Source organism: Bacillus cereus group sp. TH152-1LC, assembly GCF_027710505.1.
Lineage (GTDB): Bacteria > Bacillota > Bacilli > Bacillales > Bacillaceae_G > Bacillus_A > Bacillus_A mobilis.
Genome location: NZ_JAQFNK010000011.1, coordinates 1 through 115,343, shown reverse-complemented (window position 1 = coordinate 115,343; position 115,343 = coordinate 1). Strand labels below are relative to the sequence as shown.

The following is a 115,343-nucleotide window of genomic DNA, read 5'->3' as shown; positions in this document are numbered from 1 at the left end:
ACTGTATCATCAGTCATTACAGATCGTGTTCTTGGACATCAAGCTATTATGATTGCTTCTCCCATTTTCAATAAACAGAAAGAGCTATCAGGCTTATTGTTAGCAAGTTTACGCTTTGACTACATTTCAGCATCTTTAAACGCCATTAAGCCACAATACCACTTTGAGGTAACTGATAAATATGATGTAGTTTTTCTAACCGATGACAATAACGAAACAAGTGATGCACATTCTAATATGCTTACTACCCCTCTCCAAAGATTAAATTGGAAGGTCTCTGTTTCTCCATTGCCTATCCATCAAAAAACATTATATCAGTGGGTTTCAATAGAGTGTATAGCTACTTTATTTTTAATGTCTATTTTATTTTTACTTGCTCAATATATGTTGTTAAAACGTCAAACAAAACTGGAAAGACAACAAAATGAACTACAAAAAATTGAATTGGTTGGCACTTTTGCAGCTAGTACAGCCCACGAAATCCGTAATCCCCTTACCGGAATTAAAGGACTCGTCGCTCTATTAAAAGAGAAATATAAAGATGAACAAGACCAGTTCTATTTTTCCGTCATCGAACAAGAAATAGAACGGATTAATGAAATTGTAAGCGAATTTCTTATTCTTGGAAAGCCAACTGCAATCATTGAACAAACATATGATGTGAGAAACATTCTAAATGAGGTAGCATTAATTATTCAATCTGAGGCGAATCTACATAACATTGTATTCCATTTACATTTACCAGACCATCCTGTTCATATCCGTTGCTCAAAAGACCATATGAAACAAGTGGTTTTAAACATTACAAAAAATGCAATTGAAGCCATGACTTCTGGTGACACACTAACTATTTCCGTAACAAACAATGAAACACACGCACAATTGCAAATTAAAGATACTGGAAAAGGAATTCCAAAACATATTCAAAAACACCTCTTTCATCCGTTCTTTACTAATAAAGATACTGGAACAGGTCTTGGACTTGTCATATGTAAACGAATTGTAGAGATGTACAATGGGTATATTTTTATCGACAGTATAGAAAACGAAGGAACGACAGTTCATATCGAAATTCCGTTACACTTAGTATAATTATCCTTCTCCCAAAAGGGTAATTATACTTATTTCATAAAACCCGCCACAAGCATTCGCCAAAAATTACTCGATTTCCCTTCATACCCAATTTGAAAAATAGGTACCTTTATAATCGATAACCATTTTGGTGTTTGTTTTTCTTTATAACACTGGTACTGTAAAATAAGCTTGTCCAATTCTTGACTCACTTGAATCGTCTCCATACTATTTAACCCACTCGTTAAACCTAATTGAATCATTTCTTCACGTTTCATATGAATATCACGTGAAAGCTTTTCTAATGTGTACTTCCTTTTTACAGTAAACATTCATATCCCCCTTATTATACTTCCATGCTCTCTACTTCACTTCTCCATCGGCCTTTTAACTACTTAATCATATTTGAATTTGAAGAATCAGAAAATTTAACATTTTCTCCCTGTAATTTACAAATCTTTACCCTCACTTTGAGAATTATTACAAATTATTCTATCTTTGTAAATACATTCGCAATAATAGACATTTTTTTCATCTTCTTTTTTTACAAATACCAATTAAATAGCGGATTTTCTATTTTCCATATACTTTTCTTCGACATTTTTTGTTTAATTTATATAAAAACGCAAAACATAATGATGATTGATAAAGTGAAATTTAATCATTGGGGATTTTGTTCATTCCTCACCGCTCGCAAATAGCGGGATAAAATAGAAAGGAAATATTCATATGCGCAAATATACGATTGCATTGCTTATATTTACTATGTTCTTACCAGCCTTCTTATTTCCTGTTCAAGCAAAGGCCCATACAAACAAAGTCGCTATTGTCATTGATGACTTCGGTAATAATATGAAGGGGACTGATAAAATGTTATCACTCCCTATTCCACTAACTGTTGCCGTTATGCCTTTTCTCCCTTCCACAAAGGAAGATGCGATAGCGGCTCATAAGAAAGGGCACGAAGTTATTATACATATGCCTATGGAACCTATTAAAGGTAAAAAAGAATGGCTTGGACCAAAAGCAATTACAACTGATTTAAGCGACGAAGAAATAAATAACCGACTCGAACAAGCGATTCAAGAAGTACCACATGCAATTGGGATGAACAATCATATGGGATCAAAAGTGACCGCGGACGAAAGAATTGTAAGGCTTATACTTGCAGCTTGTAAAAAACACGGTTTATTTTATTTAGATAGCAAAACAAATCCTAAAAGTGTTGTCCCAAAAATCGGGAAAGAATTAGGAGTGCCTATTATTGAAAACCAATTATTTTTTGATGATGTTTATACAGCGGCACATATTTCAAAACAAGCCCAATTACTCATTAAAAAACTTCAAGAAAAACCAATTATGGTAGCTATCGGACACGTCGGACCTCCAGGTGAAATTACATCACGTGTTATAGAGTCTTCTATTCCTAGCATTCGTGAACATGCAGATTTTATTTTTTTATCTGATTTAGCATTATCTCCGCCTCCTGTTTCAAAATAAGATTCATTACTCACACTAAAAAAGGTACCAATCTGCATATTGCAAGTTGGTACCTTTCCTTTCCACCTTAAATATAATCTACATGGCTCACCCTGAATCCTTTTTTCTCTATTTTTTCGATTAATTGCTTCAATCTTTTTTCATTTAACTCATCTGCTATATTTACGATAACGCGGCGGATATATTGATCACCGTTATCTAGCGTAAATAGTCCACCGATATTAAAAGCTTTCAACAATGTCCCAAGTTCTTTAATCGTCCCCTTACAATCTTGTGTTGCAATTGTTAATATATAACCACCCGTCCGCATACCGAATGAATCTTCAATAACATCAAATATATTGGAATGCGTTAAGATACCGACAAATTCATTATATTCATTTAGCACAGCTAAAAATGGAAGTCGACGAATAACATAAAATGCTCTAAAAAAAGAATCCTTTTCAAAAATAAATGCAGAGGAATCTTCCAGCATATGTTCCGTACTTAATTTCTCTAATCCGCTTTCACACTTCTTTTCTAAAAGATCTACTTTATAAATAATCCCGATGAATTTCTTTTCATCTTCTGCTAATACAGGGATTGCCCGAAATCCCGTTTCATTCATAATATGCAAAGCCTCTTCACCTGAATCGTTGATTTTGCAAAATGTTACTTGCTGTTTTGGCAGAAAATGATATTTAACTCGCAAAATATGTTCCTCCTTACATGTCAACATGTAATCTATATATAATAAGGAGACCTATATTTTATGAGTGAAATTATTTTTAAAACGCTTTCATTTATTTGTTGACTTGTAACGACATCACAAACATTTTATATAACAGAGCTCTTTGCACCTTTTATCATTAACAACTTTACATGGTAGTTCATTAAATATTCTATACCCTCTAGCCATTTTTTCGCTTCTTCTGGAGTTTTCCCCCACACAATCATGCCATAATTATGAACAAGAACTACTCCTCCACCTTCAATAAAATTCGGTACATTATTTTCTAATAAATCAGCGAATTTTTTCTCATCTTCTACAATTGGAATTGTCATTTCTGTTATACCTTCTTTTCCAAAAACACGTTCCACGCTACGTTTATCGAATGTTACTTCCCTTTCTTCTCCATATAACTCTGATATTAAATGGCTATCTACAGTCTGCACTTGTAAAATACATTCTGCACTACTTTTTTTATAAATATCCGCATGCATAAACGATTCTGCAGCTGGTTTTTCTTCATTTTCAAATACTGGCTCACACATACAATTAACAACAATAAAGTCTTCTTCCGAAAATAACCCTTTATCTCTTCCCTCAACGTTTACTAAAAAAGTTAACGGCTCTTTTGACGTACAGAGTGATAAACTAATTTTTGTACCATAAAACCAATCACGAAGTGCCAATTCAGATTTCACATCTTTTAATTCATTCCATTTCTTTAGAAAAAATAACATTTCGTCACCCCCGGCATAATATTTATATAATGTTCGAATCCTTTCTATGTAAAAGGAATATTTTTTTGATTATTCTAAAAATTTAATTGAATTATCACATGAGAATGCCTTTTTGTCAATATAGTTTCATAGCTCTTCTTTAAAATGGGCCATTCATATGTCTATACTCCTGTCTATTTCCTATTTCATTTTATACATAAAAAATACGTTATTCTTTTTAAATCAAAGAATAACGTATTTTCTCATCTTTTATTTCATTATTGCATTATATAAAAACTGTGCATATTGTTCACGTGTTACGAAATCATCACCTAAAAAGTTTCCTTTTCCATCACCTTTTGATATATTATTATCCGCTAACGCTTTCACATATCCTTCTGCCCAATGACCAGTCGGTACATCTGTAAAGTTCACTTTATTATTTCCAGCTTCTTTTAACTGAAATACTTTATACAGTACTACAGACATTTCGTATCGAGTTAATACTCCATCTGGACGAAATTCCTTAGTTCCATCTCCTTGCATAATTCCAGCTTGCGCAACTGTAGCAATTTCATGCTCAAACATATGCCCTTTCGTATCTGTAAATCTCTCTTTCTGTTCTATTTTATTTTCTAATTTCAAGTACCTTTGTACTAAAGACGCAACTTGTCCACGAGTAATACTATCCCCGAATCCGAATTGTCCATTTCCATATCCCTTGAAAATATTTTCTTTCGCTAAATACGTAATCGCTTCTTCTGACCAATGTCCTTTTGGTACATCTTTAAATGTTACTACTTCTACTTTTTCATCTTCTTTAGAAGTATTATCCCCTTTACCTTCTACCACATTTTGAATTACCGATCCTGTAAAGAAGATTCCTGTATCCGCAAATGGATCTTTCACTCCAAATTCATATACTTTCTCACCTGGTGTACTCCATTTCACTACACCATGACTATACGTACCACCATCACTCTTCAGACGGATTTTTGTAGATACCTCTCCGTCTTTTTCGTATATAGGTACTTTTACTTCTTTATTTACCTCTGTATCCTCTAGAAAGACCTTTTGGTTTTGAACATTAATATAAGCTTTCTTACTTAGTTCTATTACTGGTCTAACATCGCGGATTTCATTTGCAACAAAACTTAAATATACTAACTTATTCAACTTACTAACTGGCGATAAGTCTGAAATATAATTTGCTTCTAAATCAAGTTTTTGTAAGTTTATTAGATTTGATAATGGCGTAATATTCTTTAACTCATTATTAGGTAAATCTAATTCTGTAAGTTGAGTCATTTTAGCAAGTGGTGTCACATCTTCTATTTGATTTTTCCCGATAAATAATTTATTTAATTGATTCATTTGATCAATACCCGATAAATCTTTAACTTTATTACGCGTTAATACTAAGTCCTTTAAAGGTAATGAATATAACGGTTTAATATCTTCAATTTGATTACCTGCTAAAGTTAAGTATGTTACATTTTTCAACGCGCTTAATGGAGCAACGTTCGTAATTTTATTATTTGCTAAATTCAAGTAACCTAGTTGTTCCATTTTCGATAATGCTGTTACATCTTCTATTTGGTTTCCTGATAGATATAAACTTTTTACATTTTTCATTTCAACTAATGGTGCAACATTTGTAATTTTATTATTACTTAAATCAAGAGATTCTAAATTATCCATCTTTACAAGTGGCGTTACATCTGAAAATTCATTACCACGTAAAGCTAAATGATTTAGTTGCTTTAAGTTCGCAAAGAACGACGGATCTGTTATCTTCGCATTCGCAACTGTTAAAGATTTTAAATTTGGCATATATTTCAATGCACTATAATCAAGAATCTCATTCGTATTTAAAAACAAGTCCTTTACTTGTAATAACTCTTCTTTCGTAATTGGTGTATTTAAATCTTTTCTATTAAATACTTTTTTATTAACAAGTTCTCTTAATTTGTTATCTGTTATCATATTTTGATTATCAACTGGATTGTCCGTTTCCGTATTGCCTGAATTAGAGTTATCATCTGGTTTCTCTGCTTCTTTGTCACCTACAGTTGGATCTTTAATTTCAAATTGAACTTGATATTTGTGATCGTATCCAATGGCCGGAATAAGTATATGCATTTGCATATTGTGCTTCTTCTCAAACTCGCCAATTTCAAATTGAACTACTTTCGTTCCATTTTTCCTCTTATCTTCTGACAAAACTTTCACATCATGAAATACACCTGGTTGGTTTTTATCTTCTATTCTAAGATATTGAAAATAATCGCTATCTTGTATTGTTACAGTAACAATTTTTTTCCCGTCTGCAATCGCTACTTTAGGATCTTTTATATATTGAGAAACCATAGATGGCTCGTCTTTTTGGTCCTTATATATTTTAATCTCAGTATCGTATGTACGTTCACTAGCTGCTACGACCGATTGATTTGCTTCAACTTTTAGTGCTGCTAATGCTGGAGTAGAGTATGCAGCAAATGGAATTGCTAATGTTGTTGCTACTACTAACGCTTTCATATATTTTTTTTCAAAATAATATCCCCTATCATATATAAATTTACAATTGATAACACTTATCAATTGTCTACAAATAAATGATAATGAATATCATTATCATCGTCAATGAGAATATTACATTAAATTTATATTTCCAAAGAAAAAAATAAAAAGGCCCTTTATTCAGAGGGCCTTTTTACCTATCGTATAAAGAATTTCACTTTTTTCTTTTTCATTAATAAAACCAATTTTTTGCAAAATATTTGCATACAATACAAGTTTATTATATATCCGTTCTGACATACTTTCCCCTTCTTTCCTTCGACCAACTTTTTTTGTATTGGTAAATTATATGAAAGAGATGAGAAAATGTGTCCACTTTTTGCATAAATCCAAATCTTTTACCCCACTTTTTGCGGACAGTAAAACTCCTACCTCAAAATCAGGTGGGAGTTCCATTTATTTAGCAAATTGTCCATTGAATATTATGCCTTTTGACTTCCTCTTCAAAACTATAGGGCATTTTCTTATCACAAATTACATGTTGAATACGCGAAAACGCTGCTATTCGGTAATTTCCTTTTACCCCTACTTTTGTATGATCACATAAAATATATGTTTTCTCTGCTAATTTCAACATCGCTTCTGACAGCTTTGCCTTTTCTAATTCAAAACTAGAAACCCCAAAACCAGGTAACAATCCATCAATCGACACGAATGCTTTATGAAAATGAAATTGCTGGATTACTTGCTGCGAAATAGATCCTGACACACGTGAATGCTTTGGAGATATTTTTCCACCAATAAATAAAACCTCACCATGAAACATCTTTTTATTAATAGAAGAAATTAATTGTGTGGCTACTGGAAATGAACTTGTTACAATCGTTAAATTTTTACGATGAACAAGATATGGCACCATTTGAAGTGGTGTACTTCCGTCATCAATCGCAATCACATCTCCATCTTCCACAAACGTTGCCGCTTTATATCCAATTCTCTTCTTCTCTTCTATATGCAGCATCTCTCGTTCTAACATTGGTGCCTCTATTCCAGCTCCCGGAAGTTGGACGGCTCCCCCATACACTTTCTTCAACTTCTTTTCACGATCCAATTCTTCTAAATAACGGCGAATTGTCTCTGTCGATACAGCAAACTCTCTCGCTAACTCTGAAACTTTTACTTTCCCTTTAAACTCTACCTTCTCAAGAATGGTTCGCTTTCTTTCTTCACCTACTACAGACATAGCCTCACCCCATTGATTTCTACCGCATAAACTACCTTACTTATACAAAGTTATAACTTTCTTTTTCAGTAAAAACTTCTTCATGAATATGAATACTACGCTTTACTAGCTCATCAAAAATAATTTGTGTATTTACAAAAGCTTCCTCAGGTGTCACAACCCCAACTTTCTTTACATTCCCTTTTGCGATTAACTCTGTAGCAATCCCAAATGGAATACCTACGTTTCTCGTATAAGCTCTTAATTTTTCCCATCCTACAACAGATCCATCAGATAACGGGTGTGTATGATATAATACGTGCCTTTGTTTCTCATTATTTTTCATACCTATTACTTCTACATGAAGTGCATAACCGTAAATTTCTGTTTCTTGTCCCTCTTGCGATTGTAATAAATACTTCGAAATACAATCCATAATGCCGATTTCTTCCCCATTTATTTCAACTTGATCATTACGCAATATACCGTAATCATATAACGCACGTACGAGCTGCATATTTTGCTTTGGCCAAGTCCCTCTCGTCTCTATCAGTTTGACGCCTTTATTTTTCAATGCTTTTGCTAACGTAATCGTTTCAGAATGCGGGATTATATACTGCGTTGCCTTACCATAAGGCGCCGGTAATTCTATTTCTCTCGGACGCGCAAACGGAGGTACTTGCTTAAACTCACCATCTTCATACACTGTACGCGATGGTAAATGTGGATCATATTCATATGTCGTTGTTTCTGTAATTGATGCAGAAAAAGCAATCGGACGATACGAACCGTGACTGACACGAACTGATTCTACAGTATCTAGCTGATTTGCTGCATGCATTGCCATCATTTGCGTTACACCTGGCGTCATACCAAAACCAGGTAAACATGTTTTTCCGTTTTTAACAAATATAGAATGCGCGTCATTTTCTTCACCAAATCCATTCAAATTCACACCGTGACAACCTGCTTCTGCAATACATCGAGTTGACAAACCATTTAGCTTTATCGTCGTGCCATCCATTACAATGTCATAGCCCTTCATTTTTGCAACCGTATCCTCATGATTCGTTACATCTACTTTCACAAAATCAACGCGAGGATCGTTGAGCCATTCTACTACTTTCAGGCCCTCTTCTTCATTAAAATCAGCTACTGTAATCGTCTCAAAAGATGAAAATTGCACTAAATCTAAAATTGCTTCACGACAAATTTTACCTGCTCCACCTAAGCAAAATACTTTCACCCTATAACAACTCCTTTAGCAATACTATCAACTAAACGATCGATATCTGCCTCATGTACATCACCGATATTTCCAATACGGAATGTATCTACTTTTGAAATTTTACCTGGATAAATGACAAATCCATCACGCTTTAATTCATTGTATAATTGCCCAAAATCAAACCACTCTTCTGGATAAATGAAAGATGTAATAATAGGCGATTGATATTTTTCATCTACTAGTGACTTAAATCCGATTTCTCTCATTCTATTCACTAATAGTTTTTGATTGTTATAATATCGATTGTAACGCGCTTTTACTCCGCCCTCTTTTTCTAATTCAAGTAGTGCTTGATAAAAAGCGTGTACAACATGTGTAGGTGACGTAAAACGCCATTTTCCATCGTCTCCCACTGATCGTATAAATCTAATGATAATGAACGTGCCTGCCCTTTACATTTCAACAATTCATCGCGCTTTGCAATAACAAAGCCAAACCCAGGAACCCCTTGAATGCATTTATTCGCACTACTAATTAGAAAGTCAATTTGCAACTCAGCGATATCTATTTCAATACCACCAAAACTACTCATTGCATCAACTAGTGTTACTTTTCCATATTGCTTCCCTAATTTACATACATCTACAATTGGATTGATAATACCTGTTGTTGTTTCACAATGAACAACTGCAATATGTGTAATCTCTTTATCTTGTTGTAATATTTTTTCTACTTCTGCAATATTAGTAGGCTCCCATTCTTCCGTTTGACTAACGACCACATCTATATGTAACATCTCTGCCATTTGTACAATTCGCTTACCGTACGCACCATTTGTACAAACAAGCAACTTTCCATTTTTAGGAATAACAGAACCAATTACCGCTTCAACTGAAAACGTACCGCTTCCTTGCATGAGAACAGTCGTATATTTCTCCTCTTCTTTCGTTGCTAACGATACAAGTTTAGCTCTTACATCTTGCACCATCGTGTTATATTCAGCATCCCACGTACACCAATCGTATAACATAACTTCTTTTACCGTTTTTGTTGTCGTTAATGGTCCTGGTGTTAATAATAAGTAGTGATTTTCAGTCATGATCCTATTCCCCTTTTATGAAATAATAAGTTCTTGTTTCTCGATATGTTCCATTACGCTCTCAAGTTCCTGCATCGTTTCTATCGTAAAGTGCGCCCCATTTTCAACGAAACGATTGCGAACTACTTCTATTTTTTCACGAAGTTCTACCGAATCCATATTCTCCACTTCTTCTTCCGTTAAACCAAGCTCGCTACTGCCAAGAATTACACCAACTGTCCACATTCCAGCATTTCTTCCCTCTTTCATATCCGATACGGTGTCTCCAACTTTTATCATATGATTCATTGGATATACACCAAGTTCCATCGCATTTTTATAACACATCCACGGATATGGACGACCCGCTGGAACATCATTTGGCGTTACAAGAAAATCAGGTTTATACCCTTGTAGGGCCGCTTCTCTTGCTACAATATCCATCATTTCTCTCGTATAACCAGTCGTTGAACCAATTTTAATTCCTCTTTCACGTAAAGAAGCAATCACTTCTTTTACTCCATTAATCGGCGACGCATAGCGCGGTAAAATAGCGAAGAGAATTTCTTCAAACTCTTCATACATCTCCTGGATATCTGCTTCTGTTGGTAATTGTCCGAAAACACGATTCCACTCACTCGCAATACGAGGCATCTCAGTAAGCGCCCTTACATGATCAATTTTTAATAGCCCCATTGGCTTACGAGCTTCTTCTGCTGTAATCTCAACACCGCGTTTATGGAAAATCTCCATAAATACTTCCAGTGGTGCAAAACATCCATAATCAACTGTCGTACCCGCCCAATCAAAAATAACTGCTTCTATTTTCATTCAATCCATCACCCTTCTTATTTATCTTTTTTGCCATTGTGAAGTTTGGTTACGAAGTGCTTTCGTTCCCCATTCATATACAACTCTTACTACAATATTTGTAACAACAATAAGTACGCTCATTGCAGCTGCTGGTGCTACATTTCCTGCATCATCCATGTTTACAATTGATACAGCAGCTAGTTTAAAATCAGCTGCATATAGGAATACGACTGCCGAAACAGTTACCATTGAATTTACGAAATAGTACATTACCATTTCTAAAATCGCTGGTAAACACATCGGTACTGTTACTCGAAAGAATGTTTTATAAAACGGAATCCCCATCGACTGAGAAACAAGTTCAAACTCTCGATCTAATTTCTTTAAAGCTGTCGTTGCTGTAACAAATGTTACAGAATAAAAATGAATGATATTGACTAGTACTAGCACAGCGATTGTTCCGTATAAAGAATGAAACGGATTCGTTACGGAAAGTCCAAAGATTTGTATGGTTGGTTGACTAAAAAAGAAAACATAGCCTAACCCAAGTACTAAACCTGGTATCGCTAAAGGGACGATAGAGAAAAAGTAACCTGTTTTTCTGAAAAATTGTAGCTGATCTATTTTCTCAATCGCATAAGCGAACATAAATGTTAAAACCGCTCCAATAACCGCTGTGATTGCTGAAACAATTACGCTATTTTTAAACGCTTCAAGTCCATCTCCTGTTAAACTAGAAAAGTTAAAATGCTCAAATGTAAAGCCCATATTATATGGCCATACTTTCACACTTGCAGCAATACCAACTGCCACAAATAATAGAATGATCATAAGCGTTACTACGCTACAATATACGAATGAAATAACATCTCGTTTCTTATTATTTATTATTCTATAAGGTACCGCTTTAGAAGATAAGAGATTTGCCTGCTTTCTTTGCGTAATACGATCAACTGCAAATGCAAATATAGCTGGGATTAATAAAATCATTCCGACAGTTGCACCCATCGGCATATTTTGCTGTCCAATTACTTGCTTATATACGTCAGTAGCAAGTACATTATATTGACCACCAACAATTTTTGGTGCCCCAAAATCAGTGAAACTAAGTGTAAACACAACGAACATCGCACTAATTAATCCGTACTTTACACTAGGTAAAGTAACAGTGAAAAATTGCTTTGTTTTACTCGCTCCTAACATATTAGAAGCTTCATATAAACGATAATCAGAGCCTTGAAAAGCAATTAATAATATAAGAAATGCTTGCGGAAATGTATACATGACTTCAGCCATTACAATTCCTACTGGTCCATATAAAGGGATTTGTATCCCTTCAAACAAACCAAACATTCCTTTCGTTACTAACCCTTGATTGCCAAATAAATATGTCAGTGCGATACCGTGCATCATCGTTGGTGCGAATAGTGGTAACAACGCGACATATTGAAATACACGCTTTCCAAACACATTCGTACGAGCAATCGCATAGGCGTAAGCGAAAGCGAGTGTCACTGCAATAATTGTTGTCGCGCCCGAAATCCATATTGTATTTTGTAATGATTGAACTAGCGTTGGTGTTGTGAAATATTTACTGAAATTCGCAACACCAATAAAAGCTCCATCTTTATCGTAAAAAGCTTGTGTAAACAATTGTAATAGCGGTAATACAAGCATGATAAAAAAAGCAAGAAGCATACCAATAATTAATAGCCTTTGTATCCACTCTTCTTTACCAATACGTCTCTTAATCTTTTTTTTCGTACTTTCTACCTTGATATTTTCTAACATCTCCATCTATACAATGACCTTCTTTCCATATGACAACATATGATTTTCTGAGAAAGAGATTTGAATCGGCTTTCCTTTTCTAATAGCGGTTTTTTCCACTTCTGATGCCAATATATCCACTACAATTTTCTCGTTATAAAGATGTGTTTTTTCTTCTACGACTCGCACTTCTGTCCGATATACAGATCCACGGAATTCCATACTTTCCACAACCGTTTTAATACCATCATTTTGTACAATTGTTACATGTTCAGGACGAATTGCATGTTCTTCATTATTTTTCGAAAAGAAATTAATAGAACCAATAAAATCTGCCACAAACGGATTGGCTGGTCTTTGATAGATCTCCTCTGGTGTTCCAATCTGCATAATTTCCGCATGATTCATTACAACAATTTTATCAGCCATCGTTAATGCCTCTTCTTGATCATGCGTGACCATAATAGTTGTTACTCCTACTTTTTCTTGCAAATCACGCATTTCTCTACGTAACTTTTCACGTACTTTTGCATCTAAAGCAGATAATGGCTCATCCAGTAACAAAATATCCGGAGACAGAGCGAGCGCACGTGCAAGTGCCACTCGCTGCTGTTGTCCACCAGACATTTGAGCAGGATATTTATCTTTTACATTCAGTAAATCAACTAGTTCCAACGCCTCTAGCGCTTTCTCTTTTACTTCTGCTTTTCCATATTTTTTTGTCTTTAAGCCGTATTCAATATTTTCAAGTGCTGTTAAATTCGGAAATAATGCATACGATTGAAACACCATTCCGAAGTTCCTCTTTCCAGGAGGTAATGCTGTAATATCTTTTCCATCCACAGCTATACTACCTGTCGTTGCCTCTTCTAGCCCTGCTAAAATTCGAAGCAATGTCGTTTTCCCACAACCACTTGGGCCTAATAAACATACAAACTCATTTTTTTTCACAGTAAAAGAAATATCTTTTAACGCTGTAAATGCATCAAACTGTTTTTGAATGTGTTGAATTGATAAATATTCGCTCATTTTTTCTCTCTCCCACTCACTTACTTTTTCGGTTCTGCTTTTTGGCCAAACTCTTTTTCCCATTTTTCTAAAATTTTGTCACGATTTTCTGCTGCCCACTTAAAGTCATTCTTTTTGTATAACTTTTCTGTTACATCTTTAGGGAATCCATCTGGAAGTTTATAATCATTTTTAATTGTCGCAAATCCATTTTTCTCAAAGTATAACTTCATTACATCATCAGTAATTGCCCAATCTAAAAATGCTTGCGCTAATTTTTCATTTTTTGCATTATCTTTTTTAATAAGTGCGTTCGCTTCTACTTCCCATCCTAATCCTTCTTTCGGCAATACAACTTCAACTGGCGCACCTTTTTGTTTCTCTTTCAAAGCACTATACACCATTGATACGCCCACTGGATATTCACCTGCGCCTGCTAATTTCGCTGGTTTTGATCCTGAATGAGTATAAGTTGCCATATTATCATGAAGTTTCTTCATGTAATCCCAGCCTTTATCTTCACCCATAATTTGTAACCATGCAGAAACTGTTAAAAATCCTGTTCCAGAAGAAGCCGGATGTGGCATAACAAGCGTTCCTTTATATTCTGGTTTCGTTAAGTCTTCATATGATTCTGGCATCGGTAAATTTTTCTTCTTTAATTCTTCTTTATTTATAGCAATTCCCGTCATAAATGCCGTATTACCTACCCATTTTTCTGGTTGCTTATCATCTTTAAATTGCGGAAGAACACGATCTGCTCCTTTTGGAGAGTATCCTTTTAACATATCTTTTTTATCTAAAGCTAGTAGACTAGACGCTGCTGTTCCCCATACAACATCTGCTTGTGTATTTTTTCCTTCAGCTAGCAATTTCGCTGTAATAACTCCAGTTGAATCACGAACAATGTTCAGTTTTACATCTGGGTACTTCTGTTTAAAAGAATCAAGATAAATTGGTACAAGTTCTTCTTCGATCGCTGTGTAAACTGTTAATGATCCAGATAGTTTATCATCTTTCACTTTTGCCCCAGCACTTTCTTCTTTCTTTGCACCACACCCCATTAATAACGAAAATACCATTCCAGTTGCTACAGCTTTAAAGATTGTTTTTTTCACTGTCTCTCTCTCCTTTTACAAATCTTATGTACAATTTAAATATAAACAACTAGTGTAAAAGCAGTATTAAACCAACATTAATCTTTTGTTTGTTGTTTGTTTTTGTGTAATACGTTGCTACTTCTATATTTTTTCGCATTTTTCTGCTAATAACGAACACTAAATTTACAAATAATTAAAAAAACCTTTATAATCCCACAAAAAAATGAGGCGTTTGTAAAAAACGCCTCATTTTTGTTTACCTTTTTTTGAATTACGATTTGCATACTTCGCGCTATTTTCTCCTTCATACTCTAATGCAAATTCTGCATCTGGTAAGCTTTCTTTCGGAGTTTTATTATTGTTGATTGCCGCATTTTGTTTCACTTTTCTTTTTGCCAATACACTCACCTGCTCTCAATAATTCACTTTCTACTCTAGTTTGAAACAAGATGCAATAATTATTACTGGCAAGTGTTAACAAGTACATAAGAGCCGCTAGATGGAAATACTACCTATGAAGAAATCATTATAAAAAGGAGCGATTATTTTGAAGAAGGAAGATAAAATTCAGTCACCAATTTTAGATGAAACGCTCCCGCATCAAATGAATTTTCCATCCTTTAAAGGAACAGGAAAGAAGATGCAACAACCTTTCATAAATCAATATGACGTCGTAATCGGAGACAGTAAATATGATTCCGAGAATAGTCCACTTCACAATTGGAGTGATGAAGTAGATCCCGCCATTATGGCTGGAGACGAATGGATCCATCCTACAAATGATATTGGGTGGATTTCAGAAGAAAATCAAGAGTTGCTAAAAAAAGAAGTAAATAATAAGAAGGACGCTTTTATGCATCCCCAATTTGGCATTAACGACTAAAAAACCATTCTACCTAACGTAGGTAGAATGGTTTCATATTATCCAATAATAATTCTCTCTTTCGGGTATTTATAACGAGGTGGCTGTTCTCTTCCACCACTAGCTAGTATAAATGTTAAAATACCGACACGCCCGATAAACATAAGTACAATGAGTACAAGTTTACCAACCGTTGTTAAATCTGGCGTAATACCTGTCGATAGGCCTGTCGTCCCGAAAGCCGAACACACTTCAACAATTAAACTCATAAGTGGTACGTTTTCCGTAATAGATAAAATAAATAGCGCTGTGGCACATAATAAAATCCCCATCGTCATAACGACAGATGCTTTCAGCACGTCCTCTTCATGTAGCTGACGTTTGAAGACTCTAACTGTTCTCCCGCCTCTTGCAAAAGTGTATAACGATAATATACTTACAGCAAATGTTGTTGTACGTATTCCGCCCCCAACTGAACTGGGAGATGCTCCTATAAACATTAATATACTCATAAATAAAAGCGTCGGTTGTGACAATTCACGTATATCCATTGTAGCAAGTCCACCACTTCGCGTCGTCACAGATTGGAATAATGTATAGAAGACTGTTTCATGCCATGATTTCCCTGCTAAAAAATGATTTCGTTCTAGTAAAAAAATCATAATTGTTCCAACGATCACGAGCGCAAAAAATGTTGTTGTCGTCAATTTTGTAAATAATGAAAAACGAAATAGTTGCTGTTTCCTTTTACTAAGGAATTGTTTCACTTCCATTAATACAGGGAAACCAATCGCTCCTAAAATAATAAGCAACATATGAATCATTTGCACAATGTAATCTTTTTTATACGGAATTAGTGATTGTCCTGTTAAATCAAATCCGCCGTTCGTAGTTGCACTAACAGCCGCAAAGAAACCGTGAAAATAAGCTTCTTGCCAAGTTGGAAAGTATAGTAAGAATCTTGTACCTAATAATATTGCTCCAATAAGTTCTATCGAAATAATTACAATTAAAATAGAACGCATCAATTCTACAAGGCCTGATAAATTCCCTTGATTATGGTCTGCCATAATGAGTCTTCTTCTCTGCAAACCAATCTTTTTCCCTGTTATAATCCAAACGAACGTACCAAGTGCCATAATTCCTAAGCCGCCTAATTGTAAAATAAGGGCTAACATAATAATTCCCGCCGTAGTAAATGTATCTGAAATCGTAACAACAGACAATCACGTAACACTTACCGCACTAACAGATGTAAAGAGGGCATCGATAAATGTCCATTTCACACCAGCCTTCGTAACAAACGGGAAACTAAGCAATATCACCGATACAACTACTGCTAATAAATAAAACAAAACAATGAGTTGTACAGGACGTAATTTTTGTAAAAACTTTTTTATATCTCTCATTCCATCACTTCGCTACCTTTTTTCTATCGATTAAATAAAGAAAAATCTTCACTTTCTTTATTTGTAAATAACTGCTCAAATAATTTGGCAAATACCATTCCATACACAGTCCCATTACCTCCATACGGTAATGCGTAAAACAAATTATGTATCTTTTTGTCTTCTTTTAAAATAGGGAGACCATCATGACTACCACCAAATGCTGCTGCCCAATAGTAGTCTGCCTGTATATTCTTATACTGCGGGAACATCTCTTTTACAACGTTAATAAGGATGTCACGCTTATGCAATAATTTCGTATCACCAATTGTTTGAATTTGCATCGCTTCATCTAATCCGCCTACAATAATACGATTTTGATATGTTCGAAAATATAAGTAAGGCCGTGCTGTTTCCCAAATTAATGATTGTTCGTGCCAGCCTTCAAATGAATCTACCTTATTTGTCACAACTGCATAAGATGTTTCCACTGTTGTATTTTTTTCTTTCTTTCCGAAAAGTGCTTCATAACCCGTCGCCATAATAACATTCTTTGCTACAATTTGATTTCCTGTTTTCGTATAACAAATCAAATCATTTTGGCGTTTTTTTATATGTACAGCCTCTGTATGCTCATGGATAGTAGCACCCATTTGATTTGCTTTATGCAAAAGGCTATGCGCTAATAAATATGGATTCACCTCGGCATCACCATGCGTGTATAACGCTGCTCGTTTTGTGAATGAATACTTCTTCATCATATGTGAATCGGTAAAATATTCAACCGGGAATCCATAATGGCGTAACGTATTATATTCTTCTTGTAAAAACGATACATCCTCATTTCTACTTGCATAATACAAACTACTTCGCGGAATAAACTGGGGATCAATATCGAGAGTCGGTACAACTTGTTCCATTGTTCGTAACGCTTCGTAACAAAGCTTATATGCTCGTACCCCTTTTTTTTCACCAAATGTATGGATAAGTGAGGTTAACGATTTATCATGAAGAAATTGAAGTAAACCTGTATTAGCAACTGTGCTACCACATGCGATTGCTCTTTTTTCAATGAGCGTAACACGCATTCCAATTTTCGCTAACGAATACGCTATATGAGCACCTGCTTCTCCACTTCCAACTATAAGCACATCACATATCATATCATTTTCTAACGATGGATAACAAGGTATAGAAACGCCTGTATTCCAAAACAACTTACCAGTCATAAGTTTCATAATTATACTCCTAAAATATAAATTTCTCCTTTCTATGTTTTGTTATTTCCCATAAAAAAATCCAACTAACATACGCTAGTTGGATTTTTTATTTTTAATTAGAGCGCTCCTCCAGCCAATTTCCAACTGTCGGATATGTTTGTTTTACCGCTGTTCCACCGTAAACGATCGACATATGTCCCGTTGGTAAACATACATATTGTTTATCTGTGCTAGAAATATGATCTAGCAACGCTTCTACTTGGCATGGCAGTGCAATATGATCACGTTTCGCAGAAATATTTAAGACATTCGCCTTAATATTTGCAAGGTCTACCTTTTGTCCGCGAATAACGAGTTCACCTTTCACTAATTTATTATTTTGATAAAAATCGCGAATCCATTGTCTATACGATTCACCTGGGAATGGGATACCATCACCAACCCACTTTTGAACTAATTTCCAGCTTTCGACGAAGCGCTCATTTTCGGAACGATCGAGTAAAGCGACATATGGACCTACAAAGTTTGTGATTGGTTTTAACATCTTATTTCCGAAATCAATCATTTCTGGTGGAATATTTCCGAATGTATCAACCGCTTTATCTAAATTGAAATATTTCTCATCTAATAAAGGACCGTATAATCCTGTTTCAGAGAAATCAAAAGGACTTGTCATAAAGATTAAGTTGCGAATTGGCATGTGTGGATGAAGTGCTGCATAAATAGAAGTTAGCGTTCCACCCATGCAATAACCAAGTAAAGAAATCTCGTCCGATTTCGTAGTTCGCATTACTTTTTTCACTGCTTTTGCAATATAGTCGAACACGAAATCATCAAATTTCAAATGACTATCTTCTAAACCAAATGTGCCCCAATCAAGCATATACACATCAAAACCACGATCTACTAAATATTCCACTAAACTATTCCCTGGAGTTAAATCCATAATATACGGTTTATTAATAAGCGCGTATATTAATAGGATTGGAACTCCCTGTGTTTTTTCTTGTTTTGGAATGTAACGATACAGCTTCGTTTTATTCTTCGTCCAAATAACTTCTTTTGGTGTTAAACCAACTTGTGGTTCTGGTTCGCGTAATAAAACTTCGCTCGCTCTTTTCACACGGCGATATGCTTTACGATATTCTTCTGGGTACAACTCCAATTGCTTTTCCCATTCCGTTACGAATGTAGTCATTTTTCTATCTCCTTTTTGGTCGATTTCTTTCTAAAAAAAAGAAGTGCATTCCTGCTATGGATATGCACTTTTTTCTTACTTCATTACATGTATAATCCACCGTTAATGTTTAATTGCTGACCTGTGATATACGCACCGTCACGGCATAGGTATACTACACCTTTTGCAATTTCATCAGCTTGACCAAAACGTTTTTTCGGGATTTTCGCAACGATTTTTTGACGTACTTCTTCTGGTACTTCTGCTACCATTTCAGTATCAATAAATCCTGGGCAAATTGCGTTTACAGTTACATTTGTTTTTGCAAGTTCTAACGCTAATGATTTTGTAAATCCTAACATACCTGCTTTTGCTGCAGAGTAGTTTGTTTGTCCAAATCCACCAGCTTGACCAATAATAGAAGAAATACTAATGATTCTTCCTTCTTCAGCTTCCGTTATGTATGGAAGTACAGCACTTGTCGTATTAAATACGCTGCTTAAGTTCACGTCAATTACGCGCTCCCAATCTTCACGATTTAACTTTTTGAATGTACGATCTCTTGTAATACCAGCATTATTAACAAGAATATCAACTTTACCAAAATGATTCACAGTTTCTTCTACAAGTCGGTTTGCATCTTCTACTTTCGAAACATCCGCTTGAACTGCATAAACGTCATGTCCTTCTTTTCCTAATTCATTTACTAAGTTTTCAGCTGCTTCTTTACTGCTGTTATAGTTAATAACTACTTTTGCTCCCTCTTGTGCTAATGCTACTGTAATTGCTTTTCCAATTCCTTTTGCCCCACCTGTTACGATTGCTACTTTGCCATTTAATTGAACCATTTCTTTTCCCCCTTAAATGAATTTGTGAACGATTGTTATGAATCATTTTGGTACTCATATGAATAGAGTCCATTTATTAATTATGTTTCGTTGTTTATATATGAAAAAGAGATTCTCCCTTCCCTTTTACACGTTATAAACAAACGCTATTATCATTTTTTATTTTCTGGCTTATTCGCAGGCTTTACTTCTTCTTTTACAGGTACTTGTAGTTTCGCTAGTACTGCATTTTGCTTTTCTAGCAATTCCAAAATTTGATCAACTTTCGTTTCTAATGTGCGAATATCTTGCTTTACTTTCGTAACATCACGCTTTAATGTAGGAGCTTGTCCTAATGAATCCACTTTCTCTTCTAGAACTTCCTCAATGTTATCAACTTTATTTTCTAAGTTAATAACAAGCGTAGCTACTCTAGCGATATCCTCTTTCGTAGGCACATTCACCTGTTCTAAATAACTTTTTGTTGTATCATTTAACGCTTTTTGATAAAACAAATTCAAGTCTAGAACGCTGCCCATCCAAGCAGAATATTCTTCTGTTTTAATTGTTTCATTGAGCGCTTTTCCCCAAAATGTTTCGGTTTGTTCATAAGCATTTTTCCATGCTTGCAATGGATCGAATTTTTGATCAATCACTTCGCCTACACTCCCTTTTTTGTTTTTGAAACAATTCAACCTATTCACTATTTTCTAATATTCTGAATAAAACTTCAAGTCTATATTTTATTTTTCTTTATTTTCCAATAAATGTGTTGACATTAAAAACAGATAGGTGTAAATTGCACTTATAAGCAAAAAATTCCATCTAACTGATTCATGAGGTGATGCACAATCATGCTACATAATGAACCAGAACACCCAGAAAGTTTGGAAAAAAACCAAGCCAAACAACCAAACTCCATGCCAAAAAACTTCTTAGTTCCTTTCTTACTTCTCTGTCTAAAAGACTGGAGTCTTCATGGTTACAAACTCATTCAAATGCTAATGGACATCGGCTTTTCTTCTGTTGACCAAGGCAATGTGTATAGAACATTGCGCAAGTTAGAAAAAGAAAACCTTATTTCTTCTACTTGGGATACAAGCGAAGGCGGGCCAGCGAAACGAATTTATTCTTTAACAGAATATGGAGAGCAATATTTAACAACATGTGCGACTTCTTTTGAACATTATCAAAATATGTTGCGGACGTTTTTTACGTTATACACCAATGCATTCTTTCCATTTTCTACTTCTCCAGAAAAGGATGAAAAGGATTCTTCATCTTCACCTGGTGGTACAGCAGAGTAATCTGCGTTCACAATATGCAAAAAAACATTTGGAGGTCAAACAATGGAAACTAAGCCATACGAATTAGTCGATGCATTTTGGAAAAACTGGTCTCAATCTCTTTCCCTCTTCTCTTCAGCTGGGAAACAATTGGAGCAACTTACTTTAGAAACTTTAAAACAACAACAAGACGCTTTGCATAAATTAACATCAGGAGTAGATGAACTAGAAAAAGAACTACAACAATTCACTGCTCAGTTCAATAACCAATATACAGATTACGTGAAGCAATTAACTGGAAACTCCTTAAATGATCAAATTAACGAGTGGCAAGGGAAATGGAATGAACTTTCTACTCAAATGCACCAACTTACTGTTTCTCCTACGAAAACATCGTTGTCTATTATTACTCAAACTAGCGGTCAATTTGAAGAAACAACAAAACAATTTATTGAACAACAACAAGTACAACGTGAAGAGGTTCAAAAACAGTTAGAAGTTTTTTTGGGAGAGTTCAAGTCCAAACAACTAGAACTCGCAAAGCAGTTCGAGGAAAACTCAAAAAATTTATTTACTTCCATCAAGTAAGAAAAATGTGGGAGCTAACTGCAGCACAAACAAAACTCTTTCTTCCTCCTACTACATCAAGATGGCTAGCATTTTTCGATATGGAAAAGAAGGAGGCCCAAATGAATCCATTTCAAGAAGCACAAACTGTTCCGGAGCTTCGTTATGATGAGATTCAAGTCGGTGATCAAGCATCCCTTACAAAAACGATTACGGATGAGGACGTTATCAATTTTGCAAAATTAACTGGAGATGTGAACCCTATTCATATTTTAGATTCTTTTGCAAAAACGACAATGTTTAAAGAACGTATTGCTCATGGCATGCTCGTTTCCAGTTTCATTTCGACGATTCTTGGAACGAAACTCCCTGGCAAAAACACGATTTATTTGTCTCAAAACGTTTCATTCCGTGCTCCTGTCAAAATTGGCGATACACTGCGCGTTGTGGCAGAAGTCATCAAAAAACGTGACGATAAAAAAATCATTACGTTGCAAACAAACATATATAATCAATCAGGTGATATTGTCGTAGAAGGTACAGCGACAATACTGAAAAAAGAGTAGCAAATTTGCTACTCTTTTTTCTATCCAATAACTTCTAATCACACCGATTACTTCCGCGTATGAGTACGTCGTTTCCACATAAAATAACGTTACCAGTTCAGATAAGTACTTAGCTGAACTGGACTACTCATAAGGATGTGTATCAACATGGTAAAAACAAACAAATTACTAGTTCCAGGTGCAGAACAAGCGCTTGAACAATTTAAATATGAAATTGCACAAGAATTCGGTGTTAGCTTAGGTTCTAATACAGCATCTCGTTCTAATGGTTCAGTTGGCGGTGAAGTAACGAAACGACTTGTTGCTTTAGCTCAACAACAATTACGTGGATAATACTATAACATATGGCTTAGAGGCAGATATTCTCTGCCTCTTTCTATTTTTAACATACATAATCGTGCTTTTTCACATACTAATAAGAGCAAACTGAAAGGAACGATATGTGATATGAAACGGATTAACATTCGCATGAGTCCTCCCCGTGTTCTTACTTTGTCTTTTATTATGTTATCAATTATCGGTACATGCTTATTAAAGCTACCAATTGCTACAACAACATCTATTTCATGGCTCGATGCTTTATTTACAACCGTTTCTGCTTGTACGGTTACAGGGCTTGGTGTTGTGGACACGGGGAAAGTATTTACCTTATTTGGCCAATGTGTCATTTTAACGCTTATACAAGTGGGCGGACTTGGCATTATGAGCTTTGCCGTTTTAATTGCGATTATGCTCGGCAGAAAAATTGGTCTTCAAAACCGAATTTTACTGCAACAAGCGTTAAATCAAACGAACATTGGTGGCGTCATTCGTCTTGCCAAAGCATTATTTTTATTCTCTTTTACAGTCGAATGTATCGCTACTTTGATTCTTTCTTTTGAATGGGTACCAAAATACGGTATCGCAAAAGGGATTTATTATAGCTTTTTTCATTCAATCTCTGCTTTTAACAATGCTGGTTTTTCTGTGTGGAGCGATAATTTAATGTCCCATTCTCACAGCATCCTTGTCAATCTCGTTATTTCTTCCCTCATTATTTTAGGGGGGATTGGTTTTACAGTAATTATAGATATAAAAAGAAAGAAAAATTTTAAAAACCTTACATTACACTCAAAACTTATGCTCTCTTCTACTCTAATCGTCAATATTATTGCGACTATTTTCATTTTCATATTCGAGTTCCACAATTCTCTTTCTATGAGAGGATTTACCCCATTCGAAGAAGGAATGGCCGCTTATTTCCAGGCAGTTTCAACGCGTACTGCCGGGTTTAATACAGTTGATATTTCTGCATTATCAAAGCCTTCCCTACTATTAATGATGCTCCTTATGTTTATTGGCGCTGGTAGTGCTTCAACCGGTGGTGGAATTAAGTTAACAACCTTTTTAATCATGTTTTTCGGGGTATTCAAATTTTTACAAGAGCAAGATGATATTATCGTGTTTAAAAAATCTATTAAAGATACCCTCATTGTCAAATCATTGACCATCACTATTATTTCCATTTCATTTATCTTTTTTGCTATTTTAATTTTAAGTATTACTGAGCGAGTTCCTCTATTGATGAGTGCTTTCGAAGTATTTTCAGCATTTGGGACTGTCGGGCTTAGTATGAATTTCACACCACACTTAACGATGATCGGAAAAGCTATTATTATCTTTATGATGTTTTTCGGAAAGATGGGACCTTTAACATTGGCTTTTTCATTTGCACGTAAAAAGAACCGAAAAATAAAATATCCGAATGAAGATATTTTAACAGGTTGACAACCGTATAAATTATCCATATAATGAGAGTACAATAGCATATCTCCAAAGGGGAGTAGCGTCCAAGAATATTTCTTGGAAACAAAGTCGTCATTACGTAGAACTTAGTTCTTCCGGCTTTGTTGGCATTTTCATTACATATGTCTAGCAAGACCTTTGCCTATTAACGGCAGAGGTCTTTTTTGTATTCATTACCAAATTCTTCCAAAGTTAATAGGCAGGAGTATGGGGAAACTAAATAGTGGGGAAATTCTTCACTTATTTAGTACTTATAGAAATGAGAGGAGAATGTACATGGATGTATCATTATTATTGGAGTATGGTTGGGTATTACTCATCCTAATTGCACTAGAGGGGATTTTAGCTGCTGATAACGCTCTTGTTCTTGCAATTATGGTAAAACATTTACCAGAAGAAAAACGAAAGAAAGCACTATTTTACGGATTAGCGGGGGCATTTGTTTTCCGTTTCGGATCATTATTTATGATTTCGTTCCTAGTCGACGTATGGCAAGTGCAAGCAATCGGTGCCATTTACCTTATGTTTATCGCTGGTAATCACTTATTTAAAACGTATGTTAAAAAGAATACGGATGAAGAAACAGAAGAAAAAGAAGCAAAGAAAAAACAAGAGAACTTTTGGTGGACTGTATTTAAAGTTGAGGTTGCTGATATTGCCTTCGCAGTTGATTCAATTTTAGCTGCCGTTGCATTAGCAATGACTTTACCGAAAACAGGATTAGGTACAATTGGTAGTCTTGATACTGGGCAATTCGTTGTTATCTTTGTAGGTGGACTTATCGGATTAATCATTATGCGATTTGCAGCAACTGCTTTCGTACAAATCTTAAAACGTAAGCCAGGACTTGAAACTGCAGCATTCTTAATTGTAGGTTGGGTTGGTGTGAAACTAGCAATCTATACATTAGCACACCCTGCATTAAATGTAATTCCGCATTCATTCCCAGAATCTACGCTATGGAAGCTTACATTCTGGATTGTATTAGTTGGAATCGCAGTTTGCGGTTGGTTCTTCTCGAAAGAAGTAGAAGTAAAAGTAGAAAAGAATTTAGACGAAAAAGCGCTGTAATTACAGCGCTTTTTCTTTTTTCATTCCTCCCTCTCAATGTCCAGAAAAATTTCTATTATACTATCTTTTGTAAACGTTTTCTTAATGTATGTATGTCCTTTTTGTGAAACATTGCACAAACTTATTGAAACTACAACCAAATCCATGTACTTTATTCATATAAGGAGTATTTATAGATGATGTATTAAAGGAGCGTATTACTCATGCTAGAACAAGGATTAGATTATGTTGTCAAACTGGCTAAGAGCAAAAAACAAATGCTAGATACAAACCCGATGCAATATTTCATTCGTGCGGCACTTGCGGGTATTTATATCGGTTTTATTATTGTACTATGCTTTAAATTAGGTAACTTTTTCCACATCGCAGATTCACCAGCAACTTATTTAGCTGCTTCTATGTTTTTCGGAATTGCCCTCGTACTAATTATATATGGTGGCGCTGAATTGTTTACTGGAAACACAATGTACTTCACAGTAGCAACTTTAAGAAAAGAAACAACAATTTCTGATACACTTCGTAACTGGGTCACTTGTTATGCAGGGAATTTAGCTGGTGCTTTATTCTTTGCCTTACTATTTTATGCAACTGGAATTTTCGAAGCAATTGATCACGGTCATTTCATGAATAAGGTAGTAGAAGGAAAAATGAATACACCTACAATGCAACTATTCTTTAAAGCAATTTTATGTAACTGGCTTGTATGTCTTGCGTGTTTCTTACCTTCTCAAGTGAAAGGTGATACAGCAAAAATTATGATGATGATGCTACTCGTTTTCACATTCTTCTTATCTGGTTACGAGCATAGCATTGCAAACTTATCACTGTTTGCTTTATCTTTAGTTTCACCGCATCCGGAGACAATTTCTTTTGCAGGTGCTATTCATAACTTAATTCCAGTTACAATCGGTAACATTATTGGCGGGTCTGTATTTGTCGGTATGGTTTATCATTACTTAACAAAGAAAACACCTGACGTGAAACAAGAAGAAACTGAATTAGTAGCAGCTCAACAAGAAGAGATCATTCCGTTGCAAGCTCATATGAAACATTAAAAACTCCAAAGTTTTACTTTGGAGTTTTTAGCTCCCCACATATTTAACAACAAGATGAGGATTAATTTCCCCTTCTTCCTTTCCCTTATTAATCCTCTGTTTCATCTTGTGCATACCGATGATATCATTCGTATGAAGATAAATTTCATTTACATATAAACCTTCTTTACAAAAAGCCTCTACAAAATCTAATCCATTTCTTTCTCCCCATCCCATGTTAAAGTCAAGGGAAAGAATATTCACCTCATAATTCCGAACCATTTGTAAAGCACATTCTACTGTAGTGGCGGGTACATATCCGTACGGACAACTTCTTTGATCATCCATATATACATTCATGATCTATCCCCTCTCTATTTTGTATACGTGACCAGCATGTGACATATTGCCCCAAGGCTAATAAAAGGACCAAACGGAATTTGGCTCCTCATTGTCATACGTTTTAATACTATACCAGCTCCAAAGAAACAAAGACTAAAGCAAGATGCTAAAAATAAAACCATAAAAATCCCTTTCAGTCCCACTATAAATCCAAGCAGCGAAAGTAATTTTATATCGCCTCCACCAAGCCCTTCTGGATATATTTTTTGCATGCAATATAACAAAATAAATATAACGCCACTACCAACTATACTATCTGTCCAAGTGACTAACGGTACAAAAATACATTCTAGAATGAGTAAACAGGCAAACCAAGCTAAAATACGATTCGGGATTAACATATATATGTAGTCTGTAACTGAAATAATAAGAAGTAATGAAAATAGCGATAATATGATGATAAGCTCCCGTTCCATCCCAATCATATATACAGTAAGAAGAAATATCATTCCGGTTACAAGTTCAAATACTACGTACAAAATTGAAATCGCCCTCTTACAATTCGTACAACGTCCCCTTTGTATACAAAATGAAATGATTGGGATCAATTCTTTTGGCTTGAGCACATACTTACAATAATGACAATGTGAACGCGGGGTAATGATAGACTCACCTAGTGGAACTCTCATCGCAATTACCATAAAAAAAGAACCAAACACCATCCCCACTAACAACGCATATAAATAAGTGAACATCCCTTCCTCTCCTTTCCAGAAGAACATAGCAAAAAAAGGAGAGAAATTCTACTTCATATTATCTCTATTCTATTAAAAAAGCAGGCCATTTTCTGGCCTGCTTTCCCCTTTTTTATACGATGAAATATACTGCTTTTAATGGTCCATGTACTCCGACAACAAGATTCATTTCAATATCTGCCGAGTTACTAGGCCCTGTAATAAAGTTAATACAAGATGCCACTTTCTCGCCATTTTCTATACGTGTGTTCATATCCTGAACTGCTTGTGTAATACGAGGCACAAGTGTTTCACGTGGAATAATAGCAAAGTAGACAGTCGGTAAAAAGTGTAAAGAACGACCTTGACCTTTATGACTTTGTACAACAATCGTACCAGATTCAGCTAAAGTATAATCACTAAATGCGATTCCAATATTCGCTCTTTCTGCGATACGCATATTCTCTTCTTTTTTCTCAGGATCCCATACATTCACTTCAACATTTTGCTTTGGAAGCTCTTCTTTAAATAAAGAAGTCAATCCATAAGAATCAAAACGTTCATCTGCCGATAACATAATAGGTCCCCCGCCGTTTTCCACGATTACTTTTTGAATATCTTCACGTAAACGGTCGTTTGTTTCCACTACAGTTGTATGAATGTTTGTACATTGATTTTTAAATACTTCTAACAATTCTTCTTGTGAATAATCTTTTAGCGTTTCTACATTCACATTACTTTTCCATGCTGGACGCTTTACGCCTTCCGTTTTCCGCTCACGTCCAAGTTCTTTTGCAATATTCTCTAGAAAGGAGTCACGGTTTTGAATTAATCCTGTCATTATTTGTCCCCGCCTTTCTTATGATCTTTATACCAATCACGGAATCGTTCTTTACTTGGAGCCGGGAATTCACGAATATCTGTCCAGTTTTTAAGTGGCCCCACACCTTTTGATACACGGTTACCAGATGTAAATGGGCTCATTGCAGCTGGTGCCATTTTTGACCCCATTTTATATAAAGCAGCTGAAGAAGCACCCATACTAAACATTTTCATTGCTAATTTTTCTGCAAGTGGAGCACGTCCTTCTTGCTCAACAATTACTTGGCGATGTTTTAATAATAAATCATGCAATGGTATTTTTACTGGACAAGCTTCTGTACATGCTCCGCATAAACTAGATGCATAAGGAAGTTCTTTATAATCGTCATATCCGCCTAAAAGTGGAGTTAATACCGCACCGATTGGTCCTGAGTATATAGAACCATACGAATGTCCACCAACATGACGATATACAGGACATACGTTAACACAAGCAGCACAACGAATACATTGTAATACTGAGCGGAATTCAGATCCAAGAATTTGAGATCGGCCATTATCAACAACAACTAGGTGAAATTCTTCAGGTCCATCTACTTCCTCTTCTTGAATCGGTCCCGCTACAGTTACATAACTTGTTAATTTTTGCCCTACTGCACTACGACATAGTAAACCAACTAAAACATCTAATTCTTCCATTGTCGGAACCATACGTTCCATACCCATTACTGCAATTTGTGTTTTTGGAATCGACATAACAAGATCGGCATTACCTTCGTTCGTTACTAAACAAAGAGAGCCAGTATTTGCAACGGCGAAGTTACAACCTGTCACACCAATTTCTGCATCCATAAATTTCTCACGAAGTTGTTTACGAACAAACTTTGTCATTTCATATGGATCATCAGAATTTTCATAGCCAAGTTTTTCTTTAAATACATCACGAATTTGAGCTCTATTTTTATGAAGTGCAGGCGCAATAATATGTGAAGGTGGATCGTTATCTACTTGCAAGATATACTCTCCTAAGTCACTTTCTAACACTTCACACCCAATCTCTTCAAGGGCATGATTCATACTAATTTCTTCAGTTACCATTGATTTTGATTTTACAACTTTCTTCGCTTGTTTCTTTTTTGCAACGTCTTGAATATACTTTGCTGCTTCCTCTTTCGTTTTCGCAAAGTACACGTGTCCGCCTCTTTTTGATACATTTTCACTTAACTGCATTAAGTAATAATCAAGGTTTTCTAACGTATGTTGGCGAATTTGTTCACCTAGTTCACGCCACTCTTCCCAGTTTCCTAATTCGTCCGCTGCTTTTAAGCGATTCGTATATAAGCGCGTTTGTGCAGAAGATACTGCTCCGCGCATAAACGAATCTTGAATTCCATCGCCAACGCGATCATTAAATTTTTTCTCACTGATTTTCATAGACATAGCTTATGTTCCCCCTTCATGAGCGACTATTCAGTACCTCAGCAATATGCATTACTTTTATTTCTTTTCCTAAACGCTCAATACGTCCGCCAATATTTAACAAACACCCACAATCTGCACCGATTAAATAATCAGCACCTGTTTCCATTGCACTATCTACCTTTTCATCTACCATTTGCTCAGAAATTGGAGTCATCTTCACTGAAAACGTTCCCCCAAACCCACAACAATTTTGCGCATTTGGCAGTTCTCTCACAGTTAATCCTTTGACGTTTGATAATAAAATTCCTGGCGCCTCTTTTACTCCAAGCAGGCGTGTCATATGACACGATTTATGAATAGTAGCGATCCCTGGTAAACTTGCACCAACATCTGTCACTTTTAAAACATCTACAATAAATTGTGTAAATTCATATGTTTTATCAGCAATCTTTTGTGCACGTTTAGCCCACTTCGGATCATCTTTAAAAACATGCGGATACTCATGAAACATTGTCGCACAAGAACCAGATGGTGTAACGATATATTCTGCATCTTCGAAAGTTTCAATCATATGTTTCATCGCTTCTTTTGCTGCTTCTACATGGCCGCTATTATAAGCAGGCTGACCACAACAAACTTGTGCTTCTGGAAATTCAATTTCACAACCTAAACGCTCCAACACTTCAACTGTTGCTTTGCCGACGTTTGTTTCAAACATATCGACTAAACAAGTAACAAATAAAGTAACTTTCATAATTATTACTCCCCCTTTTTACAACTCCACCAAAAAAGTATGGTCATCAGATGACTTAGAAGAGAAGAAGTAGGCTCAACCATGGCCTATCCTCTCCCTCTTCTAAAGAAAACGCTTACTTAATCTTTCTCTATTTTATCAAAAAATTTGATTTTTAAAAGATTAAATTACGAATTTATATCGTTTTTACCTGTGACAATATGTTCTACATTTGTTAAATGATCTAGCATTGCTTGCTGCGCTAATTCTACATCTTGCTTTAACACTGCATCATATATAACTTGATGCTCTTCTATAAGTCGTTCTGATGTTGTTTGTTCACCATATAAAATAATGCGTCTTGATTCACCAATTGTTTCAGCAATCATCTCTGAAACGTGATTCATGAGTTCAAGCAAAATGTTGTTATGCGAAGACTCCGCAATTCCCATATGGAACTGAAAATCTGCTTTTTCACCAGCCTTTTCATCTCCAATGCTCTTTGCCATTTCATCTAACCAATGCTTCATATTGTGCAAATTATCTTCCGTACGTTTTGCCGCAGCTGCTCGAACCGCCCCCACTTCAAGCACCTTTCGTACTTCTAATAAGTTCAAAATATCTTCTTTCTTCATTAATAATTTATTGTTTAATGATTTTGTTAATGAAGAAGAATCGAAATTCTTCACATATGTACCTTCTCCTTGTTTCATCTCAATTAAGCCCATTGCTCTTAGCGCACTTAACGCTTCACGAACAGCAGATCTACCAACTTGAAACTGCTCAGCTAATTGATGTACAGGAAGTAGTTTGTCACCAGGTTTTAACGTACCATTTTTAATCATTGTTAAAATAGCTTCAGATACTTCTTCGTAAATTTTTTTCGGTTTAATAGATTTGTACTCCAGTTAAATCACCTCAGTATCTTCCAAACAACAATTGAAACGATTTATAAGAACTTTGCATCATAACTATTTTAGAACGAATTGGTAAGAAGTACAAATGTTTTGTTCATAAAATCGTCAAATTTTTAATATTTATTTGATATTAATTTATATGTATTCATGAAGAAAAGCATGTCCTTCACGTTAGAACATGCTTTCTTCAACTTGTATTTTCAATTTAATACTAACCGTCGTTCCATTCCCTTTTTCACTTTCAATTCGCCACTGTCCATCATGTATATGAACAATTTGTCTGACAATGGCAAGGCCTAAACCTGTTCCACCATGTTGACGACTTCTCGCTTTATCAACGCGGTAAAAACGTTCGCCAAGATTTTCTAAATGCTCTGTTTCAATACCGATTCCTGTATCTTTTATGTTCAATTCACAGTAATCATCTATCTGCCTGAGCGTTATCATAATATCCCCGTTTTGATTGGTATACCGTATCGCATTATCTAACACGTTATGAAGCACTTGTTGCATACGATCCTCATCAATCATTACAATGATTTCTGGATTTAAATTTGTTGAAATACGAATTTTCTTTTCTATAAACTTAATCTCATACGTATCTAACACATCTTCAATGAGTTGTGAGAAAACGATAGGTTGTTTCTTTAGTGGAAAATGTTCACCCTCTAATTGTGCTAAATCTAATAAATCATGAACGAGACGCTGCATACGCCCCGCTTCTTTATGAATAAGTTGTGTAACTTTTTCCTGCTGTGGTCCCTTCGCTACACCATCTAAAATAGCCTCACTATATCCTTTTATATAACTAAGTGGTGTTCTTAGTTCATGCGAAACGTTAGCTAAAAATTCCTTTCGCTTTACGTCTTCTGTCTCTAAAGAATTTGCCATTTTATTAAATGCTTTTCCTAATCGTCCAATTTCATCTTCAGAAGAAATTGTAATTCGTTCTGAGAAATCTCCCGTAGCCAAATGATTGGCGACTCGTTCCATTTGCGAAAGCGGTCTCGTAATAGCGATAATAATCTTTCTCCCAATCCATATTGTTAGTAAAGTCATAGCAAGTGCTAACGGTGCTAAAATAAGGCCCATATCATATATTAAGTCTTTTATACTTTTTAAAGGAATATAAGAATATACAATGCCAACTAACTTTTTATTTTCTAAAACAGGGATGACAACTCCCATAATATTACGGTCAAAATGTTCCTCATACCCTATCTTTGTCACCGTTTTTCCATCTAATAATGTTTGCCTATCCCCTTCACTTATAAGAGAATGATGATGCACATCAAAAGGTAAACATGCGCTTAAATCACGTGGGTTTGATACGAAAAGAACGTCTGAACTAGATATTTGATCAAATGCTCGTACTTTCTCTTCAAAAGTTGCTATTCCTTCACGCTTATCATATTGCGCAGCAAGACCCTTCCCTTCCATTACTAATGAATCTTTTAAATTATCAACGTATAGTTTTTCATACGAATATAAAGATACAAAATAAAGAAAAGAAACTGTTACAAATACTGCACATACTACTGTCAGCCAAAGCTTCTGTACCATCGTAAACATACGTTACACCTCAAATTTATAGCCTACACCCCAAACCGTTTGAATGTAGTTTCCACTTTCTCCAAGCTTTAAACGCATCGTTTTTACGTGCGTATCTACTGTTCTTGTACTTCCGGCATAATCATATCCCCATACCTTTTCCAGCAATTGTTCCCGGCTAAATACTTGTCCTGTATGCTGGCAAAGAAAATAGAGTAAATCAAACTCTTTTACTGTAAGAGAAATCGGCTCACCATCAGCCTCAATTTTCCTACTTTTTTCATTAATAAGGATCGGTCCAAACTGAACCTCCTCTTGTTGCTCTTGCTTTGTATAACGTCTTAGCACAGCTTCCATACGAGCAATTAATTCTCCAGGACTAAATGGCTTTACAATATAATCATCTGCTCCCATACGTAAGCCGTTCACCCTATTCCACTCTTCACCTTTTGCTGTTAAAAATATAATTGGTACATCTGATGTTTTTCTAATTTCTTTACAAACTGAAAGTCCATCCATCTCTGGCATCATAATATCTAATACAACGAAATCATAATGATCCGTCTCTAATTTTTTTAGCGCCTCTTTTCCATTTTCAGCTTCGCCCCAATCGTATCCGAAATTATCTAAATACATGCCAACGAGCTGCCTCATATCACTTTCATCATCTACAACTAGCACCCTATATTTACTCATTGTTCTTCCCTTCCCTCTCTATGAGTTGAAACGGCCCTTTTCCGACTTTAATTGTTTGTTTTATTTTCAAATTCTTCATATCTATGACACACACTTCATCACTATCATAGCTTGCTACGTATCCTTCTGCTCCGCTCTTCAAAAATGCAAATGGGTTCGACCCTATTTCTACAGAAGCTACCTCTTTATACGTGCTAACATCAAACTGTCTAAGCGTATTCGAACCGTGACTTAATGCATATACATACTTATTATCCTTCGTTATATTCACAGGCATAAACGGAGCATGTAAAGAACGTACCATTTCTCCGCTCTGCAATGAATATACTAATACTTTTTCATTGACTTGATTTCCATCACCATGTCCGCCAATCCATATTTCTTTCCCATCTGAGCTAATTGTCGCTCCCGTTGATGCTGGTGGAATCATAAAGGATTGTATCACTTCTTTTTTCTTTGTATCAATAGTCGTTAGCTTCGTATCATAAAAGTTTAATACAGATAACTGGTTATGGTACTCTACCATCGTTATTGGTCCTTTTCCGGTTGACACACTCCCTGTCTCTTTCCCTTTTATCGTAAAGAACCTTACCTTTTGAGCAGTTTGATCGGCAGCAAATAATTGCTTTTTATCTTCGGATACAATCACATTTACAATGCCTTTTCCAGTTTTATACTTGTCCACTTGCCTTCCTTCTGTTAGTGAATATACATACATGTACTCTAACTGCTTGCCATATACAAGTATGTCCTCGCCGTTTGGAAGTAGTGCAACTCCTGCCATTGGTTCATTCAGTTCCCATGTCGTAATTAATTTTTTAGTTTGTTTATCAACAAAACTGATACTACCTTCTTTTATATTCGTTGTTATCATAACACTTTTATCTTTAGCAATCGGTGTATATGTACTTCCTTGACACCCTACTAATAGAAATAAAAAACAGAGAAGAAAAACATACTTTCTCAAAAGATTCCCTCCATCTTCGGATGATTTCGTTATAATTGTAAAATAACAAATAAATGTGTGGAAAGTGTGAAATTTTCCTTTCTTACTTCATTTACATATATAATGTACAACAAATAGAATTTGAGGTGTGCAAATTATGCTTTTTCCTGATTTAGCGAATAAAATTGTACGAGAAGTACGCAGACTAATTAAAGAAAATATCATTATTATTAATATACAAGGCGTTATTATCGCAAGTACAGATGTAGAAAGAATCGGTCAATTTCATGAGGGTGCACTCCGCTGTGCGAAACAAAAGAAAACTGTCATTATTACAAAAGAAGATGAACGACGTTTGCAAGGTGTAAAAGCCGGGATGAACCTTCCCTTACTATTTCATGACGAAGTAATTGGTGTCATTGGAATTACAGGCGAACCTGAAAACATTTCACAATACGGAGAAATATTACGTAAAATGACCGAACTACTCATTCACGAAAACTACTTTTTAGAACAACTAGAACTTGAACACCGTTCTTATGAAGCATTTGTCTTTGATTGGCTTCAAAATACAGACTGGTCTCCAAGCTTTCTTGATCGCGCCAAAACACTTGGTATTGATTTATATAAGAAGAAACAACTCATTTTGTTCTCTATCGATCAAAATGACACGATGCTTCAGCGGAAAATTTGGCAACACGTACGCAATCTATTAACAAAGGAGCATCTATTTGTTCGTTGGGGAAACGATCGATTTATTTTATTTACAGCCACGAACTCCAAAGAGCAAACGTATCAATTTTTAACACGATTAAAACAAGACTGTGAAAATTCGTTTTCTATTCCTTTATATATCGGGATTGGACAATCCGTTACGCCTAGCAATATGAACTTATCGTATGAACAAGCATTACAAGCTCTTTCCGTATCACTTAAAACAAAACAAATTGTATTTAATGAAGATTTACGTTTAGAAATGTGCTTACAAGATATTTCTGCAGAAACGCGGGAACAGTTTCTAAGGCGCACGATCGAAAACTTACTATCATCTCCTGAACTTATGCACACTTTACGCTTATTTATCGATTATAACCAATCTTATAAACAAACAGCTGAACAATTACATATACACATTAACACATTGCATTACAGACTTAAAAAGGTTGAGGAGCATACAGGACTTGACCCGAAACAATTCAAAGACTTACATATTTTATACTTCTCGCTCCTCTTATTAGATAATCATACAAAAAAGAATGATAAAACAGAGTAATCTTCAGATGATTATACATAGAAAGAATCCCCCAACTTTTTTATCATTATAATGAAAGCACTGTGACAACGTTTTTTATAATGACTAAATACGTTAACAGTTTGAGGGGGATTTCCAATGTTAGAAAAGCAAATTATTCATTCATTCGTATCCATTGTTGGCGAAGATAATGTAGATACATCCAATATGGGGCGTTTAACGTATAGTTATGATGCCACTCCAAACTTCCAAGCAATGCCTGATGCAGTCATTGCTCCTCGTAATACAAATGAAGTAGCGGAAGTGTTAAAAATATGTAACACTCACAACATTCCTGTATATGTTCGTGGTTCTGGAACAAACCTTTGCGCAGGCACATGTCCACTTGAAGGCGGTATCGTCCTTATCTTCCGTCATATGAATAACATTTTAGAAATTGATGAAGAGAATTTAACAATCACAGTACAAGCTGGTGTGATTACGCTTGATATTATTAAAGCGGTAGAAGAAAAAGGTTTATTTTATCCACCAGATCCAAGCTCGATGAAAATTTCTACAATCGGCGGTAACATTAATGAAAACTCAGGTGGCTTACGCGGCTTAAAATATGGCGTAACACGTGATTATGTGATGGGTCTTGAACTTGTCTTACCAAATGGCGATATTATTCGTACTGGCGGTAAATTAGCAAAAGATGTAGCTGGTTACGATTTAACTCGATTATTTATCGGTTCTGAAGGAACACTTGGTGTCGTAACAGAAGCGATATTAAAACTTGTTCCGATGCCTGAAACGAAGAAGACGATGCTTGCGCTCTATGAAGATATTAATGAAGCTGCACGTGCTGTTTCTTCTATTATTGCAAATAAAATCATTCCAGCAACACTCGAGTTTTTAGACCAACCAACAATTGAAGTAGTTGAAGAGTTTGCTCAAATCGGTTTACCAACTGACGTAAAAGCAATTTTATTAATTGAGCAAGATGGTCCGCCTGAAGTTGTCAATCGAGATATTGAAAAAATGGCTAACGTTTGTCGCTCTATGAATGCAGTTGATGTTCGCATTGCAAAAGATGAAGCGGAAGCAGATGCACTTCGGACAGCTCGACGCAGTGCACTATCAGCACTTGCAAGATTAAAACCTACTACAATACTAGAAGATGCAACGGTACCACGTTCACAAATCGCTCCAATGGTTGAAGCGATTAATGCCATTGCAAAAAAATATAATATTCCTATTTGTACGTTTGGGCATGCTGGTGATGGTAACTTACATCCAACTTGTATGACAGATCCTCGTAATGAAGAAGAAATGCACAGAGCTGAACAAGCTTTTGCTGAAATATTTGCAAAAGCAATTGAACTTGGCGGCACGATTACTGGTGAACATGGTGTTGGCGCGATGAAAGCTCCTTATTTAGAAATGAAATTAGGTAAAGAAGGTATTGCTGCTATGCAAGGAATTAAACAAGCCTTCGATCCAAATAACATTATGAATCCAGGAAAGATGTTCGCGAAGGACACTCGTAAAAGAGTGGTGGTTGAGCGATGACAACATTAAATAAAGAAAACATTCAAAAGGAATTTAAAGAACGATTAAGTGAAGATGAACTACTAAACTGCATGCGATGCGGTTTCTGCTTACCAACTTGTCCTACTTATATTCAATCTGGATATAAAGAATCGCATTCACCACGTGGACGTATCGCATTAATGAAAGCGGTCGTTGACGGTTTAATTGAGCCAGATGAAGATGTTGAAAACACATTAAATGTTTGCCTCGGCTGCCGTGCTTGTGAACCTGTTTGTCCATCTGGTGTGAATTATGGGCATTTATTAGAAGAAGCTCGTGATATTATAAATCAAAACAAAAAGTTCTCGGTGCCAGTAAGAGCTGTTCGTAAAGTCGTTTTTGAAGGACTATTCCCGCATCAAAATCGAATGAGAACATTAACAGGATTAATCGGATTTTATCAACGTTCCGGTTTACAAACGCTAACACATAAAACAGGAATTATGAAGTTATTCCCTGAAACACTTGCAACGATGGATCTCGTCTTACCAAAAGTCCCAAAAATGAAAGCAATGAAAGATCGTCCTGCATTTTTACCTGCTGCAAGTACAAAGAAGAAACAAGTTGCATTCTTCACAGGTTGTTTAATGGATACGATGTTTTTAGAAACAAATAATGCAACGATGAAACTACTTCAGTTAGCTGGTTGTGATATCGTTATTCCGAAAACACAAAGTTGCTGTGGGGCATTACATGGACATGCTGGTGAGAAAAGTGGAGCAAAAGAATTAGCAAAGCGCAATATAAAGGCATTCGAAGATTTAAACATCGATTATATCATTACGAATGCTGGTGGTTGCGGAGCTTACCTCGTAGACTACGATTATCTTTTAAAAGACGATCCACAGTGGGCTGAACGTGCAAAGCAGTTTGTTTCTAAAATTAAAGATATTACCGCTATTCTAGTAGAACTAGATTTCCATAAACGTAATGACCTACGACTCAAGTCGCAAATTATTACGTATCAAGACTCTTGTCATTTACGCAATGTTATGCGAACATCTTCAGAACCTCGTATGTTACTAGAAGCAATTCAAGGCGCAACGTACCGTGAAATGAAAGATGCGGATCGCTGCTGTGGTTCTGCTGGTATTTACAATATTGTTCATTCAGAGTTATCCATGGAATTTCTAGATTATAAAATGGATCGCGTGCATGAAACAGAAGCAGCAACCATTGTTACCGCAAATCCAGGTTGCTTATTACAAATGAAATTAGGCATTGAGCGAGAAGGCCTTTCTCATAAAATGAGAGGAATTCACATTGTTGATTTATTATTAGAAGCAATTGAAACCAACTCGTAATAACTCGTAACATACGTAATAATAGGAAAACGGCTATCTCCTTCGTCTATGTAAAGAGATAGCCGCTTTTTTGTCCGCTACAACATTAAAAATATGTTACTTTATTATAAAAAAGAACAACAGAAACATTACAGTTTTGTAAAAATCAATCCAGTATATTCCTCGAAAAATCGCTCAAACCATTGATACAATAGGATTCCTTATTTTCTATTCAGGTAACTTTATCCAAAAACCCCTCTTAAAATGAAGTATAAAAATGCTAAAAATTCCTTTTATACTCTACGTTTCTCTTATTTTCTCCCTTTTCTTCACTTAGGATAAATTAGGTAATTTAAAAGTCTATGAATTTTTTTCCATCTTTTTTCTCACAAAATCTATGCTACGATGAATTTGTCAGTCAGACAGGCTGTCAAAAACAAATCGTGTGAAAACAAATTAAAACTTTATATAGGGGGACACACATCATGAAAAAGCGTGTTTTATTATCTGTAGCTGCTGCAACGGCTCTTACTTTAGGAGTATCTTCTCTAGATGCACAAGCTGCAACAGTACAACCATCTAACATAAAGGTTCAAAATATTCAGCATTCAAAAGTGATGATGAAGCAAATGAGCCAACAAGAATTACAAGCATTCTTACAATCTATGGGCGTGGAATCATTAGCACAATGGCAACAAGGAAACTTCCAACCAAATTGCATTATTCCTGGTCAACAACCTACTGAAAATGTTGTAACTGAGCAACCAACAGCTAAGCCAGAAACTCAAAAGCCTGTTGAGCAAAAGCCTGCTGAAGAAGTTCAAAAACCAGAAGCTCAAAAACCAGCTGAAAACAACAATACTCAAAAGCCTGCTGAACAAAAACCTGCTGAGCAAAAGCCTGCTGAAGAAGCAAAATCTTTAAGCGAGTTCGAACAACGTGTTGTTGAATTAACAAACGCTGAGCGTACAAAACAAGGCTTACCAGCTTTAAAAATCGATACTGAATTAAGCAAAGTAGCGCGCATTAAATCTGAAGATATGCAAAAAAACAACTACTTTGATCATAACAGCCCTACATACGGGTCTCCATTTGACATGATGAAGAAATTTGGTATTTCTTATACATCTGCCGGTGAAAACATCGCCCAAGGCCAACGTACACCTGAAGAAGTAGTACAAGCTTGGATGAACAGTGCTGGACACCGTGCAAACATCTTAAATAACGGCTTCACTCACATCGGTGTTGGCTATGTAGAAAGCGGCAACTACTGGACACAACAATTTATTACGAAGTAAATAGATTAAAAGAGTCTTCTCATAATGAGAAGACTCTTTTTTACGTTTCATAACTTTCTATTATGTATGAGTACAATATGTAAAACATAAATAAAATAGAGCCACAGCTTATTACACTAAGTAACACGTAAAACCCCCACTTCAAGTTCAAAAACAATGAAAACAATATACTACATGCCATCACTTGAAAAATCCGCCTACTCACTAAACGGATCTTTTGTAATTTAATTGGGTCTTTTTCCGTACTCTTAATGTTTTTAAATCCTTTACTAAGCATAAAAAGAAACATACTAATTCCAATTGTTAGTCCTGTCTGAAAAGATATCATACTTCTAAAATTAATAAAGAGAATGAGCATATGGATAAACAACATAAATAAAGTAATCGTCTTTAGAAATCCGTTTATAATGATATGCTCGCCTTCATTAAACTTATATATATTATGTGAAATAATATACACGAATCCATGTAAAAAAATAATAAGACAAGGAATAAATGCTATAACAACCTGTTTACTCATAAACTCGTTCGGCCCACCATTTTCATTCCAATGTACTGCCATAAAGTTTGGTAAATATGGATAAAGGCATAGAGTAACTAAAAGACAAGCGAAAAATATTCCTAGTATACATTTATATTTGACCAAGTGATTCTCACCTCTCTTTTCTCTTAACGGCTTCGCTTCTTTTAGAGAAATTCCTGCAAAAATCTACTTTTCTCAAATTTAAACTTACACTTTACGCATTCATTCTTTGAAATTTTTTCATTGTGTTATTTAATTTTGTAGGAAATGGTACATCCACTTCGATTTCTTCTTTCGTAATGGGATGCAAGAAATGAATCTTCATCGCATGTAACGCTTGACTTGTCATATGTTTCGTTTGTCCACCATATAATACATCTCCAACTAATGGATTACCATGATAGCTCATATGAACACGAATTTGATGTGTTCTACCTGTTTCTAATTGTAACGTTACGAGCGTAACATTTTCGTTTTTATAATATTTCTCTACTCTATAATATGTGATTGCTTGGTCTCCCTTTGGAGAAACGCGTCGCCTCGTCGCATGATGGCGATCTCTTCCAATCGCTGCGTCAATTGTTCCTTGCTTGCCTTTTACTTTCCCTTCCACAAGCGCCGCATATGTTCTTTTAATTTTTCGTTCCATTAATAAACGATCCATAATTGCACCAGCAATTCTATGTTTAGCAAACACGACACCACCTGTCGTATCTTTATCTAACCGATGAATATGACGAACCTTCGTCTCTAAACCTTGCATTTGAAAATGAAAGGCAACAAGGTTTGCAAGTGTTCCCGTTCCACCTTTTTCAGCAGGATGCGTATCCATCTTCTCAGGCTTATTCACGATAAGTACGTGATCATCTTCATATACTACATGTAATTCACCATATTCAGGCTCTACATCGTATTCTTCCTCCACAAACATATGAACTTGTAACTTATCGCCTTCTTTTAAAAGCTCATTCCATCTTCTTTGTTCTCCGTTAACGGTAACACCTTTCTCCATACGAAGCTGATGTAACAACTTTTTCGGTATTTCCCATTCTATTTTTAATAACGAATCAATACTTATGCCATTCCATTTCGCTGGAACAGTAATTTCGCACCATTCGCCCTTTTTCTTCGTTTCCATACTGTATCACCTTATTTCTATTGATTCTCTCATTGTAACGGAAAATACACTTTGATGCACCGTCAAAAATAGAGGACAGCCTTATAATAGACTGCCCCCTCATGCTCTACGCCTTTTCATTTCTTGCAATACCTCTTCGGCTTTTTGCTCATACGATAAATCTTTAAAGAAATCCGCCAATCTTTTATAATCATTATACGTATCTAATAAATCATCCATCTTTTCTACTTTCATTACGTGTTGTTTTTGCTTCATTTTTACTGGATAACGATAGCCCGATACTTCTTGTATTTTGTAATACTCATCCTCTACTTGAATGACCTTTACAAGTTCCTCCTCTTCTGCATCCATCGTATATCCATCAAAATCTCTCAGCAATTCATAAATGATATGAGTCCATTCATCTTTTGGATAAAATCCTTTTTCTAACCGATAACCGACAATGCGATACATATGCCCATCGTTTTCTGCAAACTGTACTGTATCATTTAGCTTAAACTTAAAATAACGAAACATTGCCTTCACCTACTTATATGTAATGTTCTTATCACATACTATTTGCAAAATGTAGGTCTTGCTATTCATAAAAAAATACTCATCTATAAGATGAGTATTTTTTACGATGATTTTTCTCTTTTCTTTCGAAATGGTAACCACCAGTTCCAGTCTCCAAACAATTTCATTAAACTTGGTACGAGCATAAGACGAATAATTGTTGCATCAAGGAATATTGCTAGTGCAACACCAAGCCCCATTTGCCGTACTGGTAAAATATCAGTAAAGGCAAATGCACCAGTTACAACAATCATAATTAACGCAGCTGAAGTAATGATTCTACTTGTTGACACAAGTCCTTCTAACGTAGCTTGATCATTATCTCCTGTTTCTTCATACAATTCATGAATACGTGAAATAAGAAAGACTTCATAATCCATGCTAAGCCCAAATACGAGACCGAAAATGAAGATTGGTAAGACAAATAGAACTGGACTCGCTTCTAAGCCAAAATGCCCACCTTCAAATAACCAAACAACAATTCCAATTGTTGCGCTTAAACTAAGTATATTCATAATAATTGCCTTAATTGGAATGAGTATAGATTTGAATGCGAATAATAATATAACAAAGATCGATCCAAATATAACAGACATACCAATCGCAACTTTATCTTTAATTTCATCTTCTAACTCTTGTTGGAAGGTCGTCATTCCGCCTAGATAATACGTCACATCTGTTTCTTTATAATTTTGTTTAAAATCACGAACCCACTGTTTAGCAGTTTCAGTACGTGGTTTTGTTTTCAGAAAGACTTCTATCGTCGTCTTATTCCCTTTCGTATATGCTTCAAATACAGGAGCTAGTTTCGCTGCTTCTGGTGACTCTAACATTCCAGCAACTTGATCTGCTTTCATACCTGTTAACCCGTCATATAAGCTTCTTACTTCATACACTTTCTTATCGTCTTGTAACTTTTGAACGACTTCTTCTATCTTTTGTAAACTTTCTTTTTCTTTCATATCTTTTTTTGTCTCTACCACTAACGTAACATCAGCATGTTTTTTTGCAGTTTTATTAAATGCTTCTTCGTACTTTTCATATGCAACTCTTGTATCACTTTGTTTAGGTAGAGCTTCCACGTCAGGGAACTGCAAATTCGCAGTACGTAATGGTAATAAGCAAATAACAATAAATGTTGTAACGACAATAATCATCGCAATTGGATGTTTCATTACAAATTGTGCAAATTTACGCCACGCCTTTGCTGGTGTATGTGCTACTTGATTCTTTTTTAATATTCGTTTACCAATTAAGGATAATAGCGCTGGAAGGAGTGTGAGTGAAAATAAAATACTCATAATCACAACAATCATTCCGCTAATTGCGACAGATTGAATATAATCGATTTTAAAGAAAAACAAGCTGGATAATCCAACAAATACACATAATCCTGAAAATACGATTGCACGCCCTGCTGTTTGATATGTAATTGCTATCGCTTCTTTTACCGTTCGCTTTGCAACTTCCTCTCGAAAGCGATTTACAAATAATAGTGCGAAATCAATAGATAAAGCAAGTCCAATCATCGGTGCAACATTTAACACAAAGATAGATAGTTCCTTATCGACACCTATAAAGTATAATATGCCCATCGTACTAATAACACTAAGTGCCCCATTTACAATTGGTAAAATAGATGCCAAAAGGCTACCAAATGAAAACAGTAACACGAGAAATGCAATCGGTAACCCAATCATCTCTGCTACTTTTAAATCATTTTGCGTTCTTTCATTAATCTCTTGATTAATTTTTGGAAACCCTGTAGGCGTTACTTTTAACGCTGCATTACTTTCCTTTTCGATTTTATCAGCAAATTGTAACGTCTTTTCCATTCGTTCCTTATTTGTTTTCCCGGAAAATAAAATTGTCGCATAGCCGATATCATCTTGTAACATTTCTTTATTTTGCACTGGGTGATGGAAAGATTCATAAGTCTCTTTCTCTTGTACATTTTTTACAATTCCCTCTACTTGCTTTTGAAATTCTTCATGTGAAACACCTTTATTTTTTTCAAAAACGAGTAAAAGTGTATCTTGAGACCTCTTAAAATCTTTATCTAAAATTTCTTTCGTCTTTTGATAGTCCCCTTCTGTTTGGAAACCGTCACCACCTAATACTCCTGGTAGCTTTGGAGCAAAAATACCAAGCGCTATCGCAAGCAATAGTAATGCTACAATTACTGTATAACGAAACTGATACAAAAAAGTGCCTAACTTCCCCCACTTATCTACTTTATGTACATTTGTCTTCACGCACTTTCACCTACTTTAAATAATTCAATTGTTATTTATACTGTATCACATCTTCGTACAAACAAAAAACGTCTGGAAACACTATAATGATAGTTTTTCCAGACGTTTTTTATCCCGCTTTAATGTGCAGTAAGACCCCCACCTTAAAATTCAGCGAAAGCAAAGAAGTTAGGTGGGGAATCAACTGCCATAAAAGTCCGATTGGTGAGGGCTAATAATCAGTGGGGGATGAAGAAAACCCCCACTTATTAAAATTTCACTTTATCTCTCTTTATTAAGCCCCAATCTCTCGGTAAGTAAACGATGACAGTAAATCGCTATAATTAACAAAATACCACCTACGCAATAACCAGCTAAAATATCAGTTGGATAATGTACATTTAAAATAACTCTACTTAATCCAATCGATACAATTACGACTCCCATCAAAATCGTTATAACATATTTCCCAGTTACACTATTCAAATTTGCCGCAATGATATAAGCTAGAAATCCGAATGTCATAATAGATAACATTGCATGCCCACTAGGGAAACTATACCCAAGCGCATCTAACGCTTCATTTAACGACGGGCGCTCCCTTTTCACAATTTCTTTTATCCCTTTATTCACAAGATGTGTTATTAAAATACCCATTGGATACACGATCATCGCAGCATAATAACGTTTTCTCCAAAAAACAAGTAAACTTATAGCGAGCGTAATTACGATCCCAATTGCAGACCCTAATTTTGTATAATATGAGAAAAATGTAAGCGTACCTTCTGTTTGTAATCCTTTTACTAACGCTCGGACATATGTATCCATCACTGTAACGCCACCCGCTTGTACGCGCCAAGCAACAATGCCAAATACAGCAAGTAATAAAACGATACATACTACCTCATATTGATGCAACTTCTTTTTCAAGCGATTTCCTCCTACTATGAAAAAATGCGATTTCTATTTTAGAAACCGCATTTTCTTACTTATTTACCTTTTGTTTTTAACTCTGTCCAGTAACGATCATAGTCTTTTAACTTATCGTCTACATCAACAAGCCATTCTGTACGATCTAATTCCTCTTTCGTTAAGAAAATCATATGGTTGTCACGATATTCTTTACTATGAAGAGGATGAGCTTTTTCATTAGGATTACTGTATCCAATTGACTCGTAGTTTTTCACACTTACTTTTTCATCTAGTAAGTAGTTCATAAACTTCTCTGCAAGCTCTTTGTTTTTTGCACCTTTTGGAATCGCTAACGTATCAGCCCAAATTGTGCCGCCTTCTTTTGGTACAACATACTCTACATCTTTATTATCTTTTGCGATAAATGCTGCATCTCCAGACCAAACTGTTCCGATCCAAGCATCTTCTGTAATGAATTTTTGTTTAATATTATCTGTATCAAATGCTAATAAGTTTGGAAGTAGCTTCTGTAAATCTGTTGCAGCTGTCTTTAACTGTGCATCATCTTTCGTGCTGTTTGAGAATCCATGCTTCTTAAGACCCATTCCTAACACTTCACGAGAATCATTTAATAAAGTTACATGCCCTTTATATTTCTCATTCCATAGGTCAGCCCAGCTTGTAGGAACTTCTTTTACATACTTTTTATTGTATGCAATCCCTGTTACACCCCAAGTATATACTAAAGAATATTTATTCTCTGGATCAAACGCAGGTGTTTTGAAATTAGAAATCATATTTTCGATATTCGGGATATTCTTTTTATCTAACGGCGCTAATAAATCCATTTTCGCCATTGTTTTAACCATGTAATCAGATGGCTGAATTAAATCATACTTCGCGCCACCAGCTTGTAATTTCGCAAGCATTTCCTCGTTGCTTGCGTACTTATCATAGTTAACTTTCACGTTATATTTCTTTTCAAAATCTCTTAGCACTTGCTCATCAAAATTGTCAGCCCAGCTATAAATATTTAACTCTTCTTTCTTTTCACCACAACCAGCAAGTACACCAGCAACAAGACTAAAGCTAATTGCTGCGCCGGCTAATCTTTTCATTAATTTCATCGGTTTATTACCTCCTCGTACTTTCTATATCGTTCGTATTATAAAGGAAGGTGTCCTCCAGAGTTTTCTTCACCATCTGCACCTTTGTTACGGAAGATTTCAGATAGAACCATTAATCCTACGATAGCTACAATTAAAATTGTAGAAAGTGCATTAATTTCTGGTGATACTCCGCGCTTAACCATACTGTAAATGTATAATGGCAATGTTGTTGATCCTGGTCCTGATACGAAGAAACTGATTACAAAATCATCGATTGATAATGTGAATGTTAATAATGCGGCTGAAATAACTCCTGGTGCAATTGCTGGGAACGTTACATAACGAAACGTTTGCCACGGCGTTGCTCCTAAATCATTCGCAGCCTCTTCTAAATCACGTCCCATACCAGAAAGACGTGCTGCTAAAATAACGACAACAAATGAAATACTAAATGTAATGTGCGCAATAATAATTGTTGTTTTGCCAAGTTCCATACCTAATTGACTAAATAAAATAAGTAAAGATAATCCCATTAAAATATCAGGAATTAAAATTGGTAAATACACAAGACCGTTAATAGCCCCTTCATAACGATATTTATAACGATGTAATGCAATCGCGAAAATCACACCAAGAACTGTCGTTACAATCGTCGTTACAATCGCAATCGTCATACTATTTACAAACGCATCAATAACATCTTGCTTTTGAAATAAATCTGTATACCAATGGAATGTAAAACCTTCCCATTCCGCATTAATGCGAGAATCATTGAAGGAATATACCATTAAAACCATCATTGGAAAATACAAGAACAATAAAATTAACCAAGAATAAGAAACTAAAAACTTCTTCATCTTTGCCTATTCCCCTCCGTTCCCATCATATTTATATACTTTCGTTGCACGATAATATAAGTAAATTAACAGAACAGAGAATAGAACAACAATCATAGATAACGCAGAACCAAACGGCCAGTCACGCGCTCCTAAGAATTGATTTTGAATTACGTTTCCGATTAACGCTACTTTCGATCCACCCATAACGTCTGATACAACAAACATTCCGATAGAAGATACAAATACTAAAATAGAACCAGTAGCAATTCCTGACATCGTCATTGGTACTGTTACATTCCAAAATGCCTTTGCTGGTGTTGCTCCTAAATCATAAGCTGCTTCTAGCTTACGCTTATCAAGCTGCTCAATCGCTGCATACACCGGTAAAATCATAAATGGTAATAAAGAATAGATCATTCCGAGTATTACAGAAGGTGTGTTATATAGTAAATTTAAAGGTTCACTTATAATGCCTAGTTTCAATAGCAATGTGTTTACAAGACCTTGTGAACGTAAAATAACAATCCATGCGTATGAACGAACAAGGAAGTTAATCCAAAACGGGATCGTTGCCAATAATAAAAGAATGGAACGGTATTTACGATCAACAATTGTAATTGTATAAGCAAATGGATAACCAATTACTAAACAGATTACTGTTGTAATAACTGCAATCTTAACAGTTTCCCATAACGTTCCCATGTATAGTGGATCAAACACACGAGCTATATTCTCTAACGTAAATTGCATTTCCACTGTCCCATATGCCCCGCGCTGCATAAAGGCAAATGCCAATACAAACAGAAGGGGAATTAGGAAGAAGATTAACAGCCACGCGACTGTCGGTAGTGCGAGTAATTTCCCTTTTTTCAATTTAAGGTCACCTCGTCCTCTTGCTCCCAGCCTACGTATACATTATCTCCAATGCTCCACTGCGCTGCTTCTTCAGCAGATTGATATGCCATTAGTAATTCTGATGTTTTCTCGTCACGTACATACAGCTTTTCCATATTTCCAACAAACTCAACGTCTTCAATATGTCCAAGATGGTATTCTTTTAAAATCGGCTCTTCAACCGAACGTACCTTTACATTTTCAGGGCGAATTGCTACATAGCCTTCCCCGTTTTTCACAATATTATTTTCACCGATAAATGTCGCAACGAACATTGTTTTCGGCTTATTGTAAATTTCTTTCGGTGTTCCAATTTGTTCAATATGTCCTTTATTCATAACGACAATACGATCACTCATGCTCATTGCTTCTTCTTGATCGTGCGTTACGTATATGAACGTAATTCCTAAATTACGTTGTAAGTTTTTCAATTCACGTTGCAAATCTTTTCTTAACTTAAAGTCTAACGCCCCAAGTGGCTCATCTAGTAATAATACTCGCGGATTATTTACAATCGCTCTCGCAATTGCTACACGCTGCTGCTGTCCACCAGAAAGCTTTGCAGGTTTACGATTACGGAACTCAAGTAACTGCGTTAAACGCATTGCCTCTTCAGCACGCTCTTTCTGCTCTGCTGCCGGTACTTTCTGCATTTTCATACCGAAACAAATATTTTTCTCCACATTCATATGCGGGAATAGCGCATAATGTTGGAACACTAAGTTCATATGACGCTTATATGGTGGCAAATCGTTAATCTTTTCATCATCTAATAAAAGATTCCCTTTAGTTGGCGTTTCAAAACCTGCGATCATGCGTAGTAACGTTGTTTTCCCACAACCACTCGGCCCTAAAATCGTTAAAAATTCCCCTTCTTTAATGTCTAAAGAAAGAGGTGGGATAATCACTTGATTTCCAAAATGTTTTTCTACTGCTTCAACTTTAATAATCTTTTTCATTTTCCCGTCCTATCTACCTTAAATTTTAATTTTTATATTCATGAATAAATATTTATGTTCTATAGACTATTTTTTGTTTCGATCCAAACAAAAATGGTTGTTTAGCTGCGTTCTCTTCTATTCTTTATGTAGTATGTTTGATTCATTTTCGCACGATACATGTGTCGAACAGAAAAACCCCTTCCATTGCGAAGGGGCTATTATCATACGGCTACGCCTACTGATAAACACCATCATCATTTTAACAACTTTCGTATGAATTTTAAAGCACTTTTTGTAGAAGAGTAACGAATTTTCATATCGAATGCCGTAGATTGGGCTAAAATGCTTTTATAATGTGAAAAAGTCCGAAAACTTTCTTCCCCATGATAACTACCTAATCCACTACTTCCAACGCCACCAAAAGGTAAATATGGTGTTGCAAGATGATAGACAACATCATTAATACATCCTCCGCCATATGAAATATTACTCGTCACTTTCTTTTGTACTTCTTTATCTTCAGAAAATACATATAACGCTAATGGCTTCGGATGTTGCTGAATTGTGCCAATTACCTCTTCTATGTTGTCGTATTCTATAATTGGTAAAATCGGACCAAAAATTTCATCTTCCATAACAGTACTTTGCCACGTAACATTCGTTAACACTGTTGGTTCTATATGTAAAGTTTCTTTTTTGTAGTTCCCACCGATTACCGTTTCACCATCTTTCAAAAATGCACATAAACGTTCAAAATGACGTTCAGTCACAATTCGTACATAATTGTCATTGTTCAGTGGATTTTTTCCATACTGCTCCGCAATCTCGTGTCGTAATGCCTCGATTAACTGTTTTTTTACGGAAGCATGCACATACATATAATCAGGCGCTACACACGTCTGCCCTGCATTTAAAAACTTACCCCACACGATTCTTCTTGCTGTTACATCTATTTTTGCATCTTTATGTACAATACATGGGCTTTTTCCGCCAAGTTCTAACGTGAGTGGTATCAGTCGTTTCGCTGCTGCTTCCATCACAACTTTTCCAACACCGACACTACCTGTAAAGAACATATAATCAAACGGTTCCTTTAACAATTCCGTACTCTCTTCTACACCGCCTTCTACTACCGCTACAAGCTCTTCTTGGAATAATTCTTCTAACATTCTCGTAAGCACTTTGGAAACGTTTGGCGTTAGCTCTGACGGCTTTAAAACGATTGTATTTCCAGCCGCCAACGCTCCTACAAGAGGTGCAATCGCTAATTGAAATGGATAGTTCCACGGTGCAATAATAAGTGTCACACCGTACGGTTCTGGCACTACTTTTCCCTTTGATCCAAAATGAGTGAGTGCTGTTCGAACTCGCTTCGGTTTACTCCACGATGAAATATGCTTCAATTGAAAGGAAATTTCTTTTAATACATATCCAACTTCCGTTGTAAACGACTCATGAACTGACTTATTTAAATCTAATTTCAATGCCTGAAATATTTCTTCTTCAAAGCGCTGAATGCCTTTATAAAGCTTCTTCAAATTATTCTTTCTCACTTCTATACTTCTCGTATGGCCATTATAAAAATATGCCTTTTGTTTATTTACAATAGAAGAAACACTCATTCATTCACCTTCTCCCACTATTTTTATCCAATTCTTTCATTATTTATATAGACCTCATATATAATAAATTTCTATTCGTAAAGTTACATTATATATAATTTCTTCTTGTATATAAAATTCATTGCTCACAAAAAAACTACCGAAAGAAAATCTTTCGGTAGTTTTACTGTATTAACGATATAAACGAACAGCACCTGCAGAATTATCATCAGCTTGTCCTACTACTTCAAACTTCAGGCCAAGATTCGGTAAAATACGTCCTGCATCTGGAATCTGTTTATTAATATACGTTTTCGAATCATCAAACTTCGGTACGCCTGCTAAGCCATTATACGTATACGTTCCGCGCGTTGGAGATACAACTTTCCAAGCTGGCGTTTTATCGAATGAGAACGCCGCATCAGCGATTTGGAATCGTGTACTACTTGCCACTGTTGGTTTACCATTTAAAGTTCCAACAATTGCTTCTGGATGAGAATCAACTACGCCAAGGAAACCGTGTCCTGGATGTAAACCAACCCAGTTATCTGTGTAAGCTGAATCCGCATACCATACAACCATACCAGTGTTGTATTCTGGACCGCGAGCATATTTCAATGCGTTATCTGAACCAGCATAGTTTCTCCACTCTACATAATAGTTATGTTTTTTCTTCTCTGTTCCATTAGATACAGCGAATCCATCTAATTTGAACTGCGGTGTACCTTCTGCATCATCAGAGAATACTACTTTACCGTCTACATTTAGTGATGCATTATCAAGTAGGAAACCGTTTAATGCTAAACCACCATCTGTAATGTATTCAAATGTTAATTTTACTTTCTTACCTTTGAATTGGCTTAAATCATATGATTTGTCAATCCATTTTCCATTTGTTGAATGTGCATTGCCACTATTTGCTTTCTCACCAAGTTTTTCGATTAATGTTTGTTGGCCATCTTCTGTTACAGCATGTACTTCAAGGAAATCATACTCTGCTTCAATTTCATACAATGACTTGAAATCAAATTTCGCAGTCGTTGCATTTGTCAAATCGAACAGTGGCGTCTCCATTTTTGTGTGAAGATTGTCACCTTTTGTGCTGTAGTAATACTGCTTACCAAATGCTGGCGCAATTGTTTTTATATCTTTATCTGGTAAGTTAACACGAATCATACCTGGTCGGTTAGATTTCGTAACACTTTGGTCTAAATATGTTGCTAGACCGATACCTTTATTTAATTTCTCGTAATCTACTTCTACGATATTTGCCCAGTTACCACCGATTGTTTTTTGGAAAAACTCTTTATTTTGCGGTGAGAAACTCGTTGGCGTTGTTCCTGCAATGTTACCCGCCCAGCTTCCGCCACTCATAACAGACCAAGCTTGAATTGGTTCACCGTCACCAGTATAGTCTGTATCATACTCATCTGGAAGACCTAAATCATGACCATATTCATGTGCGAATACACCAACTGCGCCATCTTCTGGTTCAATTGTGTAGTCGAACGCTGCGATCTTTCCGCCCCAATATGGAACTTTCGCTTGTGTGCCTTCAATTGGGAATGGTTTTGGTCCAACAGTCCAGCGATGTGACCAAATTGCATCGTCACCTAATTTACCGCCACCTGCTTCTTGTCCAACACCCGCATGGATAATCATTAAGTGATCGATTAAACCGTCCGGTTGTTTTTGATTTCCATCGCCATTTACATCATATTGATCGAATTGGTCAAACTCTGATAAATCAATACCGCTATCTACAGCTGCTTTTAATGCATCTTTTACTAAATCACGTGGTCCTTTTGGTCCTTTATTATCATGACCTGTCGCACCATCTGCACCGTAATCAGCAGCTTTACCAGGAACGGTTAACCATTTTGTAACTGTTCCGTCTACTGTATAACTACCGCCAGATTGCTCTTCGTAATATTGTTTAAACGTTTCGATTTTGCTGCCATCCTCTAATGCGAATGGCTCATTACCGAATAACATTTTTTCATAATGTTCTTTGTTAAAGTCGTCAGTATACATATAACCAGGTTCTTTATCAATATTGTTATGTTTAAAGTCAGCGTACTCTACAAGTAAAACGAGTACTTTGTCTTTACGAACTTCACCGTTATATTCTTTTCCCTTTGCTGGAGAAGTTGGTACTTTACCATTTAGACCACCCTTAACTGGGCCTGTCGCTGCAGGTGTCCCTGTTGCTGGTTTGTCTAACTTTTCTTTCGTATCTGCTTTCGCATCTTTCACTTTCTTTAAAAAGTCAGATGCTTCTTTCGTAAGTGGGTCCCCATTTGATACTTCTTTCCCAGGATTTTCACCCTTTTTGTTCTCTACGTATTTTTCGACGGCTTTCTTTGTTTCTGTCTCTGAAGCCTTCGAATCAATTACCCCACGGTTTTTTAGCGCATTTGCTAAACGTTCTTCTGGAATTAAATGATCATCGACTGGGCTCGTAGCTGTCTTATTCACAGGTGTTTCAGCATATGCAGACTGTCCACCCGCTCCGAATGAAAGACCTAACACAGCTGTCAAAGCGATTGATGACAAAACTTTGAACGGTTTCTTGTTCATCCCTTATTTCCTCCCCTAATAAAAAATATGTATTACAAATTGAATTTTATTAAAAATTCAATATTTTTTCAATATTTAGTTATATTATGTAATTTTTTTAATATATTTGTAAAAATTTCATAGTTAGTATACGAATATATCACAATTCAACAATGTTTTCTGAAAATATTGAAAATATTTGTCAGAAACTTTATAATCGCCATAGAGGGAATTTAATGGGGATTTTATCTTTGTTTTATCTACAAAATATTTGATAATTCACTATATAAAACACAAAATGCAATTGTATTATCATATATTCTGTAGCAGCAGTTATGACCGATAATTAGGGAGGAATTACATTTGTACAAAGATAAGACTGACGCACTGGACCAAGAATGGATTGATTTAATACTTGAAGCTCTAGACGCTGGTATCGCCCTGCAAGATATCGAACATTTTTTCCAACGTATGAAGCCATCCAGTCAGGCTCAATAGGCTTGTTCTTTTTAACGAAGTTTGTGTTATAATAATGACATCATAAGACGACTACATATTGATAGAAAGGTGCGCAAATATGATTGGAGAACGTATAAAACGCCTTCGCTTACAAAAAGGTATTTCATTAACTGAACTTGCCGAAAAAGCTGGCGTTGCTAAATCTTACATTAGTTCTATAGAACGAAATTTACAAAAAAACCCTTCCATTCAGTTTCTTGAAAAAATCGCAGCAGTTCTACAAATTCCAGTTGATACTCTACTTCATGATGAAACAACAAAGGAAAATCATTTAGACTCCGAATGGACACAACTTGTTAAAGATGCGATGAGCTCAGGTGTCTCCAAAGAACAATTTCGTGAATTTCTTGAATTTACAAAATGGAAACACGATCAAAAATAATAAATAGAAAGAAGTGCTTACAAGCGGCACTTCTTTTTTCTTTATAAAAAAAAGCGGGGGATACCCACTTTTTTATTATCTTTCTTCGCCATCCGTTTGGTTCGCATTGAATGTCCATTCTAAGTTCAATGAATCACCTTGGAATTTATTTTGATCGGCATTATTATCTTCGAATTCAAATTTCACCCATAAATAATCTTCCGAACCAGATTCTAATCCACCATTTTTTGCCCATTCTGGTGCAAATACATCTTTAGCTATAACATCAGGATCAACAGTTTGTAATTCTGCTAGAGTTGTTTCATATACTGGTTCACTTTGTTTATCCCAGTTCCAAATGAATTTCACTTTAATATGCTTACCTAAATCTTCACCAGCATTATCATTTTTCGCATCTTTCACAGTATACTTTGTCGCTAATTTAACGTCTTTAATTGCTAACGTACCACTGTTCTTTAATACGAATTCCTTCTTAATAGAATCTCCTGGTTTTAAATTATCAATATCTACAAGCGTTTTAGGGTTTAATGTAAGATCTAATGTCCCCGCTGCAAATGTATTATTTGATACTTCTTTATCACTAAAGTATGCAAATGTTCCTCCACCAATTAAAGATAACCCCAATGCCGCTGATGCAACTCCCATACCTAATTTCTTTTTCAGACTCACAATCAATTCCCCCTAGCCGTTTTTTATATTTTTACCCCTTATTTTTCAATAAGGAACATAAAGAAAACTATATTAGCTTAGCTAATGTTCGTTCTCTTTTAAAAACCTTAAGTTCATTATAACGAACAACACTGTATAAATACAACATTTTTTTATTAGTATTTTCAGTCATTTTTATTTCTCAATATCATTTTAAATTTTCAGAAAAATATTGAGAAATAAATAAAGGTGTCAATTAGTTTTCACTATCTATACTAATTCGTATCTTTCACCACTATGCTGCCAACTAGTTTTCTCGTATCCGCTAGATTTTGACGTGTATTGTTAAAATAAAGAAGACACGCCGAATAGGTGAGTCGCTGCGCGCTCTCACCTATTCGGCTTTATAACCTCTATTCACTCTGAAATGTTGCTATATTTTACTTGCTATCTTTACTTTGCTGTTCTTCTTGTCTCTTCTTCTCTTCCAGCTTTTTTGCCTCTTCTCGTTTCTTCTCTTCTAGTTTTTTCGCTTCTTCTTGTTTCTTCTCCTCTAGCTTTTTCGCTTCTTCTTGTTTCTTCTCTTCTAACTTTTTCGCTTCCTCTTGCTTCTTACTCTCTTCTAGCTTTTTCGCTTCTTCTTGCTTCTTCTCTTCTAACTTTTTCGCTTCTTCTTGTTTCTTCTCTTCTAACTTTTTCGCTTCTTCTTGTTTCTTACTCTCTGCTAGTTTTGCTGTTTCATCTACTAGTAACTTCTCAAAATCTTGAATTTGTTTATCAATCACTTGTAAATTAACTTCTTTATCAACATACTCACAGTTTTCTTTCACTATATGAAAACCAGCATTCACATACGAGAATACTTGCTGATTCGATTCACTTTTATTTCCTTTTAACGCTTCTTGCACTTGATTAAACGGACCTTCTATTGATACATATACTTTTTGTAACAATTCTCTCTCAGTAACTATTTTCTCCCGTCCTTGCTTCCACGTAACAAGCGTCTGTTCTAACTCTTGAGTGGAAGTAGCAGTTACTTTTGATTTCATTCCTTCATACTCATGCAAAATAACTTCCTTATGTTTCTTAGCTTGTTCTGTTAATTGATCAACTGTTTTGGGAAAAATACTTGCTGTCGAAATCGTAGCCTTTACTTTCGTTTCATGAACGAAAGCCGCTTCTGTATAAGTCATCATTTGAGAGCCTAAATAAAAAGTAATAGAACACAAACATGGCAATATAAGCATCTTTTTGAATTTGCGAGATGGCTTCAGCATTTTAATCTCTCCTATCGAACAACTCGTTCTTTATCAAGAACTATACCTTTATTATAATAAAGTGAAATATAAAATGATATAAGAAATTATCTTTCTTTTACATTTCCCTTTTAGCAGAAAAGGAGACTATCATTTTTGATAGTCTCTTTTTCTGCTTATTTTTTCTCCACTCCATCGCCTTGTTGTGCTTCAAATGTCCATTTTAATTGAAGCTTGTCACCTTGGAATTCATTTTGAGGCTCATTTTTATTAATAAAGTGGAATTTCACTTTAAATGAATCATTAGTTCCTGCTTTAATACCTTTCTCAGGCCATAACCAACTTACTAAATCATTTTCTGCAGCAGTCACTGTTTTACTCTTCAAATCTTTCAATGTCGTTCTCTTAATTACTTCATCTTTTTTATCAATATTTTTCAAGAAAACTACTTCAATGTCTTCGCCAAAGTCTTTCTTATTATCCTTCTTCACATCTTCTACATCATACTCTGTAGATAATAATACTTTTTTAATATCTAATGTACCTTTATTCTCTAATTTAAACTCTTTTTCAATTGTGTCACCTGGTTTTAAATTATCCACTTTCACAATTGTTGATGGGTTCAGCGCTAAATCAAGTGTTCCAGACGCAAATGTATTGTTTGACACTTCTTTATCGCTAAAGTATGCAAATGTTCCTCCACCAACTAATGCTGCTCCTAATACTGCTGATGCGATACCCATCCCTAATTTTTTCTTTAAAGTCATGTCCATATCCCCTTGATATATATATTTGTCAACTTCCTAAACGGAAAGTATAACCAAATGAACTAGACGGATTGTTCTACTTTTTTCTCTTTCTTTTCTCCGTCGATGCTACGAATTGCACTAAAAATAGAAATCGCGGAATAGCCTAGTAAAAAGATTCCTGGAATAATAAGAAGCAAAGCAGCTCCAGCTTTTGAATTCGCATAATTTAATGCATAACCTGCATAAGGAACTGTAATATCCGCATATTTCCCAATGACATTCTCCGCAAGTACTGGTTCTAAATCAGCACCGTTGTTGTTATCCCCCTTTGTTTCATACATTACTTTTCCATTTGTATCTTTCACACCGATAATACGGTGAGTGATAATTTTTTCATCTTTCTCTTTAAAGGTAATAACATCGCCTTTTTGATATTTAGAACCATCTTTCGTCGGCTCTATCGCAATGATTGATCCTGTTAAAAATGTCGGTTCCATCGATCCTGATAACACTGATTTAAATTGATATCCCATCACTGTTGGATCCCCACCGCTCGCTTTTGAAGAAATAACTACAAAAGCTAAGCAAATCATCAATGCAAATAAAACAAATGAGATAACGTTGCTAATCACCTTCCAAATTAATTTCATCGTTTCTCTCCCTCTCCGTTGTTTTATATTATTTGAAGTATGCAATATTCATTTTTGTTCTTTAACAAGAACACAACTAAATAATATAACGAACAATACATAAATGCAATAAGAAAATTTACAATTATTAGTTATTTAAAAAATATAAAAAAGGCTGTGACAAAGTCTCTTCACAGCCTTTTAACTAGTAATTTATTTTTCTTCTGATTTCATTCCTTTTGTATTTCGGCGTAGCACTACAAATAAAATTGCTCCCAATAATACAACGGCACCTATCCCAATGCTCATTATTTTCACATTTGATTCATTTACTTCAGGCTCAGCCGTATCTTTTTTAGGCATCGCAAAAGTAACATCTTCTTTAGAAAGAACATTTACCGTCGCAATTGTTTGATTATTTTTCGTAATATCAACTGCTCCAACTACTTCACCACGATGAATTCCTTTATGATATAAAGAATCTTTATCTAATGAGGCGGCACGGAAAATCGTCCTCACATTTTTCCCTTCATCTTTCTTAAGCATAAGCTCTGCACTTTTTTCAAGCTCGCTATCAATATCTTTATTTAAATACGTCGCCTTTCGATGCCAGCTATGTTTATCTAGTACAGTTTGCTTCACAAATTGACCGAAAGAATAGTCCGCCATCTGCTTCAAATCTTCATAAATTTCAGGTCTTTGAGAAGCCATTACTACATTTATAATACGATTGCCATCTTTCTCATTTAATAAAACGAGCGTATTACGCGCTTCATTTGTAAAACCCGTCTTACCGCCAATGCTATATGGATTTTCAAAATAAGTAGATTTGTTAAAAATAGACACCGTCTGCCTAGATGTCGTCACTGTCGTTCTTTTCGTATTCATCGCTTGCAAAATTTCAGGATACTTTTGCACACCTCTCGTAATCATAGCCATATCAAATGGTGTTGTATAATGATTCGGATCATGCAATCCATTTGGCGTGACAAAGTGACTATCTGTAGCTCCTAATTGCTTCGCTTTCTCATTCATCATATGAGCGAAATTCTCAACACTTCCGCCAATACGCTCCGCAATCGCATAGGACACATCATTCGCGCTCAGCACCATTAAAATCATAAGCGCAGTATTACGATTAATCGTCTCACCAGGTTGAAACTCAATTTGATAATTACTCTTCTCTTGATCTAATGCTAATTGTGAAAACGTAAATTGATCTTCTGGCTTCGTATGCTCCATAAGTAAAATTGCTGTTAACACTTTCGTCATACTCGCTGGAAATGCGCGATGATGTGCATTTTTGTCATACAAAACATCTCCTGTTTTTGCATCAATCGCAGTTGCAAACTGACTAAAAACATTTGGTCCTTCCGCAGGTGGTGGTGCCACTTGCTCTGGATTCACTCCAACATTCGTCTCAGCACGTAACGTCATAGGTGTCAAAAAAAATAAACAAATAACGGTAATAAAAGCCAAAATTCCCTTAAAATTTACCATATGACTCTCCCTTTTCAATCTACTCTCATAGCTAAAAAACTGAATCTACCAATCTATATGTAATTTGTATTAAATTGGAAGAACATTCACTGTTTTTTACTATATCATACTTTTACGATAAAGAACATAAATATACAATAAAAAATAAGAAGGAATTACTCTTTCTTATCCTTCTCATCAATCAATGAATCTATTAAATTTTGACTAGCTTCCTCGGGTGTAATCTCATCTGTCATCCCCATAAACGACCAGCCTTTAGAATCGACCCACTCAACAAACTCTTGTAAAAACTCATCATGTGTAACATCCACATCAAGAATCGAGCCATTAATCGAAATCGTTCTATTTCTAGACACACGCATCTTGAACGTTTTCCTTACCATTACAATAATTCTCCCTCTACTCTTGAATAATTATAAAATAATCTTGTATCTCTGTTATACATGATTTTAAGTAAATTGTAAAAAGGATATATTGGCCAGTTTGCATATTAAAACTGAAAATCTATCATCCTGCAAAAATAGAAAACGATATGTAATTGATCATAAATGACTAAATAGATCCATATAAAAACAAAACAACTTACATTGTATCACACCAAATACAAATGACTTTCGTACAATGAAATGGAATATACTAGAAGAAACCTTAACATGAGGAGGAACTCTATGACCCGTTGTACGTATTGTAAAACGAAGTGGAAAGTAAAAGACGTATGGTCGATACTCGTGACATTTGAAAAAGATTGCCCGTATTGTTTTGGGAGGCAGTATCTATCAAAGAAAACATTGAACGCTATGCCAGAACTTATAAGCTTACCTTTACATTTCTTATTCCCTTTTCTTGTCGATTTAAGTGATGAAGGTCCTTTAGATTGGTATCGAAAACAATAATATAACCGCTTTATTCGAATCCATTTTTCATTACATTCTCTTCTTATGTATTCCTTAATACACGACTAGTATAATTCCAACTATTTCCCTTCAAAAGTTTAATATAAAAATATTGTAAAATTTCAGTTAATTATATATAATTGCCTTAGTAAAAAGATTAAAGGTGCTGTTACATACGCATTTTTAAAGATCCCGTAGCTCAGCAGGGAGAGCGCCACCTTGACAGGGTGGAGGTCGCTGGTTCGAGGCCAGTCGGGATCATATCGTATTGTATCAACTGTTGATAATTTCATATTTTGACCAAAACTAACGGTGAGTACCGCTCAAGTTTTGATTGAAACTCCTCCTTTAACTCTAAATGAGAATGAAGGAGGTTTTTTTTATGTCTTTAACATACTTCACTGAAAAAGAAATCGTAAAAAAACGACAACCCCACAAACGAAAAACTAGCAAAATTTCAAAAGAAGATTCTGTTGAACGTGTATTCGAAAGATTTATTGATAGCAAAGTGAAACAGAATTTACGCCCCAAATCATTGAATCAATTCCTTCTTATGTTTAATAGTATTAAAGCATTTCATGAAACACAAAATGCTCAAACATTTTATATGACCGACATTACAACAAACTTCATTTCCGACTGGGCCTACTGGCTAAAAAATGAATATGTACGCTTTGATGGTCATGCTTACGTGCCTGAAAGTGCTCAAACTGTTGGATTAGCGGATGAAACGATTTCCAGTAGGATTAAACGTTTGAAAACATTCATTAATTGGTGTTTACGCCAAGAGATCATCAGCAAAAATCCATTCAATAAATTTGAAGGATTTCGTAAAGATAACACGCAAATTGATATTCTCTCAGTTGATGAATTAAACAACTTATTGAAAGTGGCGAAATCGTACTCCAATAAGAGTTTCAAGCATTTTCGTGATTACGTATTATTACACCTTCTCATTGATGGCATGTTTCGAATCACTGAAGCATTGTTGTTATCGCCATCAGTTATTGACCATATAAATCGAGCGGTAATTATTCAATCCAATAATGCCAAATCACGCAAAACCCGTACTGTACCATTATCAAATAAAACATATCGTTTGCTAATACAATTGCTCGAAGAAAATGAAGCGTTTGAAGATGATGTTGATGATTTAATTTTCTTGTCACTGAGTGGTCGTATGTTAAGCAAAAATAATGTGTTACGTGATATGCGAAAATACGCTATTGAAGCCAAAATTAAAAAGCGATTCTATTTACATTTGATACGTCATTCAGCTGCTACTCATTATTTATCATCTTCTGGTGATGTTGAATCATTGCGGAAAATCCTTGGACATGCTGACTTACGAACAGTGCTCATCTATAGCCATTTAGCGGATACTACCGTGCAAGAAAAACATGCTACTCATGGATTCTTTGGAAGTGAAAATGTAATCAATCGTAAACGTAATAATAGAAGGAACTAAAAATAAAACCGTCTACTCCCCCACCGACCAAAGTTTGGGATTAAACGGTTCAGCACAAATCCGAGAAGGACTTGCTTATTTAATTGTAGCAAAGTTTCTTCTCCATGAAAAGGAGCATGAGCCATGTTGTTAAATGGTAAACCAGAAGAATTGACACGTTATTCGAAATTAAAATATGATGCGAAATTATTCATTCAGAAATCGCATGAACTATGGGAATACAGTGATTTACAGAAACGATGTGTGTATTTAATATCCGACTTAGCAAAGAAAGGTCGTGGGGTGTTCAGTATTGCATACAGTACGTTTCAAAAGATGTTTGCTCAACGCTTTAGCATGAAAATATCGTTATCAACTGTTAGACGTTTCTTCGCTTTAATGGAGAAACTCGGTCTATTATCAATCAATGGGGCGAAACGTAAAAATGAACAGCAATCTGCTAATGTGTATATCGTTGAGCAACAATTTGACGAACCACAATATGAACAACCTATAGAGCACCCATCTGAACATCAAAATACTGTTTCTAAAGAAACAGAAAACGATAAACATAATACATTAAATAATACTGTTAACAATGATGTAATACATGATGAATATGTATATGCACGTAAAAATGGGATCAATAAGAAGCTATTTTTTAAAGTGGTTGATGAAGTTAAGAATAAACGTGGCATTAGTAACATAGGAGCATATATCCGTGGAGCAATCAACAACATAATCAATCACATAACATTCCGCAACGGAACACGAGTGTATGAAAATCCAATGAGTCAATTCTTTTATGAATGGCTGCACGAATGATATGTTATTTTATAAAAACAATAATTGTTTACAAACGTTAATAAATAATTGAATATTAATATTCAAAAAGTATCTTAAAAAAATAAATTTTCTGAATTTGAGAGGAATTGGTTGTTTGGTGTGGTAATAACTATACATACCACATAAAGGAGTGATATATATGTCAAATGAAGTAGATTATGAAAATATGACCATTGGTGAAGGATTAGAACATTATAGTCGCTTGATGAAACGATTTAAAACGTTGGGAGCAATACGCACAAATAATTTTGTCGGTGATATTGGGGAAACGGTAGCAATTAACCATTATAACAATACACCGTCATTACCTAATTTACATGCGGTGAAAATAGGCGAGAAAAATATTGATGCCATCAGTGATACTAACGAGCGATATTCCATAAAGGCGACACGCTCCAAAATGACAGGTGTGTTCAATGGGCTAAATGACCTAGATTCCGATATTCCACAAGAACAATTATTCGAGTACGTCATTGTTACAGTTCTCAATGATGATGTTACGCCACAAGCGATATATGAACTCGATTGGGAAGCATTTATGTCATTGAAAAGGTGGAACAGTTCAAAACGTACATGGTATTTAATCATAAGCAATGAATTGAAGCGCAAAGCCCGAATAATATACGAACAATAAATATAAAAAAAATAAATAGTTCTTTACTGAATAAAAAAGAACTTTACTATATAGAAAAATCATATGAAGGCTTGAAAAGAAAGTTTACGCGTGTTTATATTGACCGCTATGAATTGATTTGATAAAATATTACAAAAGACAACAACATATTGGTGGAAGGGTGTTATATGTATAACATTTCTATCTTTATGGGTATTGTCACTTGCCCTAACGGGGCAGGTGATAATATGTTTAAATTTGAATTTAAAAAAAGTGAAGATAGCTTAGAGATGAATTTTTCATGTGATTTTGAAAAGATTATTTCTTTAATTATCGGAACAACTACATTAGTAGAAGCAATTTTAAATTCTATTTAAGTAAAAAAACTGCAACAGTTGTTGCAGTTTTTTTATTTGCACTAAATTTCAGGTGCATTTAATGAATAGGCAGTTTACTAGTAAACAACTTTTTTATACAAGGACAAGTTTCCAAGTACGTGGTTATCCTGTGAATGTAATTATAAATGAATGATAAACATGTGATAGTACTATTATATTGTATTACTTTGAAATGTAAGGAAGCCATATGAAAAAAGTTGATCTTGAGAATCTAGTAAAATCCACATTTTACACATAAAAAAAAATACGGAGTCCCATAATAGGAACTCCGTCTGATTATCCGATACGAATTGCTTTTGTTCGAAGGATTGGTGGGCATTTTGGGTTTGATAATGCTGTAGCATAATCAATTACATATCCGTCTGTAATCAATTTATCTGCTACTGCTGATTCCAATTCATATGTTTGACCATAAGAAGCACCGAGAGATGGCATTGGTGGAATTGTCCACCCAGTACCATTGATACTGAAAGTTTTAATAGCAATGATTTTTTTATATATTACTGCCATGATTATTCACCTTTTGCCTTTCTTGAACGTTTCGCTTTTGGTTCTTCGATAGATTGTGCTGACATTGTTAAATCCGTTAGAATTTTGATTCCGTGTGGATTTGCAACCATACCGCTGGCCATGATTTCAGCGAAAACAAAAGTATATCCTGCTAATGCAACTTCTGTATCATCGCTACCGTCATTTATTTCAGCGGAAAGTTCGTCATTAACCGAAACCGCATACGCTTTAGGATTCATTAATACCATTTTCCCTTTACCATTCATTGGTTGAACGAATACAGGAATGTTGTAGATTTTTCCGATTGAACCGTCATTCGCATCACTTGGTTTTAATAACGTTTGTTTTCCTTCATCAAGTAATTTTGTAGCGAACAAAGCATTGTCTACAACGAAAATGGCACCTTGTAAGTTCTCTGAACTGTTGGCGAAATCATTGAACATTTCATCAACTTTTGTGAATGTTTTAATGTCAGCGATTCTATTTGCATATGTGTTGTATTCGAAAATGGATTGCATTTGTTTACCTGAACCATCAGCATTTCCTTTTCCAAATGCTTGCGATTGTAATGTGCGAAGAATACGACGTGTCGCTTTTCCTTGAGCGATTCCTTTTAAATCAATTGGTGTGTCATTTTGTACTAATTGTGTAATTTCAACTGACGTAGAAACCGTTTTTTGGTCGAAAGTAACCGATTCAAATTCAACATCTTTACTGATTAATTCGTCAGGATCAATTTCTGCTTCTTTATCGTCCATTGCAAATAATCGGTTTGTTTTTCCAACATGCTTAAACATATCAAATTTGCTTGCGATAAGCGGTGAATTTTCAGATGATGCCATAAATGAAATCGTGACATCCTTTGCATTTGTAGTTAGATTGCTTGTGATAATAGTATTCATAATAATAAGTCCTCCAATATTTTTTCATAGAAAAAGGAACCCCTCAAATTGGAGTTCCTAAAGTGATTTATTGTGCCATTGTTAATTTGGCAAACGCTTCTGGTCGCATAATTTTCCCATCGAGGTATTTGTCCAAGATAAGTAAATGTCTGCGCTTATGTCTGCTGATTCGGTCTTTCCAAACGTGTTGTAAATGGAAGTCCTTTTTAACAAGAGTTGCATATCCTTCTTCGAAATTAGCAAGTAAGATTGGTGTTTTACCTGCACCGACTTGTTCCATGTTGTCGTCAAAAACAATTGGGATGTCGAACAACTCTTGAATGAATGCTTTAGTAACATCTTGTTTACGTAAAATTAATGGATAACCTTCGTTGTCATTCATTTTCGTAAGATGTTTAAATGTTTCACTGTGCATTACCCAAACTGCATTATTTAAATATTCAGGATTAACACTTAAAAGGACATCATAAAGTTCTTCGAAATCCATTGTTGTTTTAGATTTAGAAGTAATATTTGTAATTGGATTAGTTGTCGATGTTATAATGCCTTCTAAACTATTTTTGTTATCACCGAATAGAATGTGATAATCAATTGCTTTGCTTAATCGACGTCCCAATAATTCAGAAGAATATGCTAAAACGTTCATACCAGCATCATTTACAACTTTATCTGAAAGTTCAACTGCGGTACCAACACGTTTTTGGTCTAAACGCACTTTGCTCTTCATTGAAAAATCGTTTATGTTAATGTTATCCAATTCGCCAACGAAACCAGCTGTACCAAGTGTGCTTTCACGTAGAAGGTCTAAAAATCCGCTTACGGTTTCATATTGTTTTGTACGGGAAAACAGGTTTCCTTCATGATGGAGAATTTTTACGATATGTTCCGAGACAACGGTTGGAACTAAATACGCCCCAGTTTGTGGATTTTGTTGTAAAGTACGCACTTCATCATTCATTTCGCCTTTCATAAGCGATTCAATTGCTCGATGTTCTGTGCTTGGTTCATTGGATGTTTTTTCAGGGATTTCAACGATATGACGTTGTTCGTCCTCGGTGGAAACTTCAATTTGCGCTTCAATTTCTTTAAGTTGTTCCGATAAATCACGCATTTCCGCTTTTTCAAATTCGTCTAAATCACGTTTTCTTTGTTCCGCTTTTAACTGTTTACCTTGCTTGATAATTTCTAAACGCTCGTTTTTAAGTTCCGTTAAATTCATTTTATTTATATCCTCTCTGATATTAATTTCTTCCATAATTTCTAATGAGCGGGCTTCGATAGATGATTGAACATAAGCAGGAAAACGAACTGCGGATATTTCTGTTAGTTCAAGTTCATGTACAACACGCTCGTAAATTCCATTTGTGCCTTTGGTAACTTTATCTTTTAACGTTCGGAAACCAAATGACATTTTTTTTACGATTCCATCTTTGATAAGTTCAAAGGCATCTTGTCCCCAAGTTGTTTTGCTGATGGTTGCTTCCATGTAAAGACCACGCTCATCTTCACGGAGAACCAATTTTCCGCTTTGTGTATCTGCTAAGATTTTTTTGTTGTCATGCTCATATAAAAAATCAATATTTTCGGCACGTTCAAGGGCACGTTTAAATGCACCAGAGCGGATCTGCTCGATAAACTTTGTTTTTCTGCCGAGTGTTTGTGACCAAGTGCCTGTTTTATTTACATAACCTGAAACAAATAAAGACCCGTCGGCATTTTGTTGAACACCGTCGAGTCTCACATTTCTAAGTTCTATTTGGTTTTTCTGATTCTGCATTAGGTTTGTCCTCCGTTGTTATATTTTGTCCAAGATTGAAAACTGTTTTTTCCCCAGTTTTCGTATTCATTGCAACTTTTCCGAGTCCCATTAATAAATCGTCGCCACCAGTTACTTTGTCATAACCAAGTTTTTGACGTACTTCATTAATTGTTAAAATTGCACCATTTACACCTGTTACAAACGATTCAATACGCTCTTTCTCAGTCGCTCGTGACAGTTCTTCGACATCAAATTCAAAGAAATACTCTTCGTCCTGCTCTGTTTCATCAAGCAATGAAAGATTTAACCCGTCTTCAAATGCGTTAATAATAGGAGCAAGGGTATGTTTTAATAAGTGCAAATTGTTTTGTTCAATCGAATTATATTTGTTTGCTGCGGTTGTAATTAAAGATTCAGGTACACCGAACAAATTACAAATTTCACTTTTTGTATTTTTTCTAGATTCGTTTAATTGCATATCTGCTGGTGAATGTTGTAATGGTTTATAATCCATACCTTCTTCTAAAATAGGCGTTTTGGCGTTGTTGCTTGAACCACTGTACAAGTCATTCCAAGCATCTTTCAATCGGTCAATTGAAATTTGAGACAAACGAGCATTTGTCTTTAATATCCCTGATGGAAATGCTCCACGTTCGTAAATACCATTCACGAATTGTGCTTCATGTAATGCTTGACGGAAAATTTCTTTGCCCGTTTTCAATAAACCAATACCTTTAAAACCATCTTCGGAATCTTTTAATACCCGTAGCACTTTATCTTCACTTAAAGTTTCAGGAGCATTTTGGGTTTGTGTTCCGTCTCCGTCAGATGTTATATCAAACTTTGCACCAATTGGTTTGTAACCAGATTTAATTGTTCGGATATTCATATTGCTTTTAGGCAAATAATACAATTCCTCGACATCAAATCCGAAATCATCCTCATTTATTTTTTCGATTGAAGAATATCCTCCACCGTGTAATAAATAATCTCGTACCAATTGTTTTTTATATTGATATGCTCCAGTATGTTTGTTTGGGCGTGTATTCAACAATTTCACACGGTTATCGTCCTCGATTTCTGTGCGACTGCCGTCTTTGTTCCGTTTGTATAGATAAACAGGCATCTGTGCAATTGCACCTGAGAGCAAATCAAGGCATTGTCCGACAACTGGTAATTTAATAATTTTTTCGGCTGTTGGATAAATCGAATTGTTGTATTCTTTAAATACGTCATTAAAATTGGTATATAACTGTGTTTCCAGTTCTTGATTTCGCTTCTCTAATTCCTGTGTTTGCATCGTGGCTTGTTGTAATTCGTTTTCAACATTTGTTCGTTGCGTCTCAAGTTCTTGTGCATGTGATTCCAATTCTTGAGTACGCATTGTTAATTCTTGCGTTCGTACTTCTAAATCATCTGCACGTTGTTTATGTTCAGACGCTTTTAAAATATCACTGAGTGCCATTAAAATATCCTCCTTGTAAAATAGAAAAACCACAGGCGTATTGATCCTGTGGTAATCGTTTATCAATATTGGAAAAGGCACGATAAATTCATGCCTTTTGAATAACGATAAATTTAGTACATTGATTCTCGAGTTCGTCAAACAAACTATGACCGATATGAGCCGTAACGGAATGAAAGGTTCCGTTATATACGATGTTATAGATAACACCAAGCACACCATCAAAAATAAGAACTGTGGAATGGAGGAGTTCATAGATAAAGTGATGGTGTGTTTGCTATCATCTATTTATTCCACCATTTTTTTACCCACGATAATGAAATGGGTGATTGATTGATTTTGATTAATCGTCGATTCATTCGCTTTAGCACTTCTTTTTGTGTTAACTTATGTTGTTTACCTTTGTTATCGTAGTATCTAAAAGACTTTGCTTCTTGTAATTCTAAAGTACGTAAAATTTCATAGTATCTTTTTTCACCGATATGTTGAATCAGTGATTCGTCTAACATTGCCATTAGGCATCACCTCTGTTGTTAATTATTAAGAAAGGAGTCCACCTTCAAAATTAATCAAAGATGGAATGAACATGGGAAAGTTACATATCGTAACCGCCCTCATAATATATATACGTGGCAATTAGGTGGATAAAGAGTAAATCAGAATTTATTTTTTTGAAATTAAGAGAACCGAGTTTTCGGCACTCCATTATGAATGTGCTTTAAGCAATTGTAATAACGGGTCTGCTTCTTCCTCTTTAGCTTGAATTTGCATACCTGCAAGTTGGGCTCTTGAAGATGGTGACATTCCCAATTGAGTGGATAATGATTTAAATTGACTCAAATATGCCATTTTGGTTTTAACTGTTGGATGTTCTTTAATAACATCTTTTCCATACTTATCTTTTTGTTTGATTCTAAGCCCTTCAGCATTGATAATATCGTCACATTGACGGATTTTACTCATAGCATCTGCTGTTTGTTCAAGTAGAGGAATGTCGAGGTTCGTTAATACGCCACTGATTTCTAATTCCTTAACTAAATATTTATAATACGCTTTTGCGAGTGAGTCGAGATAGTCAGGGACAGTTTGCAACTTATCCGTGTTTCCCATCAATCGCTTTTCCTGTTCCTGACGAGCTTTCAATTCTTTAGATGATTCTGAGCGTCCTTGTTTTAAAGACGCAGGTTTTCTTGGTCGTGCCATAATATCTACTCCTTTTATAATTTTAGACCGCTTTGACGTTTAGGGAGATTTGGTGTAAGAGAAGGTACAATTGGTCCTCTGCTCTTCTTAATTTTTTTTCCTAAAAGATAACGGGGGAATATAATTGTATTAGATGGATAATTGAATATTAATATTCAACTTTTCAACCCATCAATTGTTTCTTCAAATGCCTTACCTTCGTGCCACTTGTTGTATATGCTTAATGGCATTGCATATTTATCATCTTTGTACAATTGTGCATGTGATTTTAACAATAAATGACGTTCCATCATCTTTTCAATTTCTGTAGGTTTTGTCCCAACTGGACGTTTTACATCAACAACTTTGAGATGACTTACATCAATTTCAATATCCGTATTATGTGGTTCGTGTTTATTCAATCCGAAATACGATTTCAATTTCCCTTGTATACGTGGATTGATGATTGGTTCGTAAATTACCACACAATAATGCAAACCATACGCTTCACCAACTTCTTGCAACACTTTCTTCCGTAAAAAGAATTTCGCTTTATCGATGATGGAACTTTCGATCCGCTTTTTTATCATCGGAACGATTTCTTTTTGAAATCTTTCACGGAGTATTGTTTTATACGCTGTATCAATTGCTTCTTGTGCTCGTTCTCCAAGACGCTTTCGATAACCACCAACACCGTTATCTGCAAAATCGTAATAAATTTTCTTTGCGACTTTTTTGTAATACGTCGGATATATTTCGCCTGTTTCCATATCACATTTCCGATTTCCGATTTCGCTATCATCCCATACTGGTATTTCCATAGGTGGAACAATGATGTTGTTATCGTTAAAGAACTCCATGTAATTTTTCACAACTCCACGAGAAGTGGATTGAATTAGATTTTTTTGCAATGCCCAATGAGTCAATTCTTCTTGCACTGGAACAATTTTTTTCTCCAATATGGATTTCAATAAAAACTTAATCATTTCAATATCTTTTCTTCCAATGTCACATCCCAAAATTTCAAGAAATTCTTCATCTGCTTTTTGTTGTGATGATGGTTCTTTAGGTGTTAATGCATAAATCATCGGCTTCTTCTTGATTTCAATATTGAAATCTTGTTCCAATTTTTTTATATATTTTGGTTTGCTATTTTTAAATGTTTGTTGTTTAACGTGTAGAACTTCTTCGCATAATTCAAGAACAGAGTATTCTTTGGTTGTCATTTTGTCTTAATCCTCTCATTTTATTTGTAAAGTACCTCTAACTTGCCATCGTAATAGTATATATATAAGATGGCACTTTCTAGGTACTTTAGCGCTTTTGTGTTATTTCAATTAAATCTCTTTCGAATTTGAATGTATTTTCAAATATAAATACCTTGTATCGTGGTAATTTTTTATTTGGTTTTGTTTCATATACATGTCCTCTTTTTGCTAATTCTTCCGCTACCCATTTGGTGAAAATATCTTTTTTCATTTAAATCACTCCTTGTGGTTTGAATATAGATATTCAATTTTTTTATCGTTTCAAGAGTCACGCTCTATAACCTTCTAATATATATACGTAACTTGCATGTGACGAAAATATTTTTTGAATGTACAACCATTATATTAAAGAATTTTCCGATGTAAACTTGGCACACACATTTTGTTGGGATCATTTTTCTCTTCATTATATCGAACTAAAGAACACCAAAAACAACAACATAATTTGTACGCCAGTACAAATTAACGTGAAAAAAGTGTAAGCTTTTTTTGCGTTGTGTTTCAAGGTACTTCATTTATATGGTGATTATATTAGATATTTGAAAACACGATGCCACAGGCAAGCTGTGACATCACCTTCGTGCTATGCACTCAGGTATTGCTGTTTTTTTTGATTTTCACATTTTTTGTATGGTTGAATTCCAGCGTTATTTTCTCTTGTCAGTAGATTTCTAGAGTCATATAATGAAATTAATATTTTACCAATATATGGTAGTTAGGAGGTGAAGCGAATGAAACGACAAAACATCCATTCAGCAATCGGAGCACTGACGACACTGTTTTACGTGCATCAGGACACAGAAATGGGGATTAGGACTCTAGAGTCCTTTATCGAGAATGGGTTATTAAATGATAAGAGATTACTAGCGGAAATATTTGAAGAAACAAGATGTTGTGACTTGATTCATGTAATAAAGTTGTTCGACATGCCAGCCGCTGAACGAATAGAAAATATCTTGAAGGGTGTTTAATCCCAAGGTCATTCGAGATGACCTTCAACATCGTTACTGGCGATGTTAGATTTCAACTCGGACAAATTGTCGGAGTTGGTTTTACCAATGAGAGGGGAAATACAAATGAAGAGAAAAGAACCTGTAAAGGTTGTATACAAATACTCGTTGTTCCAATATCTTGTGAAAAATGATTGCCAGTTCCTATATTCCACACGCAATCGAAGTAAACCAGAATGGCAATGTTACATGTTCCTACACGATGAAAGGTTAGACCAAGCTTTAGACAAATATCCGAATGAAAGATATATTCATGGCGAAAAAACCAGTAGATTTTGAACGAATAACAACGATCCTATTATTCGTGTCGGTCATAATAATGATGGCTATGTTCGCTATGACCGTGTGGGACGATTTGTTTCATAAGGATGATGAAACGATAAGGCAGGAACAAGAACGTGAAGCTCGACGGCAACAACGAGAAGAATTTATTAAAAATATGAAGTGAAAGGGTATATATACTGTACACACCCTTTTGTTATTCCAAATGTATATACATTATATAGAGGTTCGGAACAATATTCCGAACCTTCAAGGATAGTCACATTGTGACCACCGTTAAAGGGGGCTCACATTATGAGCCTCCTTTTATTATTTCAAGGGTACATATATTACATGTATCCTTCAAGGGGCTAAACATTGTTTACACCCTTTTACTGTAAAGGAAATTTACAGTTGAAAAGGGTACTCATATTGTGAGTATCCTTTATTGTTTCAAAGGAGGCCTCAAATTGAGAAACCCTTTAAGGAGGTCGTGTTTCACGACTCCCTTTTAACTGTGAAAAAAATTCACAGCTGAATTTCAAATGTGACAAAATGCCCAAGTTCAATTGTATTTTTTTACAACCAGAGTACCAAATGTGAATTATATTCACATTTCAACCTGGGTTTCAGACGCCCAGGTTGGTATCAACATTAATGATACAAGGTAGTAATGCAGTTACTACCTTCAAGGCGGTAAACACTTTACCTCCTGTATATTTATTCAACTAGATAACCTGTTTACCTAGTAACCAAATTACTAGGTTGGGTACGTCGTGCTCACGACAACCAAAACTAGCAAAGTAGCTTTATATAAATGAAAATGAAAGAAAAATAAAAAAATAAAAAAAATTCTCACTAGGAATATTGCTTTTTTTCACTATAATAAGGTAGATTGATAATGTAATAAAAAAAAACATGGAGGTGCCTAACAATGGTTGGATTTATTGTAAAATGTAATCAATGCAATTGCAAAATTAGTAATATTGACGATGTAAAAGACCCTCAAAATTGGGACAAGTTAAACGCAGATTTGGCTAAAGTAACAGATGGATTTTTTGGTGAGGAAGTTGAAGTTAAAGGTTTTGAGGACATGGAAGGTTTATCAAGACTCCACCTTCTTTGTCGCCACTGCCAAGACGAAAACTTTATCAGTACAATCAAAACTGCATGGAATAACTTGAAATCAAAAGCAAAATAATTACATATTTTTTCAATTGGAAAATAAAAGAACAGTGCACAAAAAATGTGCGCTGTTCTTTTTATTATGAATTATAACTAAATCCATACCTGCTTTTTATCGTTCGAAAACTATTATACAATTTGAAGTTAATACACTTTTCCATTATGACGAATTTCCACATTATCTCGTACTTCTAATAATTCTGGTTGTGCTTCTTTCATTTTTTCAATTAAATCAAATTTCTCTGCCAGACAAAAGATTTGTCTATTCGACTGAGAAACTTGTAAAAAATTATAAAAATCAACACTTTCTATTGTGGGCAATGTTACAAACTGATTTTCTACAGCTATGAGATCTGAGTGGAAACTTCTTTCTACCATTACCAAAATTAAATTAGATGATAAAGGCAGCACAATCTCTATACCTTCTGAAGCAATTCCACCATAACTCATAAGCTTATCTTCTTTATGAGCATGTCTTACTACTGGATTATCCGATGTATAAAACGGTTGTTCTGTATTATTTATACATACAAACCAACAGTGCTTGTGTAGATGCTTAGCTATTGGTTCAACCTTTTCTTTATCAAATAGCATTGAAACTTGCATGATCCTTTTGTTTATTTCTGGTGCTTTAACTTGAACCTTACCATCTTCATAATCAGAAAAGTTCTTTTTCAGAATATCATCTGCTAACAACTGAGCGAGTTTATTTTCTAGTGCCCCCATATTTTCTCGATATTGCTTTGTCCTTAACATCTGAACAGCAATTAAATAAGATAAATGACCTTTTTCTTCTCCTGTTATTGCTGTTTTCCCTTCTGGCTTAACAGTCATAACATATCTTGTACGAATTTGATTTAAATATCTTTTATAAGGCCCTTCAATCTTTTCTGCAAAATGTTTTTCTATCAACTGCTCTTCATTCATCTTTTCAACTTCTGGAATACTAACACCTTCTGGCAAAGGCAGGTCAAAATATTTTCCTTCGGCAGCAACTTTATCCACTTTGCTTATATAATACGTTTTCTTTACTTTGTCATAAACAAAAAGCTGCTCTTTCTTATTTGCAAATGCTCTTAAATATGATTGTGGAACATAATGTTCATTTTTGACTCTTCCCATCCAAAAACCTCCAATGATTTTTTCAGCCAATAAGATGATTTCATAATTTTATTATACCAATTTAAAATTCCACCGTAATGCAATTAGCTTCATTAATGTGAAATTGATAAAAAAGACATTGAATGTATTGTTCAATGTCTTCTAAGTAATTAAGTTCATTTAATAAAAGGATCTGGTAATTCACTAGAGTTTCGATTTAAATAATCAATATTTAAAGGTATATCCACCATGTGCTTTTGAAGTATAAAATATGTTACCATCCTTTTAATTAATTCCGTATAAAAAGATAAAGATGATTTATCTATTTTTTCAAAAGGCGAACCATGAGTAAGATGATTTCTGATGTTTACGATATTTGAAACCAATTTTTCCATATCTACTTCTTCTGCTAGCATTTCAAGTTGTTCTTTAAAAGATGAATTTTGAATTAATTGAAGTAATAGCACTTTAAACCCTTTCCTGTTACTAAATTTAAAGGCCTCTATTAAATTTTCTTTATAATTTTCATCTAAATCCATACCTTCAATTAATTCTCTATAAGTTTTACTTTTTGCACGCCTTTCTGTGTTTCCATATATATCTGTATTCACATTTTCTCTAGATATCATCTCTAGACACCGTGCATAAGTTAGATACCGTTCTTCTATTAACGGCTTAGTTCTTAAAACACCAACATAATTAAACCAAACATCAAAATTTTTTAAAGTTAGTGGCGCAACAAAAATATTATAAAATTCAGTATCATTTAGCTCTTTGTCTATTCGATAATTCATATTATTCATTTTCACTTCATTTATCCGATTTTGATTACGCTGATAAATTTTATATAAATATTGACCTTCATGATTTACAATATAATGGGCGTATGAAACATACTTGTCTATTAAAAAAGAAAAAATAGCAGACATTTTAAAATATATTTCATTAACCAATTCTAAATCCATGAAAGATTCACTTTTTAACTGAACCTTTAAAAAAGTTTCCGAAATCTTAGTATTCAAATCACTTTTATGCGTTTCTCCTTCAGAAATAATTAAATCAAGTTTTTGTCCTTTGTAATTCAAACTTGAATTATAACTAAAATCTTTCCCCACAAACCATGTATTTACTTTTGGGAATATGGCGGTTATATTATGAAATTCAAGTTCCTCATATCTTTTAATATCATTTTCCACATAAATATCTATACCATAGCGTACAAGGTTATCATTTTTCACTTTGATTATTTTACAATTAAAACAACTAATTACTTTGCCATTATGTAATGTACAATTAAATGTTTTAGGCGAATAAAATTGCAATAATTCTATTTGATTTTCCACTGTATCAACTAAAAATTCTAGGTATTTCTCGTCTTCATCAAAATTCAGGTAACCAATGAAACTTTCATTTTTATATGATATTTCTACAACCTGACGAACTGCTTTCAATAAGCTTCCCCCCTAAATTATTCTGTTGTTATTCAATTATATCATTTTAAATATTGTTGTTAAAATCCCTTGTAGAGTATCAATCAAATATGTATAATTGTGTTAATAGAGTTATCGGAAAAGTTGATTTATCAACAATTATACATATAATGATGCCCCATATTCACTTCCAAACCTTGACAGGGTGGAGGTCGTGAGTTCGAGCCTCTCCGGGGTCATAAAAAAAGAGAAACCATATCAACCTTCTACGTGATATGGTTTCTCTTTTTTATCTAAGCTAATTACTTCCCACCAAACATCTTCTCCAAAGACTTCGCATTAGCAAACAATACTTCTTTCAAGTTATCATCTGCAACGATTTTATAGTCGCCATCTTTGTTTTTCTTTAAGTTCAATGTAACTTCGCGAGTTGCCATGATTGCATCTTTATCTGATAAGTGTTTGACGATTGCAGATGTCATCGTTTTTTCGATTGCTTTTTCAGATTGTTCTTTGTCTTCACTAAAGGCGCTAGCGAAAGCCATTGGCATAACTTCTCCCACTGCTTTTGTTACAGCAACGGATAGATCTGCAGATGTAATTTTCACTTTCACTTCTGCTTTGTCATCCTTTTTCGATACTTCTTCTGGCTTTTCAAATTTAAAGTTTTTCGTAATTGCACTCAGCATTGCTTTTGCCTCAGCATCATCTGTCTTTTCATTTAGTTTATTAAATTCTTTGTCACTCTCAACAAATGTACGAGCCTTTTCTACATCACCTTTTTGTATCGCAGTTAAAAATTCTTCTGTTGTATCTTTCGGGTTTGCACACCTTGCTAAAACACCTACTGTTAATCCTACTACCATCATTAACAGCAATAATTTTTGTATCTTTTGCACGCTCATTCTCCTCTTATCTTTTCTAGTAAGTCAGCATTATACAATAGTATGAAACTGACATTACAAACATTTTTTAGTATAGCATTTATATGATTCACTTTCTATTCATTCCCAAAAGATAAAGAGCCTTGCAGCATTCCTACAAGGCCCTCCTCCATCAATCCGTATCCGTAGCACAAATGAGCCACATTTTACGCTCCTTACTATCTAACACCATCCAAGTAACATCCCACGCAACATCGTAAAACCAATCTGTCCAAGGGCGATAGCTTTCGAACACTTTAATATCTTCGTATCGGTCTTGGAACATATATTGGCATACATTGACTGCTAATTGCTTTGCGATAACTGGTCGTTCCTTAAATCCTTCATATGCTCCGCCCCACAAAATTTGAGCGGCAATGCTACCATCAAGCATGACTGCCAGGTGCTCTTTAAAACGAAACTTATATTTTTCTGACGTATGTATTTTTAACTCTTCTAAGTTATGCATTATATCTAAAGAGTTGAAGATTCTTCTAAAGAAGTGCTCGTATCCCTCTTTCGAATGTGGTATTTCTTTGAAAAAATTTTCGTTATGTACTTTAAAACAGCTTATTATTGCGCCACCATTTACGTTTTGTTCCTTAAACGTGTTTATAAGTTGCTCAACAGATGCGTCATTCGTTTCTATTTTTTCAAATGTTCCCTCTTTCCATCTCATAACGCCCACTACTCTCTATTAAAAATTTGTTTCTTCATTATAAAGTGAAACTTTAATTAGTGGGGGTTTTCTTCATCCCCCACTGATTATCAGCCCTCACCAATCGGACTTTTATGGGCAGTTGATCCCCCGCCTAACTTCTTTGCTTTCGCTGCATTTTGAGGTGGGGGTCTTACTGCCCATTAAAGCGGGATAAATAGCAAAATAAAAACCAGCAACTTTAAGATTGCTAGCTTATCTCTTATTCATATTTGAAAAAACAATAACAATTGCTCCAAGCACATAATGCCCCACTACCATCCACATACTCCGATCCAAGATCATAAGCGATAACCAAAGCGATAGATTAATAGCAGCAAATAATACGTATAAAATAAAGTCTCTCTTTTGTAGTGCTTCTCTATTCATCAAAATATAAATCGCACCGATTGGCGGAAGGATGAAGCAAAGGAAAAAAACAAACATTTTTCTTAACGACCATGGATATGAAGTTACTGTCTGCATATGAGTCTCCTTTTCACTTTATAGTACATGTAACATCGTTCTTACTACTCTATATTCTTCACTATAAGGCTCCTTTATGATTAAGGGTGGGTGAGAATTTCCCTCTTCTTCTATCATTATGAATACTTCTGTTTTTTCTTGTAATGTGTTGGATTCACTGTTTTTCGTAGGCTTTTTACTTGTTTCGATTTTCTTTGTTACTTCTCCGAGCCTTTGTCCAACTTTTTCAGCTTCGGCAGGTTCATTCGTAACGTAGTATTCCTGACCCTCCCATACTAAGATAGGTGGCACTGGTTCTCGTTTATTACATATTATATAAGTAATACTAGCTATAAGTAGTAGGCATGTTAATAAAAAGAAGATAGTTTTTTTGTTCATATAGTATGCTCCCTATCTATCATTTTATTAAATTATATAATATCTATTATATGTAGTAAATGGATATCGTGGGAATTTTCGGATTTTATACTATAAAGAAAAACCTTACTCAAGTAAGGTTCATTCTATAGTGACTGATTTATTAAAACGATCATTACAATGATCGCTATAAACATAACGACTAAACAGCCGATCATTTTATAAAAGCCTCTTTTCGTTAACGTCCCACCTTGAACGTCTTTCCGAATAAATAAGAATACGGCTAAAAATAATACAAGTCCAATGCCAAAAGCATACATCATTTGCATATGTTAATCTTCCTTTCTCTCTTCCATCTTAATATCTTTTCGATAAAACAACAAATGAGATAAAAACTGTACTCATCGTAAGTGCCATTAGTATGTTCAATAGTTCAGTAGCAGATAGTGTAATTATTTTTAAGTTTAAGCCGAAAGAGAAAAGAAGATAATACGCTGCTAATGCAAAAAAGCTGAAGAACATTCCTTTATAACGAATAAGTTTCATTCGCTCATCTTTTTCTTTAAATTGTGGGTGTAAGTAACTTAAGCAGAAACACATAATCATCATCGCAAGTACTGTATACGTTGGAGCCGGTGGTGCGGAATGCGTCATTATACCTGTTAATATCATAAATCCACTCATGAATAGAAAAATAATTCCCATGATAACGAAGTACTTTTGTGAATAGTTCATCTTTATTCCCCCTCTTCTTTTCCTTCATAAATAAATACATGTTCTATCGTTGTCTGAAATGTTTTCGCTATTTCAAATGCTAACGGAAGTGATGGATCGTATTTTCCCTTTTCAATTGAAATGATGGTTTGTCTGGAAACTCCAAGTTTCTCAGCCAATTTTTCTTGAGATAGTCCAAATTTTTTTCGGTATTCGACCATTTTATTTTCCAAGGAAATTTCTCCCTCCTCCCTTATAGCGAGTATAAATGTAAAGTGAGCTTTACGTCAAGTTTCCTTTACAATCGTTTTGTTCATTTTTCGGTCTATTTATATAGAAGAAACTTTTTCATTTTCAGCACGTCTATTTTGAAATAAAACGCGGAACACTGTAAATAACCGTTACTATATCTCCTCCTCTCTTTTTTAAAAATTTAATATCTCCCTATTTGTTTTATCCTTTTAAAATATTTCATTTATCTCTTTATTCCACGAAATGTGTTACCCGTTTTACGGTGTTTTTCGTCATATTTATAGAAACTAACTGTTTATGAAGCATTTTGTATGTTTAGCAACTTTTTTTGTAGAAATCCTTCACTTTCCTTTCGATATTTAACACTATCTAAATAAAGTTTACGATAAATTCATAATTTTTTATTTTTTATACTATATTCCGTTATATTGTTGTATAATATCAATGAAAGCGCTTATTATTTCAATATACATAATTCGAACTTATTTTTATCGAAACATTCTAACTATTATACTTATATTTACATGCAACAATTTTAGTTATTCGTATAGGTATACCAAATATATCCACCCTATTTTTCTGTAAAATTACTTTATAACATGAAAGATTAACTTGGGTGATAAGTTATTGTGAATGTTTTTTTACAAAACAGATAAGTAATAGTGTTTGGTATTATGTAAATTATTGTAATAACATAAGAGTAAAGAAAACATTTACATTGATTATTGGTTCATCAATTATTGAAAAGAGCAAAATGCACCTTTTTGTATGGAAAAAGGATTATATGCATTGGGAGGTTTAAACAAATGACGAGGAAGAATACAACGACAAACCCTTGGGCCAAGTTCCACGGTCCGAACCTTGGTTATGTTATTGAGCAGTATGATCTTTACGTAACTAGAGCAGGTTCTGTTGATCCGGAATTACAAGAGCTTTTTGAAATTTTTGGAGCTCCTTCGTTTCAAGATGATGTCGTAACAGGGGACAACACAGCAACACATTTTTCTCCTCAAAACACAGGGAACATTGAAAAAATTCTTAAAGTCGTTCAGCTTGTTGAACAGATTCGTTCTTTCGGGCATACGTTGGCTCACATCAATCCGATGGAAGATGCTGCAAATGGACAATCTCTTCTTGAAAAAGCAATGAACGAATTGAGCGATGCTGACTTGAAAGCGATTCCAGCAAAGACAGTATGGCAAGATGCACCAGAAGGTATTCACACTGCACTTGATGTAATTCATAGATTAAAAGACGTTTATACAAAATCTTTAGCTTATGAATTTTCTCATATACAAGATAGTGAAGAACGCACGTGGTTGCATCAAATGGTGGAATCAAATTCATTGCGTCAACCACTATCAAATAAAAAACGAACTGCTCTGTTAAAACGTTTAACAGCTGTTGAAGGTTTCGAGCAATTCTTGCATAAAACATTCGTTGGGCAAAAGCGTTTCTCTATCGAGGGCGTTGATATGATTGTACCTGTTCTAGATGAAATTGTACTAGAAGGTGCTAAAAGCGGCGTAGAAGATGTCATGATTGGTATGGCTCACCGCGGTCGTCTAAGCGTACTTGCACACGTATTAGAAAAACCATATAGTCACATGTTTGCTGAGTTCAAACATGCAAAAATAGAAGGCGCAGTGGCTAACTCTGGCTGGACTGGCGACGTAAAATACCATTTAGGTAGAGAACAAGTCGTTAGTAACGAAGAAGTTAGTACTCGCGTTACATTAGCAAATAACCCGAGTCACCTTGAGTTCGTTAACCCTGTTGTGGAAGGTTTCGCACGTGCGGCTCAAGAGAATCGTAAAAAATCTGGTCTTCCAGAACAAGATACTTCAAAATCATTCGTAATTTTAGTTCATGGTGATGCTGCATTCCCTGGTCAAGGTATTGTATCTGAAACGTTGAACTTAAGCAGATTGAACGCGTATCAAACAGGTGGAACAATCCATGTTATCGCAAACAATGCAGTTGGTTTTACGACTGATAGTTATGATTCTCGTTCTACGAAATATTCAAGTGACCTTGCAAAAGGTTTCGATATTCCGATTGTTCACGTGAACGCTGATGATCCAGAAGCTTGTCTTGCTGCTGCTAACCTTGCGATTCAATATCGTACATTGTTCAAAAAAGATTTCTTAATCGATTTAATTGGTTACCGCCGCTACGGTCATAACGAAATGGATGATCCAGCAGTTACGCAGCCACAAGTATACAAAAAGATTAAAAACCACCCAACTGTAAGAGCGATTTATGCAGATCAATTACAATCTGCTGGTGTTCTAAATGCAGATGAGGTTGAAACAATTACACAGTTTATACAAGAGCAATTAAAATCTGACTATGCACAAGTACCACCAGCTGATACGAGCGATGCAACAATTCATGTTAAAGTACCAGATGTTGTTGCAAAAGGCATTCAGCCAATTGATACTGGTGTTGAGCTTGACTCACTTCGCGCAATTAATGAAGGGTTATTATCTTGGCCTGAAGGATTTAACGTATATCCGAAGGTGAAGAAAATTCTTGAGCGCCGTAAAGATGCTCTTGAAGAGAACGGTAAAATTGAATGGGCACTTGCTGAGTCATTAGCATTCGCTTCTATTTTACAAGAAGGTACGCCAATTCGTTTAACTGGTCAAGATTCACAGCGTGGTACATTCGCGCACCGTCATATCGTATTACACGATACTGATACAAATGAAACATATTCACCATTGCATCGCTTACCAAACATCAATGCTTCATTCTCTGTTCATAACAGTCCATTATCAGAAGCTGCTGTTGTTGGTTACGAGTATGGTTATAACGTATTCGCTCCAGAAACTCTTGTTATGTGGGAAGCTCAATATGGTGACTTCTCAAATACTGCGCAAGCATTATTTGATCAATATGTTTCAGCAGGAAGAGCAAAATGGGGTCAAAAATCTGGTTTAGTTCTTCTATTACCACACGGTTATGAAGGTCAAGGACCAGAGCACTCTAGCGCACGTCCAGAGCGTTTCTTACAGTTAGCTGCTGAGAATAACTGGACAGTTGCAAACTTAACGAGTGCGGCACAATACTTCCATATTTTACGTCGTCAAGCATCTATCTTAGGAACAGAAGCTGTTCGACCATTAGTATTGATGACGCCGAAGAGTTTACTACGTCACCCACTGACGCTTTCAACTGCTAGCCAGTTAAGCGAAGGACGTTTCCAACCTGCTCTAGAACAAGAAAATCTTGGTACAAAACCAACTAAAGTAAAACGTCTTGTTTTAAGCACAGGTAAAATGGCGATTGACTTAGCAGCAGAAATTGAGTCTGGTAAACATGAGTATAACTTAGATGAAGTTCATGTCGTTCGTATTGAACAGCTGTACCCATTCCCTGCTGAGAAAGTTCAATCTATTATTAAACGCTTTAAAAACTTAGAAGAAATTATTTGGGTTCAAGAAGAACCTCGTAATATGGGCGCATGGCATTACATGGCTCCAATTCTGTTCGAACTTGCTGGAGATAAAGTGAAAACAGGTTACATTGGACGCCCGGATCGCTCTAGCCCCTCTGGCGGCGATCCATTCGCTCACAAAGCTGAGCAAGAACTAATTGTTGCACACGCTTTAGATGTGAAGTATAACTTCCGTCAAGATAAACAAGAAATTGAAGTTTTCAGCAACTGAAAGTAACAATGAAGGTTTCTAGCTTGCTCCCCAGGCAGATACTCTGCCCGGGGGCGGGCTAACAAATGGAGATTACCGAAGACAAAAGAAGAAAAAACACACCGTTAGGCAAATAAGGGGAGGACATTTAAAATGATCGAAATTAAAGTACCTGAGCTTGCAGAATCTATTACTGAAGGAACTATCTCACAATGGCTTATCAACGTAGGCGACAAAGTTGAGAAAGGTGGCAGCGTTGTTGAGCTTGAAACTGATAAAGTCAATGTAGAAATCATTGCAGAAGATTCAGGTATTGTATCGAAGTTACTAGGCGAACCTGGGGATACAGTTGAAGTTGGCGCAACTATCGCAATTTTAGATGCAAACGGAGCACCAGTTGCAGTAAGTACACCTGCACCGGCTGCCGAGCAACCAAAACAAGAAACAACTGAAGCACCGAAAGCTGCGGCTCCAACTAATGAGCAAGCTGCAACTCTACAAGGTTTACCAAATACGAACCGTCCGATCGCATCACCAGCTGCTAGAAAAATGGCTCGTGAATTAGGAATCGACTTAAATGACGTACGTAGCACAGATCCACTTGGACGTGTGAGACCACACGATGTACAAGCTCATGCTGCAGCACCAAAAGAAGCACCAGCTGCTCCAAAAAGTCCAGCTCCTGCTCCAGTTGCAAAAACGGAATTCGAAAAACCAGTTGAGCGCGTGAAAATGTCCCGCCGCCGTCAAACAATTGCAAAACGCCTTGTAGAAGTTCAACAAACATCTGCAATGTTAACAACATTTAACGAAGTTGATATGACTGCAATCATGGAATTACGTAAAGAGCGTAAAGATGCTTTCGAGAAAAAACATGATGTACGTCTTGGCTTCATGTCATTCTTCACAAAAGCAGTTGTTGCAGCATTAAAACAATTCCCATTATTAAATGCTGAAATTCAAGGCGACGAGCTTATCATTAAAAAATTCTATGATATCGGTATTGCAGTAGCAGCTCCAGATGGATTAGTTGTACCAGTTGTACGCGATGCTAACCAATTAAACTTCGCTGAAATCGAAAGCGAAATTCGTAATTTAGGTATGAAAGCACGTGACAACAAACTTTCATTAAAAGAACTACAAGGTGGTACATTCACAATTACAAACGGTGGTGTGTTCGGTTCTCTAATGTCAACACCGATCCTAAATAGTCCACAAGTTGGTATTTTAGGAATGCACAAAATCCAAGTACGTCCAGTTGCAATTGATGCAGAACGTATGGAAAACCGTCCAATGATGTATATCGCTTTATCTTACGATCACCGTATTGTTGATGGTAAAGAAGCAGTTAGCTTCCTTGTTGCTGTTAAAGATATGCTTGAAGATCCAAAATCATTATTATTAGAAGGTTGATAGATTAATAATCTATTAAAGGCTGTAGAATGAATCATTCTACAGCCTTTTTTTATTGCGTTCATACGGGACAAATTCCATAACATAAGCTAATAATGTATGCCTAAAACGTAAGGAGGATTAAAATGAATAACCTTCCAATTGATGCAAAACTTAAAGTAAATAAGGATACTTTTTTCCTCCCCGATTCAAACGGGGGTGTCTATTTTCGAAATAACGCCAGTTCATTTCGTATGGACGGTGATGGAATTTACAACTGGATTGAAAAATTAATGCCCATGTTTAGCGGTAATTACTCTTTAGCAGAAATAACCGACGGTCTCCCTCTCCCCTATCAAAATCGTGTATTTGAAATCGGAGAGATTTTATATGAAAATGGTTTCGTTCGAGATGTAAGTCAAGATGCACCTCATGAATTAAATAGCGCCTTACTTGATAGATACGCTTCACAAATTGAATTTTTAGAAGCTGATTCTCATTCAGGCGCTCTAAAATTCGAAACGTATCGCGGGGCAAACGTCCTTATCATTGGTTCTGGAGATATGCTTACTTCCTTAGTTGCTTCTTTATTAGAATCAGGATTACCTACCTTTCATTACCTTGTTACAGATTATGAGGAAACAAATTACGACCGCATTCATGAGCTAGTAGAACTTGCATATGAAGTTGATGATACTGTACTTGTTCAAGAAATTGATACGACAATTGATCGTCCCCTACATGAAGTGTTCGAGCCTTTCGACTGGATTTTGTACGTTTCTCAAAATGGAGATATTGAAGGTTTAAGAGCAGTTCACACGATTTGTAGAGAAATAGGAAAGAACTTCATACCAGCCGTCTGTTTATCAGCACTTGGTATAGCTGGTCCTATCGTAACAGCTACTCATGAAGAATGCTGGGAATCCGCATGGCACCGGCTACATGAAACGACTTTACAAAATGAACATTCATCAGCATCATTTTCACCACTTCCATCTGCAATGTTAGCAAATATAATTGTATTTGAATTACTTAAGCATGTCGCTGATGATTCTTACCGAGAAAAAGAACCACAATTCTTTTTATTAAATTACGAAACACTCGAAGGAGCATGGCATCCTTTTATAAAACATCCTCTCGCAACTGATGAAAGTTTTACAATTGATACGATAGAAAATCTTTCTGAACAACTTGAGCATCGGTCCAACCAACATACTTCAACTGATTTATTCCGCTTTTTCGACTCATTAACTTCTAAAGAAGCTGGTTTATTCCATGTATGGGATGAACAAGATTTATATCAATTACCGTTATCACAATGCAATATTCAAGTAGCTACTCCACTATCAGATGGTCCTGCTTCCCTCCTGCCTCTTATGACTTGCGGAGGTTTAACTCATAATGAAGCACGCCGAGAAGCTGGTTTAGCAGGAATTGAAACATATATAGCAGAAATTATGCACCGCCTTATTCCAGAACATAATGATATCGGTATTGGCGCTGGAGAAACGATGACAGAAGGTGTATACCGGGCGCTACAACAACATTTAAATAACAAATTGTATGAGCGACAATCACATATGCTAGAAGAAATTACGACGGTCGACTTAACCGAAATTCATGATAAACATTGTAGATTTTATTACGATGCTCTCGCTACAATTCATGAAACACCTAAAATAGCAGTAAGTGAAGAGATTCTCAGCTTTCCAGTCGTTTGGATCGGTATAAATGATCGATGGTACGGCGCATCTAATATTAATACAACGTTAGCGTTACGAAACGCACTACAACTATCCCTTCTTCATATTCAAAATGAAGAGACTCCATACCGAGCTAATATCTTGCCGGAATCCTCTATTATTTTATATGACACGGATTCTTTTAGGTTAGAAATACAAGCGGAAGAAGAAATTCCGAGCACACAATCTGTACAGCTTGCCTTGCAACATTTAGAAGAACATAATTTTTATCCATTCGTGTTTGATTTAGCTATTGAATCATTTTTGAAAGAGAACTTAGATGGTGTGTACGGAGTATTAATTGCAAAGGAGGACAGTCTATGACTCAAAATATATTGCTTATAGGAGATGGCTTACTTGCAAACTATGTACATGATCAACTATGCAAACAATATTCTATCATTCGTCAACATAGCCTTACAGAAGAACTCCCTGAACATATTCATCTCGCTCTCGTACTACATGATGGCTCTCCTTCTTCTCTTCATCATGATGCTGAGCTAATGTTTCGATCGAATCATATTCCATGGCTACGTGCATTCACTTCATTTGGTGAAGGTATTATCGGTCCTTACATTCATCCTCTTGCAACTGGCTGTTCCAACTGCTCTGATGGACGTCGGTTTATCGCTGGCTTTGATCAACAGGAAATGTGGGAACTACAGCGGAAATATGCGTTAAAGGCAGATAATGTCACAAGACGTGATGTACGTGCCACCCAAAATGGCATGTTACAAATGTGCCATCTTATTCGTGCAGAAACAGAGAAAATATTAACTCATCACCATTCTTCTTTAGAAAACGAACTCATTTTACTAAATTTACAAACACTGCAATGTACGCGGCATTCTTTTCTTCCCGATCCGCTCTGCCCTGTATGTAGCAATTTGCCTGACGATACGGCAGATGCCGCAGCAATTTCGTTACAACCGAGCTTAAAAACAAGCGAAGCAACGTATCGCTGTCGTTCCATTCATGAACTAAACACATTTTTAACGAGAGATTATTTAGATTATCGGGTCGGTATGTTAAACGGAAAAATGCAGCATTCTTTATTACCATTTGCTGACGTTATTATCAACATGCCATTAATGTTTGGAAATGAAGGTGTTGCAGGCCGAACTCATTCATTTGCAATGAGTGAAGCGACTGCTATTTTAGAAGGTTTAGAACGATATTGTGGTATGTCACCTCGAGGAAAAAAGACAAATGTACACGGCAGTTTTCGTGAGTTAGAGGATCATGCACTGAATCCCCTCTCACTCGGTGTACATACAAATGAACATTATAATCGGAATAGTTTTCCGTTTAAACCGTTTGATCCTGACTATGAACAAAACTGGGTATGGGGCTACTCTTTATTACAAAACCGGCCGATTTTAATTCCTGAATCAATCGCTTATTATAGCCTCGGTCATCGAGATGCTTACGTATATGAAACATCAAATGGATGTGCTATTGGTGGTAGTTTAGAAGAAGCAATTTTTCACGGCATTTTAGAAATTGTAGAGCGTGACGCCTTTTTGCTCACTTGGTATGCCGAATTACCTCTCCCCCGCCTTGATCTTAGTTCAGCAAATGATACAGAATTACAATTAATGATTCAGCGGCTATACACGATTACCGGCTATGAATTGCATGCCTTTAACGCAACGATGGAACACGGCATCCCAAGCTTATGGGTAATCGCGAAAAATACGCGTGAAAATGGAATGAACGTCGTTTGTGCGGGAGGCTCTCATTTAGACCCTGTCCGCGCTTTAAAGAGTGCCATCCATGAAATAGCAGGCATGTTACTAATAACAGACGATGAACTCGAACAAAAAAGAGAGCACTACGAAAACTGCTTACAAGATCCTTATCTTGTAAACAAAATGGAAGACCATAGTATGCTGTACGGATTGAAAGAAGCGGAAGAACGTCTTCTCTTCCTTTTACGTGACGATGCACCGGTGCAAACGTTCCAAGAAATGAACGGGTTACAATCATTTGATCTAGATTTAACATCCGATCTTCATCAACTTTTAAACCGCCTAGAACAAGCTGGACTTGAAGTAATCGTTGTAGATCAAACAGTACCTCTTATAGAAAAAAACGGATTACATTGTGTAAAAGTCATTGTTCCAGGCATGCTACCGATGACGTTCGGTCACCATCTCACTCGTGTTACAGGGCTAGATAGAGTGTATACCGTACCCATGACGCTTGGATATAGTGCTGAGCCTTTAACGAATGAACAATTAAATCCACATCCGCACCCGTTTCCATAGTAAAGGAGGGGATTCTATGCAGCTGGGTACTTTTTTACATCATCTCCATTTTTCTATAGACGAAATTATGCCGAACAATGAAGTGGACTGGGAGGATGCACCACTTCATTATAAACTATATCGAAACGTACCTGTCATCCCTCTCCCTTTAGAAATACCATTGTCTTTACCTAACTCTTCTACTACACCTACTTTGAAGGAGATTGGTCATTACCTTTGGGCCTCATTTGGTTTAACACAATTATGTCAGCTAAATAGCGAGAAAATTTTATTCCGAAGATCTATCCCTTCAGGCGGCGCTTTATATCCAAATGAATTGTATATATATTTAAAGATTGATGACTATCCAGACGGTATTTACCATTACGACGCTGCGCACCACCGACTTATTTTACTTCGCGAAGGAAATTTCGATTCTTATCTTTCGGAAGCACTCGGCAATCGTTGTAACATACAGTCTTGTTTTGGTGCTGCATTCGTATCCACTATGTTTTGGAAAAACTTCTTTAAATACAATAATTTTTCATATCGTCTTCAAGGACTAGATAGTGGTGTTCTCATCGGTCAATTACTTGCATGTGCCAAACAATTCGGTTACACAAATGGCGTATATTTTCAGTTTCTAGACCGTGCAATCAATCATTTACTCGGACTGTCAGAAGGCGAAGAAAGTGTGTATGCCATTGTTCCTTTAAGTACAGAACCGCAAAATGATTGGTTTCACAATGGTGATCATGATACTAACACGGTTACTTCTCATGAATTACTGCAGCAATTTCCGCCGTTAGCACACGAACATTTCGTTCGATCACAGCAAGTAGATAAACATCCTATGATAACAAAAATAAATGAAGCTTCTATGATCGAATCGACAGCACACTTCCAAACACTACATCATGAAGAGCACTATCAACATCATGCGCACGCTGTACAGTTGCCGAAAGTAGAGCGATTATCGTATGATTTCTTACAACTTTGTAAAGAACGATATTCCCCTGACGCTGACTTTACTTTAACGAAATGGGATGCAGCAGAGCTCGCTACTTTACTACAAGAAGCGAGCCTCTCCTTCCCTTATTACAACGATCTTGATGGTCAGTATGTAAATGAAAATGCACGAGTCTCCTTATATGGATGTTTTTATAACGTAAAAGATATAGAAAACGGCGCTTATTCTTATAACAGTAAATCACATTCCATACAGCCACTTCGATATGGAGACCTTCGTTATCCCCTTCAATCCAGTATGACAATGGATAACGTAAATCTTTTTCAAGTACCACTTTGCCTACATGTGGTCGGAAAGAAAGATTACTATACACGTGCATTAGGCTATAGAGGATACCGTATTCACCAAATGGAAGCTGGTATACTCGTTCATAAACTCGTTTTCGCCGCAACCGCGATGGGAATGGGCGGGCATCCATTACTAAGTTTTGATACAAATTCATGTGATCAGTTGTACGGGATAGATGTGGAAAATGAAACGTCTCTCATTCAAATTCCTGTTGGAGCGTATCGGGCGCGGAATTGGCTAAAAGGGGATTTACGTAATTAGAAGCACGCCGGTGGACGGCGTGCTTTTTTACTAGATTAATTTAAAAATACTCTTAATTTGTCTCGCGAATAACCAATTTTTCGTACCGTAGTTATCATTTAAACTATCTAAATTGATAGATTGTCCGTTAGCAAACTTTAATTCTAACGTTGTGTTTTTGTCATTTGTTTTTAAGTTGCTATTTGTAATGGCATCATACTTTAGTTTTTCAATTTCAATATATTCGTCTTTTTCTTGTCCGATCACGACATGGTCTTGGAAGAAGAATAATACTTCTACTTTCTTACCGAAACAAAATACATTTTTCGTATAAATTAATGTCGCATTATCAAGTCCGACGCATACTTCTTTCATCTCTTCCACAACATGTCCAAAGTCTTCTTCTTGTCTTGCGTTTGATTCAGCAATCCATTCTTCGATTGTTTTCATGTTAATTGCCATACTGTGCCCCCTGGTTCGTTCATTGCTTTATTTAAAAATAAATACTATATGAAAATATAAGCGATAAGTACTATGTTTTCAAGGGCGAATGGTATATTCGAAATAAAGTTAAATTTCAAAGTAATATACTAGGAGCATCGATTTCATTATATTTTAAACGTTTGAACGAGACATTCTTCATCATCGATTAACTGTTTTTTCTCATCAAATTCGATGTTTAGCTCCCTATATACTTTCTTCCAAAAAGAAACTGCTGGTACATTTTTCACAAGTTCGATAACGAAATACTGCCCTCGTTTCTCTTTTAATACATTCTCAATAACTTGTTTACCGATTCCTTTTCCTTTGTACTGATTCAATATGAAAATGTCATTTATGCTAAAGTCGTTTTCCTTCTTCAAAAACGGGCGTTCCAACAATAATAAAAATCCTACAATACTATTTTCAGCTTTTATAAAATACGGAGTGATTCCATCATTTTCCCAAAACATGTGCAAATCTTCGTATTCAAAAAATCCATTTTCCCCAATCGTTATATTAAGAGTGAATGTCGAGAGGTCATGAAGATATAGTGCATACAAATTACGCAATATTTCTTTTTCTGATTCTTGAACTGTTTGCAGTGTTACAAACATTTTTAATGATCCCCTTCCTTGTACGTAACTATTTCCAATTCTCTTCATTCGACAAAAATAATGATTCCCCTTTAACGAAAAAAATAGCACTTAAAAAGTGCTATTCCGCTCGCCTTGCCGCTTGCTGAATTGGATCCCAAACGCTGTTATATGGTGGTGCGTAACTCAAATCAACATCTTCTAACTCGTGAATACTCATTTTATTAAAAAGTGCCATTGCGATCACATCAATTCGTTTATCTACACCTTCTTCTCCAATTACTTGTCCGCCTAATAGTTGTTTCGTATCAGAGCGATATAGTAATTTCAAATAAAGTGGTTTGGCATTTGGATAATAGCCCGCCATATTTGTAGAATCTACTTTGACTGTTTTATACGGGATATGTAACCCTTTTGCTTCTTTTTCATTTAAGCCTGTTCTTGCCAGCGTCAAATCCATAAATTTAATAATACCTGTACCTAACGTACCTTTAAAAGCCCTTCGCTTATCAAGCATATTCAGTCCAGCGAGTCGCCCTTGTTTATTCGCAGTCGTTCCTAGCGGGATATGGTCATGAATTTCTTTTATAACGTGGTAATGTGTTGCGCAATCACCAGCTGCATATACGTCCTGCACATTCGTTTGCATATATGCATTTACTTCGATTGCCCCTTTATAATTTGTACGTATATTTGTTCCTTCAAGAAAATCAGTATTTGGCTTCACTCCAACCGACACTAAAACAAGATCTGCTTTATACGTTCCTTTATCCGTTTCAATTTGTTCCACTCTTTCATTTCCTTTAAATGCTTTTACATTTTCATTCGTTAAAATTTCAATATTATGTTTCCCTGCTTCTTTATGTATATATGCAGCCATATCTGCATCGTAAATCGTACCGATATGATCATTTCGCTCAATCATTCTTACTTTCTTACCAAGTTCGACGAATGTTTCTGCCATCTCCAGCCCAATCGCACCGCCGCCAATAATGGTTACATCCTCAACTTTATTCGTTTCTAATGTTTTTAATATGCGCTCAGCATCCGGAATTGTTTTTAAAAGGTGAACGCCTTGCAAATCTCGCCCTTCCCATTCTGGCATAACAGGATGCACTCCAGTCGCAATTAATAAACGATCGTACGGAAATTCAAAAACATCTTTCGTCTTCGTATGCTCTGCGTACACCATTTTCTTTTCCGTATCTACTTTCGTTACTTCATGTCGTACTTTCGCATCAATCCCATATTTATCACGAAACGTCTTTACATTACGCGCAATTAATTTTTCCGTAGAAGCGATAGCACCACTAATGACATATGGTAAACCACACTGCGCGTACGAATAAATTTCACCTTTTTCTAACGTCACAACATTTGCAGTTTCATCGTTTCTAACAATTTGCATCGCTGCGCTCATACCAGCTGCATCTCCGCCAATAATGACATAGTTCACTTTACCACTCCTTCTTTTTTACATACTCTTTACGTTTTCCATATTTTATAGAAATAACACCTACTTCCATTGTAAAGAAAGAGAATTTCATCTTCAAATTTGGTGCACAAATCTATGCCTTACCAGGTAGCTGTCGTGTCTTATAAACAACATATTTAATATGCTATAACAGTAATAATCGAAAGTAGAGGTGAAACATGTATGTGTGCCGGCCTTCTCGCCCAAACTCCAGAGGAACCGCAAGAACCGAAACCCGCCGTCTCGCTTGATCAAGAATTTTCTATTAATGCAACATTATACAGCGCTCGCGCTTGGTTATCTAATGATGAGACTTTCGCACAAACGATTTGGAAAGGCTCTCACTTCGCTTCAGCATCACACGCTGGCAAGTCCATCTTACCAATCGGTACTATAAAAATTTTGAACTTATCTGATGATACAATAACAGTTACTGCATCATCAGAATCAGATGATGCCCTCAAAATAGTCGTACCGCCTCATTCTGAAGGTGTTTTAACATCTAGTGCATTATCTGATGTGCAAGCAAGCACATCAGGAGGAGCAAGTAAAGTCACATTCCTCTTTCATATCTTTTTCTCAAGGGATCCTGGTCCAGCTAAAAAACCATAGAAAAGGTACAGTTATGCACTGTACCTTTTTCACGTGTTTTATTCTCTTGATTTGATGAGTTCAGCATTATAAGATTCAATATCTGTTAGCTTTCCTGTAAAATACGGATTTTCCCTATACCAAGACTGGTTTGAAAAGTACGCTTGCATATCTTTCGTTTGAAACATATGTCCATGCCTTGCGTATATTTCGTTTCTAGCAATTTTCAACTGTTCTTTCGATAAATATGTTAAGTCTGCACTCGTTAATTTTCGAATATCACTATCCGGGAAGATGAAACCATTATATACATACCGAGTCGTGGGCGCTGGAGTAACATTATAAACAACTGTTTTTTCTGTACTTTGCTTTTGGAATGGAAGATTATAAGAAGGAAGTGCCGTTACCGTTTCTACCTTCGTCGTTTCCCTTCCATTTTCTCCATTTCGTTCTAAATAAATCGTCGCACTTCCATCAGTTGCTACCGGTCCCCACGTAATTTCTTCTCCCGCTAGCGCTGTGACTGGTTTTTGATTCACGTACAATGTTGCACCAGGTGCATTCGTTTGCACTGTAATATATTGCCCTTGCAACGTTAAATCTATCGTTACGTTATTTTGACCTTGTTTCATAAGTACAACCTTTTCTTCACGTGATAGTTTTACATAATCATTTTTATATTCTGATTGAAACACTTGAGCTCCTGGAAGAAACGGCCCATATTGCTTCTCAAACTTTTTATCATCTGTTTTATCAATTTCTTTTCCGTTCATTTTTAAAGATGTACCTTTTTCACTTGAAAGTAAAGTCGTATAGTATGTCTTCGCTTTCAATTTATACCGATCAAATAAAAAGAAATACTTCCCGTCTTTCGTTAACGAAAAATCTGCTCTTTCGGTTCCGTCCCCTCGTTTTTCACCTTGCCTCAAATATTCTTTCAATTCATTCACGTAAGATGGGGTTTCTTTTATATACGAAAATAGTGGCATTAAACTCTCTCTCGTTACAATAACTGATGGATCATCTGCCGTGACGATTTCAGCTAACTTCTCCCCGTCCCGCTCTTGTACAATAGTAATCATCCGGTCTACTTGCGCAGTCTGCGTATAATACGACGATCCATATACATACAAACCGACAATCGCTATAACAAGTAGTACTAAAAGTGTAATGCCAACTTTTGTACCGCTGCTCATTTTCTTCTTTATTACAGGGTTCTCCCTCTTCTTACCGCAGTTTTGACAAAATTGCACACCGTCTTCAAGCTGAGTCCCACACTTTGTACATACATTCATCCATTCAACCACCTTTTCGTTAGAAGCCAGTTAATCCTCCCGTAAATGTTTGAATTATCATGTTAAAGTAAGACCAGAATATAATCCATATTGCGATTCCGTTTAAAACATTTGCGATAAGAAGAGTGTAAACAAGATCTAATCCACCATTATCTAGTTTTACTATAGCTACAATTATACTAATTGCCGTATAAGTTGTAGCTACCGATAGGAATAACGGTAAGAAAAAGATTAATAGAAAACTAAAAAGAAAAGAAAGAACTAATATCACAATAGCTGGCGTCGCTATCGTCCCCCATATACCGAATACTTCAAGAAACGAAAAAGATGATTTCATCATCTTCCCACTTACAAAAATAATAAATCCGACAAATAAAGTTAAAATTAGTAAAAATAAAAAGACTTTTATAGACTCTCCAAAGAAAGAAGGCGTAGATACATCCGGTGCAAATGTTCTTGTAACATTCGCCGCTGCGCTCATTATTCTATAAAAAATACACGCTCCTAAAAAACAAATAAGTACAAGGCTTGTAATTCCATTTCGTACTTCAACATTTCCACTTTTCATAATCGCTGTCGGTGTTTGTAATGCGTGTTTAAAGAACTGAAAATAGCCACTTGCAAACCGCTTCGCTTGCTCTACCGTTTCATTTGGTCGAGTTTCCTTTGCTTGTGTCGCGCGCGCTTGTTGCTCATCTTCTTCCTGTGCACCACTCGCTACTACTTCCTCCGTCAACGAATGTCCACAATTCCCACAAAACTTTGCCTCTGCTGCATTTTCCGTCTGACACGCCGGACATTTCATTCTCTTATCCCTCCTTGAGCATATACCATATAGGGTGTTACAAATTCAATATATGACTTTGTACATAAAACATGACTACAAGAAAAAGATTCTGAAATCCTTCTTTCAAAAGAAATATATGTGCTAGCAATCTTGAAAAATAATGCTATTATGAAACAGAACAAATAACATTTTTAACAGATTGGATGACTGGCAATGGAATTGGTAAACTCAATTTTTCAAATACTCCTTACAAGCGTAATCCAATTATTTTCTTTAATTGGCGTTATCATTGTAATTGGATTTCTATTAGGCTATTTAGAATCTCTCACACGCATGTATTGGTCGAGAGCTTTCGGGAGAAAAAGATTCCTTTTAACAGCTTGGATTGGTGTCCCTATTCACGAACTTGGTCATGCCATTATGTGTGTACTATTTCGTCATAAAATTGTAGCAACGCAGTTTTTCCCAACAGATACAAGTCAAGGTGCTTTAGGCTACGTACAACATCAATACAATCAAAAAAGTGTATATCAACGAATTGGGAACTTCTTCATTGGAATCGGTCCTATTATTTCCGGTATCACTGCATTAATCCTTTTAATGCGCTATTTCGTACCAAATTCATACTTTTTATTTAATACAACTCTCGAAAAAACAATTACTTCTACTTCTATTAATATAGAAATGGTTCAAAACATGCTCTTGTCGACGTTTGTATTATTGAAAAGCCTATTTACAATAAGTAATGTATTGAATCCTTCCTTTTGGCTATTTTTATTTATCGCCATTTGTATTTCTGCACATATCGCTTTAAGTAAACCAGATATTAAAGGATCAATAGACGGTGTGATCGTCATGTTTATCGTATTATTTTTATTCAATATAATCGCAGGACTATTTCAATACAACAGTAATCAGCTAATTGGCAAAGTGATGAAATATAATATGTACCTCATTGCATTTTCTAGTGTGGCACTGCTATTTTCTTGTATTTCTACACTTGTTAGTTTTGGATTTTATAAAATAAGAGGAGGGCGTTCGTTTTGAACGCCCTCCTTTCCTCAATTATTCCCTTTATAATCACAATGCTCAACCGGCACACGGGCATGTCCTTCTTCATCTGTACACCATGACTGCGACTGGAAGGCAAGGAAGATACCCATCCATTCTTCTTCCTTTTCGAAGTGAATGAGTATACCTCCGTCTTGCCATATACCATTATCACCTTTCCATTTCTCTACATTCCCTTGATTCATATGAATATCGTGTATCCCGTTTCCTGGTTCAAAATGAAAGTAAGAATCTGGTGTATTTTCTTCTGGTCCCCATCTTTCACCGAACGCGTAAATAATTGCTTTTTCTTCTATCGCTCGTTTTATATAACGTTCTATTTTTTCATTTAAGTCATTATCAACTCCTGCTTTTTCAGCAGGTAAAGGAATCATTTGCTTCGAATCAAATACATTACCTCTTACATAGTCTAACGCTACTTTCGGTTCATTGTTTTTTATTTCGGTAAAACCGAATGGTAATGTCGGTAAAATTTGAATCGCCTCTGACCGAATATCGTTACTCGCAAAATATAAAACTTCTGACGGATAACTTTGCGACTTTACGTTAATTGCAATACGATACTCTACTTCTGCTTCGCCTTGTAAATGAACTTGATAATGAGGTGTTCTCCCTTTTCCAATCTTTGATTGTATAACTGTACCTTTTAATACACCGTAGTTTTTTAGGGGCATACATTTCATCTCCTATTCATTTAGTAGAAGCTTTACATATTTAAAACATTATCCAATCGTCAACTACCCCCACTGAGATAAAACATTTCAGTGGGGGCTTGAGTTAGAACACTAGGTCTTTTCGTCTATCGCTAGACAGTTTGACGCTCTAGCATTCATGCTACCATATGGTAACACCCCAAGTATGTTTTTGGTTGGTACTGGCAACGAACTATCGTTTTCCCACTTGCACCACCCTTTCGAAAAAGAGCAGTTCTTCCTTATAAAAGAAGCCACCACTCAGATGAATCTGGCGTGTGCTACAAGCCTCGACAAGTCGAGTACACATGGATGGTTGACGCACCCACTAAGCTATGCGCGAAGCAACAACCTTACGTTTTTGCACTTCTAATAGAATCGGCGTTTTCACTTTGAGATTGTCATCCCATTCTACCACTCTTGATTTTTCCAATGTATTCAGCGCACCATTAATATCAGCGTGAATACATTTCCCTGATTTACTTTGGTACAGACCGCGCGTGATTCGTTTGCCACTAAAGTAATAATGGGTCTTATCATCCTTAGACCAAACCGGAACCGGATCTTTATCAAGAAAACTAGCTTTTGAAGTATAGCTTTCTTCTTGTTTCAAAAATCGGATACCTTCTTTTATACATTTATTCTCAATTGCCGCAATCAGTTTATGAAACGGGATTTGAACAAACTTTTGATTATTCTTTTTTCCCATATCAGATTTTTGTTTCCAGCCAGCGTTATACCCTACGACAATTGTATCTATGCCAAATGCTTTCACTTTTTTGAACAACAGACCTACAGTTTGTGAAATATAACCGTTTATTTGTCGTTCCCGTTTATGCCAAAGTACAGCCATTGTATTCGTTACAACGCGTTTTGAGATTCCGTTTTCAAGATTTTTTTGCTGTAAATTACATATCATTTTATTGAAGTACTGGTTAATGGATTTTAATTTTTTACCATCAATTAAAAATGCATCACCTGTATTGGTTACGCAACTTACTAATCTATCTACACCTAAATCGCAACTCAAAGCGTTACTCGTAGTCGTGGATTGTTGCTTCATTTGAGAAACGTGCATTTCATATGTATAATGCACCTCAAAGAACCGACCTTTTTGCTTCGGTACAATCTCAATGTAGGAGATTTTTTTATTTCTTATATTTTTAGGCATACGTATTTTAATGGAACCGAATTTTTTTCTGAATGCAACATTCATCGGAATCATCCAATACCCGTTCTCATCCACTTTTGGAACTTGATAGATTTCAATAATTCGTTTATCAGTGGAACGAGAATAATTCGGAAACTTAGGACGACCTGTGAACTTCTCAGGATTTTTCTTCCACTGTTCCATTGCTTTAAAAAAGCTTTTTACTTCTGCATATAAGGCTCTACGAATCGCTTGGACAGAGTTTGATTGCATGCCCCAGTAATTCATATCGGCTTGCATGGCAGTGTCCACTTCTTTTACAGTAGCCATCCTGTTATGATTCAGGTAACTTTGTTTCATCGTATACAATCCAACATTTCGCAACGCTTTTGAACTATGTGACATACGCTGAAGTAAACGAAATTCTTTAGCCGTAAGACCAGCTCGTCCGATATTTTGTTTCTGCGTGAATCGTTGCAGCGTTTCTCTTTTCTTTTGTTTCCGTAATACTTTCACCGCTTTCTTTTTAGCCATTGTTTTCACCACCTTTCTTAAAGAATTAACTTATTCATTCCTTTTGGTGCAAGTAACAAAAGGATTATGATTATCCAATTTCGTTATCTTAAGATATATTCCCTCCTTATTTCCGACATATCGTAAGACAAAAAGAAACAAACATTCCCCCGGGAAAATTGTTAAAAGCGAAACAAAAGAGTTCAGCCTTATTGACTGACGGCAATTCATCTCCACCTGAATTGTTGGGTTTCACCCGTAACACAAATCAGATGGAGTCTTCTTGCCGAAAAAGATAAAAAAATCCTCCTACGCTAGGAGGATTTTTAATTTCTCAACATATACCAAACAATAACCTCTACCACTACGAGCAAAATTGCACCAAAAATCATTAACGTCGTCTTCTTTAATAGTTCATTTTCACGATACGGTATATTACATAAGTACGCACCTAGTGTAATCCGTGACGGGCAAGCGATTGTCGCTACTGATGATGCAGTGTTTTGCAGCGTTGTGACGTATTGCCACGGGAGTGCTACGTTTTGTGCTGTTTGCATTTGTAGTTTTATAAACATCGCATTTGATCCTGCGTTACTCCCTGTTAAAAAGCCACCAATTCCACCGATAAACGGAGCAACGAAAACGAAAAATGTACCGAATGTTTCACCAGCTGTTTTTGCCAGTAATGAATGCATGCCAGATTCACCCATTAGTTCTGAAATAGCGATAAACATTGTCGTCGTAATTGCAAATGGAATCCATTGCTTTATCGTTTGCGAGAGTGATTGTTTAATAATATGAGATGGAATGCGGAAGAAAATAATAGTAAATAAGCAAGTCATACCGAGCCAAAATCCTGGTGAATATAGTAGCTCCAGTTTATAAGAGTATGATTTTAAATCAAGGACTGCATATGATCTGAATACATCATGTAATGCTGGTACGAGGCGAGAAAGTAAAATACAAACAGTTAAAAATATATAAGGGCTAATTATTTTTATAATAGATACTTCTCTTTCCGTTGCCGCAGCATGTTCTGTTATTAGATTTTGTTCATTTTTCCCTTTTACTTTAATGATAAGAAAGCCAAATGTAATTGTAACGATAGAACTTAATATACCGGCTAGTTCAACACTTACGTATGCGTTAGAAAGATAGATTCCGAGAGAGAATAATAGAAAGAAACCAAATCCTTCCTTCCACTTTTCCATAACGGCCTGCCAGCCACCAACAACGTGCAAAGAAAGAATGACGAAATAAACAAACATCGGAATGCTTAGTAGTGCCGTATTTGTGCCAAGTGTTGTAAGCGGCATATTTATAAGCTGCGAACCGATAATCGTACCAGTTGCCATTGCGCCCCATGAACTAGCTAGTAAACCAATAAATGAAAGTAGTACAGCTTGAAACGGTTTATAGCCTAATGAGAGAAAGATAGGTGCTGCAACCATGAAACCAATTCCGAATCCACTTACTGATTCAATTAGTGGGCAAATACCAAAACACATAAGGAGCATTTGTAATAAACGATCGTGCGTCACTTCTTCTAAAAAACGCGCTACTTGATCGATGTACCCCATTTTGTTCATGAGGTGAAATAAAAAAATACCGAAAAACAAAACGTACCCGACAATAAAACAAATTAACCAACCTTTAATCGTTGCGTGCACAGTTTCACTTATCCCTAATTGAAACGTTGGCGAGAGTAAAACGATTCCAACAGACACAACGTAAGCAATTAACGAGGACCGTAACGACGTTTGTTTAAATAAAAATAAACAAATAAAAATCATCATAATTGGGATAAGTGCCAACAATATGGCCATGTTATCATCTCTTTTCATTAAAAATACAATTTTTAACTATTATATAACAGATTTCATATTTTTCAATTGTTTTTATAACAGATTCAAAAAAGGAGCCAAACGGCTCCTTTCACTCCCATTTTCTTTTATCCTGAAAAACGCTCTGCTGCCTGATTATTTTGTCTAACACAACAAACACAATATAAGCACATATTACTTGCAATACAACATTTCCAAATTTCATTAATTCAAATGAATGGATCCAGCGAAATAATTCGTTTAATAATACAATCGAAACGATACTAAATAGTTCTATACTAATCGAAAATATACATATTTCTAAAATAGATTGCTCTTGAATACGATTTAAGTTGGAAAAAATGAATACATATCCTAAAAATAGAGCCATCACCTCTATTTTCGTCATGCTAATGAGCCAAGCGTATAGTGGTACAGTTAAAAGAAGATATAGTAGTTTCCGTCTTAGCATGCTTTCTCACCCTCTAAGTTATATGTATTTTCTGTATATTTTAACATTTATTACGTAAAACAAAAAGAAGAGACTTATGCCTCTTCTTTTTGTTTTGTTGCCTGTATTAATTCACATATTTCTTCTCGCTTTTCATTTTCTAACAGCTCAATGACTTTACTTCCAACGACAACTCCATCACATATTGTAATCATTTCTTCTACATGTTCCTTTGTTGAAATACCGAACCCTGCCACGACCGGTAAATGTGTATGGGATTTTACTTTTTCTAAGTAACTATGAATCTCACCTTTAAAGTTTTGACGTACTCCTGTTACGCCCGCTACTGTAACGGCGTAGACGAATCCTTCTGATTCACTCGTAATTTTTTCGATTCGCTCAATTGGGCTCGTTACTGTAACGAGTGGAATTAGCGCAATGTTTGCCTCTCGAAGTAACGGTGCAATAATATTTTGTTCTTCATACGGTAAATCCGGAACGATCATACCGTCTACCCCTGCTTCTATACAGTTTTCGATAAATCGTTCTTTTCCGAATGCGAGTACTGGATTTAAATATGTCATGAGTACGAATGGAATTTGTACTTCTTTCCTTACCTCTATTAATGCTTGAAAAATGCCTTTTACTGTTACGCCGCTATCTAGCGCTCTTTTCCCTGCTCTTTGAATCGTTGGACCGTCTGCGACTGGATCTGAAAACGGAATACCGATTTCAACGATGCTTGCTCCTGCTTCGTCTAAAAAACGAATTCTTTCTTTTAATTTTTCAAGGCCACCATCTCCGCCCATTACGTACGGAATAAATGCTTTCTTACCATTTTCAAACGCTGCTGTAATTTTTTCTACTCCCATTTTTTACACCTCTTCCATATAACGTTTTATACTCTCTACATCTTTATCACCACGGCCAGATAAGCAAATGACAAGTCCTTCTTCTTTCTTCATTTGCGGCGCTAATTTTAATGCATATGCGACAGCATGCGAGCTTTCTAAAGCCGGAATAATCCCTTCTTTTTTCGTTAATAATTGAAATGCTTCTAACGCTTCATCATCAGTAATGGAATGATAAGAAACGCGGCCAATATCTTTTAGCAAGCTATGTTCTGGCCCAACACCCGGGTAGTCGAGTCCTGCTGAAATAGAATGAGCTTCTTGAATTTGTCCTTCTTCATTTTGCAGAAGGTACATCATCGATCCGTGTAAAACGCCAACGCTTCCTTTCGTTAAAGTCGCTGCGTGCTTTTCTGTATGAACGCCTTTTCCAGCTGCTTCGACGCCGTAAAGAGCAACTTCTTCATCGTGTACGAACGGATAAAACATGCCCATCGCATTACTACCACCGCCAATACAAGCAACGACTGCTTCTGGTAATTTCCCTTCTAACGCTTCATATTGTTTTTTCGTTTCGTTCCCAATTACACTTTGGAAATCACGAACAATTTGCGGGAATGGATGCGGTCCGAGAACAGATCCCATAATGTAGTGCGTATCGTGCACATGTGAAACCCAGTAGCGAAGCGCCTCGTTCACCGCATCTTTTAATGTGCCGCTACCTGCTGCTACACTTTCTACTTTCGCTCCGAGTAATTCCATTCGGAACACATTTAATTTTTGACGTCTCACATCTTCTTCTCCCATAAAGATGACGCATTCTAATCCGAGTAGGGCACATACAGTAGCGGTTGCCACTCCGTGTTGTCCTGCTCCTGTTTCAGCGACAACTTTTTTCTTGCCCATTCGTACTGCAAGTAGTGCCTGACCGATTGTATTATTAATTTTATGAGCTCCTGTATGGTTCAAATCTTCACGTTTTAAATAAATCTTTGCACCGCCGCAATACTTCGTCATATTTTCAGCGAAATAAAGCGGTGTTTCTCTTCCGACGTACGTTGTTAAATAATGATTTAATTCCTTTTGAAACGCTTCATCTTGCATCGCCTCTTTATATGCTTCTTCTAGTTCTAATACAGATTGCATTAACGTTTCTGGAACGTATCGTCCCCCGTATATACCGTAGTGACCTTTTTCATCTGGATATGCGTAGTTCATTTGGAACACTCCTTTGCTTTTATAATAAATTGTTTTATTTTCTTTATATCTTTCTTTCCTTCTGTCTCTACTCCGCTACTTACATCGACCATGTATGGCTGAATAGCTCGAATCGCTTCTTCTATATTAAGAGCGTTTAATCCACCAGCTAATATCGTTTTCTCTCGCAATTCTTTTGGCATATGCACAAGTAGTTCCCAGGAAAATGTCTTTCCATTTCCTCCATGAAACTTTTCTTTCGGACTATCAAACAATATATAATCCGTTTCATATGTTTGAGCGTTTTTCATATCGTCCTCTGAAGTTACTCCGAGTGATTTTATAGACGGAATATTCAATCTTCTGATTTGATGATTATCTTCATCCCCATGTAGTTGCACATGCGTTAACCCGCATTCATCTGCAATTTTCTGGATCTCTTCTACTGATTCATTTACGAAAACACCGATTTTTAATACGGTTGCTGGAATCTCCTGAATGATTTCTTTCGCTAGCCTTGGAGTGATTTTCCGCTTACTCTCTGCAAAAACAAATCCAATTGCATCAGCTCCATATTCACAAGCACGTTTTGCCGTTTCAACATCAGTGATCCCGCAAATTTTCACTTTCATATGTTCACCTTACAATCTTCAAAAAAGGTACGAATAGAAGATGATGTCATAAGTGCTTCTCCAACTAATACACCTTTCGCTCCAGCTCGTTTGACACGAATAATATCTTCTTTTGAATGAATCCCGCTTTCACTAATCCAAAGTAATTTCTCCTCGTTTAATCGTTTCCCAAGCTTTTCTGTTTGGCTTAAATCGACTTCGAATGTTTTTAAATTACGGTTATTAATACCGATAACGTGCGGATTTAATTGGATCGCAATTTCTAATTCCTGTTCATCATGAACTTCAACTATTGCTTCTAACCCTTTTTCTATTACGTAGCTATACAACTCTTTTAACTTCTCTTTCGTTAACGCCGCTACGATTAGTAAAATAATATCTGCGCCAGCTTCATACGCTCTATCAATTTGAATCGTATCGATTATGAAATCTTTACATAAAAGCGGAATGTTACTTTCTACTCTTGCCGTTTGTAAATCATGAAACGACCCTTTAAAAAATTGACCGTCTGTTAAAACAGAAACTGCTCCTGCGCCGCAGTCTTCATATGTTTTTACTTGTTTTCGTACATCAACGTGTAAATTGATATCTCCTTTTGATGGTGATGCTCGCTTTACTTCTGCAATGACAGTAAACTGCTGTAATGCTTCTACAAGTGAATGTGTCTTTCTACTTTCTTTTAATGGTGTATATGTTTCATATAATGCCGCAACTTCCTTTTTCTTTTGGTCTACAATTTTGTCTAAAATCGTCCCCACTTTAATTCACCCTTTCTAATTTTTCATTACTTGCTGCAATTAATAAGTTTAGTTTGGCTAATGCTTTTCCAGAGTCAATACTATGTGCCGCTAGTGTAATTCCTTCTTCAATCGTTTCTGCTTTTCCATTTGCGAAAAGAGCTAGACCTGCATTTAATAAAACAGTATCGCGGTAGACACTCTTTTCTCCGCTTAACACGCCAAGCGTAATCTTTACATTTTCTTTCGAATCTCCGCCTCTAATCTCTTCGTTTTTTACTATTGAGAAACCATATTTCTCAGGTTCAATACTCGTTTCTACTATTTCATTATCTTTTAAAATGACAACATGATTTTCTCCTTGTAATGATGCTTCATCTAAAAATCCACTTCCGTTTACGACAAGCGCTTGTTTTCTGCCTAGTTTCTGTAATACTTGCGCAACTGGTAGTAACATATCTCGTTTATAAATGCCAACAAATTGTGTTTCTAAATTCACCGGATTTGTTAAAGGGCCAATTAAATTAAAGATCGTCGGTACATTTAATTCTTTTCTTATTTTCATAATGCGCCTTAATGCCGGATGCATCGCTGGTGCGAATAAAAATGCAATGCCGACATGCTCTAATAAATAATCAATTTCGTTTGGCGTACTACTAATATTTACACCGAGTTCTTCTAATAAATCTGCACTTCCTGTTTTACTAGAAACAGCTCGGTTACCGTGTTTTGCAACCTTTACGCCAGCTCCTGCCAGTACAAATGCCGATGTTGTACTAATATTAAACGTTTGGGCACCATCACCACCCGTCCCGCAATTGTCCATTGCTCCTTGTATATGGTTCGAAAACGGTAATGCCTTTTCACGAAGAGCTCGAACGAGACCGTATATTTCTTCTGCCGTTTCACCTTTTGCTTTTAGTAAGACTAAGAAGGCTGCAATTTCACTTTCCAATATGTTTTCATTTAATAAAAGAAGCCCTGCTCTATACATCTCCTCTTCTGTTAAATGTTGTCCCTCCACTAATTTACGAAGATAGTTATTCATACTCTTTCCTCCTCCTTCACTTCTGTTAAAAAGGCACGTATTAACTTTCCGCCTTCTTCTGTCGCGATTGATTCCGGATGAAACTGTAATCCGAATAGCGGATAATAATTGTGACGAACTGCCATAATTTCTCCGTCATCCATCGCTGTCGCTAGTATGTCAAAACACTGTGGCAAACTCGTTTGCGCTGCAACAAGGGAATGGTAACGCATCGCTGTTAACGGCTGGGTAACGTATGAAAAAATTGACGTTCCGTTATGTTTCACACGGGATGTTTTTCCGTGTTTAATACGTTCTGCTCTTACAATGTCTCCTCCAAATGCTGATATAATCGCCTGATGGCCAAGGCAAATACCTAATATGGGAACGTTCTTATAAAAATGACGAATCACTTCGATACAAATACCAGCATCCTCTGGTTTTCCTGGTCCTGGTGAAAGTACAATTCCTGTTGGATCCATCCCTTCTAGCTGTTCTATCGTTATTTGATCATTCCTTACGACAATAATATCTTCTTCATATTCGCCTAACAGTTGATACAAGTTATATGTGAATGAATCATAATTATCAATTAGTACAATCATTTCATTACCTCCAATAGTGCTCTAGCTTTATTTAACGTTTCTTCATATTCAGCTACTGGGTCTGAATCATAAACAATTCCCGCTCCTGCCTGAACGTATGCTTTTTCATCCTTGACGACCATCGTTCGAATCGCAAGCGCCATATCAAGATTCCCTGAAAAACTAACGTATCCAACTGCACCCGCGTATACATTTCTTTTTTCATTCTCTAGCTCATTTATAATTTCCATCGCTCTAATTTTCGGAGCACCTGACACTGTTCCTGCTGGTAGGCAATACGCTAATGCATCAAATCCACTCATCTTTTTTCGTAATGTTCCGTAAACTTCAGATACAATGTGCATAACGTGAGAGTATTTCTCTACTTTCATATATTTATCTATCGTAACTGAGCCAATTTCACTCACTCTACCTATATCATTTCTTCCAAGATCCACAAGCATCATATGCTCCGCTCGCTCTTTCTCATTTTCTAACAGTTCTTTTTCAATCTCCTCATCTTCCTGCTTCGTTTTCCCTCTCGGCCTCGTACCCGCAATTGGATTCGTCATCACTTTATCCTCTCTTACCGATAACAAACTTTCCGGCGATGAACCGAGTACAACATAATCTTGAAAATCGATATAGAACATATATGGTGACGGATTTGCAATTCGAAGTTTTCGATATAACGCGAATGGATCACCAATACATTCACTTTGCAAACGCTGAGATAATACGACTTGGAATATGTCCCCGGCTCGAATGTATTCTTTCGCCGTTTCTACCATCACGCAAAACTCTTTTTCCGTTATAGAAGAAGTGAATGACAATGTTGATCTTATTTCAGTTACTTCGGCTTCTTCTCCCTTCAGCACTTCCTCTTTGTATACTTGCAATCTTTCATATACTTCTTCATAAGAAGCTGAATCGTCTTCCCTGCATACATATACAAATGATAATTTTTGGCGTAAGTGGTCATACACGATAAACTCACGGTACAGTAAAAGGTGTACCTCTGGAATATTCAATGGATCGTGTAAATCTGCGCCAATGTTTTCATACTGCCGAATGACGTCATAACCAATATAACCAACTGCTCCTCCGCAAAATGGAAATGGACTGTCTACGTGTGCTGACCGGGTTTCTTCTTCTAACACTTGTAGTACGTTACCTTGCAGCTTTTCTGTTTGACCGTAAATCGTTCGTTCCACTTCCGTACCAACGCTTTTCATTTCGCCATATGGATTATATCCTAAGTAAGAATAGCGCCCTTTATCTTGATGAAGCTGGGAGCTTTCTAATAAAAACTTTTTCTTTCCCTTCATACGTCTATATAAAGAAATTGGCGTAATGCTATCTCCTTCTTCTTCAGCGATTACTAAAAATGTTCTTCCCTTTTCTTTTTGCTTCATAAATTCCTCTTTTGTCATCATGCCTTTCACCTCAATCTGAAAAATAAAAAAAGTCCTCTACATATCGAAAATATGTAGAGGACGATAAATTTACCGTGGTACCACCTCATGTTGGATACAAAAGCATCCCGCTTTGTTCAGGTACAAAATATATACCTTATCCTTGTAACGGCGGAACCCGGGTTGCCTACTGAAATAATTGTTCAGCATACCTCTCGTAAGCCCATTCCGTATATGGCACCGCACCGGGCTCCCACCTATCCCCGGCTCTCTGTAACGTCTCCAATATACGTACTCTTCTTACTTAAACGATTTCATTTATTTAATTTTTTGTACACAAAAAGGGAGTACTCATCCTATAGAAAGGACGGGTACTCCCGTGGTGCCACCTTAATTCGTTACAAACGTAACGCACTTTACCGTATCAAAAACAATACGTGTCTCTTGTATCGATGAGATCATGTCGCCAAAGCCTACTTCTTTCGTTTCGGTTTGGAAGCTCCGAAGCCCATTCCACATCAATCCCATACTGATTCGCACCAACCATCAGCTCTCTGACATGTTCATCATGTGTACTCTTCTTCATCAACGCTTGCATTTTTTTAAGTTGCACTCATTATAGACCTAACTTTTTTCATAAGTCAATACTTTTAAAAGAATTTTATTTTTCTCTCCTTTCAATATTATATTGACAAAACAACCTCTTTTTATGTAAATATAATAAATACTCTATTAAAAATAAGGTTTTTTGCATGAATATTATATATTAAAAAAGTAAAACGATGTCAAAAAACGCTTACATTTCTGAAAATTCGTATTTCTGTATGGATTTTTCAGAATAATCATGATAGATTATAAATATGCATAACGCATCAAAAGACATGACAAAAGGAAGGGGAACTACATGAGTACGCAGATGTTAACTTTAACTTCTATCTCTATTTACATGCTCGGGATGTTAGTAATTGGCTATTTCGCCTATAAACGAACGTCCAACTTAACAGATTATATGCTTGGCGGGCGTACACTAGGCCCCGCAGTAACAGCATTAAGTGCTGGAGCAGCTGATATGAGTGGTTGGCTTTTAATGGGCTTACCCGGTGCAATGTTTAGCGTTGGATTAAGTAGTAGTTGGATTGCGATCGGCCTAACATTAGGCGCATACGCAAACTGGATCTATGTCGCTCCTCGCTTACGTACCTACTCTGAAATTGCAAACAACTCTATTACGATCCCAGAATTTTTGGAACACCGTTTCCACGACAAATCCCATATGCTACGCCTAGTATCTGGACTTGTTATTATGATATTTTTCACGTTTTATGTAGCTTCAGGATTTGTCTCTGGCGCTGTATTATTTGAAAATTCATTTGGACTCAATTACCATGTTGGTCTTCTTATCGTTGGTGGAGTTGTCGTAGCTTACACATTATTTGGTGGATTTTTAGCTGTAAGTTGGACAGACTTCGTGCAAGGAATTATTATGGTAGTCGCTCTTATTCTTGTTCCAGTCGTAACAATTATGCACGTAAATGGACTTGGTCCAGCATTTGAAACAATTAAATCTATCGATCCGGCATTATTAGATATTTTTAAAGGTACTTCTGTATTAGGAATTATTTCATTGTTTGCATGGGGCCTTGGTTATGTTGGACAACCACATATTATCGTACGCTTTATGGCGATTTCTTCTGTAAAAGAAATTAAAAGCGCACGACGTATTGGTATGAGCTGGATGATTTTCTCTGTTGTCGGAGCTATGTTTACTGGCCTTATCGGTATTGCATACTATTCAAAAGCAGGTTTAAAACTTTCTGATCCAGAAACGATTTTCGTTGAACTTGGCACTATTTTATTCCATCCACTTATTACTGGATTTTTATTAGCAGCTATTTTAGCAGCGGTTATGAGTACAATTTCATCTCAGTTACTCGTTACTTCTAGTGCTATAACAGAAGATTTATATCGTACCTTCTTTAAACGTTCTGCTTCTGATAAAGAACTTGTATTTGTCGGTCGTATGGCTGTACTTGTTATTGCATTAGTTGGGGGCGCATTAGCGTTTAAACAAAATGATACGATTTTAGCTCTTGTTGGATACGCTTGGGCTGGATTTGGTTCTTCATTCGGACCTGCTATTTTATTAAGCTTATATTGGAAACGTATGACGAAGTGGGGCGCACTTGCTGGTATGATTTCTGGTGCCGCTACAGTAATTATTTGGACTCAATTCGAATTCTTAAAAGAATTCTTATATGAAATGATTCCTGGTTTCACTATTAGTTTACTAGTAATCGTAATTGTTAGTTTACTAACACAACCTTCAAAAGAAGTTGAAGAACAATTTGAGGATTTCGAAAAACAACATAGTCATAATCTATAAAGGGAAAGCTCTGCTGTTATCGTATCAGCAGAGCTTTCTTTTTATCAAAGTTCGACAATCTTCTTCTCAAATTTAACAAATTCTTTATGTTTCGTTAAATTTAACATAACACTACTCCTTTATAGTATGAGTATCAGCACTTATACAGAAAGGGGACTCCAACATGTTAGCAGCTTTCCAGCAACAACAAACACGAAAATTTTCACCTATCACAAATACTTCTGCGTCTTGTTTAAACATACAACCTAATCCACCTAAAATTTCAATTGCTCCTTCTGTTATTTCAGTCATCGGTGTTCATATGGAAAAAAATAAGTTAAAAGTAAGAACTGGACAAAGCACTGAGTTATCAGCTTCCGTTTTACCAATGCAAGCGACGAATAAAGAACTTATTTGGACAAATATGAATGCTGATGTTATCACAATGTATCCAAAAGGTGATACAGTAACGATTACTGGAAAAAGTGCAGGAAGAGCAGTCGTAATTGTCACAACTGCTGAAGGAAAGTTCCGTGACCTATGCATGATTCATGTACAACCTTATATGACAAATCCAAAGTAAAAGAGTGGCTTCGTAGCCACTCTTTTACTTTGTTTCAATATGTGAATTTTTATTTGTAACGAGATTGATGAATTGCTCTTTATCTTTAGGAGAAATAATTTCTGTTTGATGTGATCCATAAATAATTTCAAGTCGATCAAATGATAAGGCATGAGCTGCTACTGGATTTTTCGTATTTGAAATTTGTTTTATATCCCGTATAAATATGCACTTTTTAACGAAACCAGATTTGATAGTAATTGTTTCTTCTCCGACGATATATCTTGTCGAAAACCAACTCCAAATAAATAATATCGCTAATGGAATTGTAAAAAATAAAAGAAAATACTCTCTCCCTACAAATATGGGAGCAAAACACGCTCCAATGACAACGAAAAAAATCGGATATAACCATATATCTTTTTTTGATGGAAATTCCACTACACTTCCCCTCTCTTGATTTAAGTCAATGAATCTCCTCCCTTTCCCTATTACAATGAAAACAACATTAGAATAGGAGGATTTATTATGATTGAACGAAAGTATGCCTTATTTGCTGGCTTTTCTCTTCTTGTTATGGCATTCATTGCACTTTTCTCTTACGGTTTTGTTCATGGAAATCTCGTTGTACAAGAAGGTGCGAGCGCGACATTCCATAATATCCAAACTTCACATTCACTTTTCAAAGCGGAAATCTTCGGTTGGATTATCATTTTCATTACTGATATTGTCGCCGCGTGGGCTCTTTATTTCTTTCTAAAACCAATTCATACTAGCCTCTCATTACTAGCTGCCTTGCTTCGTCTTATGTATACAGCGATACTTGGAATCGCTATATTCAATTTAATATTGGCATTGCTACTTTCAAGAAGTACGATTGCGAATCCAGAAACATATGTGATGTTGTCTCTCAGTGCATTCGAATACATTTGGTCTGTAGGGTTAATCATTTTCGGTTTACATCTTTTCGTTTTAGGTTATGTAGCTTTCCTATCTAAACATATACCGAAATGGATTAGTATACTACTATTCTTCGCGTCTATCGGTTATATCATAATTCACGTCATGAATACGATGTTTTCACAATACGATACGATGATCTCATTCGTACAAACACTGTTCCAATTGCCAATGATTGCAGGTGAACTCGGATTTAGTATATGGCTATTGATTAGAGGTGGAAAAAACGCTACTGTTTGAGTCTTTTCTTAATTCTGCTTAATGATTCTGGCGTAATACCTAGATAACTTGCCAATTGATATTGAGGAACACGATTGATTAAATGAGGTCGTTTTTGTAATAATGATTTGTAGCGCTCTTCTGGTGTAGATGCAATAAATAAGGAAAGTTCTTCTTGTACCTCACCGAAATTGTATTCAATCATTTGACGTGTCATTTCTTCTAATTGTGAATATTTCTTATACATGTCCTTTTCACTACGCAGGTCGCCAACTACAACTAGACAGTCTTCTAAACACGTTAACGTATGCGGAGATGATTTATCTTGTTTATGATGATTAAAATTTACGATTGCTTGTTCTTCTGTATAAAAATTTGATGTAACCTCTTTCCCTCTTTCCCTGTTTCATCTATACAATGTTGCCTAATGCACCCTTTTAATACAAAATAACATTTCGAAGGAACATCTCCTTGCCTTAGGAGCACTGTTCCTTTTTTATATTCTTCAATTTGTAATTCACTGAGGATCATGTGCTGCTCTTCTTCACTTAGTGTTGTAAGGTTCTGCATATATTGCTTTAATATTTCTTCCATTTCCCTCCCCCTTATACGCCCATATCTCTATAAAACAAAAAGAGAAGTATCACAACTTCTCTTTTCTCCTCTTAACATTATAATTCCTGTGTATACGCCGGCTCGTTTACTACATTTTTTGCTGTTCGTTTTTGTTGCTGTAGTAAGAAAACAGATACACCAAACAATACGAGCATGCTACCGATAATTTGCATTACATTTAGTCTTTCACCAAGTAAGAAGAACGCTAGTATAGATGCTCCGACGGGTTCTCCTAAAATACTCATTGAAATTGTTGTTGCATTTACGTAGTTTAATAACCAATTATTAATGACGTGTGATACTGTCGGTACAACCGCAAGTAAAAGAAACACGGTCCAATCCCACTTCGTATAACCTGTAAAAGGCACTTGCAACACTATATTATAAATCCCCATAAAAATACCTGCGAATGCAAAAACTGTAAAGCTGTAAATCCAGTGTGATACTTTCTTTACTGTCGTTTGCCCGATAAATAAATAACCGACAACCGCTATTACACTTAAAAAGGATAATATATCTCCATAAATTGCTTGTTCACTTAGCCCTAAATCTCCCCAACCAATACACATTACGCCTAATATCGCAATTCCCATTGTTGCAATAGCTGAGTATGTTGTTCTTTCTTTAAATAAGAAAAAACCTCCAGCTAAAGATACGATTGGTTGAAGCGCTAAAATAATCGTCGAACTAGCAACTGTCGTATGCTTTAAAGATTCAAACCATAAAAGAAAATGAAGTGCTAAAAAGAAACCAGATCCAATTAAAAATCCCCAATCTTTTAGTTGAATCTTACTAAATTCTTCCCGTTTTTTCCAAACGATAGGCAGCATAATAAGTACGATAATCCATAATCGGTACATACTTAATATGGAAGATGGTGCTGAGGACATCTTTACAAAAACTGCTGCGAATGAAATGGCTATAATGGAAATGGCTAATGGTAGTGCGATCGATCTTTCTTGTTTCAAATTCCGTCTCCCCTCTCACCTGTCAAAAATCCCACTTCATTATATCTGTTTTCTTTCATAACTTAAATACTAATTTTTTAGATTCTTCGTACCATTATGGTAAAATAGAAACGAAAGCACCTATTAGTGAATATTTCTTTCTTTTTCACTACAAGCGTAGCTCTTACAATCATTACAGTAAATTTTTATTTAGGGGGATCTACATGAATCAAACAATCGGGAGAATTGAAGAAATTTCATTTTATAGTGCATCACTTCAAGAAGATGTTACACTTCTCGTTTACTTACCGGTAAATTACACACCACTGCACAAACATACAGTTGTAATTGCACAAGATGGTAGAGATTATTTTCAGCTTGGTAAAGCGCACCGTGTAATTGAGCGCCTTCGTGAAACTGAAGAAATTGACCGTACAATTATTGTCGGTATTCCATATAGAAATGTACACGATCGTAAAGAAAAATATTTCCCAAATGAAGTAAAAAACGCTGCTTATATTCGTTTCCTTGCTCATGAACTTGCACCATATATCGATGAAAATTATCCAACGTACCAAATGGGAAAAGGTCGTGTGTTAATTGGTGATTCTCTTGGCGGAACAGTTTCCTTCATGACTGCACTTATGTATCCGCATACATTCGGTAAAGTCGTTATGCAATCACCATTTGTGGATGAAACAGTGATGAACTTAGCAAAAGACTTCAAAACTCCGGAGGCGCTAGACCTTTATCACGTCATTGGGACAGAAGAAACAGCTGTAAAGCGCACGGATGGACAAGTATCTGATTTCGTAAGGCCGAACCGTGAGCTTAATACGCTTCTGACAGATAGAAATTTCATCACATATTACGAGGAGTTTGAAGGTAACCACACGTGGAAATATTGGCAAACTGATTTACCGAAAGCTTTCTCTCATATTCTATCAATGAAATAATAGAGAGCAGTATTCAGAATAATTTGATATAATAGATAGAGAGATTTGTTTTTCTCAAAATCTAACTAGACTTACAAAGGGAGGAATTGGAACATGAAATTAGGCATTGTAATTTTTCCATCTAAAATGATTCAAGATAAAGCGAACGGATTGCGTAAACGTTATGATCCGCACTACGCATTAGTTCCGCCACACATTACATTGAAAACACCCTTTGAGACGCAAGATGAACACTTAGAATCGATTGTAAACGAATTACATACAATCGCAAGTAAAACGAACCCTTTCACCCTTCACGTCGGAAAAGTTGGTTCATTCGCACCTGTTAATAATGTTCTTTATTTTAAAGTAGAAAAAACACCTGAACTTACTTTCTTAAATGAAGAAATGCATAGTGAATTCTTTACACAAGAACGCGAATATGCTTTCGTACCTCATTTAACAATCGGACAAGGCTTATCAGATGCAGAGCATGCTGATGTATTAGGTCGATTACGTATGAAAGATTTCTATTATGAACAACCAATTGATCGCTTCCATCTTCTATATCAATTAGAAAATGGAACATGGACTGTACACGAAACATTCCACCTTGGAAAGGGGAACAACTAATTTGCACGCACAGATCGTACAAACGGACGAACAACTAAGAGATGCATTCTCTGTACGTAAGCAAGTATTTGTGAATGAACAACAAGTTTCTGCTGAAGAAGAGTATGATGAATTTGAAGAAACTTCAACACACGTTGTTATATATGATAATGATGTTCCAGTTGGTGCTGGTCGTTTTCGAATACTGGATGGAATAGGAAAAATGGAACGCATTTGCGTACTAGCTTCCCATCGTAAAAAAGGCATTGGAAAAATTGTTATGGATGCACTTGAAGCGTATGCGAAGGAAAATTCGCTACCAAAATTAAAGCTGCACGCCCAAACACATGCTGAAGATTTCTATAAGAAACTTGGATATGTAACGAATTCTGATGTATTCATGGAAGCAAATATTCCTCACATCGTTATGATAAAAGAATTGTAATTTGAAAACAGGAGGTATCCCCTCCTGTTTTTTACATTGCTATTTTCTTTTTCTTCCGCTAAAGTTAAATGTTGATGCTATAGTTTTGAAGGTGAATATATGACACAAGAAAAATTTTCACAAAAATCATTAACACACGCTGATATTCCGCGTGCAACATACCATATTCCGAAAACATCTACCCATTTAATTATGGAAGAAGATGCTGATGCGGCGTATTTCCGCGCTCTCGAGCAACAAAATGTTTTTTTAAATGAAAAACAATTAGAAGCCGTACGAACGACAGAAGGTCCTGTCCTTACATTAGCTGGTGCCGGAAGCGGGAAAACATCTGTTTTAACAACCCGCGTAGGTTATTTAGTAAATGTAAAACAAGTTCATCCGCGAAATATTTTATTACTTACATTTACACAAAAAGCAGCTGAAGAAATCAGAAACCGTGTAGCAAATTTACCAGGTATGAATCGTGCAGCAAGTAGCTATGTTGTTGCTGGTACGTTCCACTCTGTCTTTTTAAAATTGCTTCGTAGTCAAGGATATAATCAGCAAATTTTAGCAAACGAAAAGCATAAGCAAATTATGATAAAGAAAATTTTAAAAGAGTTACGCTTAAAAGACGATTATGATGCTGAAACGATGCTGGCTATGATTTCACTTGAGAAAAACAAATTGAATCGTCCGAAAGATGTAAAAGCAAAAACACCCGTTGAACAAGAATTTAAAGAAGTATACGAGCGTTTTGAAGAAGTGAAACAACGATATAATTATATTGATTTCGATGACATCCTATTAGAAACATATTATATGTTAGAAAATAACGCTCCTTTGCTTACCCAATTACAACAACGTTTCCACTATATTGAAGTAGATGAGTTCCAAGTGCGCCCATAAGGGCATTTAGAAAATCTCCTTAGGCAAGAGATGGGAAGTTTACACCTAAACCAATCACCAAC

At 35.8% G+C, this 115,343-nt stretch carries 113 protein-coding genes, 1 tRNA gene, 4 pseudogenes, 1 riboswitch and 2 other annotated features (1 of these 121 running past the window's edge); of the genes and pseudogenes, 39 read left to right on the top strand and 79 right to left on the bottom strand.

Features of this window, described 5'->3' with window-relative positions:
• Positions 1–1,092, top strand: the 3' portion of a protein-coding gene (locus tag PDL00_RS22045) for a DUF3149 domain-containing protein (protein WP_242252352.1). 405 nt of this gene lie to the left of the window's left edge; the window shows 1,092 of its 1,497 coding nt (coding positions 406–1,497); its start codon lies beyond the left edge, outside the window; it ends in the stop codon at positions 1,090–1,092.
• 29 nt (positions 1,093–1,121) lie between these two features.
• On the opposite strand, the gene PDL00_RS22040 is transcribed toward PDL00_RS22045, so the two are convergent.
• On the bottom strand, positions 1,122–1,403 hold the full coding sequence (locus PDL00_RS22040; RefSeq protein WP_000495532.1) for an aspartyl-phosphate phosphatase Spo0E family protein: 282 nt from the start codon (positions 1,401–1,403) through the stop codon (positions 1,122–1,124).
• A gap of 397 nt (positions 1,404–1,800) precedes the next feature.
• Between PDL00_RS22040 and PDL00_RS22035 the strand changes: the two genes are divergently transcribed.
• Positions 1,801–2,571: a divergent polysaccharide deacetylase family protein gene (locus tag PDL00_RS22035; protein WP_242252350.1), complete on the top strand. Its 771-nt coding sequence runs from the start codon at positions 1,801–1,803 to the stop codon at positions 2,569–2,571.
• 67 nt (positions 2,572–2,638) lie between these two features.
• Here the strand turns inward: PDL00_RS22035 and cbpA are convergent, their stop codons facing one another.
• The 11 genes and pseudogenes from cbpA to PDL00_RS21980 all read right to left on the bottom strand — a co-directional run bounded on the left by cbpA (position 2,639) and on the right by PDL00_RS21980 (position 15,134).
• The gene (cbpA, locus tag PDL00_RS22030; protein ID WP_270731195.1) at positions 2,639–3,262 is read right to left on the bottom strand and encodes a cyclic di-AMP binding protein CbpA; all 624 of its coding nucleotides are present in this window, start codon (positions 3,260–3,262) and stop codon (positions 2,639–2,641) included.
• Between the two features lie 125 nt (positions 3,263–3,387).
• Positions 3,388–4,017 carry a class II aldolase/adducin family protein gene (locus PDL00_RS22025; RefSeq protein WP_242252345.1) on the bottom strand — a complete coding sequence of 210 codons (630 nt, stop codon included), beginning with the start codon at positions 4,015–4,017 and terminating at the stop codon, positions 3,388–3,390.
• 249 nt (positions 4,018–4,266) lie between these two features.
• Positions 4,267–6,534 (bottom strand): NEAT domain-containing leucine-rich repeat protein, encoded by a 2,268-nt coding sequence (locus tag PDL00_RS22020; protein WP_270731193.1) that lies wholly within the window; start codon positions 6,532–6,534, stop codon positions 4,267–4,269.
• Positions 6,535–6,976: 442 nt separating this feature from the next.
• Positions 6,977–7,759 carry a DeoR/GlpR family DNA-binding transcription regulator gene (locus PDL00_RS22015; RefSeq protein WP_242252332.1) on the bottom strand — a complete coding sequence of 261 codons (783 nt, stop codon included), beginning with the start codon at positions 7,757–7,759 and terminating at the stop codon, positions 6,977–6,979.
• A 40-nt stretch (positions 7,760–7,799) separates the two neighbouring features.
• On the bottom strand, positions 7,800–8,984 hold the full coding sequence (locus PDL00_RS22010; RefSeq protein WP_242252330.1) for a saccharopine dehydrogenase family protein: 1,185 nt from the start codon (positions 8,982–8,984) through the stop codon (positions 7,800–7,802).
• Positions 8,981–10,065: pseudogene (gene phnW / locus PDL00_RS22005) on the bottom strand (2-aminoethylphosphonate--pyruvate transaminase). The gene PDL00_RS22010 and the pseudogene phnW overlap by 4 nt, the downstream one beginning before the upstream one ends.
• A gap of 15 nt (positions 10,066–10,080) precedes the next feature.
• Positions 10,081–10,875 (bottom strand): phosphonoacetaldehyde hydrolase, encoded by a 795-nt coding sequence (phnX, locus tag PDL00_RS22000; RefSeq protein WP_242252325.1) that lies wholly within the window; start codon positions 10,873–10,875, stop codon positions 10,081–10,083.
• A gap of 21 nt (positions 10,876–10,896) precedes the next feature.
• Complete coding sequence (locus PDL00_RS21995) at positions 10,897–12,654, bottom strand: putative 2-aminoethylphosphonate ABC transporter permease subunit (RefSeq protein WP_270731189.1); 1,758 nt, start codon at positions 12,652–12,654, stop codon at positions 10,897–10,899.
• Complete coding sequence (locus PDL00_RS21990) at positions 12,655–13,656, bottom strand: putative 2-aminoethylphosphonate ABC transporter ATP-binding protein (RefSeq protein ID WP_242252303.1); 1,002 nt, start codon at positions 13,654–13,656, stop codon at positions 12,655–12,657.
• A 20-nt stretch (positions 13,657–13,676) separates the two neighbouring features.
• Positions 13,677–14,753 carry a putative 2-aminoethylphosphonate ABC transporter substrate-binding protein gene (locus PDL00_RS21985; protein WP_000750910.1) on the bottom strand — a complete coding sequence of 359 codons (1,077 nt, stop codon included), beginning with the start codon at positions 14,751–14,753 and terminating at the stop codon, positions 13,677–13,679.
• A gap of 228 nt (positions 14,754–14,981) precedes the next feature.
• On the bottom strand, positions 14,982–15,134 hold the full coding sequence (locus PDL00_RS21980) for a hypothetical protein (RefSeq protein WP_061654694.1): 153 nt from the start codon (positions 15,132–15,134) through the stop codon (positions 14,982–14,984).
• 148 nt (positions 15,135–15,282) lie between these two features.
• Here PDL00_RS21980 and PDL00_RS21975 point away from each other — a divergent pair, with 148 nt between their 5' ends.
• Positions 15,283–15,618 carry a DUF3905 domain-containing protein gene (locus tag PDL00_RS21975; protein ID WP_242252287.1) on the top strand — a complete coding sequence of 112 codons (336 nt, stop codon included), beginning with the start codon at positions 15,283–15,285 and terminating at the stop codon, positions 15,616–15,618.
• Positions 15,619–15,656: 38 nt separating this feature from the next.
• Here PDL00_RS21975 and PDL00_RS21970 read toward each other — a convergent pair.
• The 5 genes and pseudogenes from PDL00_RS21970 to phaR all read right to left on the bottom strand — a co-directional run bounded on the left by PDL00_RS21970 (position 15,657) and on the right by phaR (position 20,865).
• Positions 15,657–17,006 (bottom strand): annotated as a pseudogene (locus PDL00_RS21970) (TrkH family potassium uptake protein).
• Between the two features lie 23 nt (positions 17,007–17,029).
• A complete protein-coding gene (locus PDL00_RS21965) occupies positions 17,030–18,223 on the bottom strand; it encodes an NAD(P)/FAD-dependent oxidoreductase (protein ID WP_270731183.1) in 1,194 nt (397 codons plus the stop codon).
• A 94-nt stretch (positions 18,224–18,317) separates the two neighbouring features.
• Positions 18,318–19,403 carry a class III poly(R)-hydroxyalkanoic acid synthase subunit PhaC gene (phaC, locus tag PDL00_RS21960; protein WP_270731181.1) on the bottom strand — a complete coding sequence of 362 codons (1,086 nt, stop codon included), beginning with the start codon at positions 19,401–19,403 and terminating at the stop codon, positions 18,318–18,320.
• 83 nt (positions 19,404–19,486) lie between these two features.
• On the bottom strand, positions 19,487–20,230 hold the full coding sequence (locus PDL00_RS21955) for an acetoacetyl-CoA reductase (RefSeq protein ID WP_000250414.1): 744 nt from the start codon (positions 20,228–20,230) through the stop codon (positions 19,487–19,489).
• Positions 20,231–20,382: 152 nt separating this feature from the next.
• Positions 20,383–20,865 carry a polyhydroxyalkanoic acid synthase subunit PhaR gene (gene phaR, locus PDL00_RS21950; protein ID WP_000566960.1) on the bottom strand — a complete coding sequence of 161 codons (483 nt, stop codon included), beginning with the start codon at positions 20,863–20,865 and terminating at the stop codon, positions 20,383–20,385.
• 198 nt (positions 20,866–21,063) lie between these two features.
• Here phaR and phaQ point away from each other — a divergent pair, with 198 nt between their 5' ends.
• From phaQ to PDL00_RS21915, 7 genes are all read left to right on the top strand, one after another.
• Positions 21,064–21,516 (top strand): poly-beta-hydroxybutyrate-responsive repressor, encoded by a 453-nt coding sequence (gene phaQ, locus PDL00_RS21945; RefSeq protein WP_000903018.1) that lies wholly within the window; start codon positions 21,064–21,066, stop codon positions 21,514–21,516.
• A 42-nt stretch (positions 21,517–21,558) separates the two neighbouring features.
• Positions 21,559–22,083 carry a polyhydroxyalkanoic acid inclusion protein PhaP gene (gene phaP, locus PDL00_RS21940; protein ID WP_061678855.1) on the top strand — a complete coding sequence of 175 codons (525 nt, stop codon included), beginning with the start codon at positions 21,559–21,561 and terminating at the stop codon, positions 22,081–22,083.
• Positions 22,084–22,184: 101 nt separating this feature from the next.
• Positions 22,185–22,628, top strand: coding sequence for a MaoC family dehydratase (locus PDL00_RS21935; protein WP_001067917.1), 444 nt, complete (start codon positions 22,185–22,187; stop codon positions 22,626–22,628).
• A 147-nt stretch (positions 22,629–22,775) separates the two neighbouring features.
• On the top strand, positions 22,776–22,961 hold the full coding sequence (locus PDL00_RS21930; RefSeq protein WP_000241212.1) for an alpha/beta-type small acid-soluble spore protein: 186 nt from the start codon (positions 22,776–22,778) through the stop codon (positions 22,959–22,961).
• Positions 22,962–23,075: 114 nt separating this feature from the next.
• Positions 23,076–24,395, top strand: a complete 1,320-nt coding sequence (locus tag PDL00_RS21925; RefSeq protein WP_270731178.1) for a TrkH family potassium uptake protein — start codon at positions 23,076–23,078, stop codon at positions 24,393–24,395.
• Between the two features lie 38 nt (positions 24,396–24,433).
• Positions 24,434–24,599, top strand: a riboswitch (yybP-ykoY riboswitch).
• Between the two features lie 90 nt (positions 24,600–24,689).
• Entirely contained in the window at positions 24,690–25,484 is a 795-nt protein-coding gene (locus PDL00_RS21920) for a TerC family protein (RefSeq protein WP_242252260.1), read from the top strand.
• 203 nt (positions 25,485–25,687) lie between these two features.
• Positions 25,688–26,539, top strand: coding sequence for a formate/nitrite transporter family protein (locus tag PDL00_RS21915; RefSeq protein ID WP_242252258.1), 852 nt, complete (start codon positions 25,688–25,690; stop codon positions 26,537–26,539).
• Between the two features lie 27 nt (positions 26,540–26,566).
• Here PDL00_RS21915 and PDL00_RS21910 read toward each other — a convergent pair whose 3' ends face one another.
• The 9 genes from PDL00_RS21910 to PDL00_RS21870 all read right to left on the bottom strand — a co-directional run bounded on the left by PDL00_RS21910 (position 26,567) and on the right by PDL00_RS21870 (position 34,702).
• The gene (locus PDL00_RS21910) at positions 26,567–26,878 is read right to left on the bottom strand and encodes a cyclic-phosphate processing receiver domain-containing protein (RefSeq protein WP_242252256.1); all 312 of its coding nucleotides are present in this window, start codon (positions 26,876–26,878) and stop codon (positions 26,567–26,569) included.
• A gap of 14 nt (positions 26,879–26,892) precedes the next feature.
• Positions 26,893–27,615: a prepilin peptidase gene (locus tag PDL00_RS21905; RefSeq protein ID WP_242252254.1), complete on the bottom strand. Its 723-nt coding sequence runs from the start codon at positions 27,613–27,615 to the stop codon at positions 26,893–26,895.
• Positions 27,616–27,727: 112 nt separating this feature from the next.
• Positions 27,728–28,435: a LutC/YkgG family protein gene (locus tag PDL00_RS21900; RefSeq protein WP_270731174.1), complete on the bottom strand. Its 708-nt coding sequence runs from the start codon at positions 28,433–28,435 to the stop codon at positions 27,728–27,730.
• Complete coding sequence (locus PDL00_RS21895) at positions 28,435–29,856, bottom strand: LutB/LldF family L-lactate oxidation iron-sulfur protein (RefSeq protein WP_000061923.1); 1,422 nt, start codon at positions 29,854–29,856, stop codon at positions 28,435–28,437. Before PDL00_RS21895 ends, PDL00_RS21900 begins: the two co-directional genes overlap by 1 nt.
• 16 nt (positions 29,857–29,872) lie before the next feature.
• The gene (locus tag PDL00_RS21890; protein WP_000869141.1) at positions 29,873–30,592 is read right to left on the bottom strand and encodes a (Fe-S)-binding protein; all 720 of its coding nucleotides are present in this window, start codon (positions 30,590–30,592) and stop codon (positions 29,873–29,875) included.
• A gap of 167 nt (positions 30,593–30,759) precedes the next feature.
• Positions 30,760–31,449, bottom strand: a complete 690-nt coding sequence (locus PDL00_RS21885; RefSeq protein ID WP_270731224.1) for a FadR/GntR family transcriptional regulator — start codon at positions 31,447–31,449, stop codon at positions 30,760–30,762.
• 210 nt (positions 31,450–31,659) lie between these two features.
• On the bottom strand, positions 31,660–33,060 hold the full coding sequence (locus PDL00_RS21880; protein WP_242252240.1) for a sensor histidine kinase: 1,401 nt from the start codon (positions 33,058–33,060) through the stop codon (positions 31,660–31,662).
• 3 nt (positions 33,061–33,063) lie between these two features.
• The gene (locus PDL00_RS21875) at positions 33,064–33,735 is read right to left on the bottom strand and encodes a response regulator transcription factor (protein ID WP_242252236.1); all 672 of its coding nucleotides are present in this window, start codon (positions 33,733–33,735) and stop codon (positions 33,064–33,066) included.
• Positions 33,728–34,702, bottom strand: coding sequence for a YncE family protein (locus PDL00_RS21870; RefSeq protein WP_242252233.1), 975 nt, complete (start codon positions 34,700–34,702; stop codon positions 33,728–33,730). The genes PDL00_RS21875 and PDL00_RS21870 overlap by 8 nt, the downstream gene beginning before the upstream one ends.
• Positions 34,703–34,838: 136 nt before the next feature.
• On the opposite strand from PDL00_RS21870, the gene PDL00_RS21865 reads away from it, so the two are divergent.
• The 4 genes from PDL00_RS21865 (at position 34,839) to PDL00_RS21850 (ending at position 40,086) form a co-directional block, all read left to right on the top strand.
• A complete protein-coding gene (locus tag PDL00_RS21865) occupies positions 34,839–35,954 on the top strand; it encodes a CdaR family transcriptional regulator (RefSeq protein WP_242252232.1) in 1,116 nt (371 codons plus the stop codon).
• Positions 35,955–36,071: 117 nt separating this feature from the next.
• Positions 36,072–37,484 carry a glycolate oxidase subunit GlcD gene (gene glcD / locus PDL00_RS21860; protein WP_270731169.1) on the top strand — a complete coding sequence of 471 codons (1,413 nt, stop codon included), beginning with the start codon at positions 36,072–36,074 and terminating at the stop codon, positions 37,482–37,484.
• Positions 37,481–38,809: a (Fe-S)-binding protein gene (locus tag PDL00_RS21855; protein WP_270731167.1), complete on the top strand. Its 1,329-nt coding sequence runs from the start codon at positions 37,481–37,483 to the stop codon at positions 38,807–38,809. The genes glcD and PDL00_RS21855 overlap by 4 nt, the downstream gene beginning before the upstream one ends.
• Before the next feature lie 464 nt (positions 38,810–39,273).
• The gene (locus tag PDL00_RS21850; protein WP_048526777.1) at positions 39,274–40,086 is read left to right on the top strand and encodes a CAP domain-containing protein; all 813 of its coding nucleotides are present in this window, start codon (positions 39,274–39,276) and stop codon (positions 40,084–40,086) included.
• A gap of 40 nt (positions 40,087–40,126) precedes the next feature.
• On the opposite strand, the gene PDL00_RS21845 is transcribed toward PDL00_RS21850, so the two are convergent.
• From PDL00_RS21845 to inhA1, 11 genes are all read right to left on the bottom strand, one after another.
• Positions 40,127–40,732, bottom strand: coding sequence for a DUF1648 domain-containing protein (locus tag PDL00_RS21845; RefSeq protein WP_270731164.1), 606 nt, complete (start codon positions 40,730–40,732; stop codon positions 40,127–40,129).
• 91 nt (positions 40,733–40,823) lie between these two features.
• Positions 40,824–41,747: an RluA family pseudouridine synthase gene (locus PDL00_RS21840; RefSeq protein ID WP_242252220.1), complete on the bottom strand. Its 924-nt coding sequence runs from the start codon at positions 41,745–41,747 to the stop codon at positions 40,824–40,826.
• A gap of 99 nt (positions 41,748–41,846) precedes the next feature.
• A complete protein-coding gene (locus PDL00_RS21835; RefSeq protein WP_061678834.1) occupies positions 41,847–42,263 on the bottom strand; it encodes a hypothetical protein in 417 nt (138 codons plus the stop codon).
• 101 nt (positions 42,264–42,364) lie between these two features.
• Positions 42,365–44,557, bottom strand: coding sequence for an MMPL family transporter (locus PDL00_RS21830; protein ID WP_270731161.1), 2,193 nt, complete (start codon positions 44,555–44,557; stop codon positions 42,365–42,367).
• 261 nt (positions 44,558–44,818) lie between these two features.
• The gene (locus tag PDL00_RS21825) at positions 44,819–45,466 is read right to left on the bottom strand and encodes a phosphatase PAP2 family protein (RefSeq protein ID WP_270731159.1); all 648 of its coding nucleotides are present in this window, start codon (positions 45,464–45,466) and stop codon (positions 44,819–44,821) included.
• 59 nt (positions 45,467–45,525) lie between these two features.
• On the bottom strand, positions 45,526–46,575 hold the full coding sequence (gene potD / locus PDL00_RS21820; RefSeq protein ID WP_242252216.1) for a spermidine/putrescine ABC transporter substrate-binding protein PotD: 1,050 nt from the start codon (positions 46,573–46,575) through the stop codon (positions 45,526–45,528).
• 38 nt (positions 46,576–46,613) lie between these two features.
• Positions 46,614–47,414, bottom strand: coding sequence for a spermidine/putrescine ABC transporter permease PotC (gene potC, locus PDL00_RS21815; protein WP_000714199.1), 801 nt, complete (start codon positions 47,412–47,414; stop codon positions 46,614–46,616).
• A 6-nt stretch (positions 47,415–47,420) separates the two neighbouring features.
• The gene (gene potB / locus PDL00_RS21810; RefSeq protein ID WP_270731157.1) at positions 47,421–48,269 is read right to left on the bottom strand and encodes a spermidine/putrescine ABC transporter permease PotB; all 849 of its coding nucleotides are present in this window, start codon (positions 48,267–48,269) and stop codon (positions 47,421–47,423) included.
• Complete coding sequence (gene potA, locus PDL00_RS21805; protein ID WP_270731155.1) at positions 48,266–49,249, bottom strand: spermidine/putrescine ABC transporter ATP-binding protein PotA; 984 nt, start codon at positions 49,247–49,249, stop codon at positions 48,266–48,268. Before potA ends, potB begins: the two co-directional genes overlap by 4 nt.
• A gap of 236 nt (positions 49,250–49,485) precedes the next feature.
• The gene (locus PDL00_RS21800) at positions 49,486–50,853 is read right to left on the bottom strand and encodes an aldehyde dehydrogenase (protein WP_242252214.1); all 1,368 of its coding nucleotides are present in this window, start codon (positions 50,851–50,853) and stop codon (positions 49,486–49,488) included.
• A gap of 171 nt (positions 50,854–51,024) precedes the next feature.
• Positions 51,025–53,412 carry a M6 family metalloprotease immune inhibitor InhA1 gene (gene inhA1, locus PDL00_RS21795; protein ID WP_001035922.1) on the bottom strand — a complete coding sequence of 796 codons (2,388 nt, stop codon included), beginning with the start codon at positions 53,410–53,412 and terminating at the stop codon, positions 51,025–51,027.
• Positions 53,413–53,754: 342 nt separating this feature from the next.
• Here inhA1 and PDL00_RS21790 point away from each other — a divergent pair, with 342 nt between their 5' ends.
• The gene (locus PDL00_RS21790) at positions 53,755–53,889 is read left to right on the top strand and encodes an anti-repressor SinI family protein (protein ID WP_000276217.1); all 135 of its coding nucleotides are present in this window, start codon (positions 53,755–53,757) and stop codon (positions 53,887–53,889) included.
• Between the two features lie 79 nt (positions 53,890–53,968).
• A complete protein-coding gene (locus PDL00_RS21785) occupies positions 53,969–54,292 on the top strand; it encodes a helix-turn-helix domain-containing protein (protein WP_000578881.1) in 324 nt (107 codons plus the stop codon).
• A gap of 75 nt (positions 54,293–54,367) precedes the next feature.
• On the opposite strand, the gene calY is transcribed toward PDL00_RS21785, so the two are convergent.
• From calY to PDL00_RS21755, 6 genes are all read right to left on the bottom strand, one after another.
• Positions 54,368–54,961 carry a biofilm matrix protein CalY gene (gene calY, locus PDL00_RS21780; RefSeq protein WP_270731151.1) on the bottom strand — a complete coding sequence of 198 codons (594 nt, stop codon included), beginning with the start codon at positions 54,959–54,961 and terminating at the stop codon, positions 54,368–54,370.
• A 419-nt stretch (positions 54,962–55,380) separates the two neighbouring features.
• Positions 55,381–56,217, bottom strand: a complete 837-nt coding sequence (locus PDL00_RS21775; protein WP_270731150.1) for a DUF4047 domain-containing protein — start codon at positions 56,215–56,217, stop codon at positions 55,381–55,383.
• A 155-nt stretch (positions 56,218–56,372) separates the two neighbouring features.
• The gene (locus tag PDL00_RS21770; RefSeq protein WP_270731148.1) at positions 56,373–56,963 is read right to left on the bottom strand and encodes a TasA family protein; all 591 of its coding nucleotides are present in this window, start codon (positions 56,961–56,963) and stop codon (positions 56,373–56,375) included.
• Positions 56,964–57,025: 62 nt separating this feature from the next.
• The gene (gene sipW / locus PDL00_RS21765; protein WP_240587195.1) at positions 57,026–57,595 is read right to left on the bottom strand and encodes a signal peptidase I SipW; all 570 of its coding nucleotides are present in this window, start codon (positions 57,593–57,595) and stop codon (positions 57,026–57,028) included.
• A gap of 192 nt (positions 57,596–57,787) precedes the next feature.
• The gene (locus PDL00_RS21760; RefSeq protein WP_270731146.1) at positions 57,788–59,074 is read right to left on the bottom strand and encodes a D-alanyl-D-alanine carboxypeptidase family protein; all 1,287 of its coding nucleotides are present in this window, start codon (positions 59,072–59,074) and stop codon (positions 57,788–57,790) included.
• Between the two features lie 155 nt (positions 59,075–59,229).
• A complete protein-coding gene (locus tag PDL00_RS21755) occupies positions 59,230–59,457 on the bottom strand; it encodes a hypothetical protein (RefSeq protein ID WP_000251865.1) in 228 nt (75 codons plus the stop codon).
• 285 nt (positions 59,458–59,742) lie between these two features.
• Here PDL00_RS21755 and PDL00_RS21750 point away from each other — a divergent pair, with 285 nt between their 5' ends.
• The 6 genes from PDL00_RS21750 (at position 59,743) to PDL00_RS21725 (ending at position 63,250) form a co-directional block, all read left to right on the top strand.
• Entirely contained in the window at positions 59,743–59,967 is a 225-nt protein-coding gene (locus PDL00_RS21750) for a hypothetical protein (protein ID WP_242257194.1), read from the top strand.
• Positions 59,968–60,155: 188 nt separating this feature from the next.
• Positions 60,156–60,228, top strand: a tRNA-Val gene (locus PDL00_RS21745).
• A 121-nt stretch (positions 60,229–60,349) separates the two neighbouring features.
• A complete protein-coding gene (locus tag PDL00_RS21740; RefSeq protein ID WP_270731143.1) occupies positions 60,350–61,435 on the top strand; it encodes a tyrosine-type recombinase/integrase in 1,086 nt (361 codons plus the stop codon).
• Positions 61,436–61,558: 123 nt separating this feature from the next.
• Complete coding sequence (locus PDL00_RS21735; RefSeq protein WP_270731141.1) at positions 61,559–62,239, top strand: hypothetical protein; 681 nt, start codon at positions 61,559–61,561, stop codon at positions 62,237–62,239.
• 160 nt (positions 62,240–62,399) lie between these two features.
• Complete coding sequence (locus tag PDL00_RS21730) at positions 62,400–62,894, top strand: DUF6998 domain-containing protein (protein WP_270731140.1); 495 nt, start codon at positions 62,400–62,402, stop codon at positions 62,892–62,894.
• A 167-nt stretch (positions 62,895–63,061) separates the two neighbouring features.
• Positions 63,062–63,250, top strand: a complete 189-nt coding sequence (locus PDL00_RS21725) for a hypothetical protein (protein WP_270731138.1) — start codon at positions 63,062–63,064, stop codon at positions 63,248–63,250.
• Positions 63,251–63,547: 297 nt separating this feature from the next.
• On the opposite strand, the gene PDL00_RS21720 is transcribed toward PDL00_RS21725, so the two are convergent.
• The 8 genes from PDL00_RS21720 to PDL00_RS21685 form a co-directional block, all read right to left on the bottom strand.
• Positions 63,548–63,781, bottom strand: a complete 234-nt coding sequence (locus tag PDL00_RS21720; RefSeq protein ID WP_270731137.1) for a hypothetical protein — start codon at positions 63,779–63,781, stop codon at positions 63,548–63,550.
• Between the two features lie 2 nt (positions 63,782–63,783).
• A complete protein-coding gene (locus PDL00_RS21715) occupies positions 63,784–64,683 on the bottom strand; it encodes a phage major capsid protein (RefSeq protein WP_270731135.1) in 900 nt (299 codons plus the stop codon).
• Positions 64,684–64,750: 67 nt separating this feature from the next.
• Positions 64,751–66,460 (bottom strand): phage major capsid protein, encoded by a 1,710-nt coding sequence (locus PDL00_RS21710; RefSeq protein ID WP_270731133.1) that lies wholly within the window; start codon positions 66,458–66,460, stop codon positions 64,751–64,753.
• Positions 66,429–67,907 carry a phage portal protein gene (locus tag PDL00_RS21705; RefSeq protein WP_270731130.1) on the bottom strand — a complete coding sequence of 493 codons (1,479 nt, stop codon included), beginning with the start codon at positions 67,905–67,907 and terminating at the stop codon, positions 66,429–66,431. Before PDL00_RS21705 ends, PDL00_RS21710 begins: the two co-directional genes overlap by 32 nt.
• Positions 67,908–68,191: 284 nt before the next feature.
• Complete coding sequence (locus PDL00_RS21700; RefSeq protein ID WP_270731128.1) at positions 68,192–68,422, bottom strand: hypothetical protein; 231 nt, start codon at positions 68,420–68,422, stop codon at positions 68,192–68,194.
• A gap of 190 nt (positions 68,423–68,612) precedes the next feature.
• Positions 68,613–69,110, bottom strand: a complete 498-nt coding sequence (locus PDL00_RS21695; protein WP_270731126.1) for a phage terminase small subunit P27 family — start codon at positions 69,108–69,110, stop codon at positions 68,613–68,615.
• A 155-nt stretch (positions 69,111–69,265) separates the two neighbouring features.
• Entirely contained in the window at positions 69,266–70,315 is a 1,050-nt protein-coding gene (locus PDL00_RS21690; protein WP_270731124.1) for a hypothetical protein, read from the bottom strand.
• Positions 70,316–70,403: 88 nt separating this feature from the next.
• Positions 70,404–70,568: a hypothetical protein gene (locus tag PDL00_RS21685; protein WP_270731122.1), complete on the bottom strand. Its 165-nt coding sequence runs from the start codon at positions 70,566–70,568 to the stop codon at positions 70,404–70,406.
• Between the two features lie 520 nt (positions 70,569–71,088).
• Here PDL00_RS21685 and PDL00_RS21680 point away from each other — a divergent pair.
• The 3 genes from PDL00_RS21680 to PDL00_RS21670 all read left to right on the top strand — a co-directional run bounded on the left by PDL00_RS21680 (position 71,089) and on the right by PDL00_RS21670 (position 72,829).
• Positions 71,089–71,328: a hypothetical protein gene (locus PDL00_RS21680; protein ID WP_270731120.1), complete on the top strand. Its 240-nt coding sequence runs from the start codon at positions 71,089–71,091 to the stop codon at positions 71,326–71,328.
• A gap of 292 nt (positions 71,329–71,620) precedes the next feature.
• The gene (locus tag PDL00_RS21675) at positions 71,621–71,815 is read left to right on the top strand and encodes a hypothetical protein (protein WP_270731119.1); all 195 of its coding nucleotides are present in this window, start codon (positions 71,621–71,623) and stop codon (positions 71,813–71,815) included.
• A 747-nt stretch (positions 71,816–72,562) separates the two neighbouring features.
• The gene (locus PDL00_RS21670) at positions 72,563–72,829 is read left to right on the top strand and encodes a hypothetical protein (RefSeq protein WP_270731117.1); all 267 of its coding nucleotides are present in this window, start codon (positions 72,563–72,565) and stop codon (positions 72,827–72,829) included.
• Positions 72,830–72,957: 128 nt separating this feature from the next.
• Here PDL00_RS21670 and PDL00_RS21665 read toward each other — a convergent pair whose 3' ends face one another.
• From PDL00_RS21665 to PDL00_RS21625, 9 genes are all read right to left on the bottom strand, one after another.
• A complete protein-coding gene (locus PDL00_RS21665; protein ID WP_270731115.1) occupies positions 72,958–73,935 on the bottom strand; it encodes a DUF4238 domain-containing protein in 978 nt (325 codons plus the stop codon).
• A 155-nt stretch (positions 73,936–74,090) separates the two neighbouring features.
• A complete protein-coding gene (locus tag PDL00_RS21660; RefSeq protein ID WP_270731113.1) occupies positions 74,091–75,365 on the bottom strand; it encodes a HEPN domain-containing protein in 1,275 nt (424 codons plus the stop codon).
• A 281-nt stretch (positions 75,366–75,646) separates the two neighbouring features.
• Entirely contained in the window at positions 75,647–76,243 is a 597-nt protein-coding gene (locus tag PDL00_RS21655; RefSeq protein ID WP_270731111.1) for a hypothetical protein, read from the bottom strand.
• A gap of 157 nt (positions 76,244–76,400) precedes the next feature.
• Positions 76,401–76,946, bottom strand: a complete 546-nt coding sequence (locus PDL00_RS21650; protein WP_270731109.1) for a hypothetical protein — start codon at positions 76,944–76,946, stop codon at positions 76,401–76,403.
• 234 nt (positions 76,947–77,180) lie between these two features.
• Positions 77,181–77,450: a hypothetical protein gene (locus tag PDL00_RS21645; RefSeq protein WP_242257198.1), complete on the bottom strand. Its 270-nt coding sequence runs from the start codon at positions 77,448–77,450 to the stop codon at positions 77,181–77,183.
• A gap of 18 nt (positions 77,451–77,468) precedes the next feature.
• Entirely contained in the window at positions 77,469–77,828 is a 360-nt protein-coding gene (locus PDL00_RS21640) for a hypothetical protein (protein WP_270731107.1), read from the bottom strand.
• Between the two features lie 125 nt (positions 77,829–77,953).
• Entirely contained in the window at positions 77,954–78,136 is a 183-nt protein-coding gene (locus PDL00_RS21635; protein ID WP_001178300.1) for a DUF3976 domain-containing protein, read from the bottom strand.
• A 28-nt stretch (positions 78,137–78,164) separates the two neighbouring features.
• Entirely contained in the window at positions 78,165–78,542 is a 378-nt protein-coding gene (locus PDL00_RS21630) for a hypothetical protein (protein ID WP_048545076.1), read from the bottom strand.
• Between the two features lie 2 nt (positions 78,543–78,544).
• Positions 78,545–78,754 carry a helix-turn-helix transcriptional regulator gene (locus PDL00_RS21625; RefSeq protein WP_000428506.1) on the bottom strand — a complete coding sequence of 70 codons (210 nt, stop codon included), beginning with the start codon at positions 78,752–78,754 and terminating at the stop codon, positions 78,545–78,547.
• A gap of 825 nt (positions 78,755–79,579) precedes the next feature.
• Here PDL00_RS21625 and odhA point away from each other — a divergent pair.
• The 5 genes from odhA (at position 79,580) to PDL00_RS21600 (ending at position 89,388) form a co-directional block, all read left to right on the top strand.
• Positions 79,580–82,447, top strand: coding sequence for a 2-oxoglutarate dehydrogenase E1 component (gene odhA / locus PDL00_RS21620; protein ID WP_270731104.1), 2,868 nt, complete (start codon positions 79,580–79,582; stop codon positions 82,445–82,447).
• A gap of 132 nt (positions 82,448–82,579) precedes the next feature.
• Positions 82,580–83,839 carry a 2-oxoglutarate dehydrogenase complex dihydrolipoyllysine-residue succinyltransferase gene (gene odhB / locus PDL00_RS21615; RefSeq protein ID WP_270731102.1) on the top strand — a complete coding sequence of 420 codons (1,260 nt, stop codon included), beginning with the start codon at positions 82,580–82,582 and terminating at the stop codon, positions 83,837–83,839.
• 125 nt (positions 83,840–83,964) lie between these two features.
• Positions 83,965–85,884 (top strand): putative thiazole-containing bacteriocin maturation protein, encoded by a 1,920-nt coding sequence (locus tag PDL00_RS21610; protein WP_270731100.1) that lies wholly within the window; start codon positions 83,965–83,967, stop codon positions 85,882–85,884.
• Positions 85,881–87,830: a TOMM precursor leader peptide-binding protein gene (locus PDL00_RS21605; RefSeq protein WP_270731098.1), complete on the top strand. Its 1,950-nt coding sequence runs from the start codon at positions 85,881–85,883 to the stop codon at positions 87,828–87,830. The genes PDL00_RS21610 and PDL00_RS21605 overlap by 4 nt, the downstream gene beginning before the upstream one ends.
• 16 nt (positions 87,831–87,846) lie before the next feature.
• Positions 87,847–89,388, top strand: a complete 1,542-nt coding sequence (locus tag PDL00_RS21600) for a SagB family peptide dehydrogenase (RefSeq protein WP_270731096.1) — start codon at positions 87,847–87,849, stop codon at positions 89,386–89,388.
• A gap of 30 nt (positions 89,389–89,418) precedes the next feature.
• Here the strand turns inward: PDL00_RS21600 and PDL00_RS21595 are convergent, their stop codons facing one another.
• From PDL00_RS21595 to PDL00_RS21585, 3 genes are all read right to left on the bottom strand, one after another.
• Positions 89,419–89,829: a DUF3908 family protein gene (locus PDL00_RS21595; RefSeq protein WP_242255515.1), complete on the bottom strand. Its 411-nt coding sequence runs from the start codon at positions 89,827–89,829 to the stop codon at positions 89,419–89,421.
• A gap of 146 nt (positions 89,830–89,975) precedes the next feature.
• The gene (locus PDL00_RS21590; RefSeq protein WP_242255517.1) at positions 89,976–90,464 is read right to left on the bottom strand and encodes a GNAT family N-acetyltransferase; all 489 of its coding nucleotides are present in this window, start codon (positions 90,462–90,464) and stop codon (positions 89,976–89,978) included.
• A 100-nt stretch (positions 90,465–90,564) separates the two neighbouring features.
• Entirely contained in the window at positions 90,565–91,899 is a 1,335-nt protein-coding gene (locus PDL00_RS21585) for an FAD-dependent oxidoreductase (protein WP_242255519.1), read from the bottom strand.
• A gap of 201 nt (positions 91,900–92,100) precedes the next feature.
• Here PDL00_RS21585 and PDL00_RS21580 point away from each other — a divergent pair, with 201 nt between their 5' ends.
• Positions 92,101–92,529, top strand: coding sequence for a hypothetical protein (locus PDL00_RS21580; RefSeq protein ID WP_242255520.1), 429 nt, complete (start codon positions 92,101–92,103; stop codon positions 92,527–92,529).
• A gap of 38 nt (positions 92,530–92,567) precedes the next feature.
• Here PDL00_RS21580 and PDL00_RS21575 read toward each other — a convergent pair whose 3' ends face one another.
• Both PDL00_RS21575 and PDL00_RS21570 read right to left on the bottom strand, forming a co-directional pair.
• The gene (locus PDL00_RS21575) at positions 92,568–93,803 is read right to left on the bottom strand and encodes a TcaA 3rd/4th domain-containing protein (protein ID WP_270731092.1); all 1,236 of its coding nucleotides are present in this window, start codon (positions 93,801–93,803) and stop codon (positions 92,568–92,570) included.
• A gap of 19 nt (positions 93,804–93,822) precedes the next feature.
• Positions 93,823–94,608: a zinc ribbon domain-containing protein gene (locus tag PDL00_RS21570; RefSeq protein WP_270731090.1), complete on the bottom strand. Its 786-nt coding sequence runs from the start codon at positions 94,606–94,608 to the stop codon at positions 93,823–93,825.
• A 195-nt stretch (positions 94,609–94,803) separates the two neighbouring features.
• Between PDL00_RS21570 and PDL00_RS21565 the strand changes: the two genes are divergently transcribed.
• Positions 94,804–95,637: a hypothetical protein gene (locus PDL00_RS21565; RefSeq protein WP_270731088.1), complete on the top strand. Its 834-nt coding sequence runs from the start codon at positions 94,804–94,806 to the stop codon at positions 95,635–95,637.
• A 14-nt stretch (positions 95,638–95,651) separates the two neighbouring features.
• Here PDL00_RS21565 and PDL00_RS21560 read toward each other — a convergent pair whose 3' ends face one another.
• The 11 genes from PDL00_RS21560 to trpE form a co-directional block, all read right to left on the bottom strand.
• Positions 95,652–96,335, bottom strand: a complete 684-nt coding sequence (locus PDL00_RS21560; RefSeq protein ID WP_270731086.1) for a YukJ family protein — start codon at positions 96,333–96,335, stop codon at positions 95,652–95,654.
• Between the two features lie 346 nt (positions 96,336–96,681).
• The gene (locus tag PDL00_RS21555) at positions 96,682–98,037 is read right to left on the bottom strand and encodes a transposase (protein ID WP_270731084.1); all 1,356 of its coding nucleotides are present in this window, start codon (positions 98,035–98,037) and stop codon (positions 96,682–96,684) included.
• Positions 98,038–98,342: 305 nt separating this feature from the next.
• Positions 98,343–99,842 carry an L-lactate permease gene (locus PDL00_RS21550; protein ID WP_270731081.1) on the bottom strand — a complete coding sequence of 500 codons (1,500 nt, stop codon included), beginning with the start codon at positions 99,840–99,842 and terminating at the stop codon, positions 98,343–98,345.
• 109 nt (positions 99,843–99,951) lie between these two features.
• A complete protein-coding gene (locus PDL00_RS21545) occupies positions 99,952–100,311 on the bottom strand; it encodes a DUF4029 domain-containing protein (protein WP_242255527.1) in 360 nt (119 codons plus the stop codon).
• A 74-nt stretch (positions 100,312–100,385) separates the two neighbouring features.
• Positions 100,386–101,162 carry a tryptophan synthase subunit alpha gene (gene trpA / locus PDL00_RS21540; protein ID WP_061678772.1) on the bottom strand — a complete coding sequence of 259 codons (777 nt, stop codon included), beginning with the start codon at positions 101,160–101,162 and terminating at the stop codon, positions 100,386–100,388.
• 3 nt (positions 101,163–101,165) lie between these two features.
• Entirely contained in the window at positions 101,166–102,359 is a 1,194-nt protein-coding gene (gene trpB / locus PDL00_RS21535) for a tryptophan synthase subunit beta (protein ID WP_097816632.1), read from the bottom strand.
• Positions 102,356–102,970: a phosphoribosylanthranilate isomerase gene (locus PDL00_RS21530; RefSeq protein ID WP_242255529.1), complete on the bottom strand. Its 615-nt coding sequence runs from the start codon at positions 102,968–102,970 to the stop codon at positions 102,356–102,358. The genes trpB and PDL00_RS21530 overlap by 4 nt, the downstream gene beginning before the upstream one ends.
• Positions 102,967–103,728 carry an indole-3-glycerol phosphate synthase TrpC gene (trpC, locus tag PDL00_RS21525; RefSeq protein WP_242255531.1) on the bottom strand — a complete coding sequence of 254 codons (762 nt, stop codon included), beginning with the start codon at positions 103,726–103,728 and terminating at the stop codon, positions 102,967–102,969. Before trpC ends, PDL00_RS21530 begins: the two co-directional genes overlap by 4 nt.
• A gap of 1 nt (position 103,729) precedes the next feature.
• Positions 103,730–104,755, bottom strand: coding sequence for an anthranilate phosphoribosyltransferase (gene trpD / locus PDL00_RS21520; protein ID WP_270731078.1), 1,026 nt, complete (start codon positions 104,753–104,755; stop codon positions 103,730–103,732).
• A complete protein-coding gene (locus tag PDL00_RS21515; protein WP_242255535.1) occupies positions 104,752–105,339 on the bottom strand; it encodes an aminodeoxychorismate/anthranilate synthase component II in 588 nt (195 codons plus the stop codon). Before PDL00_RS21515 ends, trpD begins: the two co-directional genes overlap by 4 nt.
• Entirely contained in the window at positions 105,336–106,754 is a 1,419-nt protein-coding gene (trpE, locus tag PDL00_RS21510; RefSeq protein WP_242255536.1) for an anthranilate synthase component I, read from the bottom strand. The genes PDL00_RS21515 and trpE overlap by 4 nt, the downstream gene beginning before the upstream one ends.
• 53 nt (positions 106,755–106,807) lie before the next feature.
• Positions 106,808–107,051: a binding site (T-box leader), on the bottom strand.
• Positions 107,052–107,093: 42 nt separating this feature from the next.
• Positions 107,094–107,331 (bottom strand) — a binding site (T-box leader).
• A 306-nt stretch (positions 107,332–107,637) separates the two neighbouring features.
• On the opposite strand from trpE, the gene putP reads away from it, so the two are divergent.
• Positions 107,638–109,116, top strand: a complete 1,479-nt coding sequence (putP, locus tag PDL00_RS21505; RefSeq protein ID WP_242255537.1) for a sodium/proline symporter PutP — start codon at positions 107,638–107,640, stop codon at positions 109,114–109,116.
• A gap of 163 nt (positions 109,117–109,279) precedes the next feature.
• Complete coding sequence (locus PDL00_RS21500) at positions 109,280–109,678, top strand: Ig-like domain-containing protein (protein WP_242255538.1); 399 nt, start codon at positions 109,280–109,282, stop codon at positions 109,676–109,678.
• A gap of 24 nt (positions 109,679–109,702) precedes the next feature.
• Here PDL00_RS21500 and PDL00_RS21495 read toward each other — a convergent pair whose 3' ends face one another.
• A complete protein-coding gene (locus PDL00_RS21495; protein WP_242255539.1) occupies positions 109,703–110,098 on the bottom strand; it encodes a PH domain-containing protein in 396 nt (131 codons plus the stop codon).
• 87 nt (positions 110,099–110,185) lie between these two features.
• Here PDL00_RS21495 and PDL00_RS21490 point away from each other — a divergent pair, with 87 nt between their 5' ends.
• Positions 110,186–110,857 carry a DUF4386 domain-containing protein gene (locus PDL00_RS21490; protein WP_270731074.1) on the top strand — a complete coding sequence of 224 codons (672 nt, stop codon included), beginning with the start codon at positions 110,186–110,188 and terminating at the stop codon, positions 110,855–110,857.
• Here the strand turns inward: PDL00_RS21490 and PDL00_RS21485 are convergent.
• Positions 110,847–111,430 (bottom strand): annotated as a pseudogene (locus PDL00_RS21485) (Crp/Fnr family transcriptional regulator). The gene PDL00_RS21490 and the pseudogene PDL00_RS21485 sit on opposite strands and share 11 nt — an antisense overlap.
• 77 nt (positions 111,431–111,507) lie before the next feature.
• Positions 111,508–112,419 carry a DMT family transporter gene (locus PDL00_RS21480; protein ID WP_242255548.1) on the bottom strand — a complete coding sequence of 304 codons (912 nt, stop codon included), beginning with the start codon at positions 112,417–112,419 and terminating at the stop codon, positions 111,508–111,510.
• 203 nt (positions 112,420–112,622) lie between these two features.
• On the opposite strand from PDL00_RS21480, the gene PDL00_RS21475 reads away from it, so the two are divergent.
• From PDL00_RS21475 to PDL00_RS21460, 4 genes and pseudogenes are all read left to right on the top strand, one after another.
• On the top strand, positions 112,623–113,354 hold the full coding sequence (locus tag PDL00_RS21475; RefSeq protein WP_270731073.1) for an alpha/beta hydrolase: 732 nt from the start codon (positions 112,623–112,625) through the stop codon (positions 113,352–113,354).
• Positions 113,355–113,447: 93 nt separating this feature from the next.
• Positions 113,448–113,966: a YjcG family protein gene (locus PDL00_RS21470; protein WP_097816622.1), complete on the top strand. Its 519-nt coding sequence runs from the start codon at positions 113,448–113,450 to the stop codon at positions 113,964–113,966.
• Position 113,967: 1 nt separating this feature from the next.
• Positions 113,968–114,390: a GNAT family N-acetyltransferase gene (locus PDL00_RS21465; protein ID WP_097816621.1), complete on the top strand. Its 423-nt coding sequence runs from the start codon at positions 113,968–113,970 to the stop codon at positions 114,388–114,390.
• A 99-nt stretch (positions 114,391–114,489) separates the two neighbouring features.
• Positions 114,490–115,269, top strand: a pseudogene (locus PDL00_RS21460) (UvrD-helicase domain-containing protein); the annotation flags it as partial.
• Positions 115,270–115,343: the final 74 nt, after the last annotated feature.

Coding starts and splice junctions, on each gene's coding strand:
- PDL00_RS21915 (WP_242252258.1), top strand. CDS start 25,688: ATGCTAGAACAAGGATTAGATTATGTTGTCAAACTGGCTAAGAGCAAA.
- PDL00_RS21770 (WP_270731148.1), bottom strand. CDS start 56,963: ATGACTTTAAAGAAAAAATTAGGGATGGGTATCGCATCAGCAGTATTA.
- PDL00_RS22015 (WP_242252332.1), bottom strand. CDS start 7,759: ATGTCTGTAGTAGGTGAAGAAAGAAAGCGAACCATTCTTGAGAAGGTA.
- PDL00_RS21880 (WP_242252240.1), bottom strand. CDS start 33,060: ATGTTTACGATGGTACAGAAGCTTTGGCTGACAGTAGTATGTGCAGTA.
- PDL00_RS22040 (WP_000495532.1), bottom strand. CDS start 1,403: ATGTTTACTGTAAAAAGGAAGTACACATTAGAAAAGCTTTCACGTGAT.
- PDL00_RS22035 (WP_242252350.1), top strand. CDS start 1,801: ATGCGCAAATATACGATTGCATTGCTTATATTTACTATGTTCTTACCA.
- trpA (WP_061678772.1), bottom strand. CDS start 101,162: ATGGGAGTAGAAAAAATTACAGCAGCGTTTGAAAATGGTAAGAAAGCA.
- trpB (WP_097816632.1), bottom strand. CDS start 102,359: ATGAACTACGCATATCCAGATGAAAAAGGTCACTACGGTATATACGGG.
- putP (WP_242255537.1), top strand. CDS start 107,638: ATGAGTACGCAGATGTTAACTTTAACTTCTATCTCTATTTACATGCTC.
- PDL00_RS21685 (WP_270731122.1), bottom strand. CDS start 70,568: ATGAAAAAAGATATTTTCACCAAATGGGTAGCGGAAGAATTAGCAAAA.
- PDL00_RS21890 (WP_000869141.1), bottom strand. CDS start 30,592: ATGAAAGTTACTTTATTTGTTACTTGTTTAGTCGATATGTTTGAAACA.
- PDL00_RS21905 (WP_242252254.1), bottom strand. CDS start 27,615: ATGTTCACTTATTTATATGCGTTGTTAGTGGGGATGGTGTTTGGTTCT.
- PDL00_RS22020 (WP_270731193.1), bottom strand. CDS start 6,534: ATGAAAGCGTTAGTAGTAGCAACAACATTAGCAATTCCATTTGCTGCA.
- PDL00_RS21700 (WP_270731128.1), bottom strand. CDS start 68,422: ATGGCAATGTTAGACGAATCACTGATTCAACATATCGGTGAAAAAAGA.
- PDL00_RS21600 (WP_270731096.1), top strand. CDS start 87,847: ATGCAGCTGGGTACTTTTTTACATCATCTCCATTTTTCTATAGACGAA.
- PDL00_RS21935 (WP_001067917.1), top strand. CDS start 22,185: ATGAATCCATTTCAAGAAGCACAAACTGTTCCGGAGCTTCGTTATGAT.
- PDL00_RS21670 (WP_270731117.1), top strand. CDS start 72,563: ATGGTTGGATTTATTGTAAAATGTAATCAATGCAATTGCAAAATTAGT.
- PDL00_RS21555 (WP_270731084.1), bottom strand. CDS start 98,037: ATGGCTAAAAAGAAAGCGGTGAAAGTATTACGGAAACAAAAGAAAAGA.
- PDL00_RS21680 (WP_270731120.1), top strand. CDS start 71,089: ATGAAACGACAAAACATCCATTCAGCAATCGGAGCACTGACGACACTG.
- PDL00_RS21695 (WP_270731126.1), bottom strand. CDS start 69,110: ATGGCACGACCAAGAAAACCTGCGTCTTTAAAACAAGGACGCTCAGAA.
- glcD (WP_270731169.1), top strand. CDS start 36,072: ATGTTAGAAAAGCAAATTATTCATTCATTCGTATCCATTGTTGGCGAA.
- PDL00_RS21725 (WP_270731138.1), top strand. CDS start 63,062: ATGTATAACATTTCTATCTTTATGGGTATTGTCACTTGCCCTAACGGG.
- PDL00_RS21690 (WP_270731124.1), bottom strand. CDS start 70,315: ATGACAACCAAAGAATACTCTGTTCTTGAATTATGCGAAGAAGTTCTA.
- PDL00_RS21580 (WP_242255520.1), top strand. CDS start 92,101: ATGTGTGCCGGCCTTCTCGCCCAAACTCCAGAGGAACCGCAAGAACCG.
- PDL00_RS21490 (WP_270731074.1), top strand. CDS start 110,186: ATGATTGAACGAAAGTATGCCTTATTTGCTGGCTTTTCTCTTCTTGTT.
- PDL00_RS21640 (WP_270731107.1), bottom strand. CDS start 77,828: ATGAACAAAAAAACTATCTTCTTTTTATTAACATGCCTACTACTTATA.
- PDL00_RS21675 (WP_270731119.1), top strand. CDS start 71,621: ATGGCGAAAAAACCAGTAGATTTTGAACGAATAACAACGATCCTATTA.
- PDL00_RS21955 (WP_000250414.1), bottom strand. CDS start 20,230: ATGGTTCAATTAAATGGCAAAGTAGCAATCGTAACAGGTGGGGCAAAA.
- PDL00_RS21855 (WP_270731167.1), top strand. CDS start 37,481: ATGACAACATTAAATAAAGAAAACATTCAAAAGGAATTTAAAGAACGA.
- PDL00_RS21610 (WP_270731100.1), top strand. CDS start 83,965: ATGAATAACCTTCCAATTGATGCAAAACTTAAAGTAAATAAGGATACT.
- PDL00_RS21730 (WP_270731140.1), top strand. CDS start 62,400: ATGTCAAATGAAGTAGATTATGAAAATATGACCATTGGTGAAGGATTA.
- PDL00_RS21715 (WP_270731135.1), bottom strand. CDS start 64,683: ATGAATACTATTATCACAAGCAATCTAACTACAAATGCAAAGGATGTC.
- PDL00_RS21650 (WP_270731109.1), bottom strand. CDS start 76,946: ATGAGATGGAAAGAGGGAACATTTGAAAAAATAGAAACGAATGACGCA.
- PDL00_RS21965 (WP_270731183.1), bottom strand. CDS start 18,223: ATGAAACTTATGACTGGTAAGTTGTTTTGGAATACAGGCGTTTCTATA.
- PDL00_RS21800 (WP_242252214.1), bottom strand. CDS start 50,853: ATGAGTGTTTCTTCTATTGTAAATAAACAAAAGGCATATTTTTATAAT.
- PDL00_RS21710 (WP_270731133.1), bottom strand. CDS start 66,460: ATGCAGAATCAGAAAAACCAAATAGAACTTAGAAATGTGAGACTCGAC.
- PDL00_RS21560 (WP_270731086.1), bottom strand. CDS start 96,335: ATGCCCCTAAAAAACTACGGTGTATTAAAAGGTACAGTTATACAATCA.
- PDL00_RS21575 (WP_270731092.1), bottom strand. CDS start 93,803: ATGAATGTATGTACAAAGTGTGGGACTCAGCTTGAAGACGGTGTGCAA.
- PDL00_RS21755 (WP_000251865.1), bottom strand. CDS start 59,457: ATGGTAAGGAAAACGTTCAAGATGCGTGTGTCTAGAAATAGAACGATT.
- PDL00_RS21895 (WP_000061923.1), bottom strand. CDS start 29,856: ATGTCTATGAAAATCAGTGAGAAAAAATTTAATGATCGCGTTGGCGAT.
- PDL00_RS21865 (WP_242252232.1), top strand. CDS start 34,839: ATGCTTTTTCCTGATTTAGCGAATAAAATTGTACGAGAAGTACGCAGA.
- PDL00_RS21750 (WP_242257194.1), top strand. CDS start 59,743: ATGACCCGTTGTACGTATTGTAAAACGAAGTGGAAAGTAAAAGACGTA.
- PDL00_RS21925 (WP_270731178.1), top strand. CDS start 23,076: ATGAAACGGATTAACATTCGCATGAGTCCTCCCCGTGTTCTTACTTTG.
- potC (WP_000714199.1), bottom strand. CDS start 47,414: ATGAAGAAGTTTTTAGTTTCTTATTCTTGGTTAATTTTATTGTTCTTG.
- phnX (WP_242252325.1), bottom strand. CDS start 10,875: ATGAAAATAGAAGCAGTTATTTTTGATTGGGCGGGTACGACAGTTGAT.
- PDL00_RS21930 (WP_000241212.1), top strand. CDS start 22,776: ATGGTAAAAACAAACAAATTACTAGTTCCAGGTGCAGAACAAGCGCTT.
- PDL00_RS21645 (WP_242257198.1), bottom strand. CDS start 77,450: ATGCAGACAGTAACTTCATATCCATGGTCGTTAAGAAAAATGTTTGTT.
- potD (WP_242252216.1), bottom strand. CDS start 46,575: ATGAAATTAATGAAAAGATTAGCCGGCGCAGCAATTAGCTTTAGTCTT.
- PDL00_RS22025 (WP_242252345.1), bottom strand. CDS start 4,017: ATGTTATTTTTTCTAAAGAAATGGAATGAATTAAAAGATGTGAAATCT.
- PDL00_RS21760 (WP_270731146.1), bottom strand. CDS start 59,074: ATGGTAAATTTTAAGGGAATTTTGGCTTTTATTACCGTTATTTGTTTA.
- PDL00_RS21470 (WP_097816622.1), top strand. CDS start 113,448: ATGAAATTAGGCATTGTAATTTTTCCATCTAAAATGATTCAAGATAAA.
- PDL00_RS21595 (WP_242255515.1), bottom strand. CDS start 89,829: ATGGCAATTAACATGAAAACAATCGAAGAATGGATTGCTGAATCAAAC.
- PDL00_RS21605 (WP_270731098.1), top strand. CDS start 85,881: ATGACTCAAAATATATTGCTTATAGGAGATGGCTTACTTGCAAACTAT.
- PDL00_RS21475 (WP_270731073.1), top strand. CDS start 112,623: ATGAATCAAACAATCGGGAGAATTGAAGAAATTTCATTTTATAGTGCA.
- PDL00_RS21835 (WP_061678834.1), bottom strand. CDS start 42,263: ATGTTTCGTTATTTTAAGTTTAAGCTAAATGATACAGTACAGTTTGCA.
- phaC (WP_270731181.1), bottom strand. CDS start 19,403: ATGACTACATTCGTAACGGAATGGGAAAAGCAATTGGAGTTGTACCCA.
- PDL00_RS21775 (WP_270731150.1), bottom strand. CDS start 56,217: ATGCTGAAGCCATCTCGCAAATTCAAAAAGATGCTTATATTGCCATGT.
- PDL00_RS21875 (WP_242252236.1), bottom strand. CDS start 33,735: ATGAGTAAATATAGGGTGCTAGTTGTAGATGATGAAAGTGATATGAGG.
- phaP (WP_061678855.1), top strand. CDS start 21,559: ATGGAAACTAAGCCATACGAATTAGTCGATGCATTTTGGAAAAACTGG.
- PDL00_RS21545 (WP_242255527.1), bottom strand. CDS start 100,311: ATGCTAAGACGGAAACTACTATATCTTCTTTTAACTGTACCACTATAC.
- PDL00_RS21635 (WP_001178300.1), bottom strand. CDS start 78,136: ATGCAAATGATGTATGCTTTTGGCATTGGACTTGTATTATTTTTAGCC.
- PDL00_RS21920 (WP_242252260.1), top strand. CDS start 24,690: ATGGATGTATCATTATTATTGGAGTATGGTTGGGTATTACTCATCCTA.
- phaQ (WP_000903018.1), top strand. CDS start 21,064: ATGCTACATAATGAACCAGAACACCCAGAAAGTTTGGAAAAAAACCAA.
- odhB (WP_270731102.1), top strand. CDS start 82,580: ATGATCGAAATTAAAGTACCTGAGCTTGCAGAATCTATTACTGAAGGA.
- PDL00_RS21995 (WP_270731189.1), bottom strand. CDS start 12,654: ATGGAGATGTTAGAAAATATCAAGGTAGAAAGTACGAAAAAAAAGATT.
- PDL00_RS21565 (WP_270731088.1), top strand. CDS start 94,804: ATGGAATTGGTAAACTCAATTTTTCAAATACTCCTTACAAGCGTAATC.
- potA (WP_270731155.1), bottom strand. CDS start 49,249: ATGAAAAAGATTATTAAAGTTGAAGCAGTAGAAAAACATTTTGGAAAT.
- PDL00_RS21735 (WP_270731141.1), top strand. CDS start 61,559: ATGTTGTTAAATGGTAAACCAGAAGAATTGACACGTTATTCGAAATTA.
- PDL00_RS21630 (WP_048545076.1), bottom strand. CDS start 78,542: ATGAACTATTCACAAAAGTACTTCGTTATCATGGGAATTATTTTTCTA.
- sipW (WP_240587195.1), bottom strand. CDS start 57,595: ATGAAATTAATTTGGAAGGTGATTAGCAACGTTATCTCATTTGTTTTA.
- PDL00_RS21990 (WP_242252303.1), bottom strand. CDS start 13,656: ATGAGCGAATATTTATCAATTCAACACATTCAAAAACAGTTTGATGCA.
- odhA (WP_270731104.1), top strand. CDS start 79,580: ATGACGAGGAAGAATACAACGACAAACCCTTGGGCCAAGTTCCACGGT.
- PDL00_RS21740 (WP_270731143.1), top strand. CDS start 60,350: ATGTCTTTAACATACTTCACTGAAAAAGAAATCGTAAAAAAACGACAA.
- PDL00_RS21910 (WP_242252256.1), bottom strand. CDS start 26,878: ATGAATGTATATATGGATGATCAAAGAAGTTGTCCGTACGGATATGTA.
- PDL00_RS21570 (WP_270731090.1), bottom strand. CDS start 94,608: ATGAAATGTCCGGCGTGTCAGACGGAAAATGCAGCAGAGGCAAAGTTT.
- PDL00_RS21515 (WP_242255535.1), bottom strand. CDS start 105,339: ATGATTGTACTAATTGATAATTATGATTCATTCACATATAACTTGTAT.
- inhA1 (WP_001035922.1), bottom strand. CDS start 53,412: ATGAACAAGAAACCGTTCAAAGTTTTGTCATCAATCGCTTTGACAGCT.
- PDL00_RS21665 (WP_270731115.1), bottom strand. CDS start 73,935: ATGGGAAGAGTCAAAAATGAACATTATGTTCCACAATCATATTTAAGA.
- PDL00_RS21900 (WP_270731174.1), bottom strand. CDS start 28,435: ATGACAGGATTAATTCAAAACCGTGACTCCTTTCTAGAGAATATTGCA.
- PDL00_RS21590 (WP_242255517.1), bottom strand. CDS start 90,464: ATGTTTGTAACACTGCAAACAGTTCAAGAATCAGAAAAAGAAATATTG.
- PDL00_RS21840 (WP_242252220.1), bottom strand. CDS start 41,747: ATGGAAACGAAGAAAAAGGGCGAATGGTGCGAAATTACTGTTCCAGCG.
- PDL00_RS21850 (WP_048526777.1), top strand. CDS start 39,274: ATGAAAAAGCGTGTTTTATTATCTGTAGCTGCTGCAACGGCTCTTACT.
- PDL00_RS21500 (WP_242255538.1), top strand. CDS start 109,280: ATGTTAGCAGCTTTCCAGCAACAACAAACACGAAAATTTTCACCTATC.
- trpD (WP_270731078.1), bottom strand. CDS start 104,755: ATGAATAACTATCTTCGTAAATTAGTGGAGGGACAACATTTAACAGAA.
- PDL00_RS21720 (WP_270731137.1), bottom strand. CDS start 63,781: ATGGCAGTAATATATAAAAAAATCATTGCTATTAAAACTTTCAGTATC.
- PDL00_RS21785 (WP_000578881.1), top strand. CDS start 53,969: ATGATTGGAGAACGTATAAAACGCCTTCGCTTACAAAAAGGTATTTCA.
- PDL00_RS21705 (WP_270731130.1), bottom strand. CDS start 67,907: ATGGCACTCAGTGATATTTTAAAAGCGTCTGAACATAAACAACGTGCA.
- trpE (WP_242255536.1), bottom strand. CDS start 106,754: ATGATGACAAAAGAGGAATTTATGAAGCAAAAAGAAAAGGGAAGAACA.
- PDL00_RS21530 (WP_242255529.1), bottom strand. CDS start 102,970: ATGAAAGTGAAAATTTGCGGGATCACTGATGTTGAAACGGCAAAACGT.
- PDL00_RS21550 (WP_270731081.1), bottom strand. CDS start 99,842: ATGGCCATATTGTTGGCACTTATCCCAATTATGATGATTTTTATTTGT.